Genomic DNA, 114313 nt, shown 5'->3' on the forward strand with positions numbered 1-114313 from the left:
CAACACCCGGTGAGCGTACCCACGGGTTTGCCCAACTGGCCCTGCTGACCCGCCCTCCACGCCTGACTCCCGAGGCCTGGCTGGACATCTGGCGCAACCATCACACGACGGTGGCCGTGGACACCCAAGCCAACTTCCAGTACGTGCAAAACCTGGTGGTGTCGGCACTGACCCACGGCGCCCCACGGATCGATGCCATCGTCGAGGAATGTTTTCCACCAGCGGCCATGACCGATCCCATGGCCTTTTTCGATGCGGCGGGCGACGAAGCGAAATTCCAGCGCAACCTGGCGGCGATGATGGACAGTTGCAGCCGCTTCATCGATTTCGACAAGATCGACGTGCTGCCCACCAGCCAGTACTGCCTGTAGGACCGGAAAATCGTCAAGCGTGTCAGGGCCCGGCAACCGGGCCCTGACGCTCAGGCCTGCTTCAAGGCGCCATCGAACGCAGGCGTCAGCCCCGACAACTCCAGCTTGCGGACAAAGTCGCCCAGACGCTGCTGCTTGTAGGCTTCCACGTCCATGTCACGGTAGTCATAGAAACCCTGGCCATCGCGCAAGCCATTGCGGCCGTTTTGCATGTTGTCGGCGATCACTTGTGGTGACTCGAAACGCGGTGACAGCGCTCCACTCAGGTAACGCGAGGCGTAGTACAAAATGTCGCCGCCGCCCCAGTCGATGAACTCAAGCAGGCCCAGCACCGAGAAGCGCAAACCAAAGCCGACGCGTACCGCCGTGTCGATATCTTCTGCGCTGGCCACGCCCTCTTCCACCATCCGTGCCGCTTCGTTCATCACCAATGCCTGAATGCGCGGCACGATGTAGCCAGCCACCGGGTTGCACACCACGGGCACCTTGCCGATGCGCTTGAGCAGTTGCAGCAGCCGTTCGACCGCCTGCGGGCAGGTCGCTTCGCTGCGGCTGACTTCCACCAGCGGCATCAGGTACGCGGGATTGAGCCAGTGCGCGTTCACGAAGCGCGTAGGCGTGCTGACCATTTCGCTCAGTTCGGTGACCAGGAAGGTCGAGGTGGTCGACGCGATGATGGTCGACACCGGCACATGCTCGCTGACCCAGGCGAAGGTCTCCTGCTTGACCGCGATGACTTCCGGCACCGCCTCGAACACCAGGTCGCACCTGCGCAATGCCTCTACGGCCTGGGATCTGGATTGCAGCGTCAACCGGGCTATCGCGATGTCGGCCTGTTCCAGCCGGAGCATGCCGAGGCGTACCAGCATCTGCAATTCGCTGCGGATGTTGTTGCGCACACGTTCGAAGTAGCCGTGCCGCTCATCCTCGGCGCGATCCTTGATATCGATCAGGGTGACCGGCAGGCCCGCATGGATGAACGCCAGGGCAATGCCCTCACCCATCCGGCCGGCGCCGACCACGCTGACTTGGGGCAGCGCGGCGTTCATCAGTTGTAGCCCCTGGTCAGCAGTTCGGTCATCTGCACCCGACTCAGCGTGGCCAGACCGAGGTTTTCCAGGGTGCGGCCTTCGGCGTAGAGATCCCGTGCAGCGACGACCGAGGCAATGCTCAGCAGGCCCTGCGCGACCGGCGTCGGCACACCGGCCCAGCGGCCGACGGACACCAGGAAGGACAGGCCCAGGCGGGTGTCTTCGAGCATGTAGCGATGCTTCTGCAGGTCGATGTCCTCGCGCCAGTCACCGCTGTCGGTCAACTTGCCATGGGCACCGCGACCGTACATCCACTCATCACCTTCAGTGGTGTTGTAGTGGTCGGCGAGGGGAAAGTGCGGCGCGCCGTAGGTCAGTGCTTCGCGCACGGCCATGCGCTCGGCATCAAGCTGGTTGGTCACGCGACGAATCGACGGTTGGGTGCCTTCGTTGTGAATGTCCCAGGCCTCGAAATGCTCCAGCGGCCCGGCGTTCATCATGATCAGCGGCGGGTGGATGATAGGGCCTGCGTTCATCAACGCACCGCTCAGGGCGTCTTCAATCGGTTCGACGCTCGGGTAGGCTTCACGCAGCACCGCAAAAGCATGCTCGGACAGGTTGCTGGGGAATACACCGGTCGGCAGGCGGGTGGCATAGCCGCTGATCACCAGGTCGCTGGCGCCATGCTTGCGTACCAGGTACGGCAGCGTACCGGTTTCAGCGAAGGCGACCTTGCTCCGGTTGCCCGCATCGGCCATGGCCTTGGCAAACACGAAACTGCCAAAGGTGCCCGGCGGCAGGAACACCACCTGACCGTCGTGCAGGTGCGGCGCAACATGTCTGGCCAGGTCTTCGTGGGAGGTCGACGGCAGCGGGATGATCACCAGTTGCGCGTCGCCCAGGGCTTCGGCCAGGTCGTCGGTGAACGACAACTTGTCGCCCTTCTGGCCGACTGACAACTGGCGAGTGCCCCGGTAGTCCTTGATGGTCAGCCTGCCGATGGCCAGCAGCTCTTTGAGCGCTGTGGAATCTCGACGCCACAGGCGGGTCTGGTGCCCCTTTTCAGCCATTTCGACAGCAGCGGCGTAACAGCCGTGACCACCACCCAGCACGGTAATATTCATGCAGATACTCCTTTTTGTCAGAGACTCGATCCTATCGAGCCGCACCGCCACAGACTCCTCCGATTGCGCAGCCGAATGACCGATTGCGCAGGTGTCTCAATGCTTCCGCCGCCGCAGGGTGTCCGACGGCAGGCAACCATAGCGTTGCCGATAAGCGCTGGAGAAATGCCCGAAGCTGTTGATGCCATGACGCAACAGGATATCGGTGACGGTTTCGCCGGCCCTGCCCTGCTTGAGCGACTCGTGGATGACCGCCAGGCGCCGGTCGCGGATGTACTCGACCGGCGCCTGCCGGAGGAACTGGTTGAAGCCGTTCTGCAAGGTGCGCACCGAGACACCACACAGTTCGCTCAGGGTCGTCAGGCTGATCGGTTCGTCGAGGTGTTCCTCGATGTAGTCACGGGCCTTTTTCACGTGGTGCGGCAGCGGCGCGCGCGAATCGATCAACAGATCCGCGGAGTAGTTATGCGGCAGCTGCGTGAGCAGCAACTGCATCAGGTATTCGGACAGGCCGCTGGCGAGGCGCGAACCGTCAACGCCGCTGCCGTAGAGCCGGCAGATGTAGTCCAGGGTGTGATAGAGGCTGACGACGCCGGCGCCCAGGTGGTCGACGCTGACATCAAAGATCACCGACTGGCGCAGGCTGCGGCCGAGCAGGCGTTGCAGCTGCGTCTCCAGGGCATCACGGTCGACACGCAGGATCAGGTTGCGGCACTCGCCATCGGTGACGATGCGGCTTTGCGCGAACGGCGAGGAAACGCTCAGGTAGCCCGACTGCATCGCCGCGCTGCGCCGCCCGTGGGCCACCTCGCAATGCCCCTGCAAGGTGATGCGAAACAGATACTGATCGACAATGTCGCCGATGGTGATCTCCACCGGCGCGCCATAACGCAGGTCGAGCAGCGCCGAATCGCCGAAGAACACGCCGTTGAGCCGGGTGTAGATCGGCTCGTCACGCAGCACATTGAAACTGTGGGGGCACAGGTATTGGCTGACCTTGTCCTTGATCTCGCGGTAATCGGCCGAACTGAGCAGGCTGTGCCGTTCCAGCAGGTGTACGTCATTCAACATCAAGGGTTCTCCTGACGTGGAGCGTCTCGGCCCCGCTCCCTTTGACAGGAGCGAGGCCGGGGCGCCGATCGTGGACTATGACCAATCAAGCCCGGGTCGGATACTCCCGGGCATAACTTTCGCGAAAACGACGGCAACCACGCCAGAGCAGCAGCACGGTCAACGCCGATGCACCGGCGATCACCAGCGACATCGACGACCCTACCGCCGCGGGCGATCCGAAATAGAGGTCGGTCAACAGCGCCACCAGCGTGGTGCCCAGGCCCAACCCCAGCAGATTGCTGATCAGCAGGAACACGGCCGAGACCTGTGCGCGCACCTGGTTCGGTGCGAGGATCTGCATTGCCGCCGTGGACGCCGGCATCGGGAACGAGGCGAAGAACATCGCTGGCACCAACAGGGTCACCGACAGCCACAGTTGATCGACTTGAGAGAACAGCACGGCCGGCACCGCCATGCCGAGGGCGCCGATGACGCCAGTGCGCATGGCAGCGTCCTGATGACCTTTCTTGGCCAGATAATCGGTGAGCCATCCACCGAACAGCACCCCGCCGGTGTTGGCCACCAACAGCACGGTGCCAAGCATGTAGCCCGCCTCCATCGGCGACAGGCCGAACTTGCGGATGTACAGCGCCGGGCTCCAGCTCATCAAGCAGAACAGGGCCATGGCGTAAAATGAAAAGCCCAGGTAATGACAGGTGAAGGTGGCGCGGTGGCGGCCGAGGAAGCGCAAGCCATCACCCATCCCGACCTTCCTGGCCCGACCCTGCGCATCCACCTGCAGGCCTTTGCGCGCCGGATCGCGCACGGTAAGCCAGATCAACAGGCCGACCACGATGCCGGGCAGGCCGACAATGAAGAACGCCAGCTGCCAGGCCTTCATCGCACCGAGAAAGGCGACCTCGATGGTGTTCATGTCCTTGAGCATCGCGATCACATAGCCGCCCACCAGGAAGGCCAGACCACCACCGACGAACGAGCCGATCGAGTAGATGCCCACCGCGCGGCCGAGTTTCTCCTTGGGGAACATGTCGCTGAACATCGAGTAGGCCGAGGGCGACAGGGCTGCCTCGCCGACACCGACGCCAATGCGGGCGAGGAACATGTGCAGGAAGTTCTTGCTCAGACCGCAGGCCGCCGTCGCCAGGCTCCAGAACACCACGCCGACGGCGATGATCTTCGGTCGCGAGAAGCGGTCGGCCAGATAGGCGATGGGCATGCCCATGAACGCGTAGAACAACGAAAAGGCCAGCCCGTGCAGCAAGCTGAACTGGGTGTCGCTGATCTGCAGGTCGGCTTTGATCGGCTCGATCATCAGCGCCAGGATCTGTCGATCCACAAATGAAAAGATGTAGGCGATCATGCACAGGCCGACCACATACCACTCGTAAATGTAGGTTTTCTTCTTCTGCAGGACCGCGTTATCGACCTGGATATTCACTAGTGTTTGCTCCTCTTGGAATCCGCTCATGCGCGCAGCGATGCGCAGAACAACGACTGGAAAGTTGCGGGGCAGATGCAAAGGACAAAGGGTTCGAACATGGTCAGGCCTCTTATTGTTATGGGGGCAAATCCCGGGTGGACCGGGCTTACCAGAACTTCCAGGTGTAGGTCGTGGCGACACGGAATTCGTTGTAGTCGTAGCCGTACTTCTGTTTCACGTCGATGTTGCGCAGGTCCAGCCCCAGGCCTTGCAGCGCCCCGCTCTGGACCACGTAGCTGAGCCCCAGAAAGCGTTCGCTTTCCTGGTTGTCGCTCAGGTTGTTGCCACGGTCCCAGTTGGTACCCTTGATATAGCGGGTGTAGAGCTTCAGCCCCGGCACGCCCATTCCGGCAAAGTCATAGCTGTAGCGCGCCCCCCAGGACTTTTCATCCGGGCGGACAAACCCCAGGGACGACCAGTGCACCAGGTAAGGTTGCGGGATAAAACCGTTCATCGTCGGGAACACGCTGTCACCGAGCATGCGCTGGTAACTGAGGCCAAACATGTGGGCGCCTTTGAGCAAGGTGAACAAGGCGCCGTAGGAACGGTTGTCGATCTCACCGTTCAAGGCATTGCCATCTTCATTGTTATTGAAGTAGCGCAAGTCGGTTTTAAGTTTGTAGCCACTGCCCAGGTCAGCCATATGCATCAGGCCGAAATAGTGTTGCTGATAAATGTCGTGCAACACGCCGTAGAAATAACTGGCTTGCAAGTTTTTGGCAATGTCGTAAGTTGCGCCGCCGAAGTCCAGGCCGTCACTGTCGAGATTATCGGTGGAACCAAACTTGTATAGCTTCTCGTGGTTGGAAGATTCCCGTGTCACGGCGGACCAGAACCGGCCACCGGTCATCGTCAACCCATCGACTTCCCTGGACTCGACCACGGCGCCTTGATAGATCGTATCCAGTTGCCGACTGGGGTCATCGGACGCCACCGGCAGTTGTGGACGAAGGTCACCGACCTTCAACTCGGTCTTGCTGTAGCGCATCTTGAAAGTTGCACCGGCGCGACTGTAGTCATCGGCCGTCTGCTGGTCGCGGACGCTGTACGGCAGCGAACCGTCATTGCCCGACGAATCCAGGCGCACCGCGTACTGCGCATCCACATCAAGGCCGATTGCCAGGGCCGTGTCGGTGTAACCGGAGGTAAACTGCGCATCGAAACCCTGGGACCAACTATGCACTTCAGAAACCGGCGCATTGGTATTGGTGTAGTTACGGTGCAAGTAGAAGTTTCGCGTATCCACTTTCAAGTGACTGTCATCAACAACATCGGCATAGGCTGTCAATGGCGAACAGATAATTCCCAACACGCCGGCAATACCGAGCCCACGGCAACATTGCTTTACCTGATACATCTAACTTCTCCACATCTGTATGTGCTGGGCACTGTATTTATAGGAGCAGATTCGAACTAAAAACTAAAAATGCCGGCAGCCGAACACCGAGCCTTCTTGCACAGCAAGGCGGATTGCATCAGGAATATAAAGAACGATGGGTTCGAGCATTGTCAGGCCTATTGTTGTTATGGGGTAAAGCGCCAGGCGGGCTCAAAGGAACAGCCCGCCAAGACGACACGCCTCTTGTCTACCCAAGGTAAGTGAGTAGGCGCCGCGCCGATATCGAGATGAACAGCATCCGTTGAGGGGAAAACTTCAACCCGGCTAAAGGTTTCCCTTAGTCGACTCAAAAGCGCAGGGCACACGGTGGGAGATGGCAAGCCTGAATTGCATAAGCCTTCCTTAAGCGAGGTCTTGTTGTTGGATGGGCCCTAAGCTAGCGATTGCCCTGCCTGCCAACCTCCCCGATTGCGCAGGCGATTCTCCAATTGCGCAGCCTGATGCAGACTGCCTGAGCACTGCAGCCTGCAAGCCCCCCTGCAGCAACAGCACTTCGCCGCGCCATTCGGCGAACTGGAAGCCCATCCCCTGGCGCCGGGCCATCCGGAGGCGGACAAGCTGCTGATGCTCTATCGCAATCTCGAGATGGCTATTGCAAAGGCTGGATTGCAGCGCTCCGGGTACCGGCGAACGCACTCGTGCCAAGCCAGCGCCACAGGTTTTCCGCATCCTGCACAGCGCCGTCTACACGCAGCTCTCGCGACTGAAGAACCTCCCTTGGTGTGCGGTCGCCAGTCCACACCTCGGTCAACGCACGCACGCTAGAGTCCACGACGAGCGTGAGCTCGCGTCCGGGGTCGTCGCGGCACAGATCTGCCACACCATGTTCGACCACGAGCCACCACTCTTGCTCGCCGGACCGCGCGTCGCGGAACCTGAAGTGAATGACCACCGCCCGGGACGGGAACATCTCGATGCGCGCGAACCGGCGCACGTCCCACATGAGCAGGCCCGCGTCGAGTTCGTTATCGCGAAGGCGACTACCTATCCAACGCGCGCCCCAATGCCCTAGCGCCATGATGATGGGGCGCAGTTCCTCGCCTGCCTCGGTCAGGCTGTACTCCCAGACTTTGCCCGTGGCCGTGCGATGTACGACACCGATATCTTCCAGGTGGCGCAGCCGCTGTGCCAGCAAGCTGGTGGACATCCGTGGTACGCCGCGGTGCAGTTCATTGAAGCGTTTACTGCCGCACAGCAGCTCGCGCACGACCAAAGGCGTCCAGCGCTCGCACAGTGCTTCAGCACCGCGCGCGACCGTACAGAACTGACCGTAGCTTTCATCCATCGCCCGTACTCCGCAAATACAACGCTTCAGATTCTGAACTAGCCTCGCGGTATCGCCACGTGCACGCTGAAACCTGCGAAAGCCACCGTCTCAGGAGAACGCCATGACCAAGATAGCCATCATTCAGCGGCCGCCAGTGCTGCTCGATCGCAGCGCGACGATCGCCCGAGCCGTGCAATCGGTCGCTGAGGCGGCGGTGGCGGGAGCCTCGCTGATCGTTTTGCCCGAACAGTTCATTCCAGGTTACCCGTCATGGATCTGGCGGCTGGCGGCGGGAAAAGACGGGGCTTTAATGGGCCAGTTACACACGCGTCTGCTGGCCAACGCCGTTGATATCGCGAACGGTGACCTGAACGAATTGTGCGAGGCCGCCAGCGCTCATGTCGTGACGATCGTGTGCGGCATCAATGAATGCGACCGGCGCCATGGCGGCGGCACGCTCTACAACAGCGTAGTCGTTATCGGTACGAACGGCGAAGTGCTCAACCGGCATCGCAAGCTGATGCCAACGAACCCCGAGCGCATGGTCCATGGTTTCGGTGATGCGTCAGGGTTACGTACGGTCGATACACCGGTCGGCCGTGTTGGAACACTCATCTGCTGGGAAAGCTACATGCCCCTGGCACGCTATTCACTGTATGCCCAGGGGGTGGAGATCTACATCGCACCCACGTATGACAGTGGCGATGGCTGGATCAGCACGATGCGTCACATTGCACTGGAAGGTCGGTGCTGGGTGATCGGCAGTGGCACCTCGCTGCGCGGCAGCGACATCCCCGATGACTTTCCGGCTCGCATGCAACTGTTTCCCGATCCGCAAGAGTGGATCAACGATGGCGACTCGGTGGTGGTCAACCCTCAAGGCCGGATCACAGCCGGTCCATTACACCGTGAGGCAGGCATTCTGTATGCGGACATCGACACCTCACTCGTGGCGCCAGCGCGACGGACGCTCGACGTCACCGGGCACTATGCGCGCCCTGACATTTTCGAACTGCAGGTGCGACGCACACCGGCGACAGCGGTGCGCTTCATCGACGAGTGAAGCTAACCAACGCTCAGGCAATCCATCCCAACTTCGACGGTATGTGTAATAACTGATGAAGGAGTCATTCCATGAGCATTCAAAAGTCTTACAAAGGCAGTTGTTTTTGCGGCGCAGTCGAGTTCACCGTCAGCGGTGAGCCGGCCGCAATGGGCTATTGCCATTGCGAGTCGTGTCGACATTGGTCAGCAGCGCCGGTCAATGCCTTCACGCTGTGGAAACCAGAGGCGGTGCAAGTAACTCGGGGGGCTGACAACATTGGCACCTACAACAAGACACCGCAGAGTTATCGCAAATGGTGCAAGAGTTGCGGCGGACACCTCTTCACCGAACACCCAGAGATGGGGCTCATCGACGTGTATGCCGCTGTCATCCCGGATCTCGCGTATTCGCCAGGAGTTCACGTGCATTATCAGGAGGCCAGGCTGCGCATCAAAGACGGGTTGCCCAAGCTGAAGGATGTCCCCAGCGAATCAGGGGGATCGGGCGTCAGCGTCGACGAATAGCGCCAGCACGGTAGCGTGCGGCGATCCGACCTTGCCTGATTACGCCAGTTGCCATCTGTTCGGCAATGTCATGACTACCGGTTAACTGAAATCCAGGCCGCGTAGTTTTTCTTCGCGCATGCCGGCTTGAGTATGGACATTCAGGCTGCAGCCATTAATTCCATTGGTTATGTGGGTGAGGAGCATTCGTTCTATTGCGCGCGGCATGGGTGGCTAATCTAGGGAGGTTGAGGGGGGCAACCGTCAGGAAGGTGCAACCATATGGACGCAAATCCGATCGAAACCGACTATCTGATCATCGGGGCTGGCGCGACGGCCATGGCCTTCGTCGATACGCTACTCAAGGAAACGAATGCACGTATCGTGATGGTGGATCGGCACGGTCGACCTGGCGGGCACTGGAATGATGCCTACCCCTTTGTCCGATTGCACCAGCCCTCGGCCTTCTATGGCGTCAACTCACGGGAGCTGGGCAGCGGAACGAAAGACACGACGGCACTGAACGAGGGCTTGTATGAGCTGGCCTCCGGCGCCGAGGTGATGAGCTACTTCGACCAGGTGATGAATCAGCAGTTTCTGCCGTCAGGTCAGGTCCGTTACTTCCCCATGTGCGACTACACCGGCGACCGCATTGACGACCACCGGTTTACCTCGCTGATCAGCGGCGTAAGCCATCAGGTGCGGGTGCACAAAAAGGTGGTGGACGCCACCCATGCCCAGACGGCGGTGCCCTCGACCCACCCACCCAGATACAAGGTGGAACCCGGCGTGCAATGCGTGCCACTGAACGACCTGCCGAAGATCCAGCACCCACACACTGGCTACGTAGTGGTGGGATCGGGCAAGACCGGGATCGACGCCTGCCTGTGGTGCCTGCAAAACGGTATTGCGCCCGAAAAAATCTGCTGGATCATGCCAAACGATCCGTGGTTGATCGACCGGGCCAACTTGCAACCCGGCCTCGACAGCTTCGAACGAACAATCGGCGGCCTCACGGCACAGCTCGAGGCTATCGCAGCCGCGGACTCGATCCCGGACCTGTTCTCCAGGCTTGAGGCGGCGGGCCAGCTCTTGCGCCTGGATACGTCCGTCGAACCCACTGCTTACCGCTGCGCCACCGTCACTCAAGCGGAATTACGCGAGCTTCGACGCATCGACAACATTGTGCGCCTGGGGAGAGTGAGCGTTATCGAGCCAACGCGCATCGTGCTCGAGCAGGGCAGCATCGCCACGAGCCCAAATGCTCTGCACATTGATTGCAGCGCCAGTGCCATCCCGACACTCCCTGAAATGCAGGTGTTCGACGGCGGCAAGATCAACCTGGTGATGGTAAGCAGCTGCCAACCCTTGTTCAGCGCGGCCTTGATCGCTTATGTGGAAAGCCACCTGGACGATCAAGCGCAAATGAACGCGTTTTGCACAATGGTCCCCCCGCCTCACGTCCCCACGGACTGGATCAGAATCTGGGCCGTCTACCTGGGTAACCAGCTACGCTGGGGAGAACATGAAGGTCTGTCCCGCTGGATCAGGCAGTCGCGTTTGTACTTCATGACGGCGGTGGTCAGGGGCTTGCAAGAAACCGACACCGAAAAACTGGCACAGCTGCGTCGGCTCTCTGTCAGCAGGCAACAGGCTCTGACGAATCTGCCGCGTTTGCTGGAGGCCATCGCTTGAATCGCAGGAAGCGCACATGAACGAGCCACACCTCGAACTGCTCGACATCAATGGCATCCGCATGCAGGTCGCCATCCAGGGCTCCGGTCCCTTGGTCTTGCTATGCCACGGATTCCCGGAGCTGGGGTACTCGTGGCGCAACCAGCTTGCTGCGCTGGCGGCCGCCGGCTACAGAGCGGTAGCGCCCGACATGCGCGGCTATGGCGGCACAGATGCGCCGGCCGAACCCGACGCCTACACCACGCTCCACCTGGTAGGCGACATGGTCGAGTTGGTCAACGCACTCGGCGAACGGCAAGCCGTGATCGTCGGCCATGACTGGGGCGCGCAGGTAGCCTGGGGCGCAGCTTTGATGCGACCCGATCTGTTCCGCGCGGTGGTCGGCATGAGCGTTCCCTTCTCGCCACCGACGCGCGTGGAGCTCCTCAGCGCGCTTGCCTCGCGGGGTATCAGCGACTTCTACATCCAGTATTTCCAGACGCCGGGTGTGGCCGAGGCCGAGTTGGAAATGGACGTCGAGTCGTCGATCCGGCGCATCTACTTCAGTGGCTCGGGTGACGGACCCGATTGGCCGGTGTTCGGCCGGCTGCAGCCGGGCCAGGGCTTCCTCGGCGCGATGGTCGAGCCCGAAACCCTGCCAGTCTGGCTAAGCCTTGAGGACATTGCCTATTACACCCGCGAATTCACCCGCAGCGGATTTCGCGGCGGCTTGAACTGGTACCGCAACATGACGCGCTCATGGGCACTTCTGGCACCTTGGCGCGGTTGCATTATCCGGCAGCCGTCGATGTTCATTGCCGGGAGCCGCGACGGCGTGCTGAAGTTTCCGAGTTCCCCGCGGCAGATCGAAGCCTTCGCGCAGACACTGCCGGGACTGCGCGGGTGTCATATCCTCGAAGGTGCCGGCCACTGGATACAGCAAGAGCGCGCGACAGAGGTCAATGAGCTGCTGTTGGGCTTCCTGAAAGAACTCTGAATTGATTTAAAACTGGAGGGAACCATGAACAATCTCATCGCCACCGACGAGTCACCTGAAGCCGTTCGCCTCATGGTCAGGGTTTACGCCTACTTGCTGCTCGCAGGATTTGCGTTTGTTCCGGCCTATCTGATTGGGTACTTGTACTTTTTTCAGGACCCCACGCTTATATTCGAGAATCACCTGTTCCATATAGTTGCGATCACGACAGCCACCCTGGCCGGCTCGTTTGTTACGTACGTAACGTGGCGCTGCTATCAGTCATCGGGAGATCCGCTGCTGCGATGGATGACGCTTGGTTTTCTCGGCTTTGTACTGATCTATGCGTTGCATGGTGCGTTCACCGGGCAAGCACACCACAATATCTGGCTCTTCCTGCTTTATGGACCCGCCTCTCGCCTGGTCATGTCGATTCTGCTGTTAGTCGGACTGCTGTCGTACCACCGCCCACCTGTTGCCGCGGACCAACGAATGAAGGCCCGCCCGTGGTTGACCTGGATAGGACTGTTCCTGCTGGTCGACGTGGCAGTGGCGTACGTCGCGAATTCGCCGATCGCCAGCAATCTCGCGGTGCGCCTATCGATGGAAGGTGGTGCCCTCGTTCTTTCCACATTGACCGTGACAATACTCCTGCTGCGCCGTATCCGTTCGCCGCTGATGACCATTTTTATCATCTCGGTCACCGCGTTCGCGCTGTCATCTCTTGCCTTCATCCTTGCACGTCCCTGGAACCATATGTGGTGGCTCGCTCACGCGATCTTCGCCGGTGGATTCTTCATGTTGAGCTATGGGGTAGTGCAAGCGTTCCTCACCACGCGGTCGTTTTCGAAGATTTACAGCCAAGAGGAATTGATGGTGCGTCTTGCCGAAGCGATGGCGTATGCCGAGAGCGCCCTGCAGGAACTCCAGCGCACCAATCAAGAGCTCGGGCACCTTGCGGCGACCGATCCACTGACCGGCGCTGATAATCGGCGTCGGTTCATGGAGCGGGTCGAAGTCGAAATTGGCCGGACCAAACGCGGCGGTGCGCCGTTCTCCGTGTTGGCACTCGATCTGGATAATTTCAAGTCCATCAACGATCGCTTCGGACATCAGGTTGGCGATGACATCCTGAAGAGTTTCGTGGAGAAATGCCTCGATTCGATCCGCCCGTATGACGGTGTAGCCCGAGTGGGCGGGGAGGAATTCATGATACTGCTACCTCAGACTTCACTTGAAGGCGCGCACGAAATCGCTGAGCGTCTGCGAAGCACCGTTGCAAATAGTTCTTTTCATGGCCAGCAGCGGTCAACCGTGGTCACAGTGAGCATCGGCGTATCGCAATCCGGTCGCGATGGCGACACGATCGAGGCAATTCTGCGTACAGCCGATCAACGCCTGTATCACGCTAAACACGAAGGCCGTAACCGTGTGGTCACTACCTTCAAAACCAGCCTCCAACCTATGCCTTGACCATCGTCTCGAAGTCGCTGAAAGCGTCGGCACCGATACCCCGTGCCAGTGTTTCGGACTGTGCGACAGATCTCGAAAACAAGTCGCAAGCCCCACTTCGCTTCGGGGCTTGCGACTCATTTGGCATTGTCATGCGCTTTGCCCGAGCCTTTCCCATGGTCACTGGCTGCAATCAACCAAGCTCCGTCATAACCATGCGTCAGTGGGAATAATCCAGTCACCTACGCCTTGCGGTGTCTTCTCGATCACTGATCCGCAGAACCCGTAACGGCGAAAATGTTGCAGGGCACTTGATACAGAACATGCTCCGTCGTACTGCCCACCCATTTGCCCAGTCCCTTGCGATGCGCATTTCCCATGACGATCACATCGGCCCGGTGATGCGCTGCAAAGTCGGCCAGCGCTTTGCCAGGGGGGCCTGCAACGAAGTGTTGCCGCTCAGTGGGTACGCCATAGTGGTCGGCCAATGCGATAAATGTCTTTTGCAGTGACTTGCGTACATCGCTGCTGAAGCCTGGCATCGTCACTGCACCAGCGCCTGCGTCGGATATATGTGTCAGCGATAGATCGTAGGCATACAGCAGATGCAACTCCGCATTGCATTGCATCGACAACCCGTTCGCCGCCTGGATGATGCGGTCGTTGATGCCAGTGATCTGAGTCTCGGGTTGTGACGGATCGACTGCCGCCACTACCACCCGTGGAAGTGGACACCTGAGTTCGCTGACCAGATGCACAGCCACCGGACATTCGCGCAACAAGTGCCAATCCAGAGGCGTAATGAAAACGCGTTTGAGCGCTGACTCGTGTTGCACGTCCTTGATAACCAGATCCGGTTGCATTTCTGCCACATGTCGAAGTATTTCTTGCAGCGCGGTGCGCGTAACAAGCACTTCGGTGCTCACTGCAACTCCGCGGCCGCGGATTAGACCGGCCTCATCCTTCAGCCACTTTTCGTTTTCTTGCTGACAGGCCTCACGAAAACGCGCACCGGCGCTCATCAAACCCAAGAGGTTGGAGTCTTCGATGAACACCGTGATATGCAGCGCTGCGCCAGTGGCTTCGGCAATGGCGACAGCTCGCTCCAACGCCGGGGTGTGACGCATGACTGGACCGGCTATCAGAAAGAGTCGTTGATACTGGCTCATGTAACACCTCCAAATGCTTCGGGATATCTAGCTCCCCCAGCGTTGTCGCCTGTCACACCACCGACGATTTACTATCGCCTCAACTATCTGGAACTATCAATATACGCCTGGATGCCATCTATCCCCTACTTGGCCGAGTCAACTTTTTCAACAGAATCGACCGAAAGGCCCACTGTCAGCGCGTTGTATTTGAGTCGCCCCGATTTACTGGACGCATGACCAGTTGAATCCACAGTCGTTTACTGGCGTTCACTAACGGCAGTAAACCGCCAGGAACGGTTATCGAGATAGCAAACCTCAAAGGGGCCGCACACTGGCGCCGTTAGCTATTTAAGCAGTGGCCCCTAGAACTTTTCTCTATTTATCGGTCTATGTGGATAGCCACATCCGTTCGGTAAACGCGAACCCGCAGGCTCCCCCACAAATCAACCAGAGGTTGTCTTCGCTCATGAAATTCCATGACCCACGGATGGTGCTCTTCGGCCTGTTCGCGTTCGCGGCAGTGGGCTCGGCATCAGCAACACAGATGAAGACCTCAACCCCTGTTTTCGCACCTGAAGTCGCAGTCGTTCAGGTGCCGGCCCAGACTGCCGGCAATCCTTGGCCGACCTTGGCCAGCATGGTCGGCAAGCAGCCAGGGCCGTTGCTTGCCCATGACGACCGATACTGGCATGACGGCCGCTGGCACTCTCGTAGAGACGATTGGCGCCGTGACGACTGGCGCAGAGATAACTGGCGCAGAGAGCAGGCCCGCCGCGAAGCAGAACGCCAACGTTATTGGGAACGCCACCATGATCGGGCCATGCGGCACCGCTATGAGGACGATCGCCGCTACTATCGTCGCTAGTGCGACGCCAAGGGCAATTCGCCTGCAACACCGGCGATGCACCGCCAACCTGCGAAACCGGCCCGAAACAGCTGTACTCGCTCATTGGGTTGTAGAAGCTGGCTAGAAACGTTGACGAGGTACGAGCGACTCCCTTTCGCCCTCCTCGCCGACGTTGAAGGCGATATGCAAACGATCATGGTTATGCTGCCGCCCTCCTCCAGTTCCGATGACGCCGAGCCACCCCATGCGAATGCACACGCGGCAGGCAAACATGTTATGTTATATCTTATATAAACATGAACTGTCAGTCGCCACTGGCAGAGCCGTCCACCCCCTGCTTGCGACATTCGATGACAACTTCTACTCACATCCCCCCCATCAAAAGCTTGAACCAACGCCTGCTGTCCATTGATGCCCTGAGGGGATTGGTAATCCTCCTTATGCTGTTGGATCACGTGCGCGAAACGTTCTTTTTGCACCGTCAAGTAGCAGACCCCATGGACATCGAATCCACTGAGCCAGCGCTGTTTTTCAGCCGCACACTTGCTCATTTGTGTGCGCCGGTGTTCATACTGCTTACTGGACTTTCCGCTTACCTGTATGGCCAAAAGCACCAGGGCAAGGGCGATGTGTCAGCCTTTTTGTTCAAGCGTGGTCTATTGCTGGTACTGCTGGAGTTCACCCTGGTGAATTTCGCCTGGACATTTCAGCTCCCACCTACGGCAATCTACATGCAAGTGATTTGGGCCATTGGCATCTGCATGATTGCCCTGGCCGGACTGGTTTGGTTACCCAGGCCCATTCTGTGCTGCCTGGGCCTGGTGATCGTGGCCGGGCACAATCTGCTGGATAATGTGCACTTCGCGACAGGCTCGCCCATGCATATACCCTGGGCCATTTTGCATGATCGCGGCTGGATCGATGTCTGCGACAGCTTACGTCTGCGCACCTCTTATCCTGTGCTTCCCTGGATCGGTGTGATCGCCCTTGGATACAGTATCGGCCCCTGGTTTTCTGGCCAGGTTCTGGCCGCGGAGCGTCAACGTACTCTGCTGCTTGCCGGGGCCGGAACATTGGTCGGATTTGTCGCACTGCGAGCAGTCAATGGTTATGGCGAGGTGCATTGGGTCGCTCATGAAGGCATCACGCAAACCCTCATGAGCTTCTTCAACATTACAAAATACCCGCCCTCCCTGTTGTTCCTTTTGCTGACGTCGGGCATTGGCCTGTTACTGCTTCGTGCCTTGGAACAGGCTCAACAACGCAAGTGGGTCACTGCATTGGCAGTCTTTGGCGCGGCGCCGATGTTCTTCTACTTGCTCCACCTTTACGTACTCAAGGCGCTGTATCTGGTCAGCGTGGCGTTGTTCGGGTTGAACCAGGGGAATTTTTTCGGTTTCGACAGCGTTTGGGCTGTGTGGCTGACGGCGGTGCTCCTGGCTTTATCCCTGTATTTACCCGTGCGCTGGTTCGCGGCATTGAAGGCACGCCGTCGCGATATCAGATGGCTCAAATACTTCTGATCAGGGCATTTGCTCACAAAAGTGGCCCCTGGAGAGCAATGCCAGTCAGGTAAGCGTTTGAACGCCTTCCAGAGGGATAGCGGCCGGTCGTTGGATTAGCGTTCAATGAAGATCAAAACCGTGGGCGGCAGACTTGTGGCAGCGGGTTAACAACGCGTAAGTTGATGACCTGCCCTTAACGACACGCCGGAGTTGATCCATGCGCATCGCCTTGCTGTCCGACATGCACCTGTCCGTCAACACGATCCCGTTTCCCGTCGTGGATGCCGATATTGTCGTGCTCGCCGGGGACATCGCCCGGCCGGCCAAGGCCATCGAGTGGGCCAGAGCCTGCCAGGTTCCACTGCTGTACGTGGCAGGCAATCACGAGTTTTATGGCAGTGACCTGGTCTCCACCTACGAACAGTTGAACAGCCTGACGCAAGGTACGCAGATCCACATTCTGGAACGTTCGGAGTACGTCCACGACGGCGTGCGTTTTCTCGGCTGCACCTTGTGGTCTGACTATCGCCTTCTCGACGGCCCCGAAGACCGGGCGCTGGGCATCGATCTGGCGACCCGGCTGATTCGTGACTTCAGCCACATCAAGATCGCCCCCGATTTCCCTGACCTGTTCACGCCGGCCATTTCCCAGTTGCTGTTCCTGCAGACGGTCGCCTGGCTGGAAGACTGCTTCACCCGCGACAGCAGCACACCCACGGTGGTGGTCTCTCATTTCGCTCCGACAAAGTCGAGCATCAGCCCGACCTTTGCCGGTTCGCCGATCAACTCAAGCTTTGTCTCGGACCTCGAAGCGCGGATCAAGGACTGGCAGCCGGCACTGTGGCTGCATGGCCATACCCATGGCAGCTTTGATTATCGAGTGGGTAACACCCGCGTGATCTGCAATCCCCGGGGCTATGCCAAGAATGGCATCAATGAAAATCCTGATTTCGATGATGCCTTCGTGATCGATCTGGATCTGTGAAGCGACCCTCAAATCAACAGTTCCAGCGTATCGAACAGTTCGACATCTTCCGGCCGTGTCGACCGGGCGCGGCGGCGGATGACCTGGAACAGGCAGTCGACGAAGCATTGCCCGGCGACCCCCAACTGGGCATTGCGCGGGGTGACGATGCCGATGGTGTCGGTGGCGAAGGTTTCCGCCAGCGCCAGGCGCCCCACCCGTTCGCGGTAGCCCGGGATGGTGAGCATCGGCTCCGGGAAGTAACTGAGCATGTCTGTCTGCTCCACCAATGAAAGCGTCAACTGCGGTGAATGCGCGCGGTGGATGTGTTGCATATCGATCTGCGCACCGTGTTGCCAAAACAACTCGGTCATCAAACCTTCATGGCTGGCATCCGGGTAGTTGACCACCCAATCCTGATCCAGCAAATCGTGGATCGAGCGGCTGTCGCGCCGTGGATGCTCATGGCGGGCCACCACGGCCATGCGGTAAGACAGAATCTGCTCGCTGACGAACTCCGGGCGCGGCAGCAGTGATGACACCAACCCCACTGCAAACTCCATGGTGCCGTCGCGCAATCGCGGCAACGTCACCGCCATCAAGCCTTCGAAAATCTCCAGGCGTACCCGTGGCATGCGCTGGCGGAATAGCGTTACGACCTCGGGTAACAAGGTCATGCCCATCCACGGCGAAATGCCGAGGCGCAACTGCCCTTCGGCCTGGTCGCTCAGGTGTGCCAGTTCCAGTTGCGCGCGTTCGAGTTGGCTGAGCATCTGCCGCGCATGCTGCAACAGTGACTGACCGTAGGTGGTCAGCACCACACCGCTGGCATTGCGCAACAGCAGTGGCAGGTTCAAGTGTTCCTCCAGCTCGCGCAACGCCTTGGCCACTGCCGTCTGCGACACCCCCAGTTGCCGCGCCGCCGCACGAATGCTGCCGCAGTCGGCAATCATCACCAGCGCCCGCAATTGATGCAACTTCATCCCTTCCTCCTGATGCACCAGGGTGTAAACCAGCGGTTTTCAGCCCACCTTTTTTGCGACTGCCGCGACATTCGCCAACTCATTAGCATCACAGGGTATCAGTCCAACAGCCGAAAACGACCAATAAAAACGAGGAGAATCTGATGACCGATTTGCCCGCCCTGCCCGGCATTCGTGCACTCGAAGAAGAGATGATCGCCCTGCGCCGACACATCCACGCCCATCCGGAATTGAGCTTTGAAGAGTTCGCCACCGCTGACCTGGTGGCGAGCAAGCTCCAGGCCTGGGGTTACCAGGTACATCGCGGCCTGGGCGGCACCGGTGTGGTCGGGCTGTTGCGCCAAGGCTCCAGCGGCAAAACGATCGGCCTGCGCGCCGACATGGATGCGCTGCCGATCATCGAGCAGACCGGGTTGCCCTACTCCAGCCGCCACGAAGGCGTGATGCACGCCTGCGGTCACGACGGGCACACGGCGATGCTGCTGGCGGCCGCCCGTTACCTGGCCGAGAGCCGAGAGTTCGACGGCTCGCTGGTGGTGATTTTCCAGCCGGCCGAGGAAGGCGACGGCGGCGCTCGGCGCATGCTCGATGACGGTCTGTTCGAGCTGTTCCCCTGCGACGCGGTGTTCGCGATGCACAACATGCCAGGACTGCCGGTGGGCAAACTGGGCTTCCTCGCTGGCCCGTTCATGGCCTCGACCGACACCGTGACCATTCGGGTCGACGGCGTTGGCGGTCACGGCGCCATGCCGCACAAGGCCGTTGACCCGGTACTGGCCGGCTCGGCCATCGTCATGGCATTACAAAGCATTGTCTCGCGCAATGTCGCGCCGCTCGACACAGCGGTTGTGACCGTCGGCGCGTTCCACGCCGGGATTGCCGCCAACGTGATTCCCGATCACGCCGAGTTGCAGTTGAGCGTGCGTGCGCTCAAGGCGCAGGTGCGTGACGAGCTGATTGTACGGATCACCGCCGTGGCCGAGGCCCAGGCTACGAGTTTCGGCGCCCGCGCCACGGTGACGGTCGACGAGGCGCAACGCTTCCCGGCTCTGTTGAATCATCCCGAAAGCACCGAGTTCGCCCGGCAAGTAGCGCTTGATTGGGTGGGCGAAGACGGCTTGATCGCGAACATGCAACCGCTGACCGGGAGTGAGGATTTCGCCGTGATGCTGGAGCGTTGCCCCGGTTGTTATTTGCTGATCGGCAACGGTGATGGCGAAGGCGAAGGCGGCTGCATGGTGCATAACCCCGGCTACGACTTCAACGATGACTGCCTGCCGACAGGTGCGAGCTACTGGGTGCGGCTGGTCGAGACCTTCCTGGCCTGACCTCATCCCTATCGCCCTCGTCTTCTGGAGTTCGTCAAATGTCCACTCCCGTCTCTACCGCCATGCCTGATACCGCTGCGACCCGGCAGCCGATTGGTGCGAAAGCCATCGCCGCCATCACCATCGGCTCCGGTCTCGAGTTCTACGATTTTTCCGTCTACAGCTTCTTCGCCACACTGATCGGTCGCCAGTTTTTCCCGGTCGAGAGCACGCTCGGGCAATTGCTGCTGTCCCTGGCGACCTTTGGTGTCGGTTTCGGCATGCGCCCCATCGGTGGCCTGGTACTCGGCGCCTATGCCGACCGGGTCGGGCGCAAACCGGCGATGATGCTCACCCTGTGGCTGATGGCGCTGGGTTCGCTGTTGTTCACCATCGCCCCCACCTATGCGCAGATCGGCGTCTTCGCACCGTTGATCATTGTGCTGGCACGCCTGATCCAGGGCTTCGCCATCGGCGGTGAGGTCGGTGCCTCTACGGCAATGCTGATGGAACACGCCGATGACAGAAGCCGCGGGTTCTACGGCAGTTGGCAGCTGTTCAGCCAGGGCTTGAGCTTTCTGCTCGGCGCACTGGTGGCCCTGGCACTGAGCTCGTCCCTGCCGCCCGAGGCGCTGGAGAGCTGGGGTTGGCGGGTGCCGTTTGCCCTCGGGATGCTGGTGATCCCGGTCGGCATTTATATCCGTCGTCACCTCAAGGAAACCGCCGCCGAACAAGGTCATGAAGCGTTCTCCAGCGTGCGGGTGATCTTCACCGGCTACCGTCGCCTGATCGTGACCGGGGTGCTGTTGGTGATCGGTAGCACCGCGTCCAGCTACATCGTGCTCGATTACATGACCAACTACACGGTCACGGTGCTGCACCTACCGATGACCATGGGCACCACCGCCGCCTGCCTCGGCGCGCTGGTGCAGATCAGCCTGTCGATCTGGGCCGGCCGGCTCAGCGACCGTATCGGCCGGCGCCGCACCATCGCTCTGGGCAGTATCCCGATGCTGTTGCTGATCTATCCGGCGTTCATGCTGATGAACCAGTTCCCGACGCTCGGCATGCTGCTGGCCGTCTCGTTGGTCACCACCCTGTTGCTGGTGTTGATCACCGTGCCGACCCTGGTGTTGGTCACTGAACTGTTCCCAAGGGCGATTCGCGCCACCGGGTTATCGATCATCTATTGCCTGGGTGTCTCGGTGTTCGGCGGCTTCGCGCAGTTTTTCGCCACCGGTTTGATCGGCCTGACCGGCAATAACAACGCCCCGGCGCTGTATGTCATGGCGTGCCTGTGCCTGACCTTGATCGGGCTGGCGATGGTCAAGGAAACGGCCGGCAAGCCACTCGATTAGGCCGTTGTGACCATGACGGGCGTATGCGTCGGATTCTTTCAAACCGCGCATACGCCCAACGCCTTCAACAACACCGCGTATTGCATTTGCCCCGGCCAAAACGCGCTTCCTGGCGTTCGCGGAAAAACATCTCATAGCTCATGACTGGCTCGCCCGGACGGTTGCGGGCCATTTGTGCCACGTAGTTGTCGTACTCGGGAACGCCCACCATCAATCGGGCGCTCTGGCTGAACAATCTGGCGATCTGCTGCAGTTTGCTGAACATGACTGATCTCTCTGTATGCGTGGGACCTGGCCCATGAAACCGCGTTCATGTATCTGCACTGTGTCCACATCGGGCGCCTTTGTATTTTCATGTATCCAGGCTCGCACCCGATGCAACGCCGGCAACCCGCTACACTTTCCTCGCTCCGCCGCGGCACCAAAGCGGTCAAGACCCCTGACTACTGATCTGGAGGTATCCCATGAGCGACAGCAGCGAACTCACCACCTTTACCGGCTGGGCCGCCACCGCAGCGGGCGCGCCGCTGGAACGCTACAGCTACGATCCCGGTCCGTTGGGCAACGACGAGGTGGAAGTCGCCGTGGAGTATTGCGGCGTCTGCCACTCCGACCAGTCGTTGATCGACAACGATTGGGGTATCAGCCACTACCCGTTTATTCCCGGCCATGAGGTGGTCGGCCGTATCGTGCGGCTGGGCGACCAGGTTCGCGGTCTGGAAATGGGGCAACGGGTGGGCATCGGTTGGTACAAGGGCAGTTGCATGCATTGCACCTCGTGCATCGAAGGTTCCCATAACCTGTGTCGCACCGTGCAACCGACCATCATCGGCAGCAACGGCGGCTTTGCCGACCGCATTCGTTCGCACTGGGCCTGGGCCCTGCCGATCCCGGCCGGACTCGATCCGGCAATGGCCGGGCCGCTGTTCTGCGCTGGTTCGACCGTGTTCAACCCGCTGTTGGAATTCGGCATCAAGCCCACTGACCGGGTCGGCGTGGTGGGTATTGGCGGTCTCGGTCACCTGGCGTTGCGTTTTCTCAACGCCTGGGGCTGCGAAGTCACGGCGTTCACCTCATCGCTGAGCAAGCAGGACGAAGCCAGGCGCCTGGGCGCACACAAGGTGGTCGCCTCGACCGATACCAATGCGCTCAATGCCATTGCCGGCACCCTGGACTTTCTGCTGGTCACCGCCAACGCCAACCTCGACTGGAGCGCCATGCTCGCCACCCTGCGCGGCAAGGGTCGCCTGCACTTTGTCGGCGTCGTGCCCGATGCCATACCGATGCACGTGTTCGAGCTGATTCCCCAGCAAAAAACCATGTCCGCCTCACCGGTCGGCTCGCCCGCCAACACCGCGACCATGCTGGAATTCTGCGCACGCCACCAGATTGTGCCGCAGGTCGAGATGTTTCCCATGAGCAGCGTCAACGAGGCCATCGATCACTTGCGCAGTGGCAAGGCGCGCTACCGCGTGGTGCTGGACGCCAGTCAGTGACCTTGTAGGAGCTGGCTTGTCGGGTCGCCGCATCGCAGCGATGGTCGTTAACGATAACGCGCGTGAGCTGGATAAACGCGGCGCATTTGAGTCCATCGCCGGCAAGCCGGCTCCTACAAATCCCCCTCAGGGATTGGCTACCTGCGCAGGCGCCAATGGCATGTGCAGGTCATTCCAGCTGAACCGATAGGCTTTGCCGGCTTCTTGCGGCAGGCATTTGCCGTTGTCGGCATCCGCGCCCACGATCGACCAGTTCGCCCGGGCGTTTTCCCCCAATTCACGGGCCGCTTCGGGTTTGAAGCACTGCTTCAGTACGTCATCCGGCACCAATGCGTAGGCCTTGGGGTGTTCGCGCAGATACAGCGCGGCCTTTTCGATGGTCGAATTGTCCATGCCGAAATGCACGATCGGTTGCCGGGCGAACAACCAGTGCCCCTCCTCCCAGTTGACCAGCACCAGATCGGCGCCCCGGGTCATGGACGCCGCCTGGGTCATGAGCACCTGATCAACGTTGGTGCCGTCCTTGAGCGGTTCGATGAAACCACGGGCGAACCACAACGCGAACCAGGTCGCCACCAGTGCCGGGAACACCCGACGCATACGCGGGTGCCGTTTGAACCAGCGCGTGAGCAGCCACGGGATCAACGGCGCGGCGACCAGCACCAGCCCAGGCAGCGCCGGGTAGATGTACAACTTGCGCTTGCCTGTGCTGATGCAGAAAAACAGCACCACCAGTACCACCCAACCGAGCAACACCAAGACCCGGCCGTCGCGTTTTTGCAACTGACGGCGCCAGGCCGGCACCAGCCATGGCAGCACCAGCACCAGTGGTAGCCAATACTGCGGGATTACGTTGGTGAAGAAATACCAGAACGGTTCGCGGTGATGCCACGCGGCGGCATAGCGGCCCGCGGTCTGGCGCAGGAGGATCTCCCGCGCATAGGCAACTTCGTCCGCGCTGCCATTGAAGAGGATGGACAAGGCCAGGGGCAACAGCCAGATCGCGATGGCGCCAAGCATCAGCGCAAACCCGAGCAACCACTTGCGCGCCTCGCCCGGCATCGCCACCACACCGGGCCAGCCTTTGCGCACCCCATAGGCGTAGGGAATCAGCAACAGTGCCGGCAGGAAACCCACACCTTTGGTGATCACGCCAATGCCCATGGCCGCGCAGCCCGCGTAGAACCAGCGCCACGCAGGTCCCAGCAGCAGGTGCCGCGCCAGACCGTACAGGCCCAGGGAGGTGAACAGAATCAAGAAGCTGTCGATCTGACCGGTGCGCAGGATGCTGTAGGTCTGGTAGGTCGCCAGGTACAACAGCGCGGCGTTGCGCCCGGTACGCTGGGTCCACAGGCGACGGCCCAGGTCATAAACCATCGCCGTGACCGTCACCGCCGAAAACAGTCCCGGGATATAAAGCGCGATGTTGGGTTTGCCGGTCAGCCAGGTGAAGAACGCCACCGTCCACATGAAAATCGGCGGCTTGTCGCCGTAGATCTCGGCGGCCCGGTGCGGAATCAGCCACGAGCCGCTCTGCAGCATCTCCAGCGCGACACCGAGGAAACGCTCCTCGTCCACATTCTGAGCCTGACGCAACCCCATGCCCGCGCCGATCAGCAACAGAGCAAGCAGCATCAGCCCCAGGCACTCGACCCTGGGCGACAACGATCTACGCATTGCTTATTCCTTTGCGCTTCTGATTTTTGGCAATCAATTGCAGGTTGCGAAAATAGACCAGGGAGCCAAACGCCTGCCCGACGATGAACACCGGGTCCTGGCGGTAAATGGCATAGGCGAGCAACAAGGTGCTGCCGACGATGCTCAGGTACCAGAAGTTGGTCGGGATCACGCTGCGTTTCTTGTACTCGCTGTACAACCACTGCAAGACAAACCGCCCGGTAAAGGCAGCCTGCCCGGCAAAGCCGACCAGCAACCACAAGGTTTCACGGGTCAGAATCATCCTTCGAGCTCCTGGGCCTGGGTGTTCAGGCGCGTGCGTTTGATCAGCCACCAGACGCCGATCAAGTCAAGAATGCCGACCAGCGCGCGGTCGAGGTTGCCGTATTTCGACACCCCGGCCGTGCGCGGACGGTGGTTGACCGGGTGCACGATCATGCGCCCGTTATGACGCTGGATCAGCGCCGGAATATAGCGATGCATGTGGTCGAAGTACGGCAGGCGCAAGAACGCTGCGCGCTCGATCAGCTTCAGGCCACAACCGGTGTCCGGGGTGGCGTCCTTGAGCAGGCGCCGGCGCAGGTTGTTGGCGAACCGCGAGGCGTAGCGCTTGCTCGCGGTGTCACGGCGATTGACCCGGTGCCCGGCCACCAGTTGTACATCGACCTTGCCCGGTTCGCCGCGCACCAGCGCCAGCATGCCGGGAATGTCCGCCGGGTCGTTCTGGCCGTCGCCATCGAGGGTCGCCAGCCACTGCCCGCGTGCCTCACGGGCCGCGTGGTACAGCGAGGTGCTCTGCCCCAGCGACCGCTCGTGATGCAGGATGCGCAAGGTGTTCAAGCCGTCATGGCGGATCTGCCGCAGTTCCTGCAGGGTCGAATCGGTGCTGCCATCGTCGACCACGATGATTTCGTAAGCCTCATCGGCCAGCGCCACGCGGACTTCTTCAAGCAATGGCTTGAGGTTGTTCGCTTCGTTCTTGGCGGGAATCACTACGGATACAAAAATGTCTTGGCTCATGGGGTCTCTCTCGCCTTTTTTGATTGTTCGAGATCAGAGGCGAACGCTTCAAATCTGATAGAACTGCCGATACCACTTCACGAATTCACCGACGCCGGTTTCCAGCGTCACCTGCGGGCTGAAGCCCACCCAATCGGACAGCGCCGAGACATCGGCCCAGGTCTTGACCACGTCACCGGCCTGCATTGGCAAGTAGTTGCGCCGGGCCTGCAGGTCCAGGGCTGATTCCAGGCACTCGACGAAATCCAGCAACGCCACCGGCATGCCGCGACCGATGTTGAAGAGCCGGTTGACCCCGGCGACAGAGCCTTCCGGCACCGGAGGCCTTGGCCGCAGTCGGGCGATCCCTTCGACAATGTCGTCGACAAAGGTGAAGTCGCGGTACATCTGCCCCTGGTTGTAGATGTCGATGGGCAGGCCTTTGAGGATGGCGTCGGTAAACTTGAACAGCGCCATATCCGGACGACCCCACGGGCCGTAGACGGTAAAGAAGCGCAGGCCACTGGCTTTCAGGCCATACAAATGGCAGTAACTTTCAGCCAGCAGTTCATTGGCGCGCTTGCTGGCGGCGTACAGCGAAACGGGATGATCGACAGGGTCCTCGACACTGAATGGCATCTTGCTGTTGGCGCCGTACACCGAACTGCTCGAGGCGTAGATCAGGTGCTCGGGGCGATGGTGCCGACAGGCTTCCAGCACATTGAGGAAACCCACGAGGTTCGATTGCCCGTAGACATCCGGGTTGTCCAGCGAGTAGCGCACCCCGGCCTGGGCCGCCAGGTGCACCACCTCGGTAAAAGCGTGTTGTTGAAACAGGCTCATCAGGGCAGGTTTATCGACGATGTCCATTTTCCGGAAGCGAAAACCCGGCAGAGTCTCCAGCACCTTGAGACGTGCGTGCTTGAGTTCCACGTCGTAATAGTCGTTGAGGTTATCGATACCAACGACCTCCTGACCCTCGCGGCACAGGCGCTGGACCGTATGAAAGCCGATGAAACCGGCCGCACCGGTGACCAGGACGGTCATGGGAAGCGCGCCGGCGACTGCGCCGCGATCGACGCGAGATGACTGATCCGGACCCTCGTCAACTTCATGTGTAGTCCCTGCTTATGGCTTCATTCGCGCACGGTTGCGTTATGAAGCTTATAAAACAGACACATTTCAGTTTGGATAACGCCTCGCGCCACCTCGAAAAAATAAAATATCCGGCCGAAAACACCGTGGTTATCTGGCCGATCCGCCATGGGGTTTGTAAAACCGGAACAAACCGATATCCACGGTCCTGATGTACTGCCTGGCCCAATCCGGCTTGACGGTACGATCATGGAAATACAGGGCACCCTGGGTGCGATCCGGCAGTTCCTTGTTCAGGGCCTTGCGCGCGATTTCCTTGGCCATCGCGTAAGGCACTTCTTCCTGGACCGAGTCGGACTTACCGTCGCACCACCAGGAAAACTGGCAACTCTTGGTTTCCGAACCCTGCTTGACCACTTTGCACACCGTGTCCGGAAAGCCCTCATGGCCCAGGCGATTCATGACCACGTTGGCCACTGCCTCCATGTCGGCGGCGTCCTTGCCCTTGGCTTCCCAGTAAATGGACCGGGCCAGGCAGGTGATCGCATCGTCCAGCGGCGCGGCGCCGGCCGGGTCGACAGCCTGGACTTCTGAAGGGGTAATGGCTTCTGCCTTGGGCGCTGGTGCCGGGTTGTTGCTCTCGGCGGCTTTGTGTTCCAGTACCTCGGCCTTGTTCTCGGCCGATTCCTGTTTTTGTTCTTGATCCGTAGCGGATACCGGGCCGGCAAGCAACGTCAGAGCGAGGCAGGTGGCGATCCAGTCGAAGCGCATGGTCGGTGTCACTTGGTGAGTGGTTCAATTGAGTCTAGTAGTGAAATGATTTCGCCCCCCCCACTACACTCTGGATAAATCCGTTGTCTTAGATGGGCCAACTTCGCGCATCATGGGCGCAATCTGCTCAAGGGGGATTTTCATGGGTTTCATTTCATCCGCAATGCGTTTGGCCGGTGTATCACTGGGCCTGGTATTCGCCGCCAACGCCGTGGCGGCCGACGAAGCGCAATTGATCGAATCGATCAACGTCTACCGTAGCCAACCGCAGCGCTGCGCAGGCCAGGCTTCATCGGAGCTGCCACCCCTGTCGGCCGACCCGCGCCTGGTGCTGACCGCCCCGAACATCGGTAATCTGCAGCAGGCCATGGTCACTGCCGGTTATCCCATGAAGAATGTGCAGGCCATCAGCCTGTCCGGGCCTCGCGATGCCGCCTCGGCGATGAAGGCGATTCAGGAGAGCTTTTGCCAGATCGTCCTCGACCCGCAATTCGTCGATGTCGGCGTCAGCCGCCAGGACCGTGAATGGCGCATCGTGGTCGCACGGCCGTTGTTGAGCGCACGCCTGGGCGACGCGCAGGCCGAAGGCCAGAAGCTGCTCACCGAACTCAACGCCGCACGCACCCGACCACGCCAATGCGGCGCGCAGTCCTTCGCCGCCGCGCCACCGCTGGCCTGGAACGCCACGCTGGCCACCGCCGCCGAAGGCAACGCCCGCTCCATGGCCAACAACAACTACTTCGATCACAAGGACCGCGATGGCCGCACCCCGGGCGACCGCGCGGAACTGGCCGGCTACGACTTCCAGCAGATCGGCGAAAACATCGCCGCCGGCCAAGACACCGCACACAAGGTGGTCGAAGGCTGGCTGGCCAGCCCCGGCCATTGCGCCAACCTGATGAACCCACAGTTTCGCGAACTGGGCGCGGCTTACGCGACCGATCCGAAGAGCGATGCGGGGATTTACTGGACGGCGATGTTTGGGGCGCAGTAATGACAAGACTCTGAATGTGTCGCGGACGGGCCATCCAACGGGGCACCTGCAGGGGCGATGCTTGCTCGCGATGGACGTCAACGATAACGCGGGTTGTCTGAATGCCCGCGTTGTCCTGGCGTTTTTCGCGAGCAAGCTCGCTCCTACACGGAAACGAGTTCAATTGCGATCAGGCCGGCCGATGGGGCAGATCGAGATCAAAAGCCAGAGCGACCTCGTACCTGTAGGAGCGAGCCTGCTCGCGATGGACGTCAACGATAACGCGGGTTGTCTGAAAGCCCGCGTTGTCCTGGCGTTTTTCGCGAGCAAGCTCGCTCCTACACGGAAACGAGCTCAATTGCGATCAGGCCGGCCGATGGGGCAGATCAAAATCAAAAGCCCGAGCTACCTCGTACCTGTAGGAGCGAGCCTGCTCGCGATGGACGTCAACGATAACGCGGGTTGTCTGAATGCCCGCGTTGTCCTGGCGTTTTTCGCGAGCAAGCTCGCTCCTACACGGAAACGAGTTCAATTGCGATCAGGCCGGCCGATGGGGCAGATCGAGATCAAAAGCCAGAGCGACCTCGTACCTGTAGGAGCGAGCCTGCTCGCGATGGACGTCAACGATAACGCGGGTTGTCTGAAAGCCCGCGTTGTCCTGGCGTTTTTCGCGAGCAAGCTCGCTCCTACACGGAAACGAGCTCAATTGCGATCGGGCAGGCAGGCCGATGGGGCAGATCAAAATCAAAAGCCCGAGCTACCTCGTACCTGTAGGAGCGAGCCTGCTCGCGATGGACGTCAACGATAACGCGGGTTGTCTGAATGCCCGCGTTGTTCAGACGTTTTTCGCGAGCAAGCATCGCTCCTACAGATAAACGACTTCTAATTGTGATCAGGCCGGCCGATAGGCCGCCTCGGGCGCTTTTGCGGTACACGCCCCCTCGTGAGGCCGAGCGGAGGTTCTGCGTAGTGGGCAACCCGGCATGGATGCCGGGTTAGCCGCCGCCGGCCATGGATGGCCGATGGCGGCGGGCCCACGGAGCAGGACCGGAGCGAGGGCATGCCGAGCCACAGCGAGGCACCGAACGTCAGGGGCAAGAGCCCTTGGTTACTTGGGGCTTTTCCAAGTGACCCGCTGTAAGAGCGGAACCATAGGTGGTCGTTACCGCAGGAATGGATATTCACCCAATCCAATCCAATCCATGCATACGCATCAACGTGAACTGGAACTCCTTAATGACTGGCCATCAGTGGCTACTCATCCCCGCCGCATGCATCAACATCCTCAATCCCCCCGCCACCACTCCCAACGCAACCACACTGCCCAGCCAGATCACCACCAGCCACCCAAGTCGCTTGTACCAAGGTGCCCGTTCACAAGAATCAATGGTAGCCATCGCCAATCCTCACTTTGCCGCGAAACACGTAGTAGCTCCAGACCGTGTACATCAGGATGATCGGCAGAATGAACAGCGCGCCGATCAGGATGAACAACTGGCTGGTTGGCGGTGACGCCGCTGCCCACAGGCTGATCGACGGCGGCACGATGTTCGGCCAGATGCTGAACGCCAGGCCGATATAACCGAGGAATACCAGCATCAGGGTGAAGGCGAACGGCCAATGGGTGTGACGTTGGCGCAGGGTCCTGAGCAGGCCGAACATCGCCAGCAAAGCCAGCGCCGCCAGACCACCGAACACCGCCAGGTGCGCATGGGCAAACCAGCGCGTGGCGATTTCCGGATGGAGGATGGGCGTCCACACACAGATCACACCGATCACCGCCAACAGCAGCCAGGCCAGGGGCCGGGTGAACAAGCGCATCCGCGATTCGAGCATGCCTTCGGTCTTGACCAGCAACCAGGTGCTGCCGAGCAGCGCATAAGCGACGATCAGACCGACACCGCAGAACAGCGGAAACGGTGCCAGCCAGTCCAGCGAACCGCCGGCGAACTGGCGATCGACCACCGGGATGCCGGCAATGTAAGTGCCGATCACCACGCCCTGGGAAAAGGTCGCCAGCAGCGAACCGCCGATGAACGCCATGTCCCAGACATGACGCTTTTCAGGGCTGGCCTTGAATCGGAACTCGAACGCCACACCGCGAAAGATCAAGCCGCACAACATCAGGATCAGCGGCAGGTACAACGCTTCCAGAATCACCGAATAGGCCAGCGGGAAAGCGCCATACAGCGCCGCGCCGCCCAGCACCAGCCAGGTCTCGTTGCCATCCCAGACCGGTGCCACGGTGTTCATCATCACATCGCGCTCCTTCGCATCCGGGATCAGCGGAAACAGAATGCCCAACCCCAGGTCGAAGCCGTCCATGATCACGTACATCATCACGCCGAAGGCGATGATCACGCCCCAGATCAGCGATAAATCGATACCTTGAATACCCATGACTCAACTCCCTTCCTTCAATTGACGCGGGCGTCGGTTTCGAGAATTTCAGCGTCGGCGGACAGCGGCCGGCGCGGTGTGACCAGCTGATCGGAGTGCCCGTCGACCGGATGCCCGTAATGGGGCTGCGGTCCTTTGCCGACCAGTTTCATCATGTAGCCGATGCCCACCGTGAACACCGAGAAATAAATCACCACGAACAGCGCCAGCGAGATGCTCAACTGCGCGACGCTGTGATTGGACGCGGCATCGGCGGTACGCAGCAGGCCATACACCACCCACGGCTGGCGCCCGACTTCGGTGGTGATCCACCCGGCCAGCATAGCGATCAGGCCACTTGGCCCCATCCACAACATCAGGCGCAGGAACCAGCGATTGCGGTAGATGGCGCCGCTGCGGCGCAGGGCCAGGCCGAGCACGCCGGCCAGCACCATCAACATGCCCAGCCCGGCCATGACGCGGAAACTCCAGAAGACCACCGTCGCATTGGGTCGGTCCTCTTTCGGGAAGCTCTTGAGCGCCGGGATCTGCTTGTCGAGGCTGTGGGTCAGGATCAGGCTGCCCAGGTACGGGATCTCGATGGCGTACCTGGTTTTCTCGGCCTGCATGTCGGGGATGCCGAACAGCACCAGGGGCGTGGCTTCGCTCCCGTTGTTTTCCCAGTGCCCTTCGATGGCAGCGATCTTCGCCGGTTGATGTTCCAGGGTGTTCAAGCCGTGGGCGTCACCGACCACCGCCTGGATCGGGCAGACGATCAAGGCCATCCACAACGCCATCGACAGCATCTTGCGCACTTGTTTGGTGTCGTTGCCGCGCAGCAGGTGCCACGCCGCCGACGAGCCGACAAAGAACGCCGTGGCCACGAAAGCGGCAATCGCCATGTGCGCCAGGCGGTACGGGAACGACGGGTTGAACACGATGGCCAGCCAGTCCAGCGGCATCACCCGACCGTCGACGATCTCGAAGCCCTGGGGCGTTTGCATCCAGCTGTTGGACGCAAGAATCCAGAAGGTCGAAATCAGGGTGCCGATGGCGACCATGACCGTCGAGAAGAAGTGCAAGCCACGCCCTACCCGGTTCCAGCCAAACAGCATGACCCCGAGGAAACCGGCCTCGAGGAAGAAGGCCGTGAGCACTTCATAGGTCAGCAACGGCCCGGTGATGCTGCCGGCGAAGTCGGAGAAACGGCTCCAGTTGGTGCCGAACTCGTAGGCCATGACCAGCCCCGAGACCACGCCCATGCCGAAGTTGACGGCAAAGATCTTCGACCAGAAATGGTAGAGATCGCGGTAGGTGTCGTTGTGGGTCTTCAGCCAAAGCCCTTCGAGCACCGCCAGGAAGCTGGCCAGCCCGATGGTGATGGCGGGAAAGATAATGTGGAACGAAACCGTGAACGCGAATTGAATGCGCGCCAGGTCCAGTGCCTCCAGGTTAAACATGTCGATATCCTCATTGCGGCTGAAAAACGGCGGCACACGGCCGGGCCACCGTCAGGCCGGGGGCCTGCAGCCAACACAAGTCGAAAGGGTTAGGTGAGCGGCACCGGGCCGCCCCCGGTGCTACGCGGCGGAAGTCGAAATCAGGTTGCTGGCCTTCGCCTGCTCCAGCCGGATGGCGATGAACTTGGAAGTCGGGGTGAAGGTGCGGTCACCGTAACTTTCCAGCGGCACCAGCGGGTTGGTCTCGGGGTAGTACGCCGCTGCCTGACCGGCCGGAATGTCGTAGGCGATCAGGGTGAAACCGCTGACCCGACGCTCGCGCTCGTCGTCCCACAGCGCCACCAGGTCGACCTTCTGCCCAGGCTCAAAACCCAGCCGGCGAATGTCCTGCTCGTTGGCGAACACCACGTCGCGCATGCCGTACACCCCGCGATAACGGTCATCCAGGCCATACAGCGTGGTGTTGTACTGATCGTGGGAGCGCATGGTCTGCAGAATCAGGTGTGGCTTGACCGTCAGGTTGCGCACGCCCTCGCTGATCAGGTGCTCCGGCAGCACGCTCGGAGTGAACTGGGCCTTGCCGCTGGCGGTTTTCCAGATGCGCCTGGCCGCGTCGTTGGGCATGTGGAAACCGCCCGGATGCAGCAAGCGATGGTTGAAATCCTCGAAACCGGGAATGGTGTCGGCAATCATGTTGCGGATTCGGCCGTAGTCGCCGATGGCCCAGTTCCAGTCGATCGGGTGCTTGCCCAGTGTCGCGGCGGCGATGCCGGCAATGATCGCAGGCTCGGAGCGCAGGTGTTTCGACTTCGGTTTCAGTTGACCGTGGGAGATGTGGATCATGCTGAAGGTGTCTTCCACGGTGACGCCTTGCGGCCCTTCGGCCTGGATATCGATGTCGGTGCGGCCCAGGCACGGCAGGATCAGCGCTTCACGGCCGGTGACCAGATGGCTGCGGTTAAGTTTGGTGGCGATGTGCACGGTGAGGTCGCATTTACGCAACGCGGCGTGGGTGCGTGGCGTGTCGGGGGTGGCCTGGGCGAAGTTGCCACCCAGGGCGATAAACACTTTCGAACGCCCCTGCTCCATCGCGCCGATCGCCATCACGGTGTTGTGACCGTGCTCGCGAGGTGGCTTGAAGGAGAAGCGTTTTTCCAGGGCATCGAGCAAATCGGTGGGCGCCAGCTCGTTGATGCCCATGGTGCGGTCGCCCTGCACGTTACTGTGACCGCGAACCGGTGACAGGCCTGCGCCGGGACGGCCGACGTTGCCGCGCAGCAGCATCAGGTTGATGACTTCCTGCAGCGTCGGCACCGAGTGCGTGTGCTGGGTCAGGCCCATCGCCCAGCACATGATCACCCGCTTGGACCGGGCGTACATGCGGGCGGCGAGTTCGATGTCCGCCAATGGCATGCCAGACTGCTGCTCGATGTGCTCCCAACTGGTTGCGTCGACTTCGCCCAGGTAAGCGCCCATTCCCGAGGTGTGTTCGGCGATGAACTCATGGTCGAACACCGGTTCGCCGCCGCTGACCTGAGCTTCGCGCTCCCACTGCAGCAGGAACTTGACCATGCCGCGCATGACCGCCATGTCGCCACCCAGTGCCGGGCGGAAGTAGGCTGTGTTGGTCGGCTCGGAGCCGTTCATCAACATTTCGATCGGGTGCTGTGGATGCTGGAAGCGCTCCAGCCCGCGCTCCTTGAGTGGATTGATACAGATCACCTGGGCACCGCGCTTGACCGCTTCGCGCAACGGTTCAAGCATCCGCGGGTGGTTGGTGCCAGGGTTCTGACCGATGACGAAAATCGCATCGGCATGTTCCAGGTCGTCGAACACCACGGTGCCTTTACCCACGCCGAGGCTTTCGATCATGCTCACCGCGCTGGCTTCGTGGCACATGTTGGAGCAGTCCGGAAAGTTGTTGGTACCGTAGGCCCGGACGAACAGCTGATAGAGAAAGGCGGCTTCGTTACTGGCCCGGCCCGAGGTATAGAACTCGGCCTGGCCCGGCGATTCCAGCGCATTGAGGTGCCGGGCGATCAGCGCGAACGCTTCGTCCCAGGTGGTTTCCACGTAACGGTCGGCGGCCGCGTCATAGCGCATCGGGTGGGTCAGGCGGCCCTGATACTCCAGCCAGTAATCGCTCTGCTCGGCCAGCGCCGAGACACTGTATTTGTTGAAGAAGGCCGGGTCGACCAAACGGCCCGTGGCTTCCCAGTTAACCGCCTTGGCGCCGTTCTCGCAGAACTTGACCATGCCGTTTTCCGGCGACTCGCCCCAGGCACAACCGGGGCAATCGAACCCGCCGTTCTGGTTGGTCTTGAGCATGGCGCGAATATTCTTCAGCGCGTTTTCACTGCCCAGCCAGTTTTTGGTAACAGCAATCAGCGCGCCCCAACCAGCGGCGGCACCTTTGTAGGGTTTGTAGCGGTCGACTTGAGACATGGTACTTCTCCGTGACCTGATTCAGGCCATTGATCGTTTGACGGAGAAAGCATATGAACAGGGAATAATTATTGTCTAATCGCTATTTACGACCACATGATCGAGGATATTTATCATCGATATTTATTGTTGTTTATCAATAGCTTATAATATTTAACCAGCCGTTAACGTTGCAACTTTATCCATCATAGATGCACTCGATCAACCGGTTACTAATAGTGATTGGACGGGCCGACAAGTTGCTCTTAGCCTGCGCACAACAAATCCGTTTTCAGCGCTCCTACACCTGCGCTCAATAAATCCGTTATCGGCGCAATATTTGTAGGAGCGAGCTCTGCTCGCGATGGACTCAAGAGCACCGCGTTCAGCCAGCACGAACGCGTAATCGTTAACGACCATCGCGAGCAGAGCTCGCTCCTACACGGAACATTCATTCAATGCGTGCCAAGCGAGGGTGTCATGTCAGAACAAGTCTTGATCGATGGATTCTCCCGGCGCGTGGACTATCTGCGGATGTCGGTCACCGACCGCTGCGATTTCCGTTGCGTGTATTGCATGGCCGAGGACATGCAGTTTCTGCCCCGCCAACGGGTGCTGACCCTGGAAGAGATTTATCAACTTGCACAAAGCTTCGTGGCGCTGGGCACCCGCAAGATCCGCCTCACCGGGGGCGAGCCGCTGATCCGTCCGGGCGTGGTGCAGTTGTGCGAGAAGATCGCCGCCCTGCCCGGCCTGCGTGAACTGTGCATGACCACCAACGGTTCGCAGCTGGCCAAACTGGCCGGGCCGTTGTTCGAAGCCGGGGTCAAGCGTCTCAACATCAGCCTCGATTGCCTGGACCCGCAACGTTTTCGCGAACTGACCCGCACCGGTGACCTGGCGCAGGTGATCAAAGGCATCGACGCGGCCAACCAGGCGGGATTTCGCAACACCAAGCTCAATTGCGTGGTGATGAAAGGTCGCAACGACCATGAGATCAATGATCTGGTGAGCTTCGCCATCGACCGTAACCTCGACATCTCCTTCATCGAGGAAATGCCGTTGGGCACCATCGACGAGCACAGCCGCGCCGAATCGTTTTTCGCAAGTGCCCAGGTCCGCGAACGCATTGCCGAACGCTACACTTTGATTGATTCCGCCGAGTCGACCCAGGGTCCGTCGCGCTACTGGCGCCTGGCCGAGGCGCCGCAGATTCGCCTGGGGTTCATCTCACCCCACAGCCACAACTTTTGCGGCACCTGCAATCGGGTGCGGCTGACCGTGGAGGGACGTCTGCTGCTGTGCCTGGGCAATGAGCACTCCGTGGATCTCAAGGCGGTCTTGCGCAGCCACCCCGGACAGCCCGAGCGCCTGGAAAAAGCCATTATCGAGGCGATGAAACTCAAGCCTTATCGACACAACTTCGAAGTGAACGACGATGTTCAGGTCATTCGCTTCATGAACATGACGGGCGGCTGAAACCCATGATCGTGAGACCCAAACCCAACCTGATCGGCGTGCTGACGTCCCTCAAGGGTTCGATTGCCAAACGCATCGCCTGGCGCAGCCTGATGGTGACACTGCTCGCCTCGGCCATCGTGCTCATCGAAACCTTGCATCCCAGCTACTTTTCCAAGGTCAGCGCCACGCCCTTCACGCTGCTGGGTTTGTCGCTATCGATCTTCATGAGCTTTCGCAACAACGCCTGCTACGACCGCTGGTATGAAGCGCGCAAGGCCTGGGGCGATGTGATCGTGGAGATCCGCTCGATGATTCGTGAAACCCTGGTGATCAAGGACACCGCTGAGCGCCACACGATCCTCAGCAACCTCTGCGGCTTCGCCCATGCCCTCAACGCGCGCCTGCGCCAGGAAAACGAAATGGCCGCCAGTGGCGACTGGCTGCACCCGATGCCCAAGGGCAACACCACGGACATCAGCGGGCAGATACTGATGCAGGTCGGTCAACAGTGCTCGTCACTCAACGAATCCGGGGCGATCAACGACTGGCGCTACACGCTCATGGCCAACCATCTGACCAGCCTGACCCATGCCCAAGCCGTCTGTGAACGGATCAAGAACACCCCGCTACCCTTCCCCTACACCTTGCTCCTGCACCGCACCATCTACCTGTTCTGCATCCTCTTGCCCTTTGCCATGGCCGAACCCCTGGGCTGGCTGACACCGATTTTCACCGCGATTGTCAGCTACACCTTTTTCGGCCTGGATGCGATTGCCGATGAACTGGAAGACCCCTTCGGCCGCGACGAAAACGACCTGCCCACCGATGCCATCGTGCGCAATATCGAGCGCGATGTACTGGCGGCCCTGGGTGTGACGGAACTGCCACCGCAACTGGAGCCGGTGGATTTTGTGTTGAACTGAGACTCAGGAAACACACAAATTCTGTGGGAGCGAGCTTGCTCGCGATAGCGGTCTGCCTGCCAACATCTCTGTTGGATTTGCCGGCCTCATCGCAAGCAAGCTCGCTCCCACAGGGATTGTGGCCGGCCGCAAGGTTGACATTCACTGAAGATCAAAACTGTGGGAGCGAGCTTGCTCGCGATAGCGGTCTGCCTGCCAACATCTCTGTTGGATTTGCCAGCCTCATCGCGAGCAAGCTCGCTCCCACAGGGATTGTGGCCGGTCGCAAGGTTGACATTCACTGAAGATCAAAACTGTGGGAGCGAGCTTGCTCGCGATAGCGGTCTGCCTGCCAACATCTCTGTTGGATTTGCCGGCCTCATCGCGAGCAAGCTCGCTCCCACAGTTTGTTTGCGGAATTCAGAACAGCTCACTGAAGGGAATAAACCGCGCCGTGTCGCCAGCTTCCAGCGTGCAACCTTCCTGCACTTCCACCAGTCCATCGGCCCAGGATGCGCCCAGCAACACGCCGGAACTCTGGTTCGGATAGAGCACCGCGCGACCGGCTTCGAGTTTCGCTCGCAGGTACTCGCGGCGGCTTCCGGGTTTGGGCCAGGCAAAGCCGACCCTGACCGGGAAGCTCAAAGGCTCGACGTCTTCGACACCCTGAATCCGCAACAGATAAACCCGGGCCAACAGACCGAAAGTGACCAACGCCGAGGTCGGATTGCCCGGCAGGCCAATCACCGGCACGCGGCCGAAGTGGCCCACGGTCAATGGCTTGCCGGGTTTGATCGAGAGTTTCCAGAGCAACGGCTTGCCGCACTCGCGCAGGACCTGGCCGAGGCAGTCGGCGTCACCGGCGGACACGCCGCCCGTGCTGAGCATCAGGTCCGCCGTGTGTTGCAGTTGTTCGAGTTTGAGTCGCGTCTGGCGTGGCTCGTCGGGGAGAATGCCGGCCTCGATGACCTCGCAACCCAACGCATTCAACCAATGGCTCAACAATGTGCGGTTGCTGTTGTAGATGCTGCCGGGCTTGAGCGGTGTGCCCGGATCGACCAGTTCATCGCCGGTGGACAGCAACGTCACCCGTGGTCGCCGCACTACCTGCACATGGGTACAGCCCTGCGCTGCCGCGACCGCCAGTTCGAACGGACCGAGACGCTTGCCGGCGCGCAGCAGCACATCGCCGACGCGGTTCTCCTGACCTTGCGGGCGGATGTTGCTGCCGGCGCTCAATGGCTGCTTGAAGCGGATACGTCCGTCATCCAGTACTTGCGTGTTCTCCTGCATCTCCACGCCGTTGGCACCCGGCGGAACCGGGGCGCCAGTGAAGATGCGCGCGCAGGTTCCCGGTGCCAGTGCTTGGGGGGCGTGACCGGCAAATACCTGTTGCGACACGGTCAGCGGTGCCCCGTCCCAACCGTCGACATTCAGGGCATAGCCGTCCATGGCGCTGTTCGGCCACGGCGGCAGATCGAGGGTCGCCACCAGGTCATTGGCCAACACCCGTTGCCGTGCGGCACTGAGCGGCACCGCTTCACTGTCTTCAATCCACTGTGCCTCGGCCATTGTCAGCAACCGTTCGATGGTATCCTCCACCGGCATCAAGGGTGAATAGCTCATCCGCGCGTCCCGCAAGTTTGCATCGGCTTGAGGTGCGGTACGAAATTGCACGGCCGGTGGCGCGCGTCGAGTTGCTCGGCGAGGATGCCTTCCCACGCGGTGCGGCAGGCGCCCGTGGAACCCGGCAGGCAGCAGACCAGCGTGCCATTGGCCAGCCCGGCCAATGCCCGGCTCTGCACCGTCGAGGTGCCGATGTCGAGGATCGAAATCGCCCGGAACAGCTCACCGAAGCCTTCGATCTGTTTATCCAGCAAACAGGCCACTGCCTCAGGTGTGCTGTCGCGGCCGGTAAACCCGGTGCCGCCCGTGATCAGCACCACCTGGATACCGTCGTCGGCAATCCAGTTCGCCACCTGCGCGCGGATCTTGTACAGGTCGTCCTTGAGCAGGTTGCGCTCGCTGAGGGTGTGGCCGGCTTCCAGCAAACGACTGACGAGTAATTGGCCGGAAGTGTCATTGGCATATTCGCGGGTATCGCTAACAGTCAACACGGCAATATTCAGGGGTATAAACAATGCATCCGGTTTGACGCTCATGGGGTTCTCCGGCAGATATTGATTAAATGACTTCCGGAGACTAATTCGATAATTCAAGCCGTGTCTAATCACTCTAACCAACCAGACTATCGAGCCAATCTATCAATATAAAAAGACCAGAAACAACAGCAATGATAGAGCCCGTCGATAACACCTTAGATAGCAGTGATTGGACGCACACCGAAGACAATGAGATCGTCTCGGCTCACGATTTCTGCCTCGCCTTGTGTCTTGCGCACCTGAGTCAATACTTAACCCTTCACTCCCCCGCCAGCAGGTGCCGTCATGGACATCAAACAACTCAAGTTCCTGATCGCCCTGGAGCAGACCCGCCACTTCGGCCAAGCGGCCGCGCGCTGCCACATCACCCAGCCCACGCTGTCGATGCGCCTGCGCAACCTGGAGGATGAACTGGACCTGGTGCTGGTCACCCGAGGCCAGCGCTTCGAGGGTTTTACCGAGGCCGGCGAACGGGTGCTGGCGTGGGCCAGGACCCTGCTGGCCGCCCACGACGGGCTCTTCGCCGAGGCCGCCGCGTGCCGGGGCCAGCTCGTGGGCAACCTGCGCCTAGGGCTGGTACCCCTCAGCAGCTTCAACCCGGTCACCTACATCCAGGGCCTGTCCCGCAGCTTTCCCGAGCTCAAGTACAGCCTGTCGTCTTTAAGTTCCGACCAGATCATCGAGGGCCTTGGCAACAATCAGCTGGACCTTGGCGTGTGCTACCTCGATCACGTCAACCCGAGCTATTTCGAGTTTTTCGAGATCGGCGAAACCCGCGTCGGCCTGCTGTACGACAATCGCCACTTCCATTTCGACGGCACGCAAATGAGCTGGGAGGACGCCGCCGAACTGCCGCTGGGGATGCTCAGCAACGGCATGCACTACCGCAAATCCATCGACCTGAGCTTTCGCAGCCGCGGACTGGACCCGCAACCGATCCTGGAAAGCGATTCGACTTACCAGTTGCTGCAGGCGATTCACGAGGGTTTCTGCTGCGCGATCATGCCGCTGGACAGTGGCCTGGAAGAGCCCATCGAACACCTGGCGTTCATCGAATTGCCGGATGCCAGCGTACTCGCGCCCCTGGGCCTGGTGATGCGCAAGACCGAACCGCGTTCGGCGATTGCCGAAAAGTGTTTCGCCGAAGCACGAACGTTATTCAGCCGGACTGACTGATCAAGTTTCGGTTTTAAAAAAAAACCGAACCGGACATGTTTGCCCAGTTTGATAGACATCACCAATCGGCACATCGGAACAAGCGATTGGACGCTGTTTAAAGTTACCCGTAGCCTGAACTTAATTCAGCGCTTCGAGGTTCTTTTCATGTTGTGCCAAGTTGAACAAACTGATGTTCGAAGCGACACCAATGCCCCCGCGCCCCAACCGTTGAGTGTGAACTTTCGCGAGTACGACAACGCCGCGTCAGTCTGTCAGGCGGCGCTGGCATCAGAGATTGCACTGGCAATCACCTACAACGGTCTGAGTCAGGCGGTGATGATGGTGTCGCCGGGCAACCTCGAAGACTTCATCCGTGGCTTCAGCGTCAGCAACGACATCGTTGAGGACCAGAGCGAAATCTACGACTTGCGCCTCACCCGATTCGACCAGGCCGTTCAAGCCGACGTGCAGATCTCCAGCCGCGCATTCTGGGCGCTGAAGAACCATCGTCGGCAAATGGCCGGTACCAGTGGCTGCGGGCTGTGCGGTGTGGAAGCGCTGGAGCAGGCCTTGCCGAAACTGCAGATTCTCGATCCGGTTGCCCTGCCGCCCGCCGAGCATTTCATCGACATCCGCAACCGCATCGAACAGGCCCAACAAATGGCCCGCAGCAGCGGTGCGCTGCACGCGGCGCTGTACTTCGACCCCCAAGGCAACGCGCTGATCTGCCGCGAAGACATTGGCCGCCACAACGCGCTGGACAAGTTGATCGGTGCCCTGCAGCACGCCGGCATCGACAGCCGTTACGGCTTCACCGTAGTCACCAGCCGTTGCAGCCTCGAACTGATCCACAAGGCCGTCAGGGCCAGGCTCGGTACGCTGGTCAGTCTGTCGGCACCCACCGCCCTGACCGTGCAATGGGCAATCAAACATCGCCTCAACCTGATTCACATCCCCCACCGCAACGCACCACGCATTTACAGCCCGGCATGATGCCTTCACCTGATCACCGCGCTGGCAAGCGCAGGAAACTCCCATGACAGACATTTCAGATGCATCGCCCAATGGCCTGACCCACCTCGACAGCCAGGGTCGCGCCAACATGGTCGATGTCAGCGAAAAAACCTCGACGCTGCGTGAAGCCCAGGCCCAAGCCTGGGTGCGGATGCGCCCGGAAACCCTGAAGCTGATTCAAAGCGACGGCCACCCCAAGGGCGACGTATTTGCCGTGGCGCGGATCGCCGGAATCATGGCGGCAAAGAAAACCCATGAGCTGATCCCGCTGTGCCACACCCTTCTGCTCAGTTCGATCCACGTCGAACTCAAGGCCTGCACTCCGGACAGCGTGAAAATCCTCAGTACGTGCCGCGTCGAGGGCCAGACCGGGGTCGAACTCGAAGCCCTGACCGCCGTCAGCGTGGCGGCGCTGACCCTCTATGACATGTGCAAGGCGGTAGACCGGGGCATGGTCATCGATGACATCCGCCTGCTGAGTAAACAAGGTGGCCGCTCCGGTCATTTCAAGTTCGAGGACGCACAATGATCCTGATCAATTACTTCGCCCGCTACCGCGAGCAGCTCAACCTGGGCGGTGAAAAACTGCCCCTGACCGACAGCCTCAAGACCATCGAGGACGTGCGCCGACTGCTGATGGCTCGCGGTGAGGTGTGGAGCCATGTGCTGGGTGAAAGCAACCTGATGTGTGCGCTGAACCAGGAGCTGTGCCATCCAGACCGGGTGATCGAGGACTATGACGAGATCGCCTTTTTTCCACCGGTCACCGGGGGTTGAGACATGACGGTACGGGTCCAGCGTGAAATGTTCGACGTCGGACGGCTGATCGACAGTCTGCAGGCAAACGATCCGGGTGTGGGTGCCGTGGTCAACTTCGTCGGCTATGTGCGCGACATCAATCAGGGAGAGGCGGTCAGCGGGTTGTTTCTGGAGTACTACCCGGGCATGACCGAACGTTCGCTGCAAAAAATCGTCGACAATGCCAGGGCCCGATGGCCATTGAGGGCCGTGCAGATCGTGCATCGGATCGGCCCGTTGTCGATCAGCGAGCCGATCGTGTTTGTCGGCGTCAGCAGCCCCCATCGTCAAGCCGCTTTCGAAGCCTGTGCATTCATCATGGACTACCTGAAAACCGACGCGCCGTTCTGGAAACGCGAAGACGTGGCGTCCGGCGCACGCTGGGTCGATGCCCGTGACAGCGACCGGTCAGCCGTCGAGCGCTGGGCAGATAGGCCACATGAGGCGGCTATGCAACGCGCTCCGGCCTAGCTACAGTCATCGGCTCAAAGCTTTTCTGCACAAGGAGTTTCCGCTTGAGCCCCACGCCCTCCCCGATCACGCAACAGGATGTATTGCAACCCCGGTCCATCAGCCTGCGCGAAGCCTTCCTGTTCTGGCTCAAGCTTGGTTTCATCAGTTTCGGCGGGCCGGCGGGGCAGATTTCGATCATGCATCAGGAGCTGGTCGAACGCCGGCGCTGGATCTCCGAGCGGCGCTTTCTGCATGCCCTCAACTATTGCATGTTGCTGCCCGGGCCTGAGGCTCAGCAGTTGGCGACCTACATCGGCTGGCTGATGCACCGGACCTGGGGCGGTGTGATCGCTGGCGTGCTGTTTGTATTGCCTTCGCTGTTCATCCTGATTGCGCTGTCCTGGGTGTACATCGCCTTTGGTGACGTGCCCGTGGTCGCCGGACTGTTCTACGGGATCAAGCCTGCGGTCACGGCAATCGTGGTGCAGGCGGCTCACCGGATCGGCTCGCGGGCGCTGAAGAACGGCTGGTTATGGGGCATCGCCGCCGCGTCCTTCGTGGCCATCTTCGTGCTCAATGTGCCGTTTCCGTTGATCGTGCTCGGCGCGGCGGTCATCGGTTATTTCGGCGGGCGACTGGCACCGGAAAAATTCAGGACCGGTGGCCACAGCGCTGCGAAACGCTCCTACGGCCCGGCAGTGATCGACGACGACACCCCAACCCCCGGACACGCCCGCTTCAGTGGCTGGAAACTGGCGCGTCTGGCCGTGATCGGTGCGATCTTGTGGACACTGCCCATGGCCATGCTCACCGCGTTGTTCGGCTGGGAAGGCACGCTGACCCAGATGGCCTGGTTCTTCACCAAGGCCGCGCTGCTGACCTTTGGTGGCGCCTACGCGGTGTTGCCGTATGTCTACCAGGGCGCGGTCGGCCACTACGGATGGCTGACGCCGACGCAGATGATCGACGGCCTGGCGCTCGGTGAAACCACGCCGGGTCCGTTGATCATGGTTGTCGCCTTCGTCGGTTTTATCGGCGCCTACGTGCATCAGGTCTTCGGCCCGGATCAGGCCTTCGTTGCCGGCGCCATCGCCGCGACGCTGGTGACCTGGTTCACCTTCCTGCCCTCGTTCCTGTTCATCCTCGCCGGCGGGCCGTTGGTGGAATCGACGCACAACGAACTCAAGTTCACCGCGCCGCTGACGGCCATTACGGCCGCCGTGGTGGGCGTGATTCTCAACCTGGCCTGTTTCTTTGCCTACCACGTGCTGTGGCCCAAAGGCTTCGAAGGAGCACTGGACTGGCCTTCGCTGCTGATCGCGATAGTCGCGGGCGTTGCATTGCTTGGATTCAAGCGCGGGGTGATCGAGGTGTTGATCGGCTGCGGGTTGATCGGCCTGGGTGTGCACCTGATGTTCTGAAGCAAACATTTACACGCGCCGCAATCCTCCCTAGTATCCAGCCATCCCCCGGATGGCTTGTGCTACTGGCCACCGACGATTTCCGCCGCCGGAAACCTGCGCCATGCGTACTTTGCCGTCAGAACAGCACCTGCTGAACCTCTCGATCCAGGCCACCTCGCTGCTGGCCGTGGACGGCATTGCATGAAGCGCATCGTCAACCTGCCCATGGCCCTGCGCCGCTCCAAACTGCGTCACTCCGCACGTCCGCCGGATAGCGCCCTGCTCGCCTGATCGGCGAGCCCCCTCCTTCGCTATCCCTGCGTTTGCTCAGCGTATGCAATCCCTGTGGGAGCGAGCTTGCTCGCGATAGCGGAGTGTCATTCGACATCAACGTCAATAACACTCCGCTATCGCGAGCAGGCTCGCTCCCACAGGTTGCGCACTTTGACTGACAGGCATTGAGTTTCTTTCAATTTCGTGTGGACACCGCCATGACTCAACGTTGCAATTCCTACTACACCGCCACCCTCAACCAGGACACCGATTACCCGACGCTGCAAGGCCGGCACCGGGTTGACGTGGTGATCATCGGCGGCGGCTTCACCGGCGTGGCCACCGCCGTCGAGCTGGCGGAAAAAGGCCTGAAGGTCGCCATCGTCGAAAGCCACAAGATCGGCTGGGGCGCCACCGGGCGCAATGGCGGCCAGGTCACCGGCAGCCTGTCGGGCGATGAAGCCATGCGCAAACAGATGCGCCGCACCATTGGTGATGAAGTCGATGATTTCATCTGGAACCTGCGCTGGCGCGGGCACCAGATCATCCGGCAGCGCGTGGAAAAATACGGCATCGCCTGCGACCTCAAGCACGGCCACCTGCACGCCGCATACAAACCCGCGCACATGGCCGGCTTGCGCAAGGATTACGAAGAGGCGGTGCACCGTGGCATGGGCGACGAGGTCAGCCTGCTCGACCGCAACCAGGTGCGCGATCTGCTGCAAAGCGACCTCTACCACGGCGCGATCAAGAACACCCGCAACATGCACCTGCACCCGCTCAACCTGTGCATCGGCGAGGCCCGCGCAGCCGAAAGCCTCGGTGCGTTGATCTTCGAGAACAGCGAAGTGCTGGAGATCATCCATGGGGACACGCCTGGAGTGCGCACCGCCCACGGATACATCGACGCCAACCAGGTGCTGCTGGCCGGCGACGTCTACCACAAGCTGGAACCGGGCAAGCTCAAGGGCAAGATTTTTCCGGCCATGGGCGGCATCGTCACCACTGCGCCGCTGGGCGATCTGGCCAGACAGATCAACCCCGAAGACCTGGCGGTCTATGACTGCCGCTTCGTGCTCGATTACTACCGCCTCACCGCTGACGGTCGCCTGTTGTTCGGGGGCGGCGCCAACTACAGCGGCAAGGATTCGCGGGACATCGCCGCCGAGCTGCGTCCGTGCATCGAGCAGACCTTCCCGGCGCTCAAAGGCGTGGCCATCGATTACCAGTGGAGCTGCGCGATGGGCATCGTGATCAACCGCATCCCACAACTGGGCAAGCTGTCGGACAACGTCTGGTATTGCCAGGGCTACTCCGGCCACGGCATCGCCACCACCCATATCATGGGCGAAATCATGGGCCGTGCGATCACAGGAAAACTGGAACAGTTCGACACCTTCGCCGCCTGCCAGCACATCCGCGTGCCCATGGGCGACCTGCTCGGCAACCCGATGCTCGCCGCCGGCATGTGGTACTACCAGATGCTTGAGCGACTGCGCTGAGGTTACTGGCCAATACATTCAACATGGATGTTGTTTGTGCTGGCCTGGAGATTTGTGGTCGACATCGATTCCTGTAGGAGCGAGCCTGCTCGCGATGGCGGTGTCTCATTCAGCAGTGATGTCGGCTGAAAGTACGCCATCGCGAGCAAGCTCGCTCCCACAAAGACCCACTCAAGCCTGCACCACCTCGATCCCCAGCGCCCGGTAATCTTCAACATTGCCAGACGCCACATGCCGTTCGGTGATCAGCGTGTGCACGCGGTTGCAAGGCGCGACGACAAAGGGTTCCACCGCCCCGAGTTTGTCCGCCGTGGTGACGGCAATCACGTGAGAGGCACAGTCGAGCATCGCCTGTTTCACCGGCACCTCATCAAAATGCAGTGAGCTCAAGCCCACCTGCGGATGAATCGCGCAAACCCCGGTAAACAGTAGATCGGCCTTGATGCCCGCCAGCAGCCGCAGGGTTTCGTGGCCGCTGGCCGACATCGTCGCCGGGTTGAGCTGGCCGCCCGCCAGAATCACCTTGATGCCTTTGTATTCGGACAAGGTGATGGCGGTCATCGGCGACGCGGTGATCGCGGTAATGGCGATGTCCGCCGGCAGCGAACGCGCGATCTGCAAGGTGGTAGTGCCGGAGTCGAACACCACGATCTGACCGTCTTGCACCCGTCGCGCAGCCAGTTGCGCCAGATGGGTTTTCACCTCATCGGTTTCACTGATCCGGGTGAAATAGTCCTTGCCCGTGTCCTTGGGACGCGGCAACGCCCCGCCATGCACCCGCTGCACCAGGCCGACACTGGCCAGTTCCGCCAGATCCCGGCGGATGGTGTCTTCGGACACCGCGAAATGCTGGCTCAACTCCGAGGCCATGACCTTGCCGTCTCGTTCGAGGATCAACAGGATTTTTTGCCGGCGTACGGATGGAAGTTCGGCAGCGGAATGGTTGTCGTGCATGTTTTTGCCCGCTTATGCGTGAAATTGCGCTCTTCGGCGAGATTAGCCAAAGCACGGGACAAACACAAACGGGCGGCCGGGCAAACACCTCCAAGTATCATTTTTTTCGATCTTTCAAATCATTACGCCGAATTTTTTATTTTGCTGTGACCTGTTCAAGATAGCGCCGTCACTCATGTTTCGGATGGAAACCTCATGAATATCAATTTTGCTTTTGCGTGCATGATCGTGGTCTCGTTCACGATTGCGCTGGTACACGCCTGACCGACAGGTCGTGAGACGTCAAGTTGTGCAAGGTCGCGGTAAAACGCCTGACAGATCAGAAATATGCTCTATAACCAGTGGTGACACGATTTCCGATCAGGGGAACTGGAAGACTCCTCCGGAAGTTGATCTCTAAAAAAGCTGCGGACAATTGAGTGCCCGCCAGGAGACACCACCCATGAAAGCTCTGAAAATCGCCGCCAGTGATGGCGCCTCCGAATGTTTCCTGAACGCCCGGGAGGTAGTCCCGCTCAGTCAAACCGACTTCACCGACGTCGCCGTGGCCGTGGTGTCGGTCAATGATGTGTTGGCTGGAGCGTTGGACGTCATTCAGCGCACCGGTTTTGATGTGCCGATTTTCCTGGTGCCGTCCCCCGGCACCAGCACCCGCCCCCGGGAGGTCTACAAACACCTCAATGACGTGCTGCTGCAGGTGAACGGCATCTTCGACCTGTCCCCCAGTAACGTCGAATACCATGGCAACCAACTGGAGACAGCGGCCAAAGCCTATGAAGAAAGCCTGCTGCCGCCCTTCTTCGATTCGCTCAAACGGTACACCGAGGCGGCCAACGCAACCTTTGCCTGCCCCGGTCACCAGGGCGGCCAGTTCTTTCGCAAGCATCCGGCGGGGCGACAGTTTTTCGATTTCTTCGGCGAGACGCTGTTTCGCGCCGACATGTGCAACGCCGACGTCAAGCTCGGCGACCTGCTGATCCACGAAGGCCCGGCGCTGCTGGCGCAGAAACACGCCGCGCAGGTGTTCAACGCCGACAAGACCTACTTCGTGCTCAACGGCACCTCGGCGTCGAACAAGGTGGTGACCAACGCCCTGTTGACCCCCGGCGATCTGGTGCTGTTCGACCGCAACAACCACAAATCCAACCACCAGGGCGCGCTGTTGCAGGCCGGCGCCACGCCGGTGTATCTGGAAACCGCGCGCAACCCCTACGGCTTCATCGGCGGCATCGACGCCCACTGTTTCGACGAAGACTATCTGCGCGAACTGATCGCCGAAGTCGCCCCGGACAAGGCGCAACTGCCACGGCCGTTCCGCCTGGCGATCATTCAACTGGGCACCTATGACGGCACCGTCTACAACGCCCGGCAAGTCGTCGACCGCATCGGCAAGCTGTGTGACTACATCCTGTTCGACTCGGCGTGGGTCGGCTACGAGCAGTTCATCCCGATGATGAAAGACTGCTCGCCGCTGTTGCTCGACCTCAACGAGAACGACCCGGGCATCTTCGTCACCCAGTCGGTGCACAAACAGCAGGCCGGTTTTTCCCAGGCCTCCCAGGTGCACAAGAAGGACCGCCACATCAAAGGCCAGGCGCGCTATTGCAACCATCACCGGCTCAACAACGCGTTCATGGCCCAGGCGTCCACCAGCCCCTTCTACCCGCTGTTCGCTTCGCTGGATGTGAATGCGCGCATTCACTCGGGCCGCAGCGGCCTGCGCCTGTGGGAAGACTGCGTGAAGTTCGGCATCGAAGCGCGCAAGTTGATCCTCGAAGCCTGCACCATGGTCCGCCCGTTCGTGCCGGATACCATTGAAGGGCGCGCCTGGGAAGACTATCCAACCGAAGACATTGCCAATGACATCCGCTTCTTCGAGTTCCATCCCAAGGACCGCTGGCACGCCTTTGCCGGCTACGCCGAGAAGCAGTACTTCATCGACCCGTGCAAGTTGCTGTTCACCACGCCGGGCATCGACCCGGTGGATGGCAGCTACACCGACTTCGGTATTCACGCCGGCATCCTGGCCAACTTCCTGCGCGAGAACGGCATCGTTCCGGAAAAATGCGACCTCAACTCCATCCTGTTCCTGCTCACCCCGGCCGAAGACTGGGCGAAGATGACCCACCTGGCCGCGCAGATCGCCCGCTTCGAGCGCTTCATCAGCGATGACGCACCGATGAGCCGGGTGCTGCCGGCCATCTACGCGCAGCATCAGGAGCGCTATCGCAACTACACCATTCGCCAGCTCTGCCAGGAAATGCACGACCTGTACCGCCACCACAATGTGCAGCAGTTGCAGAAGGACATGTTCCGCAAGGAACACTTCCCGAAAAAGGCCATGAACCCGCAGCAAGCGCAAATCGAGTACATCCGCGGCAACGTCGAACTGGTGGCGTTGGCGGATGCCGACGGGCGCATTGCGGCCGAGGGTGCGTTGCCTTATCCGCCGGGGGTGCTGTGCGTGGTGCCGGGTGAAATCTGGGGCGGCGCGGTGCTCAAGTACTTCCTGGCCCTGGAAGAAGGCATCAACCGCTTGCCCGGCTTCACGCCGGAGCTGCAGGGTGTGTACCTGAAGCAGGAAGGCGGTCGTACCCGGGCGTATGGGTACGTGATCAAGGCCTGATGGCATGCAGCAGGAGCTGGCGTGGGCCGGCTCCTGCCCAATGCATCGATCAGAATTTTTCCGGGATGTACTTGAACGGATAGTTCGGATCCCGATAGTTTCCGGGACTTTGGCGTTTTGGCAGTTTCACTTTTGCCCGCGGTATTTCTTCATAAGGAATACTGTTCAGCACATCACTGATGATGTTCAGTCGCGCCCGTCGCTTGTCATTCGAGTTGGCGACCCGCCACGGGGCGAATTCGGTGTCGGTGAATTTGAACATGTCGTCCCGGGCACGGGAGTAGTCGTACCAGCGGTTATAGGACTTGAGGTCCATGGGTGACAGCTTCCAGATCTTGCGCCCGTCGGTGATACGCGACTTGAGGCGTCGGGTCTGCTCCTCCTGGCTCACTTCAAGCCAGTATTTGATCAGGATGATTCCCGATTCGACCAGTGCCTGCTCGACGCGCGGCACCCCGGTGAGAAAGGTGTGCACCTGCTCGTCGCTGCAGAACCCCATGACCCGCTCGACACCGGCGCGGTTGTACCAGCTGCGATCGAAGATCACCACTTCACCGGCCGCCGGCAGGTGCGGCAGATAACGTTGTACATACATCTGGCTTTTTTCCCGCTCGGTCGGTGCCGGCAGCGCCATCACCCGGAACACCCGCGGACTGACCCGTTCGGTCAACGCCTTGATTGTCCCGCCCTTGCCGGCGCCATCACGGCCCTCAAAGACAATGCAGACCTTGGCGCCCGAGTGCTGCACCCACTCCTGCAGCTTGACCATCTCGACATGCAGCCGCGCCAGTTCCTCGAGATAATCCTTGTTCTTGAGCTTGCCGCTTTCGACCGGTTTGCTTTTGGTTGCCGCCTTCTTCTTTGCCATGCCCGTTACCTCCTTCAATGCGTCACATAGCGTCCGGAACGCGCCCGGCCGCGTTCATTCAGCGTCGGCTGCGCTGGTAATGTTCAACAGCCTGTTCCAGGTTCAAGAACATCCGGGCCTCGCCCAGCGTATGGCCCAAGGGTGCCTTGATGACCATGTCCCATACGCCCGGACTCATGCCCACCAGCCACAGTGAAATGCCTTTCTCACTCATGCGCTGCTCCGCGCCGGTGAGCATTTTCAGCGCGGTGTATTCCAGGTCGAACACACTGCGCAGGTCCAGGACCACAACCTTGGGATTCGCCACGTCAATCAGCGGCCGGATCTTGTCGGCGATGCGCTCGGCATTGGCGAAGAACACCCGTCCTTCGGGCCTGAGCAACAGCAATCCGTCAAAGTGTTCGTCGTCTTCGTTGTCGGTGGCCTGCGGACGATAGACGTTGGTACCGGGCTTGCGTCCAAGTACGTGCACGGGCGGGTCGGAGACCTGGTAGGCCAGGGCCAGCAACGAGACGATAATCGCCACGACGATCCCTTGCAGCGTGCCCAGCAGCATCACGCCGATCATGGCCACCACGGCCCAGGCAAATTCGGTACGGCGAACCGACAGGATTTCGCGAAATTGCGCCGGTTCGATCAGGCCCACCGAATACACGATCACTACGGCGGCGAGCGTGGCGTTGGGCATCAGGCCAATGAGCGGTGCCAGCAGCAGGCAAGTGCCCAGCGCCAGTGCGGCGGTGACCAGTGCCGCCAGTTGCGAACGGGCGCCGGCCAGGCGGTTCACTGCCGTCTGGGTGGTCCCGCCACCGGCGACCATGGCCCCGAGAAACGCGCCACCGATGTTGGCAACGCCTGTGGCCAGCAGTTCCCGATTCGGTTGTGGCGCGGGCTCGTCACTGCGGGCGAAAGCGCGCCCCGCCGCGATGGTTTCGGTGAAACTCATCAGCGCGATACCCATCGCCGAGGACCACAGGGTTTCGGCCATCGACCAAACCGGCAGGGTCGGTGCGGGCAATCCGATCGGCACCACGCCCACGGCGGACACACCAAAGCGCTCCAGGCCAAACAGGCTCATGCCGATGATGCCAAGCGCCACCGCAATCAAAGGTGCGGGCAGCCGGGGCGTAAAACGCTTCATGCCCACCAGCAGCAGGACCATGAACACACCGACCGCCACGGTCGGCAGCGAGGCATGGCCGACGCTCTGGACCGTGGCCACCAGATTGTGCAGGAAGCCGCCTTTGTCGATGTGCGTGCCCAACAGCTTGGGCAATTGGTCGAGCACGATGACCACGCCGATGCCGGCCTTGAAACCCACCAGTACCGGCTCGGAAATGAAATTGGCGACGAAACCCAGGCGCAGCAACCCCGCGACAATCAGGATCGCACCCACCATCAGGGCCAGCGTGGCGGAACCGGCGAGCAAGGTCGCCGCATCGCCATCGGGGCTGATCTGGCCCAACGCGGAGCCGGCAAGAATGGCCAGGGTGGTCGTGGTGCTGACGCTAAGCGGGCGCGACGTGCCGAGCACGGCATAGATCACCATCGGTACCAGCGCCGTGTACAGCCCGACCTGCACCGGCAGGCCGGCAATGGTGGCGTACGCCAGCGCCTTGGGAATGACCACGGCCGCTGCCGTCAGCCCGGCGACCACATCGCTGCGCAGCCAGTCTGGCCGGTAGCTGCCGAGCCACTCCGGGATCAACAGGCTGCGCAAGGTTCTCCGCTGTGGAGTGCCTGGAATCCGCTCTTGCGGATGGCTGCCTTGTTGATTCATCGGTCACTCCAGTGGCAAATCTTCCATGCGGATGATGAGTGGGCTCGACAGACCGCACAATCCTTTAACTGCACGCGCAACCATTGCAAACCCTCAAAGGCATCGAAGCGCGTGTGCCGGCGGGCAATCAGCTCAGGTTGAGGAAATTCCAAGGGTGGGGCATGGGTTGAATACACCGGCAAACGTCCGGGCAATCGGGCTCGGTAGATTACAAATGTAGCCGGTTTGCGGGGCGATGAAGGGATTCGTTGATTGAGCCCGAATACCTCCAACACGTCCTTCCTGAAAGTGGAAGCCTCGTATGGACGACGTCATGAAAGCGATAAATGAGCTATACCCGCTAATTCTCCCCATTGCAGTTCTTCAACTCAGGAGTTTGGCAATGAAGCTCAAAACCTCACTGGCAGCACTCGTGGTTGCGGCAAGCCTTTTCGGCTGCACTACTTCTTCGACCCACGGCGTGAACGTTAACCTGGTCGCCACCCGGCAAAACGCCGGTCAGATCGGCACCGTCACCTTGACCGACTGGGACAAGAAAACGGGGCTCAGTTTCTTCATCAGCGGTGCTCCAATGGGGGTTACGCTGCCCCTGCGTCTTTACTCTTTCATCAATAACGGCACCTGCCAGCAACCCGGGTCAGTCGCCTACGCGATGAACGACACCGTCAACACCGAACGCCAACCCGTACGCGGCTGGTCTTTTACCAGAACCGCGCCTGTGCCGTTGCAAACCCTGCTTGACGGCAAGTATTCGGTGGTCGTGCGAACGGCTTCGACCGATGGCAACGTCGATATTTTTTGCGGGGATATCAAGGCAACAGAACCGGTGAAATAGCCGCGGCCATTGCAGGCCGCCCACGCCCCGGTACCGCTCGTGCCACCCGTTGTGCGGTGCGAGCGGTGGCGTCGGGTGAACGGAGCCGGCGGCGACAGTGGCAACAACCGGTAACAAACCTGTCATTAGTCACTGATAACGTCCTAGCGCTTTCCCGAACCGCATCCGTTCGAACTCCGATCGGCAGCTCCCCGTACCGGGCTTTGCCCAACCGCTCAAGGTGACACTACAGGTGTACTCAAGCACGACGCGCAAGCAAATCATCATCAGGTCCAACGACATGAGCTGTGACGACTTTGGCGCGTTGTTCTTGAACCTGTTCGGCAACCTTTACTCCGACTCTGCGCCGCCGCCAAAAAGCATCAGCATCGGCGGGGTCTACGGCAGACACGAAGGTGTCAGCTTTCGTCGCATGCACTTTCACGGTGACTTCACGGTAGCATTTCCCGCCCCCCTTGATGAAATCACGTTCGTCATTCCCACCGCCGGCAAGATCATCTTCAACCACGTCACCGAGTCGGTTGGCTTCGCCCAGATCGGCCTGGCCATCGACAAGGCCGAGGTCCGCTCGGCGCGCTTTGTCGACAATCATGCGCAGCACGGGATTTCGATCAGCCGGGCGCTGATCACCGAACGACTGTCGATGTTGCTCGGCAAGCCGATCCTGCAAAAAATCTGTTTTGAGCCCGTGGTGGATCTGAGCGTACCCGCCTTGCAGGGCATCAAGGCGCTGGTGGACCTGGCCACCGGAACCGAGTTCGACCTGCTGATCAATACGGGCTCGCTGATGCCCTCACGCCTTCGCGAAATGCTGGTCGACGCGGTGCTCGAAACCTGGCCGCACAACTTCACCGAGGCCCTTCAGCGCCCCTCCCCACTGATAGCGCCGCGACATGTGAAGCTGGCCGTCGAGTACATTCAGGCGCATCCCGACCGACTGTCCAGCGGTACCGAACTGGCGCAATTGACCAACGTCAGCCTGCGCGCATTGCAGGAGGGTTTTCAGCGTTTCATGGGCACCTCGATCGTCGCCTATCAGCGCCAGGTACGCCTGGAGCGCGCCTTTGCCGCGCTGTCCCAGGGTGTGTCGCCTTCGGTCACGGACGTGGCCTTGCAACACGGCTTCAGCAATGTCGGCCGGTTTTGCCAGTATTTCCAGAGTGCCTACGGCATCAGTCCCGCAGACGTGAGAAAGGGGCTGCGAACGCGACCCATGGCGACCAATTGAGGATGTGTGGGAGCGAGCTTGCTCGCGATGGCGTAGTGACATTCAACATCCATGTCGACTGACACGGCCTCTTCGCGAGCAAGCTCGCTCCCACCATTGATCGGTGTCGAACACAAATCCCGCGTACGACAAAAAACCACTGTGGGAGCGAGCTTGCTCGCGATGGCGGTATGTCAGCCACCCTCTTCGTCGGCTGCTAGTCCGCCTTCGCGAGCAAGCTCGATCCCACAGATTGTTTGATCTGATCGTCAGAACAGATAACTGGCCTTCAGGCCGCCATTGAAGCCGTGGCTGTCGCCGCCACCACTGGCGCCGACTTGCGCCCCTACGCTCCACGGACCAAGGTTGGCCATGACGTTGACGCCACCAGTGAACTGGTCACGGTTGTCGAAGGCGGCTTGCTGTTCGATGTCCAGGCCCAGCAGTTGCCCTTCGCTGTCGACTTCATGGTCGCCCAACACATGCTCGTAGCCCACTTGCACACCCGGCACCACTTGCCAGGCACCGAGGCTGACAGGTGCAAAGGATGCGTTGAGGTTGGCCACCGCGCTCGTGCGGGTCTCGTGGATGCCGTCGACGTCCAGGGCCAGTTCGCTGCCCTTTTCCTGGAAGCCCGACAGGTTGACGTGGCTGACCCGCACGCCGAGGCTCGGTTCGAGGGTCACGCCGTTCACCGGCACACGGTAACCGAGCGCCAGGGTCGCGCCGGTGAGGTTGCCATGGCTGTCGCCCCTGGCCGTGCCCAGACCGCCGCCGAGTTCTCGCTTGCTCTCGTAATCGAGATAGCCGGCACTGGCATTGGCATCCACAAACAGGCCACGTTCCAGACCGTTCGGCGCAAAGCGTGCGCCGACGCTGAAGAAGGTCAGGTCGGTATCGGCCTCGCCACCAGCACCACCGACATTGCCGCTGCTGTAGCCGAAGCCGGCATGGGCGCTGAGCTGTTCGGAAAAGCGCTGGGTCAGGCCAATCATCATGCCCTGGCTATGCTCGTTGCTGCTGGAGGCCTGGGACGAACCATCCGTGCCCAGGTACCCCGCCAGGGCGGTGCTCCACAGGCGATATTGCCCGGCCTTGAGGTCGATGCCGCTGGTGAACGGCGCGGCGGCCTGTTCGATCATCGCGCCCTGACGCAGCAGGTAGCTCGCGGCGTCGGCGTGCACCTGACCGCCGACGGTGGACTCCACGCCCCCGAGGCTGCGGGCATCGATGGCCGACTGCAGGTAGTAGTTGTAGGCGCTGTAGGTGCCCGACAGGTTGCTGTTCTGCAGTTGTTGCAACAACTGCGCGCCGGCCGCAGCGTTGCCGGCCAGGTCCGCTGCGCCAGGCAGGCTGTTGTAGAACACCATCTTGCCGCGCAGCACGTAGATGGTTTCCTGGGACAGGCCGAGGCCTTGCTTGAGGTAGTTATCCATCGTGCCGTACTGCGCAGTCACCTCGTCCAGGCCGGCTTGCAGATAACTGGCCTCCACACCGATCAGCGGCCCATAGATGGTCGCCAGGCTCGGTGGCAGCGCCGCCAGGGTCGCCTGGATACGCGCAGCGGTGTAGTCGTTGGTCGCCAGGTAGTTGCTCATGATGGTGGCATCGTCGACCCCGGCGATACTTTGCAGCACAGCGGCGGTCCAGCCCGTACGGTCCTTGCCGGCGGTGCAATGGAACAGCGCGGCGCCGTCGACCGTGGCCAGCTCATTGAACAGCTGGTTGAACTCGCTGCGCATCCCCGGGTTGCGGACGAAATCACGGTTGGTGTCCTGCATCATGGCGGTGGCTTCGGCGGCGCTGTGGAACGCAACGTTGGTGATGTTCGCACCCGACGTGGAGCCACCGATGATGTCGATGTTGGTGTACGTCGCACCCGTGGGCATCGTGTCGGGCGTGGCGGCGATTTCGGTTGGCGTGCGCAGGTCGTAGACCGCCTTGATGCCCATACCGTTGAGGGTTGCCAGATCCGCCGCCGACGGCGTCAGCGCGTTGGAGCGGTAAAACACCCCGCCACGCATCGTGCCGTCATTGGCCGTGGAATACGCGGTGGTGAGACCGGCGACATCGCGCATGTTATCGATGCTCTTCAGGCGAGGAGTGTTGAGGGGGACAGTCTCGGCCGCCTGGGCGGCAGCGATGGACAGGCTCAAAACAGACAGCGAACACACAAGTCGTTGGAACACAGTGCAGCCTCATTGAAATCGCGTTGGGCTGACTAATATCTACAATGAAATGGCGTTGAACATGACAAATCGCCCACGAACGCAAATCACTGCGCGATATGTCCCGGCGGCTCGTTTTCTGTCCGTGTAATGCCCGCTGGGGGGCTGGTTGTGAGTGATGTGCCTGGCGGGGAACGAGGTGTGTGGTGGCCGGGGGTCAATTTCCAGGTATAAAAAAACCCGCCTTCCAGCGGGTTTTTTGCTTTTCAGAAACTGATCTGTCGCCGCGAACTCAATGGGTTTTTTTCGAAGTCGACTGCCCGGCTTTACTCAAGCCCTTGGTGTTGTGCTCACCCGGCGTCGAGGCCGAAATAGCCCTGGCTTTGGAGATGCCGCGAGTATCTTTGGAATGGGCGATGCCTGAGGTCGTGGTGCCATGACCGTTATCATCGTTGCGCTCACTACCGTAGTGGTTCCCGCTCAGGCCATGGTCGCGCACGGATTTGCCGGCATGGTCGCTGTTCAGCCCGTTGCCGCGGCCGTTACTGCCGGAGTGGCCTGTACCGGCGTGTCCGCCCCCCATACCGCCGCCGTGGCCTGCGCCGTTTCCGCCGCCATTACCACCGCCATTACCACCGCCATTTCCGCCACCGCCGCCGCCACCGTTTCCACCGCCACCGCCATCCTTCGCGTATGCGGAACCCATGATCGACAGGCCATCAGGGAGTAACGGAGCGGCTGCAAGCATCATGGCGCATGACATTACAGCAACGAGACTCTTGTTTTTAAAAAGCATGATTGCTTCCGTAGGAGGTTGATATCGCGTGACGTATGACGCGATATCCCTGGAACAGTTCAAGTGCCACGACAGACGGCTGGAGCACCCTCAGTCAACGGGAAGACCTTCCACACGTTAATCAAACGCACCGTCGAGAATTTCATAGACAAGCCCGGTGGCCAGCGCAACCAGGATCAGGTCCGTACCGACTTGCTGCCATTCGTAGCCATCGTAGTGGGGCAGCCTGCCGACCAGCCGGCCATCCAGTTTTTTGGCGATGCCGGGTGGAAGCGGCTTGCCACGGGCAAGGTTCTTTTGAATGCCCGGTGGCAAATCAGGCCCGGGGCTCCAGTAGCCCGTGTTCACGCCAATGATCTGGAGCACGCTGCTGCGGTTGATGCTCGGGCCATTGCTCCAGTCCCCGCCGCCGGAATTCTTGTTCTTGTTGCCATGACTGCCCTGGTTGCCATGGTTGACCTTCCCGCCACCTTGGCCGTTACCGGGATCAGCCAGCGCCGTCGCCGAGCCGCTGATCAGGGTCAAACAGGTGATTGCTGCAATCAAAGATCGAGACCTGAACATGAGTCACTCCTTCGTGGTGGGAAATGTTCCCTGAAATTTAGACGCTATTGACGTAGTTGGTTCCATCGAGTCACAGAGCCATGAACCGTCTGCGCTCATCCGCTCGAAGCCAGGTTTCACGTCCGGGCATTCGCCGCAACGTTCTTCGATGTGAATCCACGCTTGATACGTCGCAGATACTTCAATGCGTGGCGCTGTTTCCCGATTGTTACCTCAGCGCCGCAGTTGTCACTTCTGCGCCGCCGAACTGGCCAATAGAGTATGGCCGTCGGTGTGGAACTGGGTCGTCGACTTGTCGGCCCGCGTTGGCACCGATCCCCCCATCACGGAAGAGGTGAATCATGAGTTTCGTCAAAGTGGAAAAAAACCAGAGCAGCGCCCCGTCGGATGCCGACATGAAAAAAGCCATGGTCGAGTCGGGCGGCAAGCCGGGCGAGGTCACCGGGACCAATGCCGCCCGCACCCTGACCTACACCGGCGTGGTCAATCATACGGTGTACGAGAACAAGCTGATCGAGATCGCCAAGGGCAAACGCACCAGCTGGAACTTCGTCTGGGCCGATGCCCGGGCCGCCTGAGGTCAAGGCGGGGCGGCCGATCGGCTGCCCCGCTGACCCGGCCCCTGATACACCCCCGATACCCGCTTGTAACACCAAGACACTTAGCCGCCCTGCCCCTCGCCCCTAGAGTGAAGCCGTCAATGGACTGCAGCGCCAAGCGCCAGCAGCCCATTGTTTGCCCAACACACCACCAAGGAAGAGGGAAACCATGAGCAAATCAATCGCTGTCAGCCAAAAGAGCCAGCAGCTTCACAATGATGTGCAAGAAGCCGTCAAGTCGATCATGGGTGCAACGCAACTGAAAGCGGCGGATTACGGCCGGGTACTGAGGTCGGCCCTGGCGGCTTCGCAAAAAACCGTCACCATCGAAATCGCCGCCGGCGACCTGGCGCAGCTCAAGAAGTCCGGCTACAAGCTGTGCTTCGCCAAGAAGGTGGGTGACGCCGACTACAACGTGGTCTGGCAGTCCTATGACGCTTACCTGAGCAACAACGAGTTCAGCTGGACGCCTCAATATCAGCTGTTTGCGTCCAACCTGTTCAAGGCAAATGTGCAGGTCAAAGTCTCGACCAACATCGTCAATATCGGCCTGGGGCAAACATCGACACTCGATGAGCACGGTCTGCTGAGTTCGGCGGTTACCGGGGGACCGAACATTTCCATGACCTTTGTAAACGACTACGCCCCCATCCATCCGGGTATCAACCAGTTATCTACCGGTATTGATGGCAATCAGGTCAGCACCCCCATTTACGTTGCGGTGGATCAGGTGGTTACCGGTGAAACCGTGCTGACGCCGGTGGAAACCATCCTCGTGTGGTTCGAACAGAACGTACAGACCAGCACCATGTTCAGTACCTCACGCTCCAAGGCGATCGAAATCGACTTGACGTTCGATAACACCGCAGGTCGCCTTTACGAAGGCGGTCAGTGGAAAACCGTGTAACCGTCATGCCAGGGCAACCTTGCGGTTGCCCTTTCACTCCTCTTTGCCCGCCGCGGCGAAGTAGCCCGTCAGCGAACGACAGATCGACTGCGCGAGGTCCTCCTGGGTGGCGATGCCATGGGGTCGATCACGATCGAACTGCGCCGACCAGCGAATCCGCCCCTGCGCCACATCCACCAGACGCAATGACGCTCGCACCCGCGAAGGCTCGACCCGCACGCTGCCCTCCAGGCAATAGCTGTAACGCCCGCCGCGCTTGAAGTCCGGTACCGGCTCGCTGTTGCGTGCCACCCGCATCAACACATGATTGGTCCCGGTCTGCGCCTGCTCGAACGACTCGAACAGTCGGCAGCTCAACTCCTCGCACAAACCCCGGGTAAAGTCATCGCCATCGCGGGTAAGGCAGGTAAACGGCTGGATCTGGACCACAGGATGGCGAGTGCCGACGCCCTTGGGCCGCAGCCGCTGGTAGGTCAAGCGATAACACCCGGGTGGAATGCTGAAGCGCACCGGGTCCTGCTGGCCGTTGCCGGCGTAATGCGCTGCGAGCTTGCGCCGCAAGCGCCCCACCTGCACTCGCACCACCGGATCGTCGCCCGTGCAATACACTGCCGGGTCACGACGGAACACCGCGATGCCGATGGCGTGTTCGGTCAGCGGCGTGTTGCACGCCTGAAGGTCGTGCTCGACCAGAAAGCGCAACAGACTGCCCATGCGCCTGGACTTGGCAAACAACGGGCTGACCAGCAACAGCGCCAGCACCCGCTCGATTTCTTCCCGATCGAGCGGCTCGGGACTCCCCGCCGCAGTCGAATCGGCCATGCTTTTGATCGCCATCGCCTGCCTCCGTGCAGGTTGCCGACAGGAATGGATGTCGCACTCCGTGATTACCCTTGCAGCGTGAGCAGGAATGGAACTCGGGCACTGCAACGACCAAGCGTAGCAGCCGTGTTGATATCGGCAGGCAATTGCGATGGTAGCAACCCGCCATCCGACGAACGTTCAATCTTGACGTCTGGAAAATTTGTAGGACTTGTCCCTTTGTGGCGAGGGAGCTCGCTCCCGCTGGGCTGCGAAGCGGCCCTGATCCTTTGCAACTCATTTCCTCAGACCCATCGCAGTGCCCGGTTTTACGGCGGCAGAGCCGCCGAACGGGAGCAAGCTCCCTCGCCACAGGGGTCATTTGGCGTCCTACAGGCCGGTTGCAGCACTGGAGATCGACACCTAATGTGCGCCCGTCGCTGACTTGAATTGGCGACAGGGTTTCGCAGCCCTGTAGAAGATGGAACACAGCTAAATGACAACTGTGGCAAAATTTGCCGCCGTTTCGTTTTATGGCGGCTGTGTGTGGGAGACCTTCGGGTCTGCCGGTTTCACTCTTCTCCGGTCTGCGAACCCGCACATAGCTGCCACCCATTTGTTTCGCAGCAAAAGGTGGCACTTCATGATCCTTTGAAGAGTTCTACCTTATGACAATGCAAAACCCGCCTCGCCGCTTCACCCCCATGAAACAAATCGCCACCAGCTACCCCGTCCTCCTCATCGACAGCGACGCCCCGCTGCGCGAGCTCCACAACTGCGCCGCCGAACGCCTGAACGCCGTCCTGCAATACCTCAACCTCATGGCCTGCACCAGCCTCCCCGACTACGCCGAAAACGACATCAACACCGTCACCAACATTTCGCGGATTCTGCTTCAGGATGTGCGGGATGTGTTTGGGGTGATTGAGCAGCGGGGATTTGAGGGGCCGAAGAAGCAGTGACATTGTTCACGCACAAAAAACCCGCACTTCTGCGGGTTTTCAATGGCCACCGTTCAGTTGTCTACAGCAGCCATCAGCAAACTGAAACGCGCTAAAACCGTTTTTGAGTAGCGTCTAAAAAGTTCATCTCCCCCCGGCCGATTCATTTAGACTCGGCCGTTGGCTCATGGGGCCAGGCCATGCCCTATAACGGATATCCAAGACAGCTGTTCATGAAAACAATAATTAGTTACTTGCGAAATAGTTACTGGAAAAGATGGATCCGCAAACACAAATGCAAAGTGGCGGGCGGTTTATTGTCGCTGCACAAAAGATCGACGGTGACCATAGAAGAAGGCGTGACGCTTGGGCATGTGGTCATAGAGTCAAAAAAGCTGGAAATTGGTGCGCATACTTATATCCGCAGTGACTGCGTCCTTTCGGCAGTCTCATCCATTGGCAGGTTTTGCTCCATTGGCAGCAGCTGTTTTATCGGCCAACAAAAGAGCTCGCATCCGTTGGACTGGCTCAGTTCACATCCCTTTCAATATACCGACACGGCGCTGGTTTACGACCCGGAGGTTGCGGACATCACGATTGGGCATGACGTCTGGATCGGCCATAGCGCGATGATCCTGGAAGGCGTGACCATAGGCACCGGCGCTGTCATCGCAACCCGCGCCCTGGTTGCCCATGACGTGCCACCGTACGCCATTGTTGCCGGCACCCCGGCAAAAGTTGTCAAGTATCGGCACACACCCGAGTTGATTGAAGCGCTGATCGACAGCAAGTGGTGGGATGTTGATGTCGAGGTACTCAAGACATTACCGCTCAATGATCCGCAAGCCACTTTATCTCTGTTGGCCACCCTGCAGAAAGAAACGCGCGCCGACTACCAACAGATCGAAATAACCCGCAAAGGGTGCAGTATTTCGTCTTGAGCATTGGAAATGACCAACACTGCACATTCAAGATGCCCGGCCAAACCAGATTCAAATTATAAAAAAACCCGCATCAGAGGCGGGTTTTAACGGCTGGATCCTGATGATCCCTGCCCAAAAAGCGGTTATCAGAAGTTCGCCGGTGTGTTGGCGCTGATGATTTCCGCCTCATCCGCCCCGATATTGCGAAACCGGTGCGGCAAGGTCGTCGGGAAGTAATAGCCGTCCCCGGCGTTGAGCACACTCACCTGGCCATCCACGGTCAACTCCACGGTACCCCGGGTCACCAACCCACACTCCTCGCCTTCGGAATGCACGATCGGCTCTTCGCCCGAGCTTGCGCCCGGTGCGTATTGCTCGCGCAGCAAGCGCATCTGCCGGCTTGGCACAGATGCGCCGATCAGCAGCAGGCGCAGGCCATGGCGGCCGAGGTCGGGCTGTTCGTTGGCGCGGAAGACGTACTGGTGTTCGCGCGGCGGCTGATCGAAGGTGAAGAAGTCGGCCAGGGACATGGGGATGCCCTCCAGCAATTTCTTCAGGGAGCTGACGGAAGGACTGACCCGATTCTGTTCGATCAGGGAGATGGTTGCATTGGTGACGCCGCTACGCCGGGCCAGCTCGCGCTGGGACAGTTTGTAGCTTTCGCGTACTAATTTGAGTCGTGAGCCCGTGTCCATGACAGCCTTATGTGCGTACCGCTTAAGGGTAATGGGGGTGGAGTGCGGGCGCGGATCACGCCGTTTTCCGGTCCCGGAAACGTGAAAGGCGGCTATTAAATCACGTTTGTTCGTAATGCTCAGCAGGTTCGATAAACGGCTGAAAAAAAGAACCTGTTGATGATAATTCTGAGTCAAGACACAAGACCTGTGGGAGCGAGCTTGCTCGCGATGGCGGCGGGTCAGTCAACATCAATGTCGAATGTCAGACCGCTATCGCGAGCAAGCTCGCTCCCACAGGGGGATTTGCTGTGTTGCTGAAATAAAAAACCGGCGGCACCTTTTTGGGGCAGCCGCCGGTGAGGTAAAACCTAGATCCCGAAACGGTCACGCAGCGAGTAGTACACCGCGCCGAGGGCGGTCAACGGCGCCGAGAAGGTACGCCCGCCGATCATCGGCATGTGCGGCAGCGAGGCAAACGCATCGAAGCGCTCAGCGTCGCCACGGATCATTTCCGAGATCAGTTTGCCGGCCAGGTGCGAACAGGTGACGCCGTGGCCGCTGTAGCCCTGCATGTAGTAGGCGTTTTTCTCGATACGGCCGAATTGCGGCATGCGCGACATGGTCAGCAGGAAGTTGCCGGTCCAGCGGTAGTCGATCTTCACGTCCTTCAATTGCGGGAAGGTCTTGAGGATCTTCGGGCGGATCAGTTGTTCGATGTCGTCCGGCTCGCGTGCACCGTAGACCACGCCGCCGCCGTACAGCAGGCGGTTGTCGGCGGTCAGGCGGTAGTAGTCGAGCAGGTAGTTGCAGTCTTCCACGCAGTAGTTGTTGGTGATCAGGCTTCGGGCCTGCTTTTCAGACAACGGCTCGGTGACGACGATCTGCGAACCGCACGGCATGCTCTTGCTGGTTACGCGGTTGTCCAGGCCCTGCGGCAGGTAGGCGTTACCGGCGATCAGCAGGTACTTGGCCTTCACCACGCCTTTGGCGGTGTGCACGGTGATGGGCTCGCCGTAGGTGATTTCCACCGCCGCCGATTGCTCGTAGATCTTGCCGCCCAGGCCGATGATGGCCGAGGCCTCGCCCAGGGCCAGGTTCAGCGGGTGAATGTGGCCGCCCTGCATGTCCAGCAGGCCGCCGACATAGGCATCGGAACCGATTTCGCGCTTGATGTCGGCCGCGTCGAGCATTTTCAGGTTCTTGTTGCCGTAACGTTCCCAGCTCTTCTTCTGTTCGGCCAGACCCTTGAGTTGCTTTTTGTTCATCGCCGCGAAGATGCCGCCGGGGCGGTAGTCGCACTGGATGTCGTAGTGCTGTATGCGCTGACGGATGATGTCGGCGCCTTCGAAGATCATGCTGCCGAGGACTTCGGCAGTCTTGTCGCCGTAGCGTTCTTCGATGACGTCGACGTCGCGGCTATAGGAGTTGACCAGTTGGCCGCCGTTGCGACCGCTGGCGCCGAAGCCGACTTTGGCCGCTTCGAGCACGGTCACGCTGTAGCCCGCTTCGGCGAGGAACAGGGCCGAGGACAGGCCGGTGTAGCCGGCGCCGATCACGCAGACGTCGCAGTCCACCGCCCCTTCCAGCACTGGGAAATCACCGGTGAAGTTGCGAGTGGCGGCGTAGTAGCTGTTTACATGTGCTTGTTTCATACAGTTCTCCGATGGCCGCCGACAGAGCCGGCGACCGTCGCTTTATTGTTATCAGAGCTTGATCCAGGTCGCCTTGAGTTCGGTGTACTTGTCGAACGCGTGCAGCGATTTGTCCCGACCATTACCCGACTGCTTGAACCCGCCGAACGGCGCGGTCATGTCGCCGCCGTCGTACTGGTTGACCCAGACGCTGCCGGCACGCAGGCCACGGGCGAAGGTGTGGGCCTTGCTCAGGTTGCTGGTCCATACACCGGCGGCCAGGCCGAAGATGCTGTCGTTGGCAATCGCCAGGGCTTCATCGAAGGTGTCGAAGGTGATGACCGACAGCACCGGGCCGAAGATTTCTTCCCGGGCGATGGTCATGGCGTTGGTCACGCCGTCGAAAATCGCCGGTTCCACGTACAGGCCACCGGTGTCTTCGAGGGTGCGGCTGCCGCCGGCGATCAGTTCGGCGCCCTGCTCTTTGCCGATGCCGATGTAGCGCAGTACGTTGTCCAGTTGACGCTGGTCGACGACCGCGCCGACGGTAGTCGCAGGGTCGAGGGCGTGGCCCGGTTTCCAGGCTTGCAGGGCTTCCACCAACAATGGAATGAACTGCTCGCGAATCGAACGCTCCACCAGCAAGCGAGAACCGGCAGTGCAGACTTCACCCTGGTTGAAGGCGATGCCACTGGCCGCCGCCTGTGCTGCCGCGCGTAGATCCGGCGCGTCGGCGAACACCACGTTCGGGCTCTTGCCCCCGGCTTCGGCCCAGACGCGTTTCATGTTGCTCTGCCCGGCGTAGACCATCAGCTGCTTGGCAATCGCCGTGGAGCCGGTGAAGGCCAGCACGTCGACGTCCATGTGCAACGCCAGCGCCTTGCCAACGGTGTGGCCGTAGCCCGGCAGGACGTTGAACACACCTTTCGGGATGCCGGCATCCAGCGCCAGCTGCGCGATGCGGATCGCGGTCAGCGGGGACTTTTCCGAAGGCTTGAGGATGAACGAGTTGCCCATCGCCAGAGCCGGGGCGAATTTCCAGCTGGCCATGATCAGCGGGAAGTTCCACGGCACGATGGCCGCTACCACGCCGGCCGCTTCGCGGGTCACCAGGCCCAGTTGATCCTGGGGCGTGGCGGCGACTTCGTCGTAGATCTTGTCGATGGCTTCGGCGGTCCAGCGGATCGCGTTGGCGGTCGCCGGAATGTCGATGCTCATGGAGTCGCTGATCGGCTTGCCCATGTCGAGGGTTTCGAGCAGGGCCAGTTCTTCCTGGTTCGCCAGGATCAGGTCGGCGAAACGGATCAGGATGCGCTTGCGCTCGGCCGGGGCCAGGTTGGCCCACACGCCGGATTCGAAGGTGCGGCGCGCCACGGCGACCGCTGCATTGGCGTCGGCTTCGTCGGTGCTGGCGACGTTCGCCAGGAAACGACCGTCCACGGGGCTGATGCATTCGAACGTCGCGCCGCTGGCGGCCGCGCAGTATTGGCCGTCAATGAATGCGCGACCTTCGATGGTTAGGGACTGGAAGCGCTGCTCCCAATCGCTGCGAGTGTTTGTCATGGTTGTGACTCGACGCAGGGGAATAAGAATCTGAAAAGAACCGCAATCCCTGTGGGAGCGAGCTTGCTCGCGATAGCGGTGGGTCAGACGCCATCCATGTTGAATGTGATGGCCTCATCGCGAGCAAGCTCGCTCCCACAGGGTTTGGCGGTGCACACAGGATTTGTGTGTGCCGCCAACGCCGTCAGACGGTGTGCAAGTACCAGTTGTACTCAAGGTCGGAGATGGAGTTCTCGAACTCGGCCAGCTCGCTTTCCTTGCACGCCACGAACACGTCGATGTACATCGGGTCGATGTAGCGCGCCATGACTTCGCTGTCGTCCAGCTCGCGCAGTGCGTCGCGCAGGTTGTTCGGCAGGCTCTGCTCGTTCTGCTCGTAGCTGTTGCCTTCCACCGGGGCGCCCGGTTCGATCTGGTTGGTCAGACCGTGGTGAACACCGGCCAATACCGATGCCATCAGCAGGTACGGGTTGGCGTCGGCACCGGCTACACGATGCTCGATGCGCACGGCGTCCTTGGAGCCGGTCGGTACACGCACGGCCACGGTGCGGTTATCGATGCCCCAGCTCGGCGAGTTCGGTACATAGAACTGTGCACCGAAACGACGGTACGAGTTGACGTTCGGGCAAAGGAACGCCATCTGCGCCGGCAGGGTCTCGAGCACACCGCCGATCGCGTGTCGCAGCGCGGCGTTCTGCTCGGGATCCTCGCTGGCAAAGATGTTGTTGCCTTCTTTGTCGAGAATCGAAATGTGCACGTGCAGACCGTTACCTGCCTGGCCCGGATACGGCTTGGCCATGAAGGTGGTGTCCATCTCGTGGTCGTAGGCGATGTTCTTCACCAGACGCTTGAGCAGGACCGCGTAGTCGCAGGCCTTGATCGGGTCAGCCACGTGATGCAGGTTGACTTCGAATTGCGCCGGGGCGCTTTCCTTGACGATGGCGTCAGCCGGGATGCCCTGCTCTTTCGCGCCTTCGAGGATGTCTTGCAGGCAATCGACGTATTCGTCGAGGTCGTCGATCAGGTACACCTGGGTCGACATCGGACGCTTGCCGGACACCGGCGAACGTGGCGATTGCGGACGACCGTTCACGTTGTCCTGGTCGATCAGGTAGAACTCCAGTTCGAACGCGGCGCAGATGGTCAGGCCCATGTCGTCGAACTTGCGCACGATATTGGCCAGCACTTCACGCGGGTCGGCGAAGAATGGCTCGCCTTCGATTTCGTGCATGGTCATCAACAGTTGCGCGGTCGGGCGCTTCTGCCATGGCTCGATGCTGAGGGTGCCGGGGATCGGGTAGCAGATCCGGTCGGCATCGCCGATGTCCAGACCCAGGCCGGTGCTTTCCACCGTGGAACCATTGATGTCCAGAGCAAACAGAGAGGCCGGCAGGTTGATGCCTTTCTCGTAAACCTTATGAAGACTGGTGCGCTCGATGCGCTTGCCGCGCACCACACCGTTCATATCCGCAATCAGAAGGTCGACGTACAAAACCTCAGGATGTTTCTTAAGGAATGCGTTTGCTTCGTTGAGTTGAACGGCACGCAGAGGGACCGACATGATGCACCTATTTTTTTACTGTTAATTATTATGTTCACCGCCCTTTCACGAGCCCAGTCAATCCGAAAGGCAAAGTGAAGTCAATAGCGAACACCTGGCCTTTCAACGTTTATTTTCGGGCCTTTCAGGGGGACGAGAGTGCCAGATACGCCCTCAAACACGCGTAAACCCTGAAGATCGGACGTGCGGCGTTTAGAATTTTTTACATGAGAGTTGTTAATTAAAATCAACAAGGCTAAGCTCCGGAAAAGCTCGTTCAAGTGTGAAACTTCGAGGTGATAAAAATGGCACTCAAGCCATTGATCGGCGTTACTGCGTGCGTCAAACAGATTGGCCTGCACCCCTACCACATCAGCGGTGACAAGTACTTGCGTGCTGTCAGCGTTGCGGCGCGGGGGCTGCCTGTCGTTATTCCTTCCTTAGGCGACCTGACCGAAATCGATGACCTGCTGCCGCAGCTCGACGGTCTGTTGCTGACCGGCTCGCCGTCGAACGTGGAACCCTTCCACTATCAAGGCCCCGACAGCGCCCCCGGCACGGATCATGATCCGGCGCGGGATGCCACCACCCTTCCCCTGATCCGCGCTGCTATTGCAGCGGGCGTGCCGGTGCTCGGCATCTGCCGTGGTTTCCAGGAAATGAACGTGGCGTTCGGTGGCAGCCTGCATCAGAAGGTCCATGAGCTGCCTGGCTTGCTCGACCATCGCGAGGCCGACCATCCGGACCTGGCCGTGCAATACGCACCCGCCCATGAGGTGAATGTGCAGCCCGGCGGTGTGTTCGAAGCGCTGGAACTGCCTGCGGTGTTCCAGGTGAACTCGATTCACAGCCAGGGCATCGACCGCCTCGCGCCCGGCCTGCGCGCCGAAGCCGTCGCGCCCGATGGCCTGATCGAAGCGATCTCCGTCGAGCACAGCAAGGCCTTTGCCCTCGGCGTGCAATGGCACCCGGAATGGCAAGTGCTGAACAACCCTCCTTATTTGAGTATTTTCCAGGCGTTCGGCGAAGCCTGCCGGCAACGGGCGGCACTGCGTCACTCGAGCTGACGTAAAAACACGAACAAACGATTTTCTGCCCCCGTGGGTCAGGCGGGCGTGCCTTTGCGCGCCCGTCACCCGCGACAACAACACACTGCAATAACAACAAGTACGAAAGGCAGCCAGGATGGCGGCGCCGAATAAACCCGAGCGGTATGGGTGAGTTCGATCAGCAAACGCAAATCCCTGTGGGAGCGAGCTTGCTCGCGATAGCGATGTGTCAGGTGACATCAATGTCGATTGTGCCGGCCTCATCGCGAGCAAGCTCGCTCCCACAGGGTCTGCGTTCTGACCGAAGTCCCCGATACGGGTTTGCAATCCACTATTAAGCCGGGCCGTGTTGGCCGGGCGACTGAAACCTGTTGGGAGTTTCACATGGCAAACGCCTCCAGCATCTACAGGAAGGCTCTTGAGGGTCACCAGGCACCGAAAAAGGTGTTGGTGAAAATCGATCGCGTCGCCAAGAAGTTCGACGAAACCATCGCTGTGGACGATGTGTCCCTGGAAATCCACCAGGGTGAAATCTTCGCCCTGCTCGGTGGTTCCGGTTCCGGCAAATCGACCCTGCTGCGCATGCTCGCCGGTTTCGAGCGCCCGACCGAAGGCCGGATTCTGCTCGACGGTGTCGACATCACCGACATGCCGCCGTACGAACGACCGATCAACATGATGTTCCAGTCCTACGCGCTGTTCCCGCACATGACGGTAGCGCAGAACATCGCCTTCGGCCTCAAGCAGGACCGTTTGCCAGCGGCCGAAATCGACGCCCGGGTGCAGGAGATGCTGCGCCTGGTGCACATGACCCAATACGCCAAGCGCAAGCCGCACCAACTGTCCGGAGGCCAGCGTCAGCGCGTAGCCCTGGCCCGTTCCCTGGCCAAGCGTCCGAAGCTGCTGCTGCTCGACGAACCGATGGGCGCACTGGATAAAAAGCTGCGTTCGCAGATGCAATTGGAGCTGGTGGAGATCATCGAGCGCGTGGGCGTGACCTGCGTGATGGTGACCCACGACCAGGAAGAGGCCATGACCATGGCCCAGCGTATCGCGATCATGCACCTGGGCTGGATCGCCCAGATCGGCAGCCCGGTGGACATTTATGAAGCACCGGTCAGCCGCATGGTCTGCGAATTCATCGGCAACGTGAACGCCTTCGACGGCACCGTGGTCGAGGACCTGGAAGGTCACGCGATCATCCACAGCCCGGACCTGGAGCAGAAGATCTACGTCGGTCACGGCGTCAGTACTTCGGTGCAGGACAAGTCGATCACCTACGCGATCCGCCCGGAAAAACTGCTGGTCAGCACCGTCAAGCCGGATAACCGCTACAACTGGTCCGCGGGCAAAGTGCATGACATCGCCTACCTGGGCGGGCACTCGGTGTTCTACGTCGAGCTGCCTGGGGGCAAGATCGTCCAGTCGTTCATGGCCAACGCCGAACGCCGTGGTGCGCGTCCGACCTGGGACGATCAGGTCTACGTGTGGTGGGAAGACGACAGCGGCGTGGTACTGCGCGCATGAAAACCTTCAATCAGCAATTCCTGAGGTGGGTCCCCAGCGGGCGCAAGTTCGTCATCGGGATTCCGTTCATCTGGCTGTTCCTGTTCTTCATGTTGCCATTCTTCCTGGTGATGAAGATCAGCTTCTCGGAAGCAGCCCTGGCCATTCCGCCCTACTCGGAGATCTACACCTTCGCCGAGCAGAAATTCCAGCTGTTGCTCAACATCGGCAACTACACCCTGCTGGGCGAGGATGAGCTGTACCTGTCTGCCTACCTGGGCTCGTTGAAGGTGGCGTTTTTCAGCACCGTGATGTGCCTGGTGATCGGTTTCCCGATGGCCTACGCCATCACCAAGGCCAGCAAGGAAGCGCAGAACGTGCTGATGCTGCTGATCATGATGCCAACCTGGACCGCGATCCTGATCCGCGTTTATGCGTGGATGGGCATCCTCAGCAACAACGGCCTGCTCAACGGGTTCCTGATGTGGACCGGGCTGACGTCGCACCCGATCGAGATCCTCAACACCAACACCGCCGTCTACATTGGCGTCGTCTATGCATACCTGCCGTTCATGGTGCTGCCGCTGTACGCCAACCTGGTCAAACATGACCAGAGCCTGCTGGAGGCCGCATCGGACCTGGGTTCGAGCACCTTCAACAGCTTCTGGAAAATCACTGTGCCTTTGGCCAAGAACGGCATCATCGCCGGTTGCATGCTGGTGTTCATTCCGGTGGTCGGTGAGTTCGTGATTCCGGAACTGCTGGGCGGCCCGGAAACCCTGATGATCGGCCGTGTGTTGTGGCAAGAGTTCTTCAACAACCGCGACTGGCCAGTGGCGTCCGCCCTGGCGGTGGTAATGCTGTTGATCCTGATTGTGCCGATTCTGCTGTTCAACCGCAGCCAGGCCAAAGAGATGGAGGCACGGGGATGAAACGCTTCGGATTTTCAAAGTTCATGCTGATTTTCGGCCTGTCGTTTATCTACCTGCCGATGCTGATTCTGGTGATCTACTCGTTCAACGCCTCCAAGCTGGTGACGGTGTGGGGTGGCTGGTCGATCAAGTGGTACGCCGGTTTGCTCGACAACAGCCAGTTGATGGGTTCGGTGCTGCGCTCGCTGGAAATCGCCTGCTACACCGCGATTGCGGCAGTCGCACTAGGGACGCTGGCCGCGTTCGTCCTGACCCGCGTCACACGCTTCAAGGGCCGCACGCTGTTCGGTGGCCTGGTCACCGCGCCGCTGGTGATGCCTGAAGTGATCACCGGCCTGTCGCTGTTGCTGCTGTTCGTGGCCATGGCGCAGTTGATCGGCTGGCCGATGGAGCGTGGCATCGTCACGATCTGGATCGCCCACACCACGTTTTGTGCCGCCTATGTGGCAGTGGTAGTCTCCGCCCGCCTTCGCGAACTGGACCTGTCCATCGAAGAAGCGGCCATGGACCTGGGTGCGAAGCCGTTCAAGGTGTTTTTCCTGATCACCATTCCGATGATCGCGCCGTCACTGGCGGCCGGCGGCATGATGTCGTTCGCCCTGTCGCTGGATGACCTAGTGCTGGCGAGTTTCGTGTCCGGCCCGGGTTCCACGACCCTGCCGATGGAGGTGTTCTCGGCGGTGCGTCTGGGCGTCAAGCCCGAGATCAACGCCGTGGCCAGCCTGATCCTGTTGGCAGTGTCGATCGTGACCTTCATGGTCTGGTACTTCAGCCGCCGTGCCGAAGCCACCCGCAAGCGCGCGATCCAGGAAGCCATGGACCAGACCGCCAGCGAATCCTGGCAGCAACCGAAAAAGCAAATGGCAGAAGCGACGGCCTGAGGCCGCCCCTGTAGGAGCGAGCTCGCTCGCGATGGACGTCAACGATGACGCGGGCTACCCGAATTAACGCGGCGTCCTTGAGTTTTTCGCGAGCGAGCTCGCTCCTACAAGGGAGCGCGCAAGCGTTCCAGCCACAAATGTTTGCCGTGTGATCTTGAAAAAAAATGGAGTTGTACCGATGAAAATGTTTGGCAGGACTCTGCTGACACTGTCCTTATTGGGCGCAATCGCCACCGGCGCCCAGGCCAATGACAAGGTTCTGCGCGTCTATAACTGGTCGGATTACATTGGCCCGGACACCGTCAAGAAGTTCGAGGAAGAGACTGGCATCCAGGTCACCTACGATGTCTTCGACAGCAACGAAACCCTTGAGGCACGCCTGCTGGCGGGCAAATCCGGCTACGACATCGTCGTGCCGTCCAACAGCTTCCTGGCCAAGCAGATCAAGGCCGGTGTCTATCAGGAACTGGACAAGTCGAAGCTGTCGAACTGGAAAAACCTCAACCCGGTGCTGCTGAAAAACGCCTCCGCGAGCGATCCCGACAACGCCCACGCCATCCCGTACATGTGGGGTTCGATCGGCATCGGCTTCAACCCCCAGAAGGTCAAGGAAGTGCTCGGCGCCAACGCCCCGACCAACTCCTGGGACCTGCTGTTCAAACCGGAAAACGCCGAGAAGCTGAAAGCCTGCGGCATCAGTTTCCTCGATTCGCCGACTGAAATGATCCCGACCGCCCTGCACTACCTGGGCTACCCGGTGAACGATCAGGACAAACAGCACATCGCCGAAGCCGAGGCGCTGTTCATGAAGATTCGCCCGAACGTGGCGTACTTCCATTCGTCGAAATACATCTCGGACCTGGCCAACGGCAACATCTGCGTGGCCGTCGGTTACTCCGGCGACGTGCTGCAGGCCAAGGCCCGCGCCCAGGAAGCCGGGGACAAGGTGAAGATCGACTACAGCATCCCGAAAGAAGGCGCCGCCAGTTTCTACGACATGCTCGCCATCCCGCGCGATGCCGCCAACGTCGAGAACGCGTACCTGTTCATGAACTTCCTGATGCGCCCCGACGTGATTGCCGACATCACCAACAACATCGGCTACAGCAACGCGAACGCTGCGGCCACGCCACTGGTCGATGAAGCGATCCGCAACGATCCGGGCTCCTACCCGCCGGAAGCGGTGATGGCCACGCTCTATGCCGTGCCGGACCAGCCGATTGCCGTCCAGCGGATCATGACCCGTGGCTGGACCAAGGTGAAGTTGGGCCAGTAATTCACTCAGTTGATCTGCTGAGCCTGAGATTGCCATCGCGAGCAAGCTCGCTCCCACAGTGGTCCGTGTTGAACCAATGATGTGCGAACGACGCTCCCCCCTGTGGGAGCGAGCTTGCTCGCGATGAGGCCAGAACAGCCAGCACACATTTCAGCTTTACCCTTTTCCGTTCACGCAGCGCCTTACCACCGCTGCCTCTCCTGCAAGTAGAACGGCCTCACCTGGCTCCCTCGGTTCAGGTGAATTTTGGCGCCCTCGGGCGCCTTTTTTATTGGGGATCGATCAAAGGCCATTCAGCCAGCGCCCGATAGCGGCCCTTGTGGGATTCGAACAAGGTGAACCGGTCGGCACGCAGGAAGAATTCCGGCGCCGTTGCGGACTCCGGCACCGGTGCCCGATAGTCCCGCGCCAGGGTCAGATGCGGACGGTATTCCCTTGGGGCTTGCTCCAGGCCGAACGGCAACATCGCCTGTTCCAGCGCATACACCAGGCGCAACAATGCCGGGGGCGCCTGCTCCGGTGCGAGCACCAGCGCCCCTGCCCTGCGCCACACGTCCAGCCGATCCAGCACCACCGTCAAGCGCTCGCCCGGTGTACGGATCGCCGCCGCAGCGGTACAGATATCAGCAATCTGCGCCGCGCCCACCGCCCCCAAGAACTTCAGTGTCAGGTGAAAGTTTTCCGCCGGCACCGGTCGTCCGTTGCGCAGTTGCAGCGCACTGCGCCACTGCGCTATCTCCCGGCGCTGGGCCGGGGCGCAGTTCAGCGCAAAGAACAGACGCTTGAACGGCTCGCGGGATTCGTCGTTCATGCCGGACACCTCGTGGGAAGACTGCCTGAGTGTACCCAACACTCGCGTACCGACCAGCGCATTTCTGGCATCGTGGGGCAGGCACGTTATAGTTTTAGCATCCCGAAAAACCGGAGGGGGCCATGCGACAGATCATCAGCAAGGAACCATGGTGGGCCAGACCGCCCGAGCCCGGCCAGGATGAACTCAAGCTGGAATGGGGCTGGCTGGTGCACTACAGCGAAGGCGAGCCGCGCTTCGAGTTCATCCGCGAGCGGCCGACGGACGACGAGATCCGCCAGCGCAAGAGTTGCAGGATCACCCCGACGCCGGAGTGATCCCGCGTAAGGCGTCAGGCCTGGAGGAGCAATTCGAACCCGCCGTACACCATGCGCTGGCCATCGAAGGGCATCGGATTGACGTCCGGCTTCATGCGCGGGTCCTGCATCATCTTGTCCATTCCGGCATTGCGCCTGGCCTTGTCCGGCCAGACGATCCAGCCAAAGGCAACGGTTTCGCCTTCCTTGAGCTTCACCGACATTGGAAACGAGGTGACCTTGCCTTCCGGGACATCCTCGCCCCAGCATTCGACCACGCTCAAGGCACCGTTTTCCTTGAAAATCGAGGCGGCGATTTCGGCGTGTTTGATGTATTGCTCACGGTTGGCGGTAGGTACGGCAGCAATAAAACCATCGACATATGACATGAGTATCTCTCCTTGGGTCATGGGGTGTTCTGCTGGGTAGTCGATTGCGCTGGCGTCCAATCGACAGCGCCGGTACTCAAACCGACCGGTGGTTCAGTACTCACCGCCAGGCTGCCTTCGATCTGCCCCGCCATGTAAAGCGTGCCAGCCATGACGCCGGTGGTCGGGTTCTGCACCAGTTTGAGCCAGGCCTTGTCGAAGGTATTGCCCAGGCTGCTGCGGATCAGCGCCTCGCTGTCGGGCCGGTCATTGGCCTGAATCAGTGCGCGAATGCCCGCCACCCCTATCGTGATCAAGCCACCGGCGAGTCTCCCGGCTGCCGCGGCCACGGCGCTGGCGGCCCCGCGCGGGGCCATCTCGGCTTCCATCCGCCGGCTGGCGCGCCTGGCCACCGGCGCCATCGCGGTGTCGGTCGAGCCCACCCCCTTGTCGCCACCGGCCTTGTGGATTTTGTCGACCAGCGCGGCGAAGGCCGGCAAGGTGTTCAGTGATTCGGTGTGCACGATCTGGTACAACGAAGCGTCCCGCGCCGGCGGCGGCCCGAGGGCGATGGCCGGGATTTTCTGGATGCGCCCGTTGAGCTGGGCCATCGGCACGCCGTGGCGGGTGGAGATTTTCTGCAGCTCTTCCTTGAGGATGTCGACGTAGAACGCCGCTGCCAGACCGAGAATCGCATCGGGATCGACTTCCAATGCCGCCGGGGCCAGGACCTTCTCCTGATAGGCTTCGAGCAGGTACGCCGCCAGGCGTTTTTCCGATGCGTCCTGCTCACCCTTGGCGCTGAGGGTGTACCAGCTGACCTTCACCGACAGCCATTCCTGGGTCCAGTAGCTGCTGAACCACGGAATGAAATTCTGTTCGGTCAACTCATAGACCCGTGTACGCCAGTACTCCATGGCGCCGCGGGCGTAGATTCTGGTTTGCTCGGTGGCTGACTGCGACGCAGCGACGATCTCCCGGTCCACTTGCTGCCAGGTGCTCGTTGAGACGATGACCGGCACCACTTCCACCGGCGCACGCGGCGGTGTGGCGCACCCCGCCAACACCACCAGCACGGCGACGATCAGCGAACGCAGGCTCAAGATTGCGACTTCCCGCAGTGTGCACCGGACGAAATGCCCGACACTCGAAACCATCGGTTTAAGTATAGGTGGCGGTGCTCTGTCGGCCGCCATCGCGAGCAGGCTCGCTCCCCCCCTGGTCGGCGGTGAACCTGTGGGAGCGAACCGGCTCGCGATGGGGCCAGAGCAGACAGCGCAAATTGCACCATCACTTGCGTCGATATTCACCATCGCCGCGATTGCCTTCCGCTTGAACGCCGTCAGCGTAGGATCAATTCCAAGCCAACACGAAACCCCGAATCGGAGGGGAACCTCATGCTGATCCATCTGCTGACCTGCCTGACCCTGACGGCGTTCACATTGAGTGTGTTTGCCTGGTACGTCCTGAGCGAGGAACAAACATCATGATTCACACTGTCACCCTCGCCGTACGTTTTCCGGTGTTCGGCAACAATTTCTACGCGCAGGAATTCGAGTCACGTAAAGAGTTGACTCTTCTGTTCGACGAGAAGTTCGAGGCGTTGCTGATCCCGGCAGCCGATCATCACTTCAGCAACGAAGTGGTCGGGCTCAATGATCAGTTCCGTTTTTTGAATGACGTGCTGGTCGAGCATCTGCTGGATGTCGAACTGGCAAAAGGCTCGGCCCGTTCGTTCGGGTTCTGACAGCGACCGCCGGTCGCCCGGGCACGGACGGCAACCGCTCACAACGTTCGCTGGCTATTGCCGATCCCCTTGGCAATATCAATCCCCCAATCCATCGCCGCTTCCATGTCCAGCATGTGCGGCCGTGGGTCGTGGTTCTCATCGATGGCCGAGCCGTCCGGCCGATAGACACCGATGAACATGCCCAACGAACCGTCCTTCAATATCTCTGCCTTGACTTTGATGTTGCATCCGTTCGATAGCGTTTCCTTGTGCTCCATATGGCGCTCGGTCATGACTGCATTGCTCCCCTGACTGAATTCAAACCCTACTGGCCATGCTAGCTCAGCCCTCCGGAATGCGCCGATTGGCAGGACCGGAGGCCGGCCCTGACAGCGGCGCAATGCCACCTATACTCAAGGCCACCTCCCCCCTGGGGATCTGCACGTCCAACAATAAAAAGCAGAGGTGGAACATGGTCTGGCAGCAAGTCTACGATCCGTTCGGTAACCCGGTGCTTTCAACGCTCATGGCGGCTGTGCCGGTGGTGGTGATGCTGGCGGCCCTCGCTTTTTTTCATATCAAGGCGCACCTGGCGGCGTTGCTCGCCCTGGTCTCGGCCTTGCTGATCTCGATCTTCGCCTTCGGCATGCCGGCGAGCATGGCCGGTTCCGCGGCGCTGTTCGGTGCGGCCAACGGCCTGCTGCCGATTGGCTGGATCGTGTTGAACATCATCTTCCTGCATCGCCTGACCACCGAGAACGGTTCGTTCAAGGTGCTGCAAGACTCCCTGGCGCGCATCACCGATGACCGGCGCCTGCAATTGCTGCTGATCGCCTTCTGCTTCGGGGCGTTTTTCGAGGGCGCCGCCGGTTTCGGTACGCCGGTGGCGGTGACCGGGGCGATTCTGATCGGGCTGGGGTTTTCGCCGCTCGCCGCTTCAGGGCTGGCGCTGATCGCCAACACCGCCCCCGTGGCGTTCGGCGCCCTCGGCACACCGATCATCACCCTGGCCAAGGTCACCGGGCTGGATGAAATGGAGCTGTCGATGATGGTCGGCCGGCAGTTGCCGTTCTTCTCGGTGCTGGTGCCGTTCTGGTTGATCTGGGCCTTTGCCGGCTGGCGCAAGATGGTGGAAATCTGGCCGGCGATCCTGGTGGCCGGGGTCAGTTTTGCCGTGCCGCAGTTCCTGGTGTCCAACTATCACGGGCCGATGCTGGTGGACGTGATCGCCGCACTGATTTCCATGGCCTGCCTGACCGGTTTCCTCAAGGTGTGGAAACCGGCCACCGTGCATACCTCCGCCGCCCTGTCCGGCCGGGTCGACAACTCGAAGATCGATGCCGAGCACGACGAAAAGCCTGTACCCACTGCAATCTTTGCCAATGAAGCAAAACCGGCAGTGATGCGGGCGTGGATGCCGTGGCTCATCCTCACGGTCTTCGTGTTCATCTGGGGCACACAGGGCTTCAAGAACACCTTCGACACCCGCCCCACCATCGACCCGCAAACCAGTGCCGCCAAGCTCGATCCTCAGGGCAAGCCGATGCGCGAGGCGAACCCGCTGTTTGCGCCGATCGTGACCTTCACCACCCTGCACTTGCAGGTCGAGAAAGTCCCGCCCGTGGTGGCCGCGCCGAAAACCGAAGAAGCGGTGTACAAGTTCACATGGTTCACCGCCACCGGCAGCGGCATTCTGCTGGCGGCGATTGTCGGCGGTTTGCTGATGGGGTACTCGATCCCGCAACTGATTCACCAGTACCTGCGCACTTTGTGGGTGGTGCGTTATTCGCTGATCACCATAGTGGCGATGCTCGCGCTGGGCTTCCTCACGCGCTACTCGGGCCTGGATGCGACCATGGGCCTGGCTTTCGCCGCGACGGGCATTTTCTACCCGATGTTCGGCACCCTGCTCGGCTGGCTCGGCGTGGCGTTGACAGGTTCAGACACCGCGTCAAACGTGCTGTTCGGTGGCCTGCAACGGGTGACATCCGAGCAGTTGGGCATCAGCCCGGTGTTGATGGCTGCCGCCAACAGTTCCGGGGGGGTCATGGGCAAGATGGTCGACGCCCAGTCGATCGTGGTCGCCTCCACCGCCACCCGCTGGTACGGCCATGAAGGGGAAATCCTGCGCTACGTGTTCTTCCACTCGATTGTGCTGGCGATCCTGGTCGGTGGCCTGGTGACGCTGCAGGCCTACGTCGCACCGTTCAGCCATATGGTGGTGGGCGGACATTGATCCCTGTGGGAGCGAGCTTGCTCGCGATGGCGGAGTGTCATTCAACATAGATGTCGACTGGTCTGCCGCTATCGCGAGCAAGCTCGCTCCCACATCTATGGATGGTGGTACGTCGAGCAGACAACGATCCCATGGACAGCTGAGCCTGACGGGCCAATGATTAAGACAGTGGACCGCGAAAACAGACCTCACGCATCAACAAAACGAGTGTCGAGCGCCGATGAACATTCTCTACGATGAACGCGTTGACGGCGCCTTGCCCGACGTCGACAAACAGGCGCTGTTGCACGCCCTGCAAACCCGCATGCCAGCTCTTGAGATCCTGCATCAGCGCGAGGAAACCAAGCCCTACGAATGCGACGGGCTGTCGGCCTATCGCACCACGCCGATGCTGGTGGTGCTGCCCCGATCCATCGACGAAGTCCAGGGGGTGCTGCGGGTCTGCCATGAACTGCGCGTCCCCGTCGTGGCCCGTGGCGCGGGGACCGGGTTGTCCGGCGGCGCGTTGCCCCTGGAGAAAGGCGTGCTGCTGGTGATGGCGCGCTTCAACAACATCCTGCACATCGATCCAGCCGCCCGTACCGCACGGGTTCAGCCCGGCGTACGCAATCTGGCGATTTCCCAGGCAGCGGCACCCTTCGGCCTGTATTACGCGCCGGATCCTTCCTCGCAAATCGCCTGTTCCATCGGCGGCAACGTCGCGGAAAATGCCGGTGGCGTGCACTGCCTGAAGTACGGCCTGACCGTGCACAACGTGCTCAAGGTCGACATCCTCACCGTTGATGGCGAGCACCTGAGCCTGGGCTCCAACGCCCTCGACGCCCCCGGTTTCGACCTGCTGGCGCTGTTCACCGGCTCCGAAGGCCTGCTCGGGGTGATCACCGAAGTCACGGTCAAGCTGCTGCCCAAGCCGCAGACCGCCAAAGTGCTGCTGGCGGCGTTCGATTCCGTGGAAAAAGCCGGGCGCGCCGTCGGCGACATCATTGCCGCCGGCATCATCCCCGGTGGCCTGGAAATGATGGACAACCTGGCCATCCGCGCCGCCGAGGACTTCATCCACGCCGGTTATCCGGTGGATGCCCAGGCCATTCTGCTGTGCGAGCTCGATGGTGTTGAAGCCGATGTCTCAGATGACTGCGACCGGGTGCGCCAGGTACTGCAACAGGCCGGCGCCACCGAGTTACGCCAGGCCAAGGACGAAGCCGAGCGCGTGCTGTTCTGGGCCGGGCGCAAGAATGCCTTCCCGGCGGTGGGTCGCCTCTCGCCGGACTACTACTGCATGGACGGCACCATTCCCCGTCGCGAACTGCCCGGCGTACTGCACGCCATCGCCGAGCTTTCGAACGAATACGGCCTGCGGGTGGCCAACGTGTTCCATGCCGGCGACGGCAACATGCACCCGCTGATCCTGTTCGATGCCAATCAACCCGGTGAACTTGATCGAGCCGAAGCCCTGGGCGGCAAGATTCTGGAGTTGTGCGTGAAAGTCGGCGGCAGCATCACCGGTGAACACGGCGTGGGCCGCGAGAAGATCAACCAGATGTGCGCGCAGTTCAACAGCGATGAGCTGACCCTGTTCCATGCCATCAAGGCCGCCTTCGACCCCAGCGGCCTGCTCAACCCCGGCAAGAACATTCCGACCCTGCACCGCTGCGCCGAATTCGGTGCCATGCACATACATGGCGGTCAATTGCCCTTCCCCGAGCTGGAGCGCTTCTGATGCACGGCCCTGAAGATTTCGATGACAGCCAGTCACTGCTGGAACAGGTCAATCAGGCGCTGGAAAACGCCACGCCCTTGCGCATCCAGGGTTCCAACAGCAAAGCCTTTCTCGGCCGCACCACGGCCGGGGAAATTCTCGACACCCGCTCGCACCGGGGTATCGTCAGTTACGACCCGACTGAACTGGTGATCACCGCCCGTTGCGGCACACCGTTGTCGCAACTGACGCAGGTACTGGACGCCGCGCAACAGATGCTGCCATGCGAGCCACCGTCCTTCGGCGACGGCGCCACCGTCGGCGGCATGATCGCCTGCGGGCTGTCCGGGCCACGGCGCCCGTGGTCCGGTTCGGTGCGCGATTTCGTGCTCGGCACGCGGGTCATCACAGGGCAAGGCAAGCTGTTGCGCTTCGGTGGCGAGGTGATGAAAAACGTCGCCGGCTACGACCTGTCGCGCCTGATGGCCGGCAGTTACGGCAGCCTCGGGCTGATTACCGAAGTTTCCCTCAAAGTGCTGCCCAAACCCCGGCAGTGCCTCAGTATCAGCCTGGAAATGGACGCCGAACGGGCCTTGTTGTGCCTGGCGGAATGGGGCCAGCAGCCGTTGCCGATCAGCGCGGTATGTCACGACGGTTCACGCCTGCACCTGCGGCTTGAGGGCGGTGAAGGTTCGGTATCGGCGGCCCATGAGCGCCTCGGGGGCGAACGGCTGGAGGCTTGCTGGTGGGACGATCTCAACGAACAGCGCTTGAGTTTCTTCGATGAAGACCAACCGCTTTGGCGCCTGTCACTGCCGCACAACACGCCGCTTCTGTCGTTGCCGGGGCGCCAGTTGATCGACTGGGGGGGCGCCCAGCGCTGGCTGAAATCCGATGCCGAAGCGGCGTACATCCGCCAGGTCGTCGACGAGGTCGGTGGCCATGCCACCTGCTTCAGCCACGGCCTGACCGACACTCCATTCCAGCCTCTGCCCCCGGCCCTGATGCGCTATCACCGCAACCTGAAACAACAGCTCGATCCACGGGGTATCTTCAACCCCGGACGCCTGTACGCGGAGCTTTGAACCATGCAGACGACCTTGAGTGAACGCGCCAGCCAATTGCCCCGCGCCGCAGAAGCCGAAAGCATCCTGCGCACCTGCGTGCACTGCGGGTTCTGCAATGCCACGTGCCCGACCTATCAATTGCTCGGCGATGAACTGGACGGACCACGGGGTCGCATTTACCTGATCAAGCAGGTGCTGGAAGGCAACGACGTCACGCAAAAGACCCAGCAGCACCTGGACCGCTGCCTGTCGTGCCGCAACTGCGAAACCACCTGTCCGTCGGGCGTCGACTACCACAACCTGCTGGACATCGGGCGGGCGGTGGTCGATGCGGCGGTGCCACGCCCCCTCGGTCAGCGCTTGTTGCGCGAGGGTTTGCGGCAGACTGTGCCGCATCCGGATTTGTTTAAAAGCCTGATCAATGGCGGCCAAGTGTTCCGCGCACTGCTGCCCGACTCCCTGCAAAGCAAATTGCCGCGCAGTGCATACCCGGCCAAGCCGCGACCCATGACCCTGCGCGAGCGTCAGGTGCTGATGCTCGAAGGTTGCGTGCAGCCCAGTCTGTCACCCAACACCAATGCCGCGGCGGCGCGGGTGCTGGACCGCTTGGGGATCAGCGTCATCGCGAGCCGCGAAGCCGGTTGCTGCGGCGCCGTGGACTACCACCTGGACGCCCAGGCCGCCGGCCTCGATCGTGCCCGGCGCAACATCGACGCGTGGTGGCCGAGCCTGGAAAAAGGCGCCGAGGCGATTGTGCAGACCGCCAGCGGTTGCGGCGCCTTCATCAAGGATTACGGCCACCTGCTCGCCAGCGACCCGGCCTATGCCGACAAGGCAAAAAAGGTCAGTGCGCTGGCCAGGGATCTGGTGGAAGTGTTGCGCGACGAACCGCTGGAGCAACTCGGCATCCACGCCTCGCAACGCTTGGCCTTCCATTGCCCCTGCACCTTGCAGCACGGGCAGAAACTCGGCGGTGCCGTGGAAGCGCTGCTGACCAGACTCGGTTTCAACCTGACGTCTGTCCCCGACGGGCACCTGTGCTGCGGCTCGGCGGGCACCTATTCGCTCACCCAGCCCGAACTGTCGCGACAACTGCGCGACAACAAGCTCGACGCCCTGGAAAGCGGCCATCCCGAGGTCATTGTCACGGCCAACATCGGCTGCCAGTCGCACCTCGACGGCGCAGGGCGAACCCCGGTGCGGCACTGGATCGAACTGGTCGAAGCCAACTTGCCTTAACCGAACCCTGGAGATGCCCATGAACCGCAAAGCTGTCCTGAGCCAGGCCGAAGTCGGCCAGATCCTCACCGCCGCCCGCGCCGAAGCACAGGCCAATCAATGGGCCGTGACCATAGTGGTGGTCGATGACGGCGGCCACCCGCTGGCCCTCGAACGCCTCGATGGCTGCGCGCCAGGCAGTGCCTACATCGCCACCGAAAAGGCGCGCACCTCAGCCCTCGGGCGGCGCGAGTCGAAAAGCTATGAGGACATGGTCAACGCCGGGCGCTACGCTTTCCTCTCGGCACCCTTGCTGACTTCGCTTGAGGGTGGCGTGCCGATTGTTTTCGATGGACAGGTGATTGGCGCTGTCGGGGTGTCGGGGGTCAAGCCTGAACAGGATGCGCAGGTAGCTAAGGCCGGGGCGCAGAGCGTGAAATGAGGTTTTGGCATCACCACTTCCCCCTGTGGGAGCGAGCTTGCTCGCGATAGTGGTAGACCAGTCGACATCTATGTTGAATGACATTCCGCCATCGCGAGCAAGCTAGCTCCCACAGGGTCCGTGTTAAACCAGTCATGAGGAGTTGCAGCAATGACCCGTCTAACTGCCAAAGACTTTTCCCCGCAACTGCTGGAACTGTACGACTACTACGCCCACGGCAAGATCAACCGCCGGGAGTTTCTCGACCGTGCGGCGCTGTTTACCTTCGGCGGTTTGACCGCTGGAGCCCTGCTCGCCGCGCTAAGCCCCAACTATGCGCTGGCCGAGCAGGTCTCCTTCACCGATCCGGAGATTATTGCCGAGTACATCGCCTACCCGTCGCCCAAGGGCCACGGCCAGGTTCGCGGTTATCTGGTGCGTCCGGCCAAAGCCACCGGCAAAGTACCAGCAGTGGTGGTCGTGCACGAAAACCGCGGGCTCAACCCGTACATCGAAGATGTGGCCCGGCGGCTGGCCAAGTCCGGTTTCATCGCCCTCGCCCCGGACGGCCTGAGTTCGGTCGGCGGTTATCCGGGCAATGACGACAAGGGCCGCGAGCTTCAGGCCAAGGTCGACCCGGAAAAGCTGATGAACGACTTTTTCGCAGCCGTCGAATGGATGATGAAACACCCTGCCGCTACGGGAAAAGTCGGTATCACCGGGTTCTGCTATGGCGGTGGCGTGACCAACGCCGCCGCGGTGGCCTACCCGGAACTGGGGGCCGCCGTGTCGTTTTATGGCCGTCAGCCAACGGCCGAGGAAGTGCCCCCGATCAAGGCCCCGGTGATGCTGCACTACGGCGAACTGGACACGCGGATCAACGAAGGCTGGCCCGCCTATGAGCAAGCGTTGAAGGCCGGGGGCAAGACCTATGAGGCCTACATTTATCCGGGCTGCAATCATGGCTTTCACAATGATTCGACGCCGCGCTTCGACGAGGCGGCGGCGAAACTGGCGTGGGAACGGACGTTGGGGTGGTTTCGCAAGTATCTGGTTTGACCAGGGAAGTACTCGGCCAGCAGGACTGGCCTCATCGCGAGCAAGCTCGCTCCCACATTGGATCTCTGTAGTACACAGATTTTGTGTTCACCAAAGATCCCTGTGGGAGCGAGCTTGCTCGCGATGGCGGTATGACTGTTGGTGACTACTTCGGCTGAGCCACAGTCCGCAGATACGGCTTCAGGGTCTTGAAGCCATCCGGGTATTTCTTCTTCGCGTCTTCATCAGACACCGAAGTCGGGATGATTACGTCTTCACCCGGCCGCCAGTTCACTGGCGTGGCGACGGTGTGTTTGGCATTGAGTTGCAGGGAATCAAGCAGACGCAGCACTTCATCGAAATTGCGCCCGGCGCTCATTGGGTAGATCAGCATGGCCTTGACCTTCTTGTCCGGGCCGACGATGAACACCGAACGCACCGTGGCGTTGTCCACTGCCGTGCGCGCGCCGCCGCTGGCATTGGGGTGGATCATGTCGTAGAGCTTGGCCACCACCAGGTTTTCGTCGCCGATCAGCGGGTAGTTCACCGCCGTGCCCTGGGTCTCGGCGATGTCACCGACCCAACGGTTGTGGTCACTGACCGGGTCGACGCTGAGGCCCAGGACCTTGGTGTTGCGCTTGTCGAATTCCGGTTTGAGTTTGGCCAGGTAACCCAGTTCGGTGGTGCACACCGGGGTGAAATCCTTGGGATGGGAAAACAGGATGGCCCAGCCATCGCCGATCCATTGGTGAAAGTTGAGGGTGCCTTCGGTGGTGTCGGCGGTGAAATCCGGTGCTTCGTCGCCAATGCGGATAGCCATGTTCGATCTCCTTGCAGTGATGGACAGGGACGCCGTCAGGGCAGCGAATGCGCTTTCAACGGCATGGACGCGACTCAGTATAGGAGAGGTTCGGCGACTCGCCGCAACGGGTTGAACACGTCGCTAGCCCACCAGCGCAATCAGTTGCTGACGCTGGGCATCGGTGAGCATCGGGCCGAAACCGGCCCGGACATTTTCCGCCATGTAGCGCGGGTTGCCGGTGCCGGGAATCACGCAGGTCACCGCCGAATGTGACAGCAGGTACTTCAGTGCCAGTTGCGGCCAGCTCTTGACCCCGACTTGCGCCGCCCAGCCTGGCAGCGGCTTATCTTTCAGTTTGGCCAGCAAGTCGCCACCGCCAAACGGTCGGTTGCAGATCACCGCCACTCCCCGCTCGCGGCACAACGGCAGCAGGCGTTTCTCGACGCCGCGATCATCCAGGGCGTAGTTGATCTGCAAGAAATCCACTGGTTCGGCCTTGAGTACCGCTTCCACTTCTTCATAAGCCGACGCCGTGTAATGGGTGATGCCGATGTAACGGATGCGCCCTGCTTCCTTCCAGTGGCGCAGGGTCGGCAGGTGCGTCCGCCAGTCCAGCAGGTTGTGGATCTGCATCAGGTCGATCCGGTCGGTCTGCAACAGGGCGAAGGATTGTTCCATCTGCGCGATGCCTTCTTCGCGGCCCCGGGTCCACACCTTGGTGGCCAGAAAGGCCGGCGAGCGCGGCTCATGGATCGACAGCAGTTCGCCGGTGGTCTGTTCGGCGCGACCGTACATCGGCGAGCTGTCGATCAGCTTGCCACCCTTCTCGAACAACGCGTCCAGCACCGCGGGCAAGTCCTTGTAGGCCGGTTGCGAAGGCTCGACATCGAATCCGCGATAAGTGCCCAACCCTACGATCGGCAAGGACTCGTTGCTGGAAGGAATGGCGCGGGTCTGCATGGTCTTGCCTCCTGTTCCCGTCGACAGCACGGGTTGTGCCCCCGCCTGACCGAACGTGAAGACCGCCGAAGCACCGGCAGCCAGCGTGAGTATTGCTCGACGGGTGTACCCCACAGGATGGCTCATAAAACGCTTCTCACCAGTCGCCAGGGTCCGGCCTGTTGCGTCGACAATACGGATAACCCGCGCAAAGGGTCGATTGACTACACTCAGAAAGCCTTGTGGCGCCAGCCATTTTCAAACCCCGAGCAGTCAATGCCGCCCACTAACGTTAGTCGAATGTCGCGCACCCTGTTGTTACTCGTCGTCATCGTCGCTGCGTTGTACTTGGCGCTGTGCGTGGCGCTGTTCGTTTTCCAGCGAGCGCTGATTTACTACCCGCAACCGCGCGCCGTCGGTACAGACGCGACGCTGCTCACCCTGCCGACTGCCGACGCACAGGTGCTGGTGTCCATCCGACCGCACAAGGGACCCAACGCGCTGATTTATTTTGGCGGCAATGCCGAAGACGTCTCGCGCAACCTGCCCGGGTTCTCCCAAGCGTTCCCTGACTACGCCCTGTATCTGCTGCATTACCGTGGTTATGGCGGGAGTTCCGGCTCGCCTTCCGAAGAGGCCATTGCCCGCGATGCCATCACGTTGTTCGACCAGGTACATGCCAGCCATCCGCATGTGACAGTGGTCGGACGCAGCCTGGGTTCCGGGGTGGCCGTGCGCCTGGCCAGCGAGCGTCCGGCGGCGCGACTGGTGCTGATCACGCCCTACAACAGCCTCGAAGGGCTCGCCGCCCGTCAGTTCCGCTGGTTTCCGGTGCGCTGGTTGTTGAAGGACAAGTTTCAGTCCTGGCGGTACGCCGCCCGCATCACCGTGCCGACATTGTTGATCGCGGCCGAGCATGACGAGGTGATTGCGCGCTCAAGCACCGAGCGCCTGTTGAGTCACTTCACCCGTGGTGTGGCGTCATTGCAGGTCATTGCAGGGACGGGCCATAACTCGATCAGTGACAGCCCCGACTACCTCAAACGTCTGCGTGAAGGGTTGTAAAACCTGAGTGCAACGTGCCTTTCCCATGACGAAATACGACCGTTAATCCGAGAGTTCACCCACGCCCAATAAAAACATATTTTTATGCCTATATTGATATTGTCGAACATTCCCACTCTCAGAGGGTGCCGTCATGAATATCAAGATCCTGGCTTTGCTCCTGCTGGCTTTCTGTGCGCAACCGGTCTGGAGCCAGACGCCTGCCGCCTCACCTGGCGCTGCCGACAGCCCCGCGCTGAGCACACGCCTGGCCCTTCGCGACCTTTGGGTCGAACACATTTTCTGGATCAGAAACTACGCGCTGGCCAATCAATCCGCCGACCAGAAGCAAGCCAAAGTGGCGGCGGACCAGGTGGTCGACAACGCCACCAAAATCGCCAACAGCATCGCCCCGCTCTACGGCCAACCGGCAGCCGATCAGTTGCTCAAGCTGCTTGCCGGTCATTGGGGCGCGGTGAAACACTACAGCGATGCCACCGTCGCGAAAGACGCAAAAGGCAAGCAGGCTGCCGTCACCGAGTTGACCGGCAATGCCAAGGCGATTGCGGCTTTCCTGGCCACCGCCAACCCCAATCTGCCTGAAGCCACGCTGGTCAACATGTTGTCGGCCCATGGCGGTCACCACGTCGCCCAGATCGATGAATTCTCGGCACACGATTACACCGGCGAAGCCCGCACCTGGGCGATGATGCGCACGCACATCCTGGCCCTGGCCGACGCCTTGACCGGCGCGCTGGTCAAGCAATTCCCGGACAAGTTCTGATATCGCGCGAGGGCACACCATGCTGGAAGGACTGGGCCGAACACAGCAGGACCTGCTCAACGCACTGCTGCACCATGGGGGCGGCATGAGCATTGACGAGTTGGCTGAGCACCTGGCAGTCACGCGCACGGCGATCCGCCAACACCTGGCGGCGCTGGAGCGTGACGCTCTGGTGCTGCGCGGCGACACCCGGCCGACGGGCCGTCGCCCCGAGCAGTTGTATCAGCTCACCGACCACGCGCGGGAGCAGTTCCCTCGCCATTATCAGCTACTGGCCAGCGTATTGATTGATGAAGTCGCCGCCATCATCGGCCCTGAAGCCCTGGCCTCGCTGATGCGCAGCATGGGCCGCAAGCTGGCTTCGGACCGCGAACAACAAGTCGTGGATGAAGCCAGGATCGTGCAGCACATGAACCAGGCGGGCTACGAAGCCGAGGTGTTTTTTCGCTCAGGCGGCACCCCGGAAATCGTCGCGCATAACTGCGTGTTCCATCGCTTGGCCGCTGCCCACCCGGTGGTCTGCGAACTGGACCTGGCCTTGATTGGCGCGTTGGGCGGCGGTGAAGTCGAGCACAGTGAATGTATGGTGCGCGGCGGGCATGTCTGTCGCTTCAGGCTGCGTCCGAGCGAAACCCCGGACGTCCCGACAGAGCCTGCTTCAGGCAATACCGATCAGCCAGCCTAGCGCTGGCGTGACAACCGTTGCTGCCGGTTTCCGACGACCTGACACCCTTCGTCGGACTCATGGCTTCGCCCGCAAATAGACAGGTGCCCGCCGTGAACCTTGTTTCAAGGCACCAGTCATAGCCCAGCGTTTTTCCCCACTTTCTTCGTTGTCATCTCATCAGAGTTGTCCGTCCATGCGCCAAACTGTCGTTGCCTTGCGCTTATCTTCGCTGTGCCTGTTTTCCCTGCTCCCTGTTTTTGCAAGCCCCGCCCACGCCGATGGGCAACGGCAACTGGTAGACGCCATCAACGACTATCGCGCCCATCCGCAACGCTGCGACCGGCGGCCGACGCAACGCTTATCACCCCTGACGCTCAAGTCGAACCTGGCCCTGCCCGTTGGCTATGGCGGTGGGTTGCGGGACCGGTTAAAGGCTTCCGGCTATCAGGCCACCATGGTGCGGTCCATCCGCGTGGTGGGTGCACGGGATGCCGAAGAAGCCTTCGATATGTTCCAGGACGAGCACTGCGCGGCACTGCTCGACAATCAATACGCCGACATCGGCGTCAGCCGCGCCGGAAGTGAGTGGCAAGTGGTGCTGGCACGGCCGGTGCTCGACGGGAAAACCGGCGATCCACGCAGCGCCGCTCAGGCGTTGCTGGCGCAGGTAAACGCAGCCCGGGCCAAACCGCGACTGTGTGGTCGCCAGCGTTTCGCCGCCGCACGGCCGCTGTCCTGGAGTGCAGCCTTGGGCTCCGCAGCACAAAGCCACAGCAAGGATATGGCCTACAGCAACTATTTCGCCCACCAGGACGCCGACGGTGACATGCCCTCCGACCGCGCCAGGGCCGCTGGCTACCGTGGCCGGCAGATTGGTGAAAACATCGCCGCCGGGCAAGGTTCACCCAGCAAGGCCATGGCCGGCTGGCTCGCCAGCCCAGGGCACTGCGCCAACCTGATGAACCCGATGTTCACCCAGGTCGGTGCCGCTTACGCCGCCAACGCGCGCAGCGACAACGGTGTTTACTGGACGATGCTGTTTGGCGCGCCTTGAGCCGCGGACCGGACCCACCTTGCGGGCATTAAAAAGCCCGCACTGAGCGGGCTTTGTGGGTGAATGTAACAAGTAGGTGGCCGGTGCTGGTCTCCGGCTTACAAGGTTTATCAGGCCTCCCACAAAAGAGTCGTGAAACTGTAATGGAACTCTTCTGCTTCACACGGCATAAGGGCTGGATCCCAGCGCGGGGATCTTTCTAACCGTGTACCCTTCGGAACGCGCCCCACGTCTCCTTGCTATCCTTTTGCGCATCAGTCTGCGTCTTCACCTACAGTTTTGAGGATAGCAAAACAGACACATTTGCCAACCGGGCTTTTAGACCGATTTCGACCAGCAGAAAACATGGCAGGACGGAAAAATACTATCGATCCACGGATGACTTTACATGGATGAGTTTCACCACGGCAGTTGCCTCTGCGGCGCCGTCAAATATCGCTTGTCGACCAAGCTGAAAGCCGTCACCCATTGCCATTGCAGCCAATGCCGAAAGGGCCATGGGGCTGCATTTGCAACCTATGCCAGCGCACCCGCCTCGGCGCTTGGCATCATGACCGGTGCAGATTCGCTGAAGGCGTATGAATCGTCCAGGGGTGTCACGCGGCAGTTCTGTTCTCACTGCGGATCTTCACTGTTCTGGTCTGACTCGACAGGAGCGTTTTCCGAGTGGATTTCGATTGCCCTCGGTACGCTGGATACGCCGTTCCGACCAAACAAGCAAAAACATGTTTTTGTCAGCTCGAAAGCGGATTGGTACGACATCAACGATCAGCATCCACGAACGGACTGAGTGACTGGAGCGAGCTTGCTCGCGATGAGGTCAGCACATTCAACATTGATATCGACTGACCCACCGCTATCGCGAGCAAGCTCGCTCCCACAGTGATTTCGGTTGCTCGCAGATTTTGCGTACATCCACTAACCCTGTGGGAGCGAGCTTGCTCGCGATGGCGTCAAATCAGCCAACATTGATGTTGCCTGACACTCTGCATTCGCGAGCAGGCTCGCTCCCACACAGGTTGCACTTGGCAACCCGGCCACACTCATGCAGGCCGGCGCACCACCCTCACCTTGCCGCTATCGCCGCCACCGCAGAACAACCGCTCGCCACCATCGGACTCCAGCCCCGACACGCCCACGCCTTCGGGCATTTTCAGGCTCTGCAGCACTTCGCCCGTTTGCGGATCGATCCGGCGCAGTTCGCTTTCATCGCCTTCCCACGTACCGTGCCACAGCGCGCCGTCCACCCAGGTCACGCCGGTGACGAAACGGTTGGATTCGATGGTGCGCAGGATCTTGCCGTTCTCGGGGTCGATCTGGTGAATCTTGCGTTCGCGGTACTGGCCCACCCACAACGTCCCTTCGGCCCAGGTCAGCCCCGAATCGGCGCCTGCACCGGGAGCAGGAATCGTCGAGAGGATGCGACCGGTGCGGGGGTCGATCTTGTGGATGCGGTCTTCGGCGATCTGGAACAGGTGCTCCCCGTCAAACGCGGTGCCGGCATGGGCAGCGACATCGATCGAGCTCAGCAACTTGCCGCTTTCCGGGTCCAGGGCGTTGATTTTGCTGTTGCATGCGAACCAGACCTTTTCGCCGTCCCAGGTGACGCCGCACACGTGGTCGACATCGGCAAACGGGCCATATTCACGAATGATTTCAGCAGTTGCGTGTTTCATCTGGCATTCCTCGATGGGGTTGGTGCCGTTCATCCTAGCCACCGGGCAGCGGTGCCGGGAGTAACAAGGTCGTCGCGAATCCCGGCACGGGCGGCGTCATCCAGCGCCGCGCGCGACCACGGCCAAACCACTGCACCTTGCCCTGCTCCGTCAGCTTATCGAGCGCCCGTTGCACCGTGCGCTGGCTGGTACCCAGCGCCAGTGCCAGGGCGGAACTGGACCACGACTCGCCATCGGCGAGGCAGGCAAACACCGCGGCAAATTTTTCCTCGACCGGTTGCGCCAGCGTCACCACCTGCGTACACACCGGCGATTGCAGGGCATAACCGCGCGCTGTCGCGATGACGCCGGCCAACGGCTTGAGTGCTTTACGCAGCCTGCCGATTTCCACACGAAGCCGGGCGCGATGGGATTCATCCGAAAGCTTCAGACGGAACGCCCGGGCGATCAACACTTCCCGCTCAACGTCGGCAGGCCACGCCTCGGCCAACACACGGGCGAGCACGAACAGGATCGGCCGCGTCGCGAGCGACACCGACATGCCACAACCGCGCACAACGTACCGGCAGGCATCCACCACCAGTGACGTTGAACAGAACAACGCTTCAACATCATCGAGCAACAGCGGCCGTACTTCACCCTGGGCAATCAGGCGTGCCGCGGGGGCATCGAGCAGATACACAGCGTGTTGGACCTCAGCCATCAGGGCGGCAATCCCGGCTTGACCGGCAGCCTGCCCGGCCCTGTTCAACGCCTCCCGCGCCGCGTGCGATTGCAGGCGCCGAATGGCAATCCCCGCCAGCACCAGTTCATGGGTTGCCCGCAAGGCCGGTGGCAATGGGCCGGGGTCGAGTCCGGCCAGCAACTGCTGTGCCTCATCGAGCTGACCGATCAGCAGCAGACGGCGGATTTGCAGATAACGCGCATGGGCGGCATTGACCCGGTCACCGTGGTGTTCAAGGGTGACCCGCGCCGTTTCGAGCGCCTTGACCGGCCACCCGAGCTCCCGCGAAGCCAGGGCGATTTCGGCCTCAGCCACCACACAGCGCGCCCGGGCCAGCACTTCCTTGGGCGCAAAGGCCCGTTGCGCCCGCTTGACCAGCGCCCTGGCCCGCACCAGATCGCCCAGTTGCGCCATGGCGATACCGCGCAGGGCCAGGGCCGGCGCATCGTCGCGCAAGGCCACGCGGTCCAGTGCGCCCAGCGGATTGCCCGCCGCCAGCGCCTGTGCAGCTGCCGTGATCATCGAGTCCATCGAAATCCCGCCACGCTTGTCACTCCCATCATTCGATACCCGGGTTTAGTCTAAATCACGACCTTTCACCAGGAGCGTACAACGATGAACACCCACAAAACCGCGACCCGGGAACAGTGGCTGGCGGCACGTTTGCAACTGCTTGAAGCGGAAAAGGCGCTGACCCGACGCAGCGATGATGTGGCCAGGCAACGCCAGGCATTGCCATGGTTTCGCCTCGACAAGACGTACCGCTTCAATACCGACAACGGCAGCGCCACTCTGGCCGAACTCTTTCAAGGGCGCTCGCAACTGCTGGTCTACCACTTCATGTTCGGCCCCGACTACACGGCCGGCTGCCCTTCCTGCTCAGCCATCGCCGATGGCTTCGACCCCGTCGTCGTCCACCTGGCGAACCACGACGTGACCCTGATGGCGATATCCCGCGCACCCTTGGCGAAACTGCAGGCCTACAAGCGCCGAATGGGCTGGACCTTCCCCTGGGCCTCGGCCGCCGATAGCGACTTCACCGCCGACTTCAATGTCTACTTCACCGAAGCGCAGCAGCGCGAAGGCTTGATCGAATACAACTACCAGCGCGGCGGCCATGCCATGGACGCCAGCCAGATCCCGGAACCGGTGAAACAATTCGCCGCGACCTGTGGCACCGATGCGCCGACCTATACCCGCGACAGGCCGGGGTTGAGTACGTTTGTGCTGGAGGACGGCGAGATTTATCACACCTACTCCACCTACGCGCGGGGCCTGGACGGATTGTGGAGCATGTACCAATGGCTCGACCGCGCGCCCAAGGGCCGCAATGAAACGGGGCCCTGGTGGCGCCGGCATGATGAGTACCGGTGAGCGCCAGCGTTGTCACTGACCACCGATGAAAACGTCCGCCAGTTTGTCCATTAGCACGAGCTTGGTCTGTGAGATCCAGCGCCGGGTCGCCCATTGCTGCCATTCCTCGGCACGGTTAAGCGTGTATCGCGGCACGAAGTCGCCGAGGAAGCGGCCGAGGTTGTGCAGCGTCACTTCATGGTCGGTGTTGGCCATTTGCTCGAGCAAATCCCTCATGGCCACTTCGAATTCGGGCGGCCACTGTTCGCCGGCCAACACCTGCTCGACCGTAGAATGTCGATCAAGGCCAAGCGAATTGCACACTGGCATTGGCATTTCCCCCGGTACGGCGTTGTGGATGAGTCAACCAAAGATGCTGCACAGCTCAATGCTGCGCAACCACTTCACTTGACGAGCCCCGGAATGACGATCGCTTCCCGAGACCAATGAAAGGTGTTCGCCGAGCTCCGTCTGCCCGTGCGAATGTTGTCGGTACATCACCAGCACCGCATCGCCCACGTCGGTATTGATCAGTTCGTTCCAACTGAACAACGCGACATAGCCGTCACTGGCACGCGCCACCACATAGGCGCGTTTCCAGCCTTTAGGGTCATCACTCTTCAACCCGGCCTTGAGGACAATTTCCCGCAGCAGCACCCCGCGATAGCCCTTTTTCTGTGCTTTTTGCGCATTGCCCTCGCAGGTATTGCTGGTCAGTCGCACCCAGTCATAGCCCGGCATGGCTTGCAGGTCGGCCACGCTCAGGCACAGCGGGATCTGCACTTGCCCGACCACCTCCAGAGTCTGCTCAGCCACATTGATGGCCGGGCGTGAAAACAACACGGGTTTGGCGCTGGGGCGAACAAGGCTTTGCACAGTCGAAAAAATTGAACGCATGGCGATGCTCCTGTCGTGGTTGACCAATCACTGGGGTCCCGGACTGGGCGATGGCAGTCCGGGACCGCTCCGCCGTGCTTAAAGCAGCGGCAGGCTGTAGCTGAGGATCAGGCGATTTTCATCCAGGTCGCTGCTGGCATTGCCACGCAAGCTGGCGTTACGCCAGGAAATGCCCACCCCCTTGAGTGGACCGCTTTGCAGTGCATAGTCGATCCGCAGGTCGCGCTCCCACTCTTTGCGATCACCGGCGGCGGAGTCGATGTTGTCGCCACTGAGATAAGTGACCACTGTCTTGAGACCCGGCACGCCAAGCGCCACGAAGTCATACCCGTACTCGGCCAGCCAGGTGCGCTCACCGGCGCTGAGGAACTTGCCGATCTGCCGGTCCGTGATCAGGTACGCAGTGGCTCCGTCGCCCTGGTTGACGAACGGGAACGCGCTGTCGCCGGAGACTTGCTGGTAGCCCGCGCTAAATGCATGGCCACTCAGGCTGTAGGTGAACAGGGCACTCCAGGTGTTGTTGTCCACTTCACCGGCGTGTGTGTCGCCCGCTTTCCAGAAACCGCTGCTCTTGTAGCCCTGGGCCCGTCCGGCCGCGTTGCCGTTCTTGCCATCGGCGCTGCTGTTGAAATAGCGCAGGTCAGTCTTCAGCGCGCCGGGGCCGATGGCCATTGTGTGGATCAGGCCGAGGAAGTGCTGTTGGTAGAAATCTTCGAGGCTGCCGTAGTAGTACTGGGCGGTCAGGTTCTTGGTGATCTTGTAGTCGCCGCCGGCGAAGACGAAGGTGTCCGAGTCGGCCAGCGCGGTGCTGGCCGGAGTACCGGCGGGACGCGTCGCACCGCCGATGCGCAGATCGATATCGTCGGTGGAACTGCGGGTCTTGGTGCTTTGCAGTTGGCCGGCAGTGAGGGTCAGGCCGTCAATTTCACTTGAAGTGATCTGCCCGCCTTCGAAGGTTTGCGGCAGCAGGCGACCGTCGTTGAAGTTGATCACCGGCAGCTTGGGCTGCAGGGTGCCCAGGCGTGCTTCGGTCTTGGAAATGCGCACTTTGCCGGTCACACCGCCCTTGGAATATTCATCGACTGCATGGCCGTCACTGTCCGTGGGAAACAGCGCCCCCGGCGTGCGGTCGATACCGGCCTTGCCCACGCGACCGCCGCTGTCGAGCTTCAGCCCCATCATGGCGATAGCGTCCAGGCCAAAGCCGACGGTGCCTTGGGTGAATCCGGAGATCACGTTGAGTTGCAGCCCCTGCCCCCACTCCTTGGCCTGGCTGGTGTAGGCGGCATTACCCACCTTGCCCTGGCTTTCCCGGTTGTCCGAATTGAAATAGAAATTGCGCAGGTTCAGCGAGGCCTTGCTGTCATCGATAAAACCGGCGGCGATGGCCTGGTGGGTCAAGCCACCCAGGGTGATGGCCAGGGCCAGGGGTTGCAGCTTCATTGTGTTTACTCCGGTGCGGGTCTCTTGTTTTTTTGGTGTCCAGGGTCCGGGTTTGCCTGAGCTCTGGCGGGCGGCTTTCGCTATATATTTTTGTATACAGCGATAGGCGCAGCGAGAGCCTGGAAACAGTCTGGTCGGGCGGCATCTTTCAAGATCATGACTTTGAAGTCAAATTAATTTCGACAGAGTATGCAGCTGCTCAAGGTGGCGATCGAATCACTGAGCGCTACCGAGGTGTCACAACCAAAAACTACTACCGGCACGGTTTTCTGAGGTAACCGCGAGCGTTTTTTTGCATGTGCGAATTTGAAAAACAACCAACTTTTGTTTTCCAAGTTACGGTCAAATACAGACTCAATAATCGGGAATGTGGAGCTCGCGCAATTTACAGTCTGGAAAGTTAAATCGGGAAAGTATTCTGTAGGAATCATCTCTCTTGAAAAAAAGAAAATTTACTTGAAATGTAGGACGAAGCTGACTTAACAAACGATCTACGTACTTTAAAATTCTTTCGTACAGAGCCTGACCTGTGTAGAAGGGCTCACATCAACTTCTGACCCCCTACATCTGCAGGATGGTACTTAGCTTGCTGCGTGGCAGTATAAATAGACCTATGACTACATGTTGTCTTGCCATCGGTATTTATGGCTTATTAATGCAACATCAGCCTGCTCGCCTTCTACTTGGACTTACAATAAAAGTCTCGGATCGGCAAGAAACGCTCATCTGTATCCGGAGCCAAGTGTGCCAACATTATAATTCCTATGGGTATTGACGATCGATCGAATAGGAGTATCAGGGCCTCTTGATGTAAAACAGGCTTTGGGCAAGTCAGGTGCCGGTTTTCGGCACTGGCGTCGTAACAGGAAACACGGACCGCGTTCGGTGCCTAGAGCAGAAGAATCAAAAGTAGAGCATGAAGCTATATTTTTAATAATACAAAACCTATTAGTAGGCATTATATTATTACGACAAAAACTCAAATCTGCCTCGGACAATTTATTTTGGACATAGATGATATCGTGGAAATTACTATTTCTCTCGGAATTGCTTTATTCCTTTCACTCACCGCAAAGGGGTGCGCATCATTTACAAATGCAAAACTCGGTCGAAACATTATCCAACGCGAGCACATACAGACCGTAATTTTACCAGTTGTAATTTCAACCATAATTTATTTTATTCCAAGATTGATGGTTCTTCTAGGCTTTCATCAACCATGAAAACTCATTTCTAATATACAACAAAAAACCTGTTGCAATGCAGTGGCAACTAGAGAAATTGTGCGTTTCAGGCACACTCCGATCCCAGTATTTACTGACGTGAATAGTAAAAAATTTTTTAACAAATGGAGGTTGAATACTACACAAATAGAACGCTGACGATCATTAACGCCTAAAAAGGAATATTTAGTCATGAGAAAGTTATCCAATATTGAAATATCTCAAGTTTCAGGCGCCAGCAATGGTAGCACTTTTGCAACTAGCGTAGGAGGTACTTTGGGTACTGCGGCAGGTGCTGCTATAGGGACTCGACTTGGGCATCCACTCGCGGGTGCGGCAATTGGGGGCGGGTTGGGAAGCATGGCAGGAGAAGGAATTTATAATGCAGGAAGAGATGCCGCTAACGCGTGGAAACCAGGTACCTTTCCAGGTGGCTTTGAGGGATCTTCTTTTTTCCCTCAGACGCCCTCTAGTACTCCCAGTTAAATAACCGGGGTTCTACTGGACGTACCTTAGTTCAGTGCGAGTACGCCCAGTAGATTTAAAATTATAACAGAGCATCGTAGCGTGATTGACCCCATGAATAGTGATACCTTGAAAAAACTTAAGCTAAGAGACCAATTATCAAAAGACCACCTTAAATTACTTTCATTAATTGAAAAAACCGTATTGGCTTACACACTGATGAGTTTAGTTTTTATTTTTATGAACAAAATAGGACTAACAGAAGCATACCGAAGTAGCAACGCCATAGCCGGAACTATAGGTTATTTAGCTATGACAATCAAACTAATGTATTATGACGAAGCGCTTTCTGAATTAAGAACCCACATCGATATAAGCCAAGAAACATTGAAGAGCGCAATGCTCACCATCGATTATTCAGAAAAAAAAGATGGGGTATACTACCCAAAAAAAAGAATGTTTAGCATTTTTTACTTCTGCAAATCTGAGCTTATCATTCACACAATCAAGGATAAAAACACTATATTGACGGGACCATACACCAAGCTACTGAAGCTTTCAAATATAATAGAGCGGGATGTGTATAGCTGAGTATTAAACAAAGCACATGGTGCACAACTCCCTCTGCGAAAAAATCCTGAGCCGGCTAACAGCAATGATACCGGCTCAAATCTAACGATCAAACTTTTGACGAATTTTAATAGCAACCAAGTATCTTTGTTACTTACCAGAAGTAAGATCAGGCCCTGAGGAAAAATCTGCGTACAGTATATGAATTGGTACATAGTGCCCGGGGGATAAGCTCAAATTCAACGCCGCCCTTAGAGTCAGCCCTTTCAAGGGCTTCGTTTAGAATCTCCTAAAACTCCAGTCAGGGTGACGAAAACGATGTGGGCAGAAGTTCTAGCGCGGTTTGAAAAAAAGACACCGGCCAGTGTCATGGCCAAGTTGATACTGGAGCAGGCTGTTCCTGCCGAATGGGTTGATCAGGTGTTTGAAGAACACCGTCAACGCCAATACCCGCGTGAGCTTTTGTTTTCGACCATCGTTGAGCTGATGTCCCTTGTTCCATTGGGTTTGCGCCCTTCCTTGCATGCCGCTGCCCGCCAGATGGATGACCTACCGGTTACCTTGGCGGCGCTCTATGACAAGGTCAGTCGCACAGAGCCTGCATTGCTGCGGGCGTTGGTCACAGGAAGCGCTGAGCGTCTGACCCCGACGATAGAGGCGTTGGGTTGTCCCGCCATTTTGCCCGGCTGGCAATTGCGCATTGTCGACGGTAACCACCTGCCTTCTACCGAAAAACGCTTGGGGGCTTTGCGGCGGGAACGAGGTGCGGCCCAGCCAGGGTTTTCAGTCGTGGTCTACGACCCGGACCTGGATCAGATCGTCGACTTGCAGCCTTGCGAGGATGCCTACGCGAGTGAACGCGTCAGCGTGCTGCCGTTGTTGGCCCGCGCCACTAAGGGCCAGCTGTGGATGGCCGATCGGCTGTATTGCACGCTGCCCGTTATGCAAGCCCGCGAAGAAACGCAGGCTTCGTTGACCCCCCTTCATCGGGATGACTCAGACAACCTTTTCGCTCAAGTCTGGGGAGAAAAGTCTATGTTGCTGGCTGCGCCTCACCACCGCATTGCATTGGGTAGTTGGTCGACTTCGCCTAACGGCGGCCTGGAAGGTTGCGACTTCGACCCGTCAAATCCGAATTTTGAGGAGTTTCCGACAGCAAAACATGTGAGCTTTTTTGCGGTGCATTTGAAACCCGGCGATTTACTCTTTTTACCTGAAGGCTGGTTTCACCAAGTAAGGTCGTTGACTTCGTCCCTCTCGATAAACTTCTGGGTAAATTCGGTGCGTGAGAAAATCGATAGCAATTGAGCATTTCAAGCACTGGACACCATGAACCTTCCCAAGGTCAACGCCGCACCTAATCAAGTCGGCGGAATCGTCGCCAGCATACCGATCAGGATGGTCAACAGCAGAAAACCACCGAGAAAAATCGTCATCTTGGCCATGGGGCCTCCCACACTATGAATTGGCGGTACAGGGGTGGCGTGTGCTGCCCGAGCGGCGTACCGAAGACTTATTGTGGGCTGGCGGCTGTATCCGTTACAGAGGCAGATTGCGCTGAAAAATACGGATCAGATCCACTTTCAGGTTGTGCTTTCGGGGGGTTTCCCGGAAGGAGTTTGCGGGCGATGTCCACGAAAGGCGTGACGATCAACCCCTGCAGCGTCAGGTAACGCTCGTGATCCTGTTCACCGGTGCCGAAGTGAATGGCCTCGGGTGTGGACCGGGTGACGTAGAGCGTGCCGAACATCCAGTCCCACAGTGACAGATTGATGCCGAAGTTCTTGTTGAAGTGTCGCGGTGCATCGCTGTGATGAATCTGGTGTTGCGCCGGGCTGCTCAGCACCCGTTCCAGCACCGGCCCGAAGGAAAACCAGACATGGCTGTGACGCAGGTTGGCCGCCAGGCCATTGAAGATGAACACCATGTAAGTCACGCCAAACAAGGTATAGCGGCTGATCTCCCCGCCGCAGGCGTACCAGAAGACCCCGGCAAATGCGCCGACGCAGATGATATCCGTGAGCTTTTCGACCACCTCTTCCAGAAAGTGCACGCGGCTGGCCGTCGCCGGCACCAGCACGGGCGCCGAATGATGGACTTTGTGGAAGGCCCACAGATACCGCGAATGGAAAGCGCGATGGCCCCAGTAATGGCTGAAATCCTTGACCAGAAATACGCCCAGCCCATAGAGCAGGGTCAGCGCCAGGTTCTCTTCCACTTGCGTACGCGCGCCCCACAGCTGGGTGAAGAACGCGATGTAGTCCGCTGAACGCAAGACGTACGGATCGACCAGGCCGACGATGGGCAGCACCAGGGCAACCTTGAGGATGGCGAGTACGAAGTAGTAGCGGTAGTCGAGCAGCGCCGAGCGATGCAGGTACACCCGGTAGCCGCCGATGAACTGCCCGAATGAGCGCGCGTCGGTCAAGCCCCGGGATTTGCGGTAGCGGAACAGGCAATAGGCGACGCTGTAAGACATGCAGAGAAAGGCTAGACCGAGTCTGCCGTTGAAGTCGAAAATGCCCAGGAACTGCCGGGTGACCGGCTCGAATACCCACTGGGATAAATGAAGATGGATTGCGGCGAGAACATCCATACCGGGCTGCCCGACGTAAATGGAAGAGCAATTGTAAATGAGAACGAGTCTTTAGTGTGTTGAATGATGCCCGGTTTTTATCCACCCAGCGCAATGATTGCAAGGATCAGCACGCCCCCCGTGGCGGCCATGATCACCCCACCCTGCCATTGCGTGGCGCCAGCGTATCTGGCGAGCAGCCAGCCTGCGATGAACAGCACCACAAGCCCGATCAGGTTGGACAGGCGGATGGCGAGCGCCGTTTGATCGAGCAGTATGAACGGCACCACCAACGGAAATGTCGAGCACACGACCAACAGGAAAACACCGAGGGCGCCCCTGAAGTCGCTCCAGCCGAGGCCGGCCCTGATCGGCAAGGGGGGCTGCTCGAGCAGCCGACGGCGCAACAACTCCAGGCCCTCACTGCCGGCCGCCGTCGCGAACTGCAACGGCAACACTTGCGCAACGAGCGCCTGACCGACCGCGGCGTCCGTGCCATTACGCAAGGCCATGTACAGCTTGATCCTGCGCGTGCGCTCGACCAGTGCGCGCAACAGGTACATGACCGCATCGGCCAGTCCCCAGGCGAGATTGCAGCCGAGCGCGGCAATCATCATCGTGCGTTCGGCGGCCTGGTCTGCCGTGGCCACGCTGATGGTGCCGGTGAACGTCATGGCCATCAGCAGGCCGAAGATCACCTCGGTAATGCGCTCGACAGGGTCAAGTACAGGCGCCCTCTCGAATTGAGCATTGGTTGGCATGAACTCACCTCGTCGGTCAGGTACCGGTTGTTCCGGCTGGATATCCGCATCCCCGTCAAGTGTAGATTGAACGGCTACACTCAGGCGCACACGCTATCTGCTTCAAGAGGACTGGTTCATGCTTGAATACTTCGCCCTGGGCGTACTGATATTTGTAGGACTCTTCTTGTTCTACGGGATCATCCTGCTCCACGACATCCCCTATGAAATTGCCGTCCACCGCAACCACCCTCACCAGGATGCGATCCACGCCACCGGCTGGGTCAGCCTCTTCACCTTGCACGCACTCTGGCCGTTCCTTTGGATCTGGGCGATGGCCTATCGGGAGGACCGGGGCTGGGGTTTCAGTGACGGACATTCACCCAAAAGTCATGTGGTTCACCTCGAACAACAGGTCGCCGAGCTGCAAGGCCGGATCGAGCGCCTGGAGTCAGCGATGGGTACGGCACAGAATCGTGTGCCAACGGACAATCTCGGCGAGGGCATTTGAGCCATGGATCTCTTACTCATTCTGACGTATGCCGCTCTCTGCGTAGCCATCTTCAAGATCTTCCGCATCCCCCTGAACAAATGGACGGTGCCCACGGCGGTGCTGGGCGGGATCGTGATTATCGGCACGCTGATTTTCACGATGAACTACAACCACCCCTACTCCGAGGTGGCGCGTTCCTATTTCGTATCGGTTCCGGTGATACCCGTGGTCAGCGGCCAGGTGATCGATGTATCGGTGAAGACCAACCAGCCCCTGGAAAAAGGCGATGTGCTGTTTCGCATCGACCCTGCACCTTTCGAATACCGGGTGAAATCCCTCAAGGCACAGCTGATTGCCGCCCAGGCCGATCGCGCCCGGATCACCGAGTTGATCAAGCGTAACTTCAGTACCCAACGGGAACTGGATATGGTGGTCGCTCGCAGTGACGACCTGAAGGCACAACTGGACAACGCGCAGTACGAACTCGACAACACCACCGTCCGTGCGCCGAGCAAAGGCTTCGTCACCCATGTTTCACTGCGTCCGGGCATGATGGCGACCAAGTTGCCGCTGCGCCCTTCGATGGTCTTCATTCCCGCCGAAGGGCATTACTTCTCCGCGTGGATGCGCCAGAACAGCCTGTTGCGCCTGACCGAGGGCGACGAGGCCGAGATCGCTTTCGACGGCATTCCAGGCAAGGTTTTCGAAGGCAAGGTCAAGACCGTCGTTTCGGTCATCGCCGAAGGCCAGATCCAACCGTCGGGCACACTGATCAGCTTCACCGGTTCACCGCCGGCCGGCCGGGTTCCGGTGATCATTGAGATCACCGATCCCGACTATGCCCAGTACGCCGACCAGATGCCCGGCGGCGCCTACGGCCAGGCGGCGTTGTACAGCCAGCATTTCCACCACATCGCGATGATGCGCAAAATCCTTCTGCGCATGGCGGCATGGATGAATTACATCTTTCCGTTCCACTAACCTGGCAGCACCGGCAACTGGCTCAATCCTTGAATGGGGCCAGTTGCCGGCTCAGCGAACCGGCCTGATCGCGTTGTTATTGCAGCGACTGATCGAGCAGGCTGAGGGTCAGAGGGAAAAGGCCAGACAGTGGATCGCACCATTGTGGTACTGGAAGAATCGACAAGGAGGAGCGAAGCAGCGAGGGTCGGCGCTAAATAATCCAATACAGCAGCAGGCGAGAAGCAATCCAGTGAGACGCCTGGATCACCCCCCATGCCAGCAGGGCACACATCAACAGGTAGCCCGCGAGGAACCTGAACATCGCGTCCCTTTCCACGCAACCCTCCCGGCTTTACAGCCCTACAGGGCGTTCAATGCGAATGCGTAACCCATACTACGCCCGCCTCGCCCTTTAAGGTTTCGATTGCCAGAATGGTTTGCAGTTCCACCGGCTGGGTGATTGCACAGACTTGCCCACCGTTTTTCCAGTCATCCCATTTCCCTGCATCAATCGGCCAGAGGCGTGTCAGTGGTTGTCCTCTATGGTATCTGTTGGAGGTAGCTCCACTCATTTCACCTTCAGACGAGGATGAATCATGCGGATGTGGATGGAGGGCACGGCACGGCCCATCAGCCAATTGATGATGGCAGCGGGTATTAGCCTTATCGCAATCGTCACTAATGGGCAGGTTCAAGCCACACCTCAAGCCACTCAAGAGATAAAGGGCTTGCTGGACTTTGTCGAACACAGTGAGTGTCAGTTTGTGCGCAACGGGAGCGAATACCCAGGTCCCCGCGCTCGGGCGCATCTGGAGAAGAAACTGAATTATCTCGAAGGCAAGAACATGGTGAACAGCGCAGAAGACTTCATCGATCTTGCTGCCACTAAAAGCAGTATGAGTGACCGCGTCTATGAGGTGCGATGTTCAGAAGGCGTAGAACCGGCAAGCACCTGGTTGAAGAGGGAACTACAGAGGCAACGGCAACTTCATTGATTTTTTCTCAAGTCCGGTACCAGTCAGGATGGTGTTGGGATTTTTTTCAACACAATAGGCTGACATAGCCAGGCGGAGCAGCCCGAGGGGCTTTCGACCCAAACGGTCATTCTCTAACGTGTTAACCGCCAGCAGGTTACCGAGAACTGCGGCAACGTCGTGTGCTGGGTGACGCCCGTGTCACCATCGATGGAGCGGTGATGAGACGAACGTCCGTTTCCGGAAAATAAAACGAAAACGATTTATGAAAACGGTCTCCGAATCTATCGAAGCCCAAGGACCGATAGAACAACCAGGACGATCACAACTGCCCCGACGATGTAGACAATACTGTTCATGGGATCTATCTCTCAAACTGAACGGGATTACTTCACCACGATAGACCCCATTCGCTCGCAATTCCGTTCGGCAGCACACATAGCTCTGCTCTTCATTCATTGTCGGCTGACTTCATGTCAATACAGAGGTCCGAGCAGGTTCAGGCGTTGGGGCTGGGGCGTGGCCGGCAAGGCGACATTCGGTCCAGGGTTTCTGGTTGGGTTGGTCGGGATGTGTTTGGTGTCGGTGCGCTGCCGCACTGAGGATGGGGGTCATGCTTTCAGCGGTTGTTGGTATTTTGATCGCGGCAATGAAGTTCATTCACTAAAAAATCTGCAACGCTAGATCTATTCTGGACCACCTCTCTTACGACAGGTGTTTTTTCATGCACGCTATTTTGTGACAACCCCGGCCGAAGCACACCCAATTTTTTGGGGCAACTGACCACGCTTTGATTTTAGCTCTGCTTGAACAGCCTGTGACAAATTGCTCCATAGGGTCAGACCCGAGCGTTCTTCAATCTCCTCTACCGTTACTTGGTAGTCACAGAAGCTCGCGGATCGTGGGGTGGTTTGCTCCATGATGAACGCCGCATAGAGGCCGTCGGCAGGAGTGCTGCCAGTGAAGATCACCTTCCAGTAGCCACTGGGGATCGTATGGATCTTGTTTGTGCCTGGTAGTGAACCGATGTTCTTTTCGTAGAGAGGACCTGTGGCCACATACACTGCGTCGACGTTTGGCTCCTTGCTCAGGTTGCGTTCTTGATCCTCTAAGCGAGCCCATGCGCCTTGGTTCAAGTCGGCTTTTTGCGGTGTGATGTTGGTGAGATAATTCAGGGACTGCCAATCGGATACGCCGCCCATGGAAGCAAGATTTGCTTGGTGCCCACGGTCGATTTTCAGGGCGACGCTGGCTCCGTTGTAGTCGACTGGGTTTAGTGTTTCGCCGGCGGGAACGTCGGGGTCGGTTTTCCAGTTTCGGGGGCGTCCGCTAGCTGGCGTTTCCTTTGTGATCTTGTATGCGACCCAGTTGGCAAATTTTGTTGAGCCGTTGTTGTTTAGGGTGTAGGCCTGACGGTTGAGGGTGACTTCACTGCCACCTGATGGGCAGCCTACGGAACAGTTATCGACGACCGAAGGCTCTGCCAGCTGGAGTTTCGCCGATCCATCTGAAACGTTCGCAGATTGAGGCGTGGTACAGGCACCTAACACAGGAAAGATAAGAACTGAGACCAGCTTTATTTTCAGCATTCCTTGCATAGAGTTTCTCCTAAAAATGATTCATCATCTTAATGATGAACTTCTGCCGAGACCATGTAGCCGTTCCACGAATGCATTTCCAAAAATGCCAACAGCTCTGGCCGACGCTAGCACGATCACAACTGCCCCGACGATGTAGACGATACTGTTCATGGGATCTATCTCTCAAACTGAACGGGATTACTTCACCACGATAGGCCACCTTCGCTCGCAATTCCGTTCAGCAGCACACATAGTTCTGCTCTTCATTCATTGTCGGCTGACTTCATGTCAATACAGAGGTCCGGGCAGGTTCAGGCGTTGGGGCTGGGGCGTGGCTGGCAAGGCGACATTCGGTCCAGGGTTTCTGGTTGGGTTGGTCGGGATGTGTTTGGTGTCGGTGCGCTGCCGCGCTTGGGAGATGACGAAATGAAGGCGGTGAAAGCACTCCGAGCCGGGCCATCGTGCAGAGTGCTGGTCACGCGTATCGGCTGAAAGGACAGCAACTGAAAAATGAGTTCCGTCGTCACGGAGAACTGATGCTGCTTTTGCTGCGCTACACTCAGGCGCTGATCACTCAAATGGCACAAACGGCCGTCTGCAACCGCCCTCACTCGGTCGACCAACAGCTATGTCGTTGGACCGCTTGCCGAGCAATCAGCTGACAATGACGCAAGAACTTATCGCCAACATGCTTGGTGTGCGTCGAGAAGGTGTCACTAAAGCCACCGGAAAATTACAGAAGCTCGGTGTGATCGAGTACAGCCGAGGGCACATCACGGTGCTGAACCGGCCGAAACTTGAGGAGCTTTGTTGCGAGTGTTATGCCGTGGTCAAGAAGGAAAGCGATCGACTTCTTCCGAGTGTTACATCTCTCTCCTGAGTCAAAGAGATGCCTGATCGTACGCTGTTGGCCGTTTCCTCCCCTTCGCGATAGGCAGCAATAGACCCGAAACGGACGTTGAGATCTGCTTGTTGTCGCTTTATGTTGTTCGTTTTCATGGAGGATTCGGACTGATGGCACGCTTGGGCTTGATACTGACACCCGGTTTTGCGGACTGGGAATACGCTTTCATTGCAGGAACCGCATCCCCGTTTTACGGGATCGACGTCAGGTTTTTCACCTCTACTACGGGGCAGTTCCGCTCGCAGGGCGGATTGGCTGTAACTGTGGATAGCAGCTTGCAACAATGCCTGGACTGGAAGCCGGACGTTGTTGTCGTCATCGGTGGAATGATCTGGGAGCGTGCAGATGCACCGGATATTCGGGACTTTCTTCATGCTAGTCGTTCAAGTGGAGCGACCATTGCCGGTATCTGTGGGGGGACGCTGGCACTTGCGAGGGCCGGGCTTCTCGACACGGTCCCTCATACTTCGAACAGCGCTGACTTCTTACAACAGAATGCCGTAGGTTATGACGGGGCCACGCTTTATCGAAGCAGTCAAGTAGCGGTGGTTGCCGACCGCATCATAACTGCTCCAGGTCCTGCTCCCGTTAGCTTTACCTGCGCAGTGTTCGAAGCTGCCGGGTTATCTTCAGAGATCATTTCGCAGTTCAGGTCAATGTTGGCAGCGGAACACGGGTGACCGCTTCGTCCTAAAAAAACAGCCGATCAGGTGATGTGTTCGAGGTCCGCTCCTGGCCGGTTTCTGCCCCTCACGGACGGCCGCTATGGTTGCGATAGCGTTCGGTCAAGGACTGCACGAGGGTGACGTAGGATTGCGTCTCGGCGTAGGGAGGCACCCCGTTGTACTGGACCACGGACGCTTCGCCGGCGTTGTAACCTGCCAACGCCAGCATCTGGTTGCCGTTAAAGCGCTTGAGCAGCCAGGCCAGGTAGCGCACGCCGCCACGAATGTTCTGTCGTGCGTCGAACGGATCGTCCACGGCGAAGCGTTCGGCGGTGGCGGGCATCAACTGCATCAGCCCCTGGGCGCCGGCTTCGGAAATGACGTTGGGGCGAAACGCCGATTCGGCATGTATCACTGCGCGGACCAGCGCCCTGTCGACACCATAATGACCCGAAGCGGCTTCGATCTCCCGCCGATAGGAATGGGTGTCCAGTCGCAGTGACGCGACCTTGAAATCCTTCGGCGCCATGCACAGATAGCAGCCCTTGATGTAATAGAGCTCAAGGACATCGACCCGTGCGGAGATCCCGACGGGGCGCCGGCTCACATATTGACGATTACCCTTGTGGATGAAAGTCCACACCCGAATCCGCACCGCGCCTGGGGTGTCGTCCCGCACAACCCGTGGTAGGGCCATTGCCTTGGCGCCGACACCGGCGCCCGCCATGCCATTGAGGCGAGTGCAGCGGGCGCTGGCGATGGCTTGGCTGGTGTAGCTGATGGCTCCGTCCCTGGCTTGGCACTTGAACATGGCGCTGGCGCACAGTGGAGTGACCAGCACGGCCAGCTCGATGCAGCCAAGAAAGCTCTTGCGAGCCCATCGCCATGCTCTGGAACTCATCACATCGCTCCGCACCGCAGGCGCCGATCAGGCCTGGGGCGCCCGGACCGGGCGCTGCCTTTGGAGGACCTATTCTGGGTGACCCGCCTTTTGTTCTGATAGTTATACCCCTTGTAACCGGCCTTGGAACTTGCGTTGACGTACGGGCTGCCGACGTTCCCAGGCGAGGCGCAGGTCTGATTGCTCGCACGACGCGTCGGGCCGGGGCGGGACAGGCCCAAGCCACTGGATCTGATGTTTCGAGTATCTGCCGTAAATTTTTTACGCTTTCTTTACGACTGCTGTTTGCGCCCTCAAAGATACTGGCCGCGACTTTTTAGATCGTCCATGCGCCTTGAGGCTTCAGTGGCCCAGGCACATCGTTTTGCCCAAGGATGGCATGTATTTCCTCCCCGTAATTCGAGAGAAGCGACCCTTGAGTGAAACAGCAATCGGAGCACATGAAAACTCGCAATCCAAAGCGTCAGGAGTGGGCTTGCTCGTCGCCGCGGTCGGAGTGGTTTACGGGGACATTGGCACCAGCCCCCTCTACACGCTGAAAGAAGTATTTTCTGGCCACTACGGAGTTCAGGCCAACCACGACGGCGTGCTGGGTATTCTGTCGTTGGTCTTCTGGTCACTGATTTGGGTCGTCTCGATCAAATATGTGCTGTTCATCCTGCGTGCCGACAACCAGGGTGAAGGCGGCATCATGGCGTTGACGGCTTTAGCCCGCCGCGCAGCCGCCCCTTATCCGCGCATGAGTAAAATACTCGTTCTGCTTGGCCTGTTTGGTGCGGCACTTTTTTACGGGGACAGCATGATCACCCCGGCTATTTCGGTGCTCTCTGCGGTTGAAGGGCTACAGCTGGCGTTTGACGGAATTGAACACTGGGTCGTGCCTTTGTCAGTGATCGTGCTGGTGGCGCTGTTCTTGATACAGAAACACGGCACGGCTCGCATCGGCATTCTGTTCGGCCCAGTGATGGTGCTGTGGTTTGTCGTGCTGGGTGCGCTGGGGGTCTATGGCATTTTACAGCGGCCGGAAGTGCTGCAAGCGCTCAATCCATACTGGGGAGCGCATTTTTTCATCGCTCATCCGGGAATCGGTGTGGCCATCCTCGGGGCAGTGGTACTCGCGCTGACGGGCGCCGAAGCACTGTATGCAGACATGGGGCACTTCGGTCGCAAACCCATTGCCCGCGCCTGGTTCATTTTGGTATTGCCAGGACTGGTACTCAATTATTTTGGCCAAGGTGCCTTGATCCTGGAAAACCCTGAGGCGGTGCGCAATCCATTTTATTTGCTCGCGCCGGGCTGGGCACTGCTGCCGATGGTCGCACTCTCTACACTGGCGACCATCATCGCTTCTCAAGCCGTGATCTCCGGCGCATTTTCCCTGACACACCAGGCCATCCAGCTTGGGTATGTCCCTCGCATGTTTATCCAGCATACCTCCAGCCAGGAGCAGGGACAGATCTACATCGGTACCGTTAACTGGGCGTTGATGGTCGGTGTTGTGCTGCTGGTACTTGGTTTCGAGTCGTCCAGTGCTTTGGCCGCCGCTTATGGGGTCGCTGTAACGGGCACCATGCTGATCACCACCATCCTGTCCTCGGCCGTCGTCCTGCTGCTATGGAAAACCCCGCGCTGGTTGGCCGTTCCGATGCTGCTCGGTTTTCTGCTGGTAGACAGCCTGTACTTCGCGGCCAATGCTCCGAAGATCTTCCAGGGCGGTGCGTTCCCGGTGATTGCTGGCATTGGCCTGTTCATTTTGATGACCACCTGGAAACGTGGCCGCAAGATCATTGTTGAACGGCTGGACGAAACCGCGCTGCCGCTACCACTGTTTATCGGTAGCATCCGCACGCAGCCCCCTCATCGGGTACAGGGTACGGCGGTATTTCTGACAGCCAGGTCCGATGCCGTTCCGCATGCGCTGCTGCACAACCTGCTGCATAACCAGGTTTTGCATGAGCAAGTGGTATTGCTTACGGTGGTGTCTGAAGACAGCCCTCGTGTGAGTGCTGATCGACGGTTTGAGGTTGAAGCGTATGGCGAAGGGTTCTTCCGGGTCAGTCTGCACTTTGGCTTTATCGAAGAGCCCGATGTCCCCTTGGCGCTGAGTCTCTGTCACTTGGCCGAGCTGGACTTCAGCCCGATGCGCACCACCTATTTCCTGAGCCGGGAAACGGTGATCCCGACCAAGCGCATCGGTATGGCCCGTTGGCGAGAAAGCCTTTTCGCCTTTTTACTCAAGAACGCCAACAGCAACCTTAAGTACTTCAAGTTGCCGTTGAATCGGGTGATAGAACTGGGCACACAGGTGGAGATGTAAGGAACTGGCAAGATCGCACTGGCGGTCTTGTTTGTTCGGCAGCAATCGACCCATTCCCGAAAAGCAACAATCGGCCAAAAGCACTCTCTGACGACGAACCCTGCCCTTACGCAGTAGTCAAAGCAAGTGACGGCATCGCCACTCGCTATCACCGTCCTCACAAAGAGGGGGCCTGATGAATCTTTTTGCCACATGTAAGGGTGTGTGTGTTCCTCTGGCTCTGTGCATGGCTGTGCTCCTGGCATTTGTGGTTTCCTGCAGTACATTGCCCAGGATAGTGCCCGATATGGCTCGCGCGCCCTCTGCGCCAGTGCAGCTCGACGGAGTACACGGGCCTCTGTCAGCCGAGCGCAGCAAGGCCATTCTCGAGCGACTCGAGCCAACCGGCGCAGAGACCGACATCTTCGACGTGCACCTCGCAATCGAAGAGTCCATCGTCGGCAGCCCGCTAACGGAAGGAAACAAGGTCGACTTGCTGCAGGACGGCCCCACCACCTACCAGTCGATGATCAAAGCCGTGGAAGCAGCGCGCGACCACATCAACATGGAGACCTACATCCTCGACGATGATGAAGTCGGCCAGCGCTTCGCCACCGCGCTGATCGCTCGGCAACGGCAAGGCGTACAGGTCAATCTGATCCGTGACAGCGTCGGAACCCTTAAAACATCATCAGCGTTTTTCTCTCAATTGACCGACGCGGGCGTCAAGGTGCTGGAGTACAACCCAGTCAATCCGGTGACTGCCAAAGCGGGCTGGGACGTGAACCAGCGCGACCACCGAAAGCTGCTGATAGTGGACGGCCGTATTGCCTTTCTCGGCGGGATCAACATCAGCAGCGTCTATTCGGGGAGCTCGTTCAATTCTTACTCGAAGACTCGCCCAAATGGTGATTTGCCCTGGCGCGATACCGACTTGCGCATCGAGGGGCCTGTGGTTGCGGAACTCCAGAAGCTGTTCATCGGAACCTGGGCTACCCAGAAAGGCGAACCACTCGCTGCTCGCCACTACTTTCCGCCACCTGAGCGCAAAGGCACCGAGGTGGTGCGGGCCATCGGAAGCTCGCCAAATGAGCCGTTCAGCCTGATCTATGCCACGCTGATTTCGGCGCTGCGTAGCGCGCAATCCGAGATATGGCTGACTAACGCCTACTTTATTCCCGACCCGCAGTTGCTGGCGGCACTCAAGGAGGCTGCAGCACGTGGCGTCGACGTCAAGCTGGTGCTGCCCAGCAGCACCGATTCGTGGCTGGTGTTCCATGCTGGACGCGCCTACTACAGCGAGCTGTTGAAAGCCAACGTCAAGCTTTACGAACGCAAAGACGCGCTACTCCACGTCAAGACAGCAGTAATCGATGGCGTGTGGTCGACTGTCGGCTCCACCAACCTCGACTGGCGTAGTTTCCTGCACAACGATGAAGTCAACGTTGTTGTGCTGGGCGCCGGGTTTGGAAAAAAAATGCAGGCGGCATTCCTGGCCGATCTGGCCAAGTCGAACGAAATCAAGATGGAAAAGTGGCAGAGCCGCTCGCTCGGTGTGAAAGCCAAGGAGCAGATGGCGCGCCTTTGGGAGTACTGGCTCTGAGTTGAGTGGCGTGTCACCGGGATGTGCTGTTCTGCACCCTGATGGGTATGTCGCTAACCCATGCCCAGGAAGCAGCGTAGACTTTCGCCAGCGACCTTGCCCCCCGTGAAACTGAAATCTACGACCCGACCGCTACGTCAGACTGCTGACGCACCTGATTGCGCCCGTTGCGCTTGGCCTGGTACAGCGCGTCGTCTGCGCGGGTCACCAGGCTTTCCGGTGTATCGCCGGGTTGTGCATGGGCCACGCCGAACGAGGCGGTGATGGTGTCCAGCACCGTGTCGGTGCCCCGGGCCTTGACCCGCAGTGACTGGATTTTCAAACGCAGGCGCTCGGCAAAAGCGCCCGCGGCGGCCAGGTCCGGACAATCCTTGAGCACCACGCAAAATTCCTCGCCGCCGTAACGCGCCGCGAACGCATCGCCAGGCAGCGAATCGCGCAACACCCGGGCGACATGCTGAAGCACGCGGTCGCCCAAGGGGTGGCCGTACTGGTCGTTGAATTGCTTGAAGTGGTCGATATCCAGCATGACCAGCGCCACGCCCGTCGCCACGTTGCTCAAGGCCTGTTCAAGCTGGCGGTTGAAGGTGGTGCGGTTGAGCAATTCGGTCAGGCCATCGAGGGTCGCGGCCAGTTGGGCGCGCTCCAGTTTGTCGCGCAGGCTTTTGATTTCATGCTGTGCCGATTGCAACTGGGCGAGGAAGTGTTCCTGCTGCCCCTGCATCAGCCGGGTGCTCTGTTGCAGTTGGGTCAGGATGCTCGGCAAGCGCTCGCTGGCGGGCTCTTCAAGCATCTGCAGGTATTGGCCGAGGCTGGCCTGGAAATCCTGGTTACCCTTCACGCTGCGCGACACATCGCGCTCCATGTCGTCGACCAGATTGATCGCGTCCTGCTGCCCGGAGCGGGCGTCCGCCAGTTCATCGCGGATGATGTACTCGCGAAACAGCTTGGCGGCCGACTCCGGCGGGAAGTAGTCGAAGTCGTTGACCACCCGGTCCAGGTGCCGATTGAGCTCCGGCTCCTGGCCCTTGCTGTAGGTGTACCAGAGCGCGTAGTGCACCGGGTTGGGCGGAATGTTGTGACGAACCATCAGCGGCACTGCCTGCTTGAGCAATGCCGCCGCCTCGCGGGAGTCTTCTGGATACAGCGCTAGAACAGTCGCACGCGTGTCTGATTGGCTCATGGTTTCACTGTGATTGTTATCATTGGCGTTTGGCAAACTTGCTGAGCATAGCCATACGCCCGGCAAACGACCATCCCGAATTACACAATCATTTCAACCCGGTACGCCTGTGCCACAGGCCCGATCAACTGTTGGTCGGCATCAGACCGGCCATGTTCTGGCGCCGACGATAAGCCGTATCACGGTTCGCCAGCCAGTAGTACAGCGGTGTGGTGACCACCAGCCCGACCAGCCACGATAAATCCGCACCATCAATGTGCACTGCCACGGGGCCGGTGTAGATCGGCGTGTTCATGAACGGGATCTGCACCACGATGCCGATGGCGTAAGCCAACAGCGCCTGCGGGTTGAAGCGGCCATAGATGCCGCCGTCGACGCGGAAGATCGAGGCGATGTCGTACTCGCCCTTGTGGATCGCGTAGAAGTCGATGAGGTTGATCGCAGTCCACGGCACCAGCACCACCAGCAACGCCAGTACCAGGTCGACGAAATGCCCGATGAAATCCGCCGAGGCGCCGATGGCCGCCACGCAGCAACCGGCCAGGATGATCAGCGACAGTACCGCCCGGCTCGAAGCAGTCGGAATCCAGCGGTGGGCAAAGGTTTGCAGCAAGGTGATCACCGACAACACGGCGCCATACAGATTCAGGGCGTTGTGGCTGATCACGCTGAGCAGGAACAGCACCAGCATCAGCGGGCCGATGGCGCCGGTCGCGAGTTTCACCGCGTCCATGGTGTCCATGCCCACCGGCGTGGCCAGCACGGCGACGGCACCGAACACGAAGGACAGGATTGAACCCAGCGAGGAGCCGAGGTAGGTCGCCCAGAACGTCGAACTGACCTTTACGTCTTTGGGCAAGTAGCGCGAGTAGTCGGACACGTAGGGCGCGAATGCGATCTGCCACAGCGCCGCCAGCGACACCGTGGCCAGCCAGCCGGAAATGTTGAAACTGCCACGGGTCAGGAAGTCATCGGTCTGCACGTGGGTCAGGATGTAGCCGAAACCGAGCACGATGCCGAGGCCCAGCACCCAGGTGCCGATGCGATTGAGCACGTGGATGAAGCGGTAGCCAATGATGCCGATGATCCCCGAGCCAAGACCGCCGAGGACGATGCCGACCGACACCGGCACGCTCTCGACCACGCCATGCAGCGACTTGCCGGCCAGGACGATGTTGGAAGCGAAGAAACCGATGTACATCACGCCGGCAATCACCACCACCAGCAACGCGCCCAGCGAACCGAACTGAGCGCGACTCTGGATCATCTGCGGAATGCCCATCTGCGGGCCTTGCGCCGAGTGCAGCGCCATCAGCACACCGCCGACCAGGTGGCCGACAATGATCGCGACGATGCCCCAGACCAGATTCAGGTGAAACAACTGCACGCCAAGCGCGCCGGTAACGATGGGCAACGGCGCGATATTGCCGCCGAACCACAGGGTGAACAGATCTTTGACCTTTCCGTGGCGATCCTCAGGGGGGACGTACCCGATCGTGTGCTTCTCGATGAGCGGGGCGGATGAAGCGGTGGTGGACATGACGAACTCCAAGGCAAGGATGAGTACGTGTTCGTACTTCGGTGTGCGCGGGCATACCTGCGCATTTCTTGTTGGAGGCGATCATGGACAAAGAGCGAGAGGAGGAAAATTAGTTAATTTGTGCCTTTAAACCTTAAAAAAGATTGCGTGGTTTTCCGGAATAACCGGCAGAAAAAACCAATAAAAATAAAATATTGATCAGAACACCATGACAACTGAACGACGAAATCCCTGTGGGAGCGAGCTTGCTCGCGATGGCGGAGAGTCAGCCAACGAAGATGTTGAATCTGACGGCCTCATCGCGAGCAAGCTCGCTCCCACAGGGTCCTTCGTCCGAATTGACTACCATCGTCATTCCGTGAAGACGGCAAAGCATGAACCCGAGGTATTGCACTGTGCTTTTTGTGGGAGCGAGCTTGCTCGCGATGGCGGTGAGT

105 protein-coding genes and 1 pseudogene (1 of these 106 running past the window's edge) are annotated in these 114313 nt (G+C 59.8%); 58 read left to right on the forward strand and 48 right to left on the reverse strand.

Annotation, left to right across the window (positions count from 1 at the left end):
* Nucleotides 1–371, forward strand: partial view of an EthD domain-containing protein gene (locus PSJE_RS26985; protein ID WP_090456062.1) — the 3' portion only. It extends 331 nt beyond the left edge of the window; 371 of the gene's 702 nt are visible here — the last part of the coding sequence; the start codon falls outside the window, past its left edge; the stop codon is at nt 369–371.
* Nucleotides 372–421: 50 nt separating this feature from the next.
* Here PSJE_RS26985 and PSJE_RS26990 read toward each other — a convergent pair whose 3' ends face one another.
* The 6 genes from PSJE_RS26990 to PSJE_RS27020 all read right to left on the reverse strand — a co-directional run bounded on the left by PSJE_RS26990 (nt 422) and on the right by PSJE_RS27020 (nt 7764).
* A complete protein-coding gene (locus PSJE_RS26990; protein WP_090456064.1) occupies nt 422–1420 on the reverse strand; it encodes a 3-hydroxybutyryl-CoA dehydrogenase in 999 nt (332 codons plus the stop codon).
* Complete coding sequence (locus PSJE_RS26995) at nt 1420–2526, reverse strand: NAD/NADP-dependent octopine/nopaline dehydrogenase family protein (protein WP_090456066.1); 1107 nt, start codon at nt 2524–2526, stop codon at nt 1420–1422. Before PSJE_RS26995 ends, PSJE_RS26990 begins: the two co-directional genes overlap by 1 nt.
* A 96-nt stretch (nt 2527–2622) precedes the next feature.
* Complete coding sequence (locus tag PSJE_RS27000) at nt 2623–3597, reverse strand: AraC-like ligand-binding domain-containing protein (RefSeq protein ID WP_090456068.1); 975 nt, start codon at nt 3595–3597, stop codon at nt 2623–2625.
* Nucleotides 3598–3682: 85 nt separating this feature from the next.
* A complete protein-coding gene (locus PSJE_RS27005; RefSeq protein ID WP_090456070.1) occupies nt 3683–5038 on the reverse strand; it encodes a spinster family MFS transporter in 1356 nt (451 codons plus the stop codon).
* A gap of 148 nt (nt 5039–5186) precedes the next feature.
* On the reverse strand, nt 5187–6437 hold the full coding sequence (locus PSJE_RS27010; RefSeq protein ID WP_090456072.1) for an OprD family outer membrane porin: 1251 nt from the start codon (nt 6435–6437) through the stop codon (nt 5187–5189).
* Nucleotides 6438–7068: 631 nt separating this feature from the next.
* A complete protein-coding gene (locus PSJE_RS27020) occupies nt 7069–7764 on the reverse strand; it encodes a winged helix-turn-helix transcriptional regulator (RefSeq protein ID WP_090456076.1) in 696 nt (231 codons plus the stop codon).
* Nucleotides 7765–7867: 103 nt separating this feature from the next.
* Between PSJE_RS27020 and PSJE_RS27025 the strand changes: the two genes are divergently transcribed.
* From PSJE_RS27025 to PSJE_RS27045, 5 genes are all read left to right on the forward strand, one after another.
* Nucleotides 7868–8809 carry a carbon-nitrogen hydrolase family protein gene (locus PSJE_RS27025; RefSeq protein WP_090456078.1) on the forward strand — a complete coding sequence of 314 codons (942 nt, stop codon included), beginning with the start codon at nt 7868–7870 and terminating at the stop codon, nt 8807–8809.
* Nucleotides 8810–8880: 71 nt separating this feature from the next.
* Nucleotides 8881–9315: a GFA family protein gene (locus tag PSJE_RS27030; protein ID WP_090456080.1), complete on the forward strand. Its 435-nt coding sequence runs from the start codon at nt 8881–8883 to the stop codon at nt 9313–9315.
* A gap of 261 nt (nt 9316–9576) precedes the next feature.
* Nucleotides 9577–10989, forward strand: coding sequence for an FAD/NAD(P)-binding protein (locus tag PSJE_RS27035; protein ID WP_090456082.1), 1413 nt, complete (start codon nt 9577–9579; stop codon nt 10987–10989).
* A 16-nt stretch (nt 10990–11005) separates the two neighbouring features.
* Complete coding sequence (locus PSJE_RS27040) at nt 11006–11965, forward strand: alpha/beta fold hydrolase (RefSeq protein ID WP_090456084.1); 960 nt, start codon at nt 11006–11008, stop codon at nt 11963–11965.
* 24 nt (nt 11966–11989) lie between these two features.
* Complete coding sequence (locus tag PSJE_RS27045) at nt 11990–13417, forward strand: GGDEF domain-containing protein (protein ID WP_090456086.1); 1428 nt, start codon at nt 11990–11992, stop codon at nt 13415–13417.
* Nucleotides 13418–13662: 245 nt separating this feature from the next.
* Here the strand turns inward: PSJE_RS27045 and PSJE_RS27050 are convergent, their stop codons facing one another.
* On the reverse strand, nt 13663–14565 hold the full coding sequence (locus tag PSJE_RS27050; protein ID WP_090456087.1) for a universal stress protein: 903 nt from the start codon (nt 14563–14565) through the stop codon (nt 13663–13665).
* A 448-nt stretch (nt 14566–15013) separates the two neighbouring features.
* Between PSJE_RS27050 and PSJE_RS27055 the strand changes: the two genes are divergently transcribed.
* The 3 genes from PSJE_RS27055 to PSJE_RS27065 all read left to right on the forward strand — a co-directional run bounded on the left by PSJE_RS27055 (nt 15014) and on the right by PSJE_RS27065 (nt 17884).
* On the forward strand, nt 15014–15412 hold the full coding sequence (locus PSJE_RS27055) for a hypothetical protein (protein WP_090456089.1): 399 nt from the start codon (nt 15014–15016) through the stop codon (nt 15410–15412).
* Nucleotides 15413–15744: 332 nt separating this feature from the next.
* On the forward strand, nt 15745–16917 hold the full coding sequence (locus PSJE_RS27060) for an acetyltransferase domain-containing protein (protein ID WP_090456090.1): 1173 nt from the start codon (nt 15745–15747) through the stop codon (nt 16915–16917).
* Nucleotides 16918–17116: 199 nt separating this feature from the next.
* Nucleotides 17117–17884 (forward strand): metallophosphoesterase, encoded by a 768-nt coding sequence (locus PSJE_RS27065; protein ID WP_090456091.1) that lies wholly within the window; start codon nt 17117–17119, stop codon nt 17882–17884.
* Between the two features lie 8 nt (nt 17885–17892).
* On the opposite strand, the gene PSJE_RS27070 is transcribed toward PSJE_RS27065, so the two are convergent.
* On the reverse strand, nt 17893–18846 hold the full coding sequence (locus PSJE_RS27070; protein WP_090456093.1) for a LysR family transcriptional regulator: 954 nt from the start codon (nt 18844–18846) through the stop codon (nt 17893–17895).
* A gap of 143 nt (nt 18847–18989) precedes the next feature.
* Here PSJE_RS27070 and PSJE_RS27075 point away from each other — a divergent pair, with 143 nt between their 5' ends.
* Nucleotides 18990–20174: a M20 aminoacylase family protein gene (locus tag PSJE_RS27075; protein WP_090456095.1), complete on the forward strand. Its 1185-nt coding sequence runs from the start codon at nt 18990–18992 to the stop codon at nt 20172–20174.
* A 38-nt stretch (nt 20175–20212) separates the two neighbouring features.
* Complete coding sequence (locus PSJE_RS27080; protein WP_090456097.1) at nt 20213–21511, forward strand: MFS transporter; 1299 nt, start codon at nt 20213–20215, stop codon at nt 21509–21511.
* 64 nt (nt 21512–21575) lie between these two features.
* On the opposite strand, the gene PSJE_RS27085 is transcribed toward PSJE_RS27080, so the two are convergent.
* Nucleotides 21576–21776, reverse strand: coding sequence for a YbdD/YjiX family protein (locus PSJE_RS27085; protein WP_090456099.1), 201 nt, complete (start codon nt 21774–21776; stop codon nt 21576–21578).
* A gap of 199 nt (nt 21777–21975) precedes the next feature.
* Here PSJE_RS27085 and ahr point away from each other — a divergent pair, with 199 nt between their 5' ends.
* Nucleotides 21976–23007 (forward strand): NADPH-dependent aldehyde reductase Ahr, encoded by a 1032-nt coding sequence (gene ahr, locus PSJE_RS27090; RefSeq protein WP_090456100.1) that lies wholly within the window; start codon nt 21976–21978, stop codon nt 23005–23007.
* 126 nt (nt 23008–23133) lie between these two features.
* Here ahr and PSJE_RS27100 read toward each other — a convergent pair whose 3' ends face one another.
* From PSJE_RS27100 to PSJE_RS27120, 5 genes are all read right to left on the reverse strand, one after another.
* Entirely contained in the window at nt 23134–24684 is a 1551-nt protein-coding gene (locus tag PSJE_RS27100) for an ArnT family glycosyltransferase (RefSeq protein ID WP_090456104.1), read from the reverse strand.
* Entirely contained in the window at nt 24677–24967 is a 291-nt protein-coding gene (locus tag PSJE_RS27105; RefSeq protein WP_090456105.1) for a lipid-A-disaccharide synthase N-terminal domain-containing protein, read from the reverse strand. The genes PSJE_RS27100 and PSJE_RS27105 overlap by 8 nt, the downstream gene beginning before the upstream one ends.
* On the reverse strand, nt 24964–25704 hold the full coding sequence (locus PSJE_RS27110; protein ID WP_090456107.1) for a glycosyltransferase family 2 protein: 741 nt from the start codon (nt 25702–25704) through the stop codon (nt 24964–24966). The genes PSJE_RS27105 and PSJE_RS27110 overlap by 4 nt, the downstream gene beginning before the upstream one ends.
* Before the next feature lie 48 nt (nt 25705–25752).
* The gene (locus tag PSJE_RS27115) at nt 25753–26730 is read right to left on the reverse strand and encodes an NAD-dependent epimerase (protein ID WP_090456109.1); all 978 of its coding nucleotides are present in this window, start codon (nt 26728–26730) and stop codon (nt 25753–25755) included.
* A gap of 198 nt (nt 26731–26928) precedes the next feature.
* Nucleotides 26929–27549, reverse strand: a complete 621-nt coding sequence (locus PSJE_RS27120; protein WP_090456110.1) for a cell wall hydrolase — start codon at nt 27547–27549, stop codon at nt 26929–26931.
* A gap of 142 nt (nt 27550–27691) precedes the next feature.
* Here PSJE_RS27120 and PSJE_RS27125 point away from each other — a divergent pair, with 142 nt between their 5' ends.
* Nucleotides 27692–28543: a CAP domain-containing protein gene (locus tag PSJE_RS27125; RefSeq protein ID WP_090456112.1), complete on the forward strand. Its 852-nt coding sequence runs from the start codon at nt 27692–27694 to the stop codon at nt 28541–28543.
* 70 nt (nt 28544–28613) lie between these two features.
* Nucleotides 28614–29330: a hypothetical protein gene (locus tag PSJE_RS27130; protein WP_328587073.1), complete on the forward strand. Its 717-nt coding sequence runs from the start codon at nt 28614–28616 to the stop codon at nt 29328–29330.
* 439 nt (nt 29331–29769) lie between these two features.
* Here PSJE_RS27130 and PSJE_RS27135 read toward each other — a convergent pair whose 3' ends face one another.
* From PSJE_RS27135 to PSJE_RS27150, 4 genes are all read right to left on the reverse strand, one after another.
* The gene (locus tag PSJE_RS27135; RefSeq protein ID WP_090456115.1) at nt 29770–29919 is read right to left on the reverse strand and encodes a DUF2474 domain-containing protein; all 150 of its coding nucleotides are present in this window, start codon (nt 29917–29919) and stop codon (nt 29770–29772) included.
* Nucleotides 29906–30922 (reverse strand): cytochrome d ubiquinol oxidase subunit II, encoded by a 1017-nt coding sequence (gene cydB / locus PSJE_RS27140; protein ID WP_090456116.1) that lies wholly within the window; start codon nt 30920–30922, stop codon nt 29906–29908. The genes PSJE_RS27135 and cydB overlap by 14 nt, the downstream gene beginning before the upstream one ends.
* A 17-nt stretch (nt 30923–30939) precedes the next feature.
* Nucleotides 30940–32361, reverse strand: coding sequence for a cytochrome ubiquinol oxidase subunit I (locus PSJE_RS27145; RefSeq protein ID WP_090456118.1), 1422 nt, complete (start codon nt 32359–32361; stop codon nt 30940–30942).
* A 120-nt stretch (nt 32362–32481) separates the two neighbouring features.
* Nucleotides 32482–34806 carry an FdhF/YdeP family oxidoreductase gene (locus tag PSJE_RS27150; protein WP_090456120.1) on the reverse strand — a complete coding sequence of 775 codons (2325 nt, stop codon included), beginning with the start codon at nt 34804–34806 and terminating at the stop codon, nt 32482–32484.
* Between the two features lie 459 nt (nt 34807–35265).
* Here PSJE_RS27150 and moaA point away from each other — a divergent pair, with 459 nt between their 5' ends.
* Both moaA and PSJE_RS27160 read left to right on the forward strand, forming a co-directional pair.
* Complete coding sequence (gene moaA / locus PSJE_RS27155; RefSeq protein WP_090456122.1) at nt 35266–36264, forward strand: GTP 3',8-cyclase MoaA; 999 nt, start codon at nt 35266–35268, stop codon at nt 36262–36264.
* A 5-nt stretch (nt 36265–36269) separates the two neighbouring features.
* Nucleotides 36270–37169 (forward strand): bestrophin family protein, encoded by a 900-nt coding sequence (locus PSJE_RS27160; RefSeq protein WP_090456124.1) that lies wholly within the window; start codon nt 36270–36272, stop codon nt 37167–37169.
* Between the two features lie 399 nt (nt 37170–37568).
* Here PSJE_RS27160 and PSJE_RS27165 read toward each other — a convergent pair whose 3' ends face one another.
* Together PSJE_RS27165 and moaB are read right to left on the reverse strand one after the other, a co-directional pair.
* Complete coding sequence (locus PSJE_RS27165) at nt 37569–38774, reverse strand: molybdopterin molybdotransferase MoeA (RefSeq protein ID WP_090456126.1); 1206 nt, start codon at nt 38772–38774, stop codon at nt 37569–37571.
* Complete coding sequence (gene moaB, locus PSJE_RS27170) at nt 38771–39310, reverse strand: molybdenum cofactor biosynthesis protein B (protein ID WP_090456128.1); 540 nt, start codon at nt 39308–39310, stop codon at nt 38771–38773. The genes PSJE_RS27165 and moaB overlap by 4 nt, the downstream gene beginning before the upstream one ends.
* A gap of 285 nt (nt 39311–39595) precedes the next feature.
* On the opposite strand from moaB, the gene PSJE_RS27175 reads away from it, so the two are divergent.
* From PSJE_RS27175 to PSJE_RS27205, 7 genes are all read left to right on the forward strand, one after another.
* Entirely contained in the window at nt 39596–40486 is an 891-nt protein-coding gene (locus tag PSJE_RS27175; protein ID WP_090456130.1) for a LysR family transcriptional regulator, read from the forward strand.
* A gap of 147 nt (nt 40487–40633) precedes the next feature.
* Nucleotides 40634–41461 carry a formate dehydrogenase accessory sulfurtransferase FdhD gene (gene fdhD, locus PSJE_RS27180; RefSeq protein WP_090456132.1) on the forward strand — a complete coding sequence of 276 codons (828 nt, stop codon included), beginning with the start codon at nt 40634–40636 and terminating at the stop codon, nt 41459–41461.
* 43 nt (nt 41462–41504) lie between these two features.
* Nucleotides 41505–42011: a cyclic pyranopterin monophosphate synthase MoaC gene (gene moaC / locus PSJE_RS27185; protein ID WP_090456134.1), complete on the forward strand. Its 507-nt coding sequence runs from the start codon at nt 41505–41507 to the stop codon at nt 42009–42011.
* Entirely contained in the window at nt 42008–42259 is a 252-nt protein-coding gene (gene moaD / locus PSJE_RS27190; protein ID WP_090456136.1) for a molybdopterin converting factor subunit 1, read from the forward strand. Before moaC ends, moaD begins: the two co-directional genes overlap by 4 nt.
* 3 nt (nt 42260–42262) lie before the next feature.
* Nucleotides 42263–42751 carry a molybdopterin synthase catalytic subunit MoaE gene (gene moaE / locus PSJE_RS27195; protein ID WP_090456138.1) on the forward strand — a complete coding sequence of 163 codons (489 nt, stop codon included), beginning with the start codon at nt 42263–42265 and terminating at the stop codon, nt 42749–42751.
* A gap of 44 nt (nt 42752–42795) precedes the next feature.
* The gene (gene chrA, locus PSJE_RS27200; RefSeq protein ID WP_090456140.1) at nt 42796–44154 is read left to right on the forward strand and encodes a chromate efflux transporter; all 1359 of its coding nucleotides are present in this window, start codon (nt 42796–42798) and stop codon (nt 44152–44154) included.
* Nucleotides 44155–44627: 473 nt separating this feature from the next.
* Nucleotides 44628–45911: an NAD(P)/FAD-dependent oxidoreductase gene (locus PSJE_RS27205; protein WP_090456142.1), complete on the forward strand. Its 1284-nt coding sequence runs from the start codon at nt 44628–44630 to the stop codon at nt 45909–45911.
* A 171-nt stretch (nt 45912–46082) separates the two neighbouring features.
* On the opposite strand, the gene PSJE_RS27210 is transcribed toward PSJE_RS27205, so the two are convergent.
* Complete coding sequence (locus PSJE_RS27210) at nt 46083–46865, reverse strand: DeoR/GlpR family DNA-binding transcription regulator (RefSeq protein WP_090456143.1); 783 nt, start codon at nt 46863–46865, stop codon at nt 46083–46085.
* Between the two features lie 442 nt (nt 46866–47307).
* Here PSJE_RS27210 and speF point away from each other — a divergent pair, with 442 nt between their 5' ends.
* Nucleotides 47308–49491: an ornithine decarboxylase SpeF gene (gene speF, locus PSJE_RS27215; RefSeq protein WP_090456145.1), complete on the forward strand. Its 2184-nt coding sequence runs from the start codon at nt 47308–47310 to the stop codon at nt 49489–49491.
* Nucleotides 49492–49540: 49 nt separating this feature from the next.
* On the opposite strand, the gene ppk2 is transcribed toward speF, so the two are convergent.
* Both ppk2 and PSJE_RS27225 read right to left on the reverse strand, forming a co-directional pair.
* On the reverse strand, nt 49541–50359 hold the full coding sequence (ppk2, locus tag PSJE_RS27220) for a polyphosphate kinase 2 (protein WP_090456147.1): 819 nt from the start codon (nt 50357–50359) through the stop codon (nt 49541–49543).
* Between the two features lie 58 nt (nt 50360–50417).
* Entirely contained in the window at nt 50418–52139 is a 1722-nt protein-coding gene (locus PSJE_RS27225) for a SulP family inorganic anion transporter (protein WP_090456149.1), read from the reverse strand.
* A 382-nt stretch (nt 52140–52521) separates the two neighbouring features.
* Between PSJE_RS27225 and PSJE_RS27230 the strand changes: the two genes are divergently transcribed.
* Together PSJE_RS27230 and PSJE_RS27235 are read left to right on the forward strand one after the other, a co-directional pair.
* Nucleotides 52522–52974, forward strand: a complete 453-nt coding sequence (locus PSJE_RS27230) for a hypothetical protein (RefSeq protein ID WP_090456151.1) — start codon at nt 52522–52524, stop codon at nt 52972–52974.
* Between the two features lie 280 nt (nt 52975–53254).
* Nucleotides 53255–54202 (forward strand): helix-turn-helix transcriptional regulator, encoded by a 948-nt coding sequence (locus tag PSJE_RS27235; protein ID WP_224795428.1) that lies wholly within the window; start codon nt 53255–53257, stop codon nt 54200–54202.
* 248 nt (nt 54203–54450) lie between these two features.
* On the opposite strand, the gene PSJE_RS27240 is transcribed toward PSJE_RS27235, so the two are convergent.
* The 3 genes from PSJE_RS27240 to PSJE_RS27250 all read right to left on the reverse strand — a co-directional run bounded on the left by PSJE_RS27240 (nt 54451) and on the right by PSJE_RS27250 (nt 57709).
* Nucleotides 54451–56370, reverse strand: a complete 1920-nt coding sequence (locus PSJE_RS27240) for a tyrosine-protein phosphatase (RefSeq protein ID WP_090456154.1) — start codon at nt 56368–56370, stop codon at nt 54451–54453.
* Between the two features lie 271 nt (nt 56371–56641).
* Nucleotides 56642–57145, reverse strand: a complete 504-nt coding sequence (locus tag PSJE_RS31460; protein ID WP_191622236.1) for a hypothetical protein — start codon at nt 57143–57145, stop codon at nt 56642–56644.
* A 117-nt stretch (nt 57146–57262) separates the two neighbouring features.
* A complete protein-coding gene (locus PSJE_RS27250; RefSeq protein WP_090456156.1) occupies nt 57263–57709 on the reverse strand; it encodes an anti-virulence regulator CigR family protein in 447 nt (148 codons plus the stop codon).
* A gap of 341 nt (nt 57710–58050) precedes the next feature.
* On the opposite strand from PSJE_RS27250, the gene PSJE_RS27255 reads away from it, so the two are divergent.
* Nucleotides 58051–58287: a hypothetical protein gene (locus tag PSJE_RS27255; RefSeq protein WP_090456158.1), complete on the forward strand. Its 237-nt coding sequence runs from the start codon at nt 58051–58053 to the stop codon at nt 58285–58287.
* Nucleotides 58288–58477: 190 nt separating this feature from the next.
* On the forward strand, nt 58478–59215 hold the full coding sequence (locus PSJE_RS27260) for a hypothetical protein (protein ID WP_090456159.1): 738 nt from the start codon (nt 58478–58480) through the stop codon (nt 59213–59215).
* Between the two features lie 33 nt (nt 59216–59248).
* Here PSJE_RS27260 and PSJE_RS27265 read toward each other — a convergent pair whose 3' ends face one another.
* Nucleotides 59249–60052, reverse strand: coding sequence for a hypothetical protein (locus tag PSJE_RS27265; RefSeq protein ID WP_090456161.1), 804 nt, complete (start codon nt 60050–60052; stop codon nt 59249–59251).
* Between the two features lie 632 nt (nt 60053–60684).
* Between PSJE_RS27265 and PSJE_RS27270 the strand changes: the two genes are divergently transcribed.
* Both PSJE_RS27270 and PSJE_RS27275 read left to right on the forward strand, forming a co-directional pair.
* Nucleotides 60685–60978, forward strand: a complete 294-nt coding sequence (locus PSJE_RS27270; protein ID WP_056727952.1) for a hypothetical protein — start codon at nt 60685–60687, stop codon at nt 60976–60978.
* A gap of 212 nt (nt 60979–61190) precedes the next feature.
* The gene (locus PSJE_RS27275; RefSeq protein ID WP_154863363.1) at nt 61191–61898 is read left to right on the forward strand and encodes a CatB-related O-acetyltransferase; all 708 of its coding nucleotides are present in this window, start codon (nt 61191–61193) and stop codon (nt 61896–61898) included.
* A gap of 128 nt (nt 61899–62026) precedes the next feature.
* Here the strand turns inward: PSJE_RS27275 and PSJE_RS27280 are convergent, their stop codons facing one another.
* The 4 genes from PSJE_RS27280 to PSJE_RS27295 all read right to left on the reverse strand — a co-directional run bounded on the left by PSJE_RS27280 (nt 62027) and on the right by PSJE_RS27295 (nt 67312).
* Nucleotides 62027–62575 carry a cupin domain-containing protein gene (locus tag PSJE_RS27280; protein WP_007975263.1) on the reverse strand — a complete coding sequence of 183 codons (549 nt, stop codon included), beginning with the start codon at nt 62573–62575 and terminating at the stop codon, nt 62027–62029.
* A gap of 350 nt (nt 62576–62925) precedes the next feature.
* The gene (locus PSJE_RS27285; RefSeq protein ID WP_090456163.1) at nt 62926–64209 is read right to left on the reverse strand and encodes an NAD(P)/FAD-dependent oxidoreductase; all 1284 of its coding nucleotides are present in this window, start codon (nt 64207–64209) and stop codon (nt 62926–62928) included.
* 51 nt (nt 64210–64260) lie between these two features.
* Complete coding sequence (locus PSJE_RS27290; RefSeq protein ID WP_090456165.1) at nt 64261–65751, reverse strand: aldehyde dehydrogenase; 1491 nt, start codon at nt 65749–65751, stop codon at nt 64261–64263.
* Between the two features lie 184 nt (nt 65752–65935).
* Nucleotides 65936–67312 carry a glutamine synthetase family protein gene (locus PSJE_RS27295; protein ID WP_090456168.1) on the reverse strand — a complete coding sequence of 459 codons (1377 nt, stop codon included), beginning with the start codon at nt 67310–67312 and terminating at the stop codon, nt 65936–65938.
* A 284-nt stretch (nt 67313–67596) separates the two neighbouring features.
* On the opposite strand from PSJE_RS27295, the gene PSJE_RS27300 reads away from it, so the two are divergent.
* The 5 genes from PSJE_RS27300 to PSJE_RS27320 all read left to right on the forward strand — a co-directional run bounded on the left by PSJE_RS27300 (nt 67597) and on the right by PSJE_RS27320 (nt 72935).
* Nucleotides 67597–68358, forward strand: a complete 762-nt coding sequence (locus PSJE_RS27300; RefSeq protein ID WP_090456170.1) for a gamma-glutamyl-gamma-aminobutyrate hydrolase family protein — start codon at nt 67597–67599, stop codon at nt 68356–68358.
* A 366-nt stretch (nt 68359–68724) separates the two neighbouring features.
* Complete coding sequence (gene potA / locus PSJE_RS27305; RefSeq protein ID WP_090456172.1) at nt 68725–69867, forward strand: polyamine ABC transporter ATP-binding protein; 1143 nt, start codon at nt 68725–68727, stop codon at nt 69865–69867.
* Nucleotides 69864–70778 (forward strand): ABC transporter permease subunit, encoded by a 915-nt coding sequence (locus PSJE_RS27310; RefSeq protein WP_090456173.1) that lies wholly within the window; start codon nt 69864–69866, stop codon nt 70776–70778. Before potA ends, PSJE_RS27310 begins: the two co-directional genes overlap by 4 nt.
* On the forward strand, nt 70775–71659 hold the full coding sequence (locus PSJE_RS27315) for an ABC transporter permease subunit (RefSeq protein WP_090456174.1): 885 nt from the start codon (nt 70775–70777) through the stop codon (nt 71657–71659). Before PSJE_RS27310 ends, PSJE_RS27315 begins: the two co-directional genes overlap by 4 nt.
* Nucleotides 71660–71837: 178 nt before the next feature.
* The gene (locus tag PSJE_RS27320) at nt 71838–72935 is read left to right on the forward strand and encodes a polyamine ABC transporter substrate-binding protein (protein WP_090456176.1); all 1098 of its coding nucleotides are present in this window, start codon (nt 71838–71840) and stop codon (nt 72933–72935) included.
* 268 nt (nt 72936–73203) lie between these two features.
* Here PSJE_RS27320 and thpR read toward each other — a convergent pair whose 3' ends face one another.
* Nucleotides 73204–73746, reverse strand: a complete 543-nt coding sequence (gene thpR / locus PSJE_RS27325) for an RNA 2',3'-cyclic phosphodiesterase (RefSeq protein ID WP_090456177.1) — start codon at nt 73744–73746, stop codon at nt 73204–73206.
* Nucleotides 73747–73868: 122 nt separating this feature from the next.
* On the opposite strand from thpR, the gene PSJE_RS27330 reads away from it, so the two are divergent.
* Nucleotides 73869–74063: a hypothetical protein gene (locus PSJE_RS27330; RefSeq protein WP_056727280.1), complete on the forward strand. Its 195-nt coding sequence runs from the start codon at nt 73869–73871 to the stop codon at nt 74061–74063.
* Nucleotides 74064–74077: 14 nt separating this feature from the next.
* Here PSJE_RS27330 and PSJE_RS27335 read toward each other — a convergent pair whose 3' ends face one another.
* Together PSJE_RS27335 and PSJE_RS27340 are read right to left on the reverse strand one after the other, a co-directional pair.
* The gene (locus PSJE_RS27335) at nt 74078–74431 is read right to left on the reverse strand and encodes a DUF1428 domain-containing protein (RefSeq protein ID WP_090456179.1); all 354 of its coding nucleotides are present in this window, start codon (nt 74429–74431) and stop codon (nt 74078–74080) included.
* 17 nt (nt 74432–74448) lie between these two features.
* Nucleotides 74449–75513 carry a hypothetical protein gene (locus PSJE_RS27340; protein ID WP_090456180.1) on the reverse strand — a complete coding sequence of 355 codons (1065 nt, stop codon included), beginning with the start codon at nt 75511–75513 and terminating at the stop codon, nt 74449–74451.
* A 383-nt stretch (nt 75514–75896) separates the two neighbouring features.
* Between PSJE_RS27340 and PSJE_RS27345 the strand changes: the two genes are divergently transcribed.
* Nucleotides 75897–76157: a hypothetical protein gene (locus PSJE_RS27345; protein WP_090456182.1), complete on the forward strand. Its 261-nt coding sequence runs from the start codon at nt 75897–75899 to the stop codon at nt 76155–76157.
* A 38-nt stretch (nt 76158–76195) separates the two neighbouring features.
* Here the strand turns inward: PSJE_RS27345 and PSJE_RS27350 are convergent, their stop codons facing one another.
* Nucleotides 76196–76432: a hypothetical protein gene (locus PSJE_RS27350; protein WP_090456183.1), complete on the reverse strand. Its 237-nt coding sequence runs from the start codon at nt 76430–76432 to the stop codon at nt 76196–76198.
* A 179-nt stretch (nt 76433–76611) separates the two neighbouring features.
* On the opposite strand from PSJE_RS27350, the gene PSJE_RS27355 reads away from it, so the two are divergent.
* The 6 genes from PSJE_RS27355 (at nt 76612) to yghX (ending at nt 83839) form a co-directional block, all read left to right on the forward strand.
* The gene (locus tag PSJE_RS27355; protein ID WP_090456185.1) at nt 76612–78375 is read left to right on the forward strand and encodes an L-lactate permease; all 1764 of its coding nucleotides are present in this window, start codon (nt 76612–76614) and stop codon (nt 78373–78375) included.
* A 220-nt stretch (nt 78376–78595) separates the two neighbouring features.
* A complete protein-coding gene (glcD, locus tag PSJE_RS27360; protein ID WP_090456187.1) occupies nt 78596–80095 on the forward strand; it encodes a glycolate oxidase subunit GlcD in 1500 nt (499 codons plus the stop codon).
* The gene (glcE, locus tag PSJE_RS27365; RefSeq protein WP_090456189.1) at nt 80095–81159 is read left to right on the forward strand and encodes a glycolate oxidase subunit GlcE; all 1065 of its coding nucleotides are present in this window, start codon (nt 80095–80097) and stop codon (nt 81157–81159) included. The genes glcD and glcE overlap by 1 nt, the downstream gene beginning before the upstream one ends.
* 3 nt (nt 81160–81162) lie before the next feature.
* A complete protein-coding gene (gene glcF, locus PSJE_RS27370) occupies nt 81163–82380 on the forward strand; it encodes a glycolate oxidase subunit GlcF (RefSeq protein WP_090456191.1) in 1218 nt (405 codons plus the stop codon).
* A 19-nt stretch (nt 82381–82399) separates the two neighbouring features.
* Complete coding sequence (locus PSJE_RS27375; RefSeq protein ID WP_090456193.1) at nt 82400–82801, forward strand: heme-binding protein; 402 nt, start codon at nt 82400–82402, stop codon at nt 82799–82801.
* Nucleotides 82802–82951: 150 nt separating this feature from the next.
* On the forward strand, nt 82952–83839 hold the full coding sequence (yghX, locus tag PSJE_RS27380; RefSeq protein WP_090456195.1) for a YghX family hydrolase: 888 nt from the start codon (nt 82952–82954) through the stop codon (nt 83837–83839).
* 145 nt (nt 83840–83984) lie between these two features.
* On the opposite strand, the gene PSJE_RS27385 is transcribed toward yghX, so the two are convergent.
* Complete coding sequence (locus PSJE_RS27385) at nt 83985–84638, reverse strand: peroxiredoxin (RefSeq protein ID WP_056727305.1); 654 nt, start codon at nt 84636–84638, stop codon at nt 83985–83987.
* A gap of 123 nt (nt 84639–84761) precedes the next feature.
* Entirely contained in the window at nt 84762–85706 is a 945-nt protein-coding gene (locus PSJE_RS27390) for an aldo/keto reductase (protein ID WP_191622235.1), read from the reverse strand.
* Between the two features lie 129 nt (nt 85707–85835).
* Between PSJE_RS27390 and PSJE_RS27395 the strand changes: the two genes are divergently transcribed.
* The 5 genes from PSJE_RS27395 to PSJE_RS27415 all read left to right on the forward strand — a co-directional run bounded on the left by PSJE_RS27395 (nt 85836) and on the right by PSJE_RS27415 (nt 89898).
* Entirely contained in the window at nt 85836–86624 is a 789-nt protein-coding gene (locus PSJE_RS27395) for an alpha/beta hydrolase (RefSeq protein WP_090456199.1), read from the forward strand.
* A gap of 133 nt (nt 86625–86757) precedes the next feature.
* Nucleotides 86758–87387: a hypothetical protein gene (locus tag PSJE_RS27400; protein WP_090456201.1), complete on the forward strand. Its 630-nt coding sequence runs from the start codon at nt 86758–86760 to the stop codon at nt 87385–87387.
* 19 nt (nt 87388–87406) lie between these two features.
* On the forward strand, nt 87407–88072 hold the full coding sequence (locus PSJE_RS27405; protein ID WP_090456203.1) for a helix-turn-helix transcriptional regulator: 666 nt from the start codon (nt 87407–87409) through the stop codon (nt 88070–88072).
* A 175-nt stretch (nt 88073–88247) separates the two neighbouring features.
* Nucleotides 88248–89108, forward strand: a complete 861-nt coding sequence (locus tag PSJE_RS27410; RefSeq protein WP_090456205.1) for a CAP domain-containing protein — start codon at nt 88248–88250, stop codon at nt 89106–89108.
* Nucleotides 89109–89496: 388 nt separating this feature from the next.
* Nucleotides 89497–89898 (forward strand): GFA family protein, encoded by a 402-nt coding sequence (locus tag PSJE_RS27415; protein WP_090456207.1) that lies wholly within the window; start codon nt 89497–89499, stop codon nt 89896–89898.
* A 253-nt stretch (nt 89899–90151) separates the two neighbouring features.
* Here PSJE_RS27415 and PSJE_RS27420 read toward each other — a convergent pair whose 3' ends face one another.
* Nucleotides 90152–90784, reverse strand: coding sequence for a Vgb family protein (locus tag PSJE_RS27420; protein ID WP_090457930.1), 633 nt, complete (start codon nt 90782–90784; stop codon nt 90152–90154).
* A gap of 34 nt (nt 90785–90818) precedes the next feature.
* Entirely contained in the window at nt 90819–92039 is a 1221-nt protein-coding gene (locus tag PSJE_RS27425; RefSeq protein WP_090456209.1) for a helix-turn-helix domain-containing protein, read from the reverse strand.
* Between the two features lie 84 nt (nt 92040–92123).
* On the opposite strand from PSJE_RS27425, the gene PSJE_RS27430 reads away from it, so the two are divergent.
* Entirely contained in the window at nt 92124–92882 is a 759-nt protein-coding gene (locus PSJE_RS27430) for a DUF899 domain-containing protein (RefSeq protein WP_090456211.1), read from the forward strand.
* 12 nt (nt 92883–92894) lie between these two features.
* Here PSJE_RS27430 and PSJE_RS27435 read toward each other — a convergent pair whose 3' ends face one another.
* The 3 genes from PSJE_RS27435 to PSJE_RS27445 form a co-directional block, all read right to left on the reverse strand.
* Nucleotides 92895–93191, reverse strand: coding sequence for a hypothetical protein (locus tag PSJE_RS27435; RefSeq protein WP_090456212.1), 297 nt, complete (start codon nt 93189–93191; stop codon nt 92895–92897).
* Nucleotides 93192–93224: 33 nt separating this feature from the next.
* Nucleotides 93225–93758: a molybdopterin-dependent oxidoreductase gene (locus PSJE_RS27440; RefSeq protein ID WP_090456213.1), complete on the reverse strand. Its 534-nt coding sequence runs from the start codon at nt 93756–93758 to the stop codon at nt 93225–93227.
* 78 nt (nt 93759–93836) lie between these two features.
* Nucleotides 93837–95201, reverse strand: a complete 1365-nt coding sequence (locus PSJE_RS27445; protein WP_090456215.1) for an OprD family porin — start codon at nt 95199–95201, stop codon at nt 93837–93839.
* Between the two features lie 1802 nt (nt 95202–97003).
* Between PSJE_RS27445 and PSJE_RS27450 the strand changes: the two genes are divergently transcribed.
* On the forward strand, nt 97004–97480 hold the full coding sequence (locus PSJE_RS27450) for a hypothetical protein (protein ID WP_090456217.1): 477 nt from the start codon (nt 97004–97006) through the stop codon (nt 97478–97480).
* A gap of 348 nt (nt 97481–97828) precedes the next feature.
* Nucleotides 97829–98767, forward strand: coding sequence for a cupin-like domain-containing protein (locus PSJE_RS27455; protein ID WP_090457932.1), 939 nt, complete (start codon nt 97829–97831; stop codon nt 98765–98767).
* Between the two features lie 205 nt (nt 98768–98972).
* Here PSJE_RS27455 and PSJE_RS27460 read toward each other — a convergent pair whose 3' ends face one another.
* Complete coding sequence (locus tag PSJE_RS27460; RefSeq protein WP_090456218.1) at nt 98973–100055, reverse strand: sterol desaturase family protein; 1083 nt, start codon at nt 100053–100055, stop codon at nt 98973–98975.
* A gap of 77 nt (nt 100056–100132) precedes the next feature.
* Nucleotides 100133–100795: a VIT1/CCC1 transporter family protein gene (locus tag PSJE_RS27465; RefSeq protein WP_090456219.1), complete on the reverse strand. Its 663-nt coding sequence runs from the start codon at nt 100793–100795 to the stop codon at nt 100133–100135.
* Nucleotides 100796–100913: 118 nt separating this feature from the next.
* Here PSJE_RS27465 and PSJE_RS27470 point away from each other — a divergent pair, with 118 nt between their 5' ends.
* From PSJE_RS27470 to PSJE_RS27480, 3 genes are all read left to right on the forward strand, one after another.
* Nucleotides 100914–101285 carry a DUF3302 domain-containing protein gene (locus PSJE_RS27470; protein WP_090456221.1) on the forward strand — a complete coding sequence of 124 codons (372 nt, stop codon included), beginning with the start codon at nt 100914–100916 and terminating at the stop codon, nt 101283–101285.
* Nucleotides 101286–101288: 3 nt separating this feature from the next.
* A complete protein-coding gene (locus PSJE_RS27475; RefSeq protein WP_090456223.1) occupies nt 101289–102248 on the forward strand; it encodes an HlyD family secretion protein in 960 nt (319 codons plus the stop codon).
* A gap of 578 nt (nt 102249–102826) precedes the next feature.
* Nucleotides 102827–103225 carry a YfeK family protein gene (locus PSJE_RS27480; protein ID WP_090456225.1) on the forward strand — a complete coding sequence of 133 codons (399 nt, stop codon included), beginning with the start codon at nt 102827–102829 and terminating at the stop codon, nt 103223–103225.
* 710 nt (nt 103226–103935) lie between these two features.
* Here PSJE_RS27480 and PSJE_RS27485 read toward each other — a convergent pair.
* Nucleotides 103936–104802 carry a DNA/RNA non-specific endonuclease gene (locus PSJE_RS27485; protein WP_090456226.1) on the reverse strand — a complete coding sequence of 289 codons (867 nt, stop codon included), beginning with the start codon at nt 104800–104802 and terminating at the stop codon, nt 103936–103938.
* Between the two features lie 413 nt (nt 104803–105215).
* On the opposite strand from PSJE_RS27485, the pseudogene PSJE_RS27490 reads away from it, so the two are divergent.
* Both PSJE_RS27490 and PSJE_RS27495 read left to right on the forward strand, forming a co-directional pair.
* Nucleotides 105216–105664, forward strand: a pseudogene (locus PSJE_RS27490) (Crp/Fnr family transcriptional regulator); the annotation flags it as partial.
* Nucleotides 105665–105798: 134 nt separating this feature from the next.
* Nucleotides 105799–106368 carry a DJ-1/PfpI family protein gene (locus PSJE_RS27495; protein WP_090456228.1) on the forward strand — a complete coding sequence of 190 codons (570 nt, stop codon included), beginning with the start codon at nt 105799–105801 and terminating at the stop codon, nt 106366–106368.
* 70 nt (nt 106369–106438) lie between these two features.
* Here PSJE_RS27495 and PSJE_RS27500 read toward each other — a convergent pair whose 3' ends face one another.
* Nucleotides 106439–107254, reverse strand: coding sequence for a lytic transglycosylase domain-containing protein (locus PSJE_RS27500; RefSeq protein ID WP_090456229.1), 816 nt, complete (start codon nt 107252–107254; stop codon nt 106439–106441).
* A gap of 415 nt (nt 107255–107669) precedes the next feature.
* Between PSJE_RS27500 and PSJE_RS27505 the strand changes: the two genes are divergently transcribed.
* Nucleotides 107670–109571 (forward strand): potassium transporter Kup, encoded by a 1902-nt coding sequence (locus PSJE_RS27505; protein ID WP_090456231.1) that lies wholly within the window; start codon nt 107670–107672, stop codon nt 109569–109571.
* Between the two features lie 286 nt (nt 109572–109857).
* A complete protein-coding gene (cls, locus tag PSJE_RS27510; protein WP_224795422.1) occupies nt 109858–111153 on the forward strand; it encodes a cardiolipin synthase in 1296 nt (431 codons plus the stop codon).
* A 118-nt stretch (nt 111154–111271) separates the two neighbouring features.
* On the opposite strand, the gene PSJE_RS27515 is transcribed toward cls, so the two are convergent.
* Nucleotides 111272–112336, reverse strand: a complete 1065-nt coding sequence (locus PSJE_RS27515) for a GGDEF domain-containing protein (RefSeq protein WP_090456235.1) — start codon at nt 112334–112336, stop codon at nt 111272–111274.
* Nucleotides 112337–112460: 124 nt separating this feature from the next.
* Nucleotides 112461–113876, reverse strand: a complete 1416-nt coding sequence (locus tag PSJE_RS27520) for a purine-cytosine permease family protein (protein ID WP_090456237.1) — start codon at nt 113874–113876, stop codon at nt 112461–112463.
* Nucleotides 113877–114313: the final 437 nt, after the last annotated feature.

The sequence above is a fragment of the Pseudomonas jessenii genome (assembly GCF_002236115.1).
Taxonomy (GTDB): Bacteria; Pseudomonadota; Gammaproteobacteria; order Pseudomonadales; family Pseudomonadaceae; genus Aquipseudomonas; species Aquipseudomonas jessenii.

Excerpts from the sequence above, each read along its gene's own strand:
- PSJE_RS27395 (WP_090456199.1), top strand. The coding sequence starts at position 85,836 with ATGCCGCCCACTAACGTTAGTCGAATGTCGCGCACCCTGTTGTTACTC.
- PSJE_RS27010 (WP_090456072.1), bottom strand. The coding sequence starts at position 6,437 with ATGTATCAGGTAAAGCAATGTTGCCGTGGGCTCGGTATTGCCGGCGTG.
- PSJE_RS27255 (WP_090456158.1), top strand. The coding sequence starts at position 58,051 with ATGAGTTTCGTCAAAGTGGAAAAAAACCAGAGCAGCGCCCCGTCGGAT.
- PSJE_RS27050 (WP_090456087.1), bottom strand. The coding sequence starts at position 14,565 with ATGAGCCAGTATCAACGACTCTTTCTGATAGCCGGTCCAGTCATGCGT.
- PSJE_RS27495 (WP_090456228.1), top strand. The coding sequence starts at position 105,799 with ATGGCACGCTTGGGCTTGATACTGACACCCGGTTTTGCGGACTGGGAA.
- PSJE_RS27145 (WP_090456118.1), bottom strand. The coding sequence starts at position 32,361 with ATGTTTAACCTGGAGGCACTGGACCTGGCGCGCATTCAATTCGCGTTC.
- PSJE_RS27335 (WP_090456179.1), bottom strand. The coding sequence starts at position 74,431 with ATGTCATATGTCGATGGTTTTATTGCTGCCGTACCTACCGCCAACCGT.
- PSJE_RS27295 (WP_090456168.1), bottom strand. The coding sequence starts at position 67,312 with ATGTCGGTCCCTCTGCGTGCCGTTCAACTCAACGAAGCAAACGCATTC.
- ppk2 (WP_090456147.1), bottom strand. The coding sequence starts at position 50,359 with ATGGCAAAGAAGAAGGCGGCAACCAAAAGCAAACCGGTCGAAAGCGGC.
- PSJE_RS27235 (WP_224795428.1), top strand. The coding sequence starts at position 53,255 with ATGAGCTGTGACGACTTTGGCGCGTTGTTCTTGAACCTGTTCGGCAAC.
- PSJE_RS27455 (WP_090457932.1), top strand. The coding sequence starts at position 97,829 with ATGGCCAAGTTGATACTGGAGCAGGCTGTTCCTGCCGAATGGGTTGAT.
- PSJE_RS27075 (WP_090456095.1), top strand. The coding sequence starts at position 18,990 with ATGACCGATTTGCCCGCCCTGCCCGGCATTCGTGCACTCGAAGAAGAG.
- PSJE_RS27410 (WP_090456205.1), top strand. The coding sequence starts at position 88,248 with ATGCGCCAAACTGTCGTTGCCTTGCGCTTATCTTCGCTGTGCCTGTTT.
- PSJE_RS27100 (WP_090456104.1), bottom strand. The coding sequence starts at position 24,684 with ATGCGTAGATCGTTGTCGCCCAGGGTCGAGTGCCTGGGGCTGATGCTG.
- PSJE_RS27460 (WP_090456218.1), bottom strand. The coding sequence starts at position 100,055 with ATGGATGTTCTCGCCGCAATCCATCTTCATTTATCCCAGTGGGTATTC.
- PSJE_RS27350 (WP_090456183.1), bottom strand. The coding sequence starts at position 76,432 with ATGACCGAGCGCCATATGGAGCACAAGGAAACGCTATCGAACGGATGC.
- moaE (WP_090456138.1), top strand. The coding sequence starts at position 42,263 with ATGACGGTACGGGTCCAGCGTGAAATGTTCGACGTCGGACGGCTGATC.
- PSJE_RS27405 (WP_090456203.1), top strand. The coding sequence starts at position 87,407 with ATGCTGGAAGGACTGGGCCGAACACAGCAGGACCTGCTCAACGCACTG.
- moaB (WP_090456128.1), bottom strand. The coding sequence starts at position 39,310 with ATGAGCGTCAAACCGGATGCATTGTTTATACCCCTGAATATTGCCGTG.
- PSJE_RS27280 (WP_007975263.1), bottom strand. The coding sequence starts at position 62,575 with ATGGACACGGGCTCACGACTCAAATTAGTACGCGAAAGCTACAAACTG.
- PSJE_RS27060 (WP_090456090.1), top strand. The coding sequence starts at position 15,745 with ATGACAACTTCTACTCACATCCCCCCCATCAAAAGCTTGAACCAACGC.
- PSJE_RS27435 (WP_090456212.1), bottom strand. The coding sequence starts at position 93,191 with ATGCCAGTGTGCAATTCGCTTGGCCTTGATCGACATTCTACGGTCGAG.
- PSJE_RS26995 (WP_090456066.1), bottom strand. The coding sequence starts at position 2,526 with ATGAATATTACCGTGCTGGGTGGTGGTCACGGCTGTTACGCCGCTGCT.
- PSJE_RS27150 (WP_090456120.1), bottom strand. The coding sequence starts at position 34,806 with ATGTCTCAAGTCGACCGCTACAAACCCTACAAAGGTGCCGCCGCTGGT.
- PSJE_RS27030 (WP_090456080.1), top strand. The coding sequence starts at position 8,881 with ATGAGCATTCAAAAGTCTTACAAAGGCAGTTGTTTTTGCGGCGCAGTC.
- cls (WP_224795422.1), top strand. The coding sequence starts at position 109,858 with ATGGCTCGCGCGCCCTCTGCGCCAGTGCAGCTCGACGGAGTACACGGG.
- PSJE_RS27470 (WP_090456221.1), top strand. The coding sequence starts at position 100,914 with ATGCTTGAATACTTCGCCCTGGGCGTACTGATATTTGTAGGACTCTTC.
- PSJE_RS27130 (WP_328587073.1), top strand. The coding sequence starts at position 28,614 with ATGGACGTCAACGATAACGCGGGTTGTCTGAATGCCCGCGTTGTCCTG.
- PSJE_RS27125 (WP_090456112.1), top strand. The coding sequence starts at position 27,692 with ATGGGTTTCATTTCATCCGCAATGCGTTTGGCCGGTGTATCACTGGGC.
- PSJE_RS27045 (WP_090456086.1), top strand. The coding sequence starts at position 11,990 with ATGAACAATCTCATCGCCACCGACGAGTCACCTGAAGCCGTTCGCCTC.
- PSJE_RS27025 (WP_090456078.1), top strand. The coding sequence starts at position 7,868 with ATGACCAAGATAGCCATCATTCAGCGGCCGCCAGTGCTGCTCGATCGC.
- PSJE_RS27135 (WP_090456115.1), bottom strand. The coding sequence starts at position 29,919 with ATGGCTACCATTGATTCTTGTGAACGGGCACCTTGGTACAAGCGACTT.
- PSJE_RS26990 (WP_090456064.1), bottom strand. The coding sequence starts at position 1,420 with ATGAACGCCGCGCTGCCCCAAGTCAGCGTGGTCGGCGCCGGCCGGATG.
- moaD (WP_090456136.1), top strand. The coding sequence starts at position 42,008 with ATGATCCTGATCAATTACTTCGCCCGCTACCGCGAGCAGCTCAACCTG.
- PSJE_RS27445 (WP_090456215.1), bottom strand. The coding sequence starts at position 95,201 with ATGAAGCTGCAACCCCTGGCCCTGGCCATCACCCTGGGTGGCTTGACC.
- glcE (WP_090456189.1), top strand. The coding sequence starts at position 80,095 with ATGCACGGCCCTGAAGATTTCGATGACAGCCAGTCACTGCTGGAACAG.
- PSJE_RS27345 (WP_090456182.1), top strand. The coding sequence starts at position 75,897 with ATGATTCACACTGTCACCCTCGCCGTACGTTTTCCGGTGTTCGGCAAC.
- moaC (WP_090456134.1), top strand. The coding sequence starts at position 41,505 with ATGACAGACATTTCAGATGCATCGCCCAATGGCCTGACCCACCTCGAC.
- PSJE_RS27500 (WP_090456229.1), bottom strand. The coding sequence starts at position 107,254 with ATGAGTTCCAGAGCATGGCGATGGGCTCGCAAGAGCTTTCTTGGCTGC.
- PSJE_RS27065 (WP_090456091.1), top strand. The coding sequence starts at position 17,117 with ATGCGCATCGCCTTGCTGTCCGACATGCACCTGTCCGTCAACACGATC.
- PSJE_RS27355 (WP_090456185.1), top strand. The coding sequence starts at position 76,612 with ATGGTCTGGCAGCAAGTCTACGATCCGTTCGGTAACCCGGTGCTTTCA.
- PSJE_RS27115 (WP_090456109.1), bottom strand. The coding sequence starts at position 26,730 with ATGACCGTCCTGGTCACCGGTGCGGCCGGTTTCATCGGCTTTCATACG.
- PSJE_RS27330 (WP_056727280.1), top strand. The coding sequence starts at position 73,869 with ATGCGACAGATCATCAGCAAGGAACCATGGTGGGCCAGACCGCCCGAG.
- PSJE_RS27390 (WP_191622235.1), bottom strand. The coding sequence starts at position 85,706 with ATGAGCCATCCTGTGGGGTACACCCGTCGAGCAATACTCACGCTGGCT.
- fdhD (WP_090456132.1), top strand. The coding sequence starts at position 40,634 with ATGTTGTGCCAAGTTGAACAAACTGATGTTCGAAGCGACACCAATGCC.
- PSJE_RS27285 (WP_090456163.1), bottom strand. The coding sequence starts at position 64,209 with ATGAAACAAGCACATGTAAACAGCTACTACGCCGCCACTCGCAACTTC.
- PSJE_RS27080 (WP_090456097.1), top strand. The coding sequence starts at position 20,213 with ATGTCCACTCCCGTCTCTACCGCCATGCCTGATACCGCTGCGACCCGG.
- PSJE_RS27465 (WP_090456219.1), bottom strand. The coding sequence starts at position 100,795 with ATGCCAACCAATGCTCAATTCGAGAGGGCGCCTGTACTTGACCCTGTC.
- PSJE_RS27105 (WP_090456105.1), bottom strand. The coding sequence starts at position 24,967 with ATGATTCTGACCCGTGAAACCTTGTGGTTGCTGGTCGGCTTTGCCGGG.
- PSJE_RS27375 (WP_090456193.1), top strand. The coding sequence starts at position 82,400 with ATGAACCGCAAAGCTGTCCTGAGCCAGGCCGAAGTCGGCCAGATCCTC.
- PSJE_RS27485 (WP_090456226.1), bottom strand. The coding sequence starts at position 104,802 with ATGCAAGGAATGCTGAAAATAAAGCTGGTCTCAGTTCTTATCTTTCCT.
- PSJE_RS27040 (WP_090456084.1), top strand. The coding sequence starts at position 11,006 with ATGAACGAGCCACACCTCGAACTGCTCGACATCAATGGCATCCGCATG.
- PSJE_RS27250 (WP_090456156.1), bottom strand. The coding sequence starts at position 57,709 with ATGTTCAGGTCTCGATCTTTGATTGCAGCAATCACCTGTTTGACCCTG.
- PSJE_RS27175 (WP_090456130.1), top strand. The coding sequence starts at position 39,596 with ATGGACATCAAACAACTCAAGTTCCTGATCGCCCTGGAGCAGACCCGC.
- yghX (WP_090456195.1), top strand. The coding sequence starts at position 82,952 with ATGACCCGTCTAACTGCCAAAGACTTTTCCCCGCAACTGCTGGAACTG.
- speF (WP_090456145.1), top strand. The coding sequence starts at position 47,308 with ATGAAAGCTCTGAAAATCGCCGCCAGTGATGGCGCCTCCGAATGTTTC.
- PSJE_RS27265 (WP_090456161.1), bottom strand. The coding sequence starts at position 60,052 with ATGGCGATCAAAAGCATGGCCGATTCGACTGCGGCGGGGAGTCCCGAG.
- PSJE_RS27270 (WP_056727952.1), top strand. The coding sequence starts at position 60,685 with ATGACAATGCAAAACCCGCCTCGCCGCTTCACCCCCATGAAACAAATC.
- PSJE_RS27260 (WP_090456159.1), top strand. The coding sequence starts at position 58,478 with ATGAGCAAATCAATCGCTGTCAGCCAAAAGAGCCAGCAGCTTCACAAT.
- PSJE_RS27000 (WP_090456068.1), bottom strand. The coding sequence starts at position 3,597 with ATGTTGAATGACGTACACCTGCTGGAACGGCACAGCCTGCTCAGTTCG.
- PSJE_RS27085 (WP_090456099.1), bottom strand. The coding sequence starts at position 21,776 with ATGTTCAGCAAACTGCAGCAGATCGCCAGATTGTTCAGCCAGAGCGCC.
- PSJE_RS27120 (WP_090456110.1), bottom strand. The coding sequence starts at position 27,549 with ATGCGCTTCGACTGGATCGCCACCTGCCTCGCTCTGACGTTGCTTGCC.
- ahr (WP_090456100.1), top strand. The coding sequence starts at position 21,976 with ATGAGCGACAGCAGCGAACTCACCACCTTTACCGGCTGGGCCGCCACC.
- PSJE_RS27425 (WP_090456209.1), bottom strand. The coding sequence starts at position 92,039 with ATGGACTCGATGATCACGGCAGCTGCACAGGCGCTGGCGGCGGGCAAT.
- PSJE_RS27160 (WP_090456124.1), top strand. The coding sequence starts at position 36,270 with ATGATCGTGAGACCCAAACCCAACCTGATCGGCGTGCTGACGTCCCTC.
- PSJE_RS27515 (WP_090456235.1), bottom strand. The coding sequence starts at position 112,336 with ATGAGCCAATCAGACACGCGTGCGACTGTTCTAGCGCTGTATCCAGAA.
- glcD (WP_090456187.1), top strand. The coding sequence starts at position 78,596 with ATGAACATTCTCTACGATGAACGCGTTGACGGCGCCTTGCCCGACGTC.
- PSJE_RS27475 (WP_090456223.1), top strand. The coding sequence starts at position 101,289 with ATGGATCTCTTACTCATTCTGACGTATGCCGCTCTCTGCGTAGCCATC.
- PSJE_RS27110 (WP_090456107.1), bottom strand. The coding sequence starts at position 25,704 with ATGAGCCAAGACATTTTTGTATCCGTAGTGATTCCCGCCAAGAACGAA.
- PSJE_RS27315 (WP_090456174.1), top strand. The coding sequence starts at position 70,775 with ATGAAACGCTTCGGATTTTCAAAGTTCATGCTGATTTTCGGCCTGTCG.
- PSJE_RS27400 (WP_090456201.1), top strand. The coding sequence starts at position 86,758 with ATGAATATCAAGATCCTGGCTTTGCTCCTGCTGGCTTTCTGTGCGCAA.
- PSJE_RS27320 (WP_090456176.1), top strand. The coding sequence starts at position 71,838 with ATGAAAATGTTTGGCAGGACTCTGCTGACACTGTCCTTATTGGGCGCA.
- PSJE_RS27225 (WP_090456149.1), bottom strand. The coding sequence starts at position 52,139 with ATGAATCAACAAGGCAGCCATCCGCAAGAGCGGATTCCAGGCACTCCA.
- PSJE_RS27275 (WP_154863363.1), top strand. The coding sequence starts at position 61,191 with ATGAAAACAATAATTAGTTACTTGCGAAATAGTTACTGGAAAAGATGG.
- PSJE_RS27415 (WP_090456207.1), top strand. The coding sequence starts at position 89,497 with ATGGATGAGTTTCACCACGGCAGTTGCCTCTGCGGCGCCGTCAAATAT.
- PSJE_RS27480 (WP_090456225.1), top strand. The coding sequence starts at position 102,827 with ATGCGGATGTGGATGGAGGGCACGGCACGGCCCATCAGCCAATTGATG.
- PSJE_RS27420 (WP_090457930.1), bottom strand. The coding sequence starts at position 90,784 with ATGAAACACGCAACTGCTGAAATCATTCGTGAATATGGCCCGTTTGCC.
- glcF (WP_090456191.1), top strand. The coding sequence starts at position 81,163 with ATGCAGACGACCTTGAGTGAACGCGCCAGCCAATTGCCCCGCGCCGCA.
- PSJE_RS27430 (WP_090456211.1), top strand. The coding sequence starts at position 92,124 with ATGAACACCCACAAAACCGCGACCCGGGAACAGTGGCTGGCGGCACGT.
- PSJE_RS27035 (WP_090456082.1), top strand. The coding sequence starts at position 9,577 with ATGGACGCAAATCCGATCGAAACCGACTATCTGATCATCGGGGCTGGC.
- moaA (WP_090456122.1), top strand. The coding sequence starts at position 35,266 with ATGTCAGAACAAGTCTTGATCGATGGATTCTCCCGGCGCGTGGACTAT.
- PSJE_RS27520 (WP_090456237.1), bottom strand. The coding sequence starts at position 113,876 with ATGTCCACCACCGCTTCATCCGCCCCGCTCATCGAGAAGCACACGATC.
- PSJE_RS31460 (WP_191622236.1), bottom strand. The coding sequence starts at position 57,145 with ATGCTTTTTAAAAACAAGAGTCTCGTTGCTGTAATGTCATGCGCCATG.
- PSJE_RS27210 (WP_090456143.1), bottom strand. The coding sequence starts at position 46,865 with ATGCACGACAACCATTCCGCTGCCGAACTTCCATCCGTACGCCGGCAA.
- PSJE_RS27290 (WP_090456165.1), bottom strand. The coding sequence starts at position 65,751 with ATGACAAACACTCGCAGCGATTGGGAGCAGCGCTTCCAGTCCCTAACC.
- cydB (WP_090456116.1), bottom strand. The coding sequence starts at position 30,922 with ATGGGTATTCAAGGTATCGATTTATCGCTGATCTGGGGCGTGATCATC.
- PSJE_RS27385 (WP_056727305.1), bottom strand. The coding sequence starts at position 84,638 with ATGGCTATCCGCATTGGCGACGAAGCACCGGATTTCACCGCCGACACC.
- thpR (WP_090456177.1), bottom strand. The coding sequence starts at position 73,746 with ATGAACGACGAATCCCGCGAGCCGTTCAAGCGTCTGTTCTTTGCGCTG.
- PSJE_RS27230 (WP_090456151.1), top strand. The coding sequence starts at position 52,522 with ATGAAGCTCAAAACCTCACTGGCAGCACTCGTGGTTGCGGCAAGCCTT.
- PSJE_RS27440 (WP_090456213.1), bottom strand. The coding sequence starts at position 93,758 with ATGCGTTCAATTTTTTCGACTGTGCAAAGCCTTGTTCGCCCCAGCGCC.
- PSJE_RS27165 (WP_090456126.1), bottom strand. The coding sequence starts at position 38,774 with ATGAGCTATTCACCCTTGATGCCGGTGGAGGATACCATCGAACGGTTG.
- PSJE_RS27020 (WP_090456076.1), bottom strand. The coding sequence starts at position 7,764 with ATGGATGAAAGCTACGGTCAGTTCTGTACGGTCGCGCGCGGTGCTGAA.
- PSJE_RS27300 (WP_090456170.1), top strand. The coding sequence starts at position 67,597 with ATGGCACTCAAGCCATTGATCGGCGTTACTGCGTGCGTCAAACAGATT.
- potA (WP_090456172.1), top strand. The coding sequence starts at position 68,725 with ATGGCAAACGCCTCCAGCATCTACAGGAAGGCTCTTGAGGGTCACCAG.
- PSJE_RS27450 (WP_090456217.1), top strand. The coding sequence starts at position 97,004 with ATGAATAGTGATACCTTGAAAAAACTTAAGCTAAGAGACCAATTATCA.
- PSJE_RS27070 (WP_090456093.1), bottom strand. The coding sequence starts at position 18,846 with ATGAAGTTGCATCAATTGCGGGCGCTGGTGATGATTGCCGACTGCGGC.
- PSJE_RS27055 (WP_090456089.1), top strand. The coding sequence starts at position 15,014 with ATGAAATTCCATGACCCACGGATGGTGCTCTTCGGCCTGTTCGCGTTC.
- PSJE_RS27310 (WP_090456173.1), top strand. The coding sequence starts at position 69,864 with ATGAAAACCTTCAATCAGCAATTCCTGAGGTGGGTCCCCAGCGGGCGC.
- PSJE_RS27205 (WP_090456142.1), top strand. The coding sequence starts at position 44,628 with ATGACTCAACGTTGCAATTCCTACTACACCGCCACCCTCAACCAGGAC.